The organism is Paraburkholderia sp. BR10936 (assembly GCF_040965735.1).
Classification (GTDB): domain Bacteria; phylum Pseudomonadota; class Gammaproteobacteria; order Burkholderiales; family Burkholderiaceae; genus Paraburkholderia; species Paraburkholderia nodosa_A.
This window is the reverse complement of sequence record NZ_JBFRCM010000005.1, coordinates 340,358-451,920: the sequence shown is the minus strand read 5'-3', so window position 1 is coordinate 451,920 and position 111,563 is coordinate 340,358. Positions and strand designations below refer to the sequence as shown.

At 64.5% G+C, this 111,563-nt stretch carries 108 protein-coding genes, 1 tRNA gene, 3 pseudogenes and 1 riboswitch (2 of these 113 running past the window's edge); of the genes and pseudogenes, 61 read left to right on the top strand and 51 right to left on the bottom strand.

Annotation, left to right across the window (positions count from 1 at the left end; all coding sequences use genetic code 11):
* The 3 genes from AB4Y36_RS14335 to AB4Y36_RS14325 form a co-directional block, all read left to right on the top strand.
* Positions 1-508: the 3' portion of a LysR family transcriptional regulator gene (locus AB4Y36_RS14335; RefSeq protein ID WP_368683320.1), read on the top strand. 392 nt of this gene lie to the left of the window's left edge; 508 of the gene's 900 nt are visible here — the last part of the coding sequence; its start codon lies beyond the left edge, outside the window; it ends in the stop codon at positions 506-508.
* A gap of 159 nt (positions 509-667) precedes the next feature.
* Entirely contained in the window at positions 668-979 is a 312-nt protein-coding gene (locus AB4Y36_RS14330) for an antibiotic biosynthesis monooxygenase (protein WP_069263021.1), read from the top strand.
* Between the two features lie 19 nt (positions 980-998).
* Positions 999-2,012 (top strand): zinc-binding alcohol dehydrogenase family protein, encoded by a 1,014-nt coding sequence (locus AB4Y36_RS14325; protein ID WP_368683319.1) that lies wholly within the window; start codon positions 999-1,001, stop codon positions 2,010-2,012.
* Positions 2,013-2,148: 136 nt separating this feature from the next.
* On the opposite strand, the gene AB4Y36_RS14320 is transcribed toward AB4Y36_RS14325, so the two are convergent.
* Both AB4Y36_RS14320 and AB4Y36_RS14315 read right to left on the bottom strand, forming a co-directional pair.
* A complete protein-coding gene (locus tag AB4Y36_RS14320) occupies positions 2,149-2,373 on the bottom strand; it encodes a hypothetical protein (RefSeq protein ID WP_368683318.1) in 225 nt (74 codons plus the stop codon).
* A 241-nt stretch (positions 2,374-2,614) separates the two neighbouring features.
* Entirely contained in the window at positions 2,615-3,109 is a 495-nt protein-coding gene (locus AB4Y36_RS14315) for a MarR family transcriptional regulator (RefSeq protein WP_342949341.1), read from the bottom strand.
* A gap of 198 nt (positions 3,110-3,307) precedes the next feature.
* Here AB4Y36_RS14315 and AB4Y36_RS14310 point away from each other — a divergent pair, with 198 nt between their 5' ends.
* Complete coding sequence (locus AB4Y36_RS14310) at positions 3,308-5,329, top strand: FAD-dependent oxidoreductase (protein WP_368683317.1); 2,022 nt, start codon at positions 3,308-3,310, stop codon at positions 5,327-5,329.
* Positions 5,330-5,353: 24 nt separating this feature from the next.
* Here AB4Y36_RS14310 and AB4Y36_RS14305 read toward each other — a convergent pair whose 3' ends face one another.
* Positions 5,354-6,655, bottom strand: a complete 1,302-nt coding sequence (locus tag AB4Y36_RS14305; protein WP_368683316.1) for an MFS transporter — start codon at positions 6,653-6,655, stop codon at positions 5,354-5,356.
* Positions 6,656-6,697: 42 nt separating this feature from the next.
* Positions 6,698-8,170 carry a mannitol dehydrogenase family protein gene (locus tag AB4Y36_RS14300; RefSeq protein ID WP_368683360.1) on the bottom strand — a complete coding sequence of 491 codons (1,473 nt, stop codon included), beginning with the start codon at positions 8,168-8,170 and terminating at the stop codon, positions 6,698-6,700.
* Between the two features lie 138 nt (positions 8,171-8,308).
* Here AB4Y36_RS14300 and AB4Y36_RS14295 point away from each other — a divergent pair, with 138 nt between their 5' ends.
* From AB4Y36_RS14295 to AB4Y36_RS14280, 4 genes are read left to right on the top strand one after another with little or no spacing between them, the layout of a single operon-like run.
* Positions 8,309-9,040: a GntR family transcriptional regulator gene (locus tag AB4Y36_RS14295; protein ID WP_368602802.1), complete on the top strand. Its 732-nt coding sequence runs from the start codon at positions 8,309-8,311 to the stop codon at positions 9,038-9,040.
* A 19-nt stretch (positions 9,041-9,059) separates the two neighbouring features.
* On the top strand, positions 9,060-10,268 hold the full coding sequence (gene manD / locus AB4Y36_RS14290; RefSeq protein ID WP_069263028.1) for a D-mannonate dehydratase ManD: 1,209 nt from the start codon (positions 9,060-9,062) through the stop codon (positions 10,266-10,268).
* A 35-nt stretch (positions 10,269-10,303) separates the two neighbouring features.
* On the top strand, positions 10,304-11,332 hold the full coding sequence (locus AB4Y36_RS14285) for a Zn-dependent oxidoreductase (protein ID WP_368683359.1): 1,029 nt from the start codon (positions 10,304-10,306) through the stop codon (positions 11,330-11,332).
* Positions 11,333-11,368: 36 nt separating this feature from the next.
* The gene (locus tag AB4Y36_RS14280; protein WP_342949335.1) at positions 11,369-11,866 is read left to right on the top strand and encodes a DUF523 domain-containing protein; all 498 of its coding nucleotides are present in this window, start codon (positions 11,369-11,371) and stop codon (positions 11,864-11,866) included.
* Between the two features lie 28 nt (positions 11,867-11,894).
* Here AB4Y36_RS14280 and AB4Y36_RS14275 read toward each other — a convergent pair whose 3' ends face one another.
* Positions 11,895-12,773: a LysR family transcriptional regulator gene (locus tag AB4Y36_RS14275; protein WP_069263031.1), complete on the bottom strand. Its 879-nt coding sequence runs from the start codon at positions 12,771-12,773 to the stop codon at positions 11,895-11,897.
* Between the two features lie 97 nt (positions 12,774-12,870).
* Here AB4Y36_RS14275 and bla point away from each other — a divergent pair, with 97 nt between their 5' ends.
* Together bla and AB4Y36_RS14265 are read left to right on the top strand one after the other, a co-directional pair.
* Entirely contained in the window at positions 12,871-13,776 is a 906-nt protein-coding gene (gene bla / locus AB4Y36_RS14270; protein ID WP_368683315.1) for a class A beta-lactamase, read from the top strand.
* Between the two features lie 149 nt (positions 13,777-13,925).
* Complete coding sequence (locus AB4Y36_RS14265; RefSeq protein ID WP_368683314.1) at positions 13,926-15,659, top strand: methyl-accepting chemotaxis protein; 1,734 nt, start codon at positions 13,926-13,928, stop codon at positions 15,657-15,659.
* Positions 15,660-15,743: 84 nt separating this feature from the next.
* Here AB4Y36_RS14265 and AB4Y36_RS14260 read toward each other — a convergent pair whose 3' ends face one another.
* A complete protein-coding gene (locus AB4Y36_RS14260) occupies positions 15,744-17,165 on the bottom strand; it encodes an aldehyde dehydrogenase family protein (protein WP_368683313.1) in 1,422 nt (473 codons plus the stop codon).
* Between the two features lie 101 nt (positions 17,166-17,266).
* On the opposite strand from AB4Y36_RS14260, the gene AB4Y36_RS14255 reads away from it, so the two are divergent.
* Positions 17,267-18,220, top strand: a complete 954-nt coding sequence (locus AB4Y36_RS14255; RefSeq protein ID WP_368683312.1) for a LysR family transcriptional regulator — start codon at positions 17,267-17,269, stop codon at positions 18,218-18,220.
* Between the two features lie 241 nt (positions 18,221-18,461).
* On the opposite strand, the gene AB4Y36_RS14250 is transcribed toward AB4Y36_RS14255, so the two are convergent.
* From AB4Y36_RS14250 to AB4Y36_RS14215, 8 genes are all read right to left on the bottom strand, one after another.
* Positions 18,462-19,778, bottom strand: coding sequence for an MFS transporter (locus tag AB4Y36_RS14250; protein WP_368602795.1), 1,317 nt, complete (start codon positions 19,776-19,778; stop codon positions 18,462-18,464).
* Positions 19,779-19,846: 68 nt separating this feature from the next.
* Complete coding sequence (gene tcuB, locus AB4Y36_RS14245; RefSeq protein WP_368683311.1) at positions 19,847-21,061, bottom strand: tricarballylate utilization 4Fe-4S protein TcuB; 1,215 nt, start codon at positions 21,059-21,061, stop codon at positions 19,847-19,849.
* Positions 21,048-22,457: an FAD-dependent tricarballylate dehydrogenase TcuA gene (gene tcuA, locus AB4Y36_RS14240; protein ID WP_368683310.1), complete on the bottom strand. Its 1,410-nt coding sequence runs from the start codon at positions 22,455-22,457 to the stop codon at positions 21,048-21,050. The genes tcuB and tcuA overlap by 14 nt, the downstream gene beginning before the upstream one ends.
* Before the next feature lie 73 nt (positions 22,458-22,530).
* Complete coding sequence (locus tag AB4Y36_RS14235) at positions 22,531-23,472, bottom strand: LysR family transcriptional regulator (protein WP_069263039.1); 942 nt, start codon at positions 23,470-23,472, stop codon at positions 22,531-22,533.
* Positions 23,473-23,763: 291 nt separating this feature from the next.
* Entirely contained in the window at positions 23,764-24,024 is a 261-nt protein-coding gene (locus tag AB4Y36_RS14230) for a hypothetical protein (protein ID WP_069263040.1), read from the bottom strand.
* 111 nt (positions 24,025-24,135) lie between these two features.
* Positions 24,136-25,758 carry a chaperonin GroEL gene (groL, locus tag AB4Y36_RS14225; protein WP_368683309.1) on the bottom strand — a complete coding sequence of 541 codons (1,623 nt, stop codon included), beginning with the start codon at positions 25,756-25,758 and terminating at the stop codon, positions 24,136-24,138.
* Positions 25,759-25,833: 75 nt separating this feature from the next.
* Positions 25,834-26,151: a co-chaperone GroES gene (locus AB4Y36_RS14220; protein ID WP_368683308.1), complete on the bottom strand. Its 318-nt coding sequence runs from the start codon at positions 26,149-26,151 to the stop codon at positions 25,834-25,836.
* A 168-nt stretch (positions 26,152-26,319) separates the two neighbouring features.
* Positions 26,320-26,964: a diguanylate cyclase gene (locus tag AB4Y36_RS14215; RefSeq protein WP_368683307.1), complete on the bottom strand. Its 645-nt coding sequence runs from the start codon at positions 26,962-26,964 to the stop codon at positions 26,320-26,322.
* Positions 26,965-27,144: 180 nt separating this feature from the next.
* Between AB4Y36_RS14215 and AB4Y36_RS14210 the strand changes: the two genes are divergently transcribed.
* From AB4Y36_RS14210 to AB4Y36_RS14165, 10 genes are all read left to right on the top strand, one after another.
* Entirely contained in the window at positions 27,145-27,708 is a 564-nt protein-coding gene (locus tag AB4Y36_RS14210; protein ID WP_069263043.1) for an Hsp20/alpha crystallin family protein, read from the top strand.
* Between the two features lie 45 nt (positions 27,709-27,753).
* A tRNA-Lys gene (locus AB4Y36_RS14205) sits at positions 27,754-27,829 on the top strand.
* A gap of 174 nt (positions 27,830-28,003) precedes the next feature.
* Positions 28,004-29,224 carry a tyrosine-type recombinase/integrase gene (locus AB4Y36_RS14200; protein WP_368683306.1) on the top strand — a complete coding sequence of 407 codons (1,221 nt, stop codon included), beginning with the start codon at positions 28,004-28,006 and terminating at the stop codon, positions 29,222-29,224.
* Between the two features lie 1,017 nt (positions 29,225-30,241).
* Positions 30,242-30,541 (top strand): H-NS histone family protein, encoded by a 300-nt coding sequence (locus tag AB4Y36_RS14195; protein ID WP_368683305.1) that lies wholly within the window; start codon positions 30,242-30,244, stop codon positions 30,539-30,541.
* 712 nt (positions 30,542-31,253) lie between these two features.
* Positions 31,254-31,508 (top strand): hypothetical protein, encoded by a 255-nt coding sequence (locus tag AB4Y36_RS14190; protein ID WP_069261832.1) that lies wholly within the window; start codon positions 31,254-31,256, stop codon positions 31,506-31,508.
* Positions 31,509-31,559: 51 nt separating this feature from the next.
* Positions 31,560-32,558: a succinylglutamate desuccinylase/aspartoacylase family protein gene (locus AB4Y36_RS14185; protein ID WP_368683304.1), complete on the top strand. Its 999-nt coding sequence runs from the start codon at positions 31,560-31,562 to the stop codon at positions 32,556-32,558.
* Between the two features lie 159 nt (positions 32,559-32,717).
* On the top strand, positions 32,718-33,269 hold the full coding sequence (locus AB4Y36_RS14180; protein ID WP_133190555.1) for a GNAT family N-acetyltransferase: 552 nt from the start codon (positions 32,718-32,720) through the stop codon (positions 33,267-33,269).
* An 82-nt stretch (positions 33,270-33,351) separates the two neighbouring features.
* Positions 33,352-34,674 (top strand): LLM class flavin-dependent oxidoreductase, encoded by a 1,323-nt coding sequence (locus tag AB4Y36_RS14175; RefSeq protein ID WP_368683303.1) that lies wholly within the window; start codon positions 33,352-33,354, stop codon positions 34,672-34,674.
* A 102-nt stretch (positions 34,675-34,776) separates the two neighbouring features.
* Entirely contained in the window at positions 34,777-35,121 is a 345-nt protein-coding gene (locus tag AB4Y36_RS14170) for a DUF3088 domain-containing protein (protein WP_342924195.1), read from the top strand.
* A 24-nt stretch (positions 35,122-35,145) separates the two neighbouring features.
* Positions 35,146-36,798: an ABC transporter substrate-binding protein gene (locus AB4Y36_RS14165; RefSeq protein WP_368619265.1), complete on the top strand. Its 1,653-nt coding sequence runs from the start codon at positions 35,146-35,148 to the stop codon at positions 36,796-36,798.
* 76 nt (positions 36,799-36,874) lie between these two features.
* Here AB4Y36_RS14165 and AB4Y36_RS14160 read toward each other — a convergent pair whose 3' ends face one another.
* The 10 genes from AB4Y36_RS14160 to AB4Y36_RS14115 all read right to left on the bottom strand — a co-directional run bounded on the left by AB4Y36_RS14160 (position 36,875) and on the right by AB4Y36_RS14115 (position 48,728).
* The gene (locus AB4Y36_RS14160) at positions 36,875-37,744 is read right to left on the bottom strand and encodes a CmcJ/NvfI family oxidoreductase (protein ID WP_368683302.1); all 870 of its coding nucleotides are present in this window, start codon (positions 37,742-37,744) and stop codon (positions 36,875-36,877) included.
* A 12-nt stretch (positions 37,745-37,756) separates the two neighbouring features.
* Positions 37,757-38,530, bottom strand: a complete 774-nt coding sequence (locus tag AB4Y36_RS14155) for an SDR family NAD(P)-dependent oxidoreductase (protein ID WP_342947024.1) — start codon at positions 38,528-38,530, stop codon at positions 37,757-37,759.
* Between the two features lie 61 nt (positions 38,531-38,591).
* Positions 38,592-39,926, bottom strand: a complete 1,335-nt coding sequence (locus AB4Y36_RS14150; protein WP_368683301.1) for an LLM class flavin-dependent oxidoreductase — start codon at positions 39,924-39,926, stop codon at positions 38,592-38,594.
* A gap of 29 nt (positions 39,927-39,955) precedes the next feature.
* The gene (locus AB4Y36_RS14145) at positions 39,956-41,740 is read right to left on the bottom strand and encodes a dipeptide ABC transporter ATP-binding protein (RefSeq protein ID WP_368683300.1); all 1,785 of its coding nucleotides are present in this window, start codon (positions 41,738-41,740) and stop codon (positions 39,956-39,958) included.
* Positions 41,737-42,606, bottom strand: coding sequence for an ABC transporter permease (locus AB4Y36_RS14140; RefSeq protein WP_368619269.1), 870 nt, complete (start codon positions 42,604-42,606; stop codon positions 41,737-41,739). The genes AB4Y36_RS14145 and AB4Y36_RS14140 overlap by 4 nt, the downstream gene beginning before the upstream one ends.
* A gap of 15 nt (positions 42,607-42,621) precedes the next feature.
* Positions 42,622-43,635 carry an ABC transporter permease gene (locus tag AB4Y36_RS14135; protein WP_342947028.1) on the bottom strand — a complete coding sequence of 338 codons (1,014 nt, stop codon included), beginning with the start codon at positions 43,633-43,635 and terminating at the stop codon, positions 42,622-42,624.
* 50 nt (positions 43,636-43,685) lie between these two features.
* Complete coding sequence (locus AB4Y36_RS14130; RefSeq protein WP_368683299.1) at positions 43,686-45,326, bottom strand: ABC transporter substrate-binding protein; 1,641 nt, start codon at positions 45,324-45,326, stop codon at positions 43,686-43,688.
* 14 nt (positions 45,327-45,340) lie between these two features.
* Positions 45,341-46,981, bottom strand: coding sequence for an ABC transporter substrate-binding protein (locus tag AB4Y36_RS14125; RefSeq protein WP_342947030.1), 1,641 nt, complete (start codon positions 46,979-46,981; stop codon positions 45,341-45,343).
* A 59-nt stretch (positions 46,982-47,040) separates the two neighbouring features.
* The gene (locus AB4Y36_RS14120) at positions 47,041-47,601 is read right to left on the bottom strand and encodes a GNAT family N-acetyltransferase (protein ID WP_069261299.1); all 561 of its coding nucleotides are present in this window, start codon (positions 47,599-47,601) and stop codon (positions 47,041-47,043) included.
* Entirely contained in the window at positions 47,598-48,728 is a 1,131-nt protein-coding gene (locus tag AB4Y36_RS14115; protein WP_368683298.1) for an LLM class flavin-dependent oxidoreductase, read from the bottom strand. Before AB4Y36_RS14115 ends, AB4Y36_RS14120 begins: the two co-directional genes overlap by 4 nt.
* Positions 48,729-48,957: 229 nt before the next feature.
* On the opposite strand from AB4Y36_RS14115, the gene AB4Y36_RS14110 reads away from it, so the two are divergent.
* The 5 genes from AB4Y36_RS14110 to AB4Y36_RS14090 all read left to right on the top strand — a co-directional run bounded on the left by AB4Y36_RS14110 (position 48,958) and on the right by AB4Y36_RS14090 (position 53,450).
* On the top strand, positions 48,958-50,289 hold the full coding sequence (locus AB4Y36_RS14110) for an NtaA/DmoA family FMN-dependent monooxygenase (RefSeq protein ID WP_368683297.1): 1,332 nt from the start codon (positions 48,958-48,960) through the stop codon (positions 50,287-50,289).
* 144 nt (positions 50,290-50,433) lie between these two features.
* Positions 50,434-51,087, top strand: a complete 654-nt coding sequence (locus AB4Y36_RS14105) for a peroxiredoxin (protein ID WP_368683296.1) — start codon at positions 50,434-50,436, stop codon at positions 51,085-51,087.
* A 230-nt stretch (positions 51,088-51,317) separates the two neighbouring features.
* Positions 51,318-51,593, top strand: coding sequence for an ArsR/SmtB family transcription factor (locus AB4Y36_RS14100; protein WP_368683358.1), 276 nt, complete (start codon positions 51,318-51,320; stop codon positions 51,591-51,593).
* A 204-nt stretch (positions 51,594-51,797) separates the two neighbouring features.
* Positions 51,798-53,048: an acyl-CoA dehydrogenase family protein gene (locus AB4Y36_RS14095; RefSeq protein WP_368683295.1), complete on the top strand. Its 1,251-nt coding sequence runs from the start codon at positions 51,798-51,800 to the stop codon at positions 53,046-53,048.
* 96 nt (positions 53,049-53,144) lie between these two features.
* A complete protein-coding gene (locus AB4Y36_RS14090; protein WP_368683294.1) occupies positions 53,145-53,450 on the top strand; it encodes a hypothetical protein in 306 nt (101 codons plus the stop codon).
* A 299-nt stretch (positions 53,451-53,749) separates the two neighbouring features.
* On the opposite strand, the gene AB4Y36_RS14085 is transcribed toward AB4Y36_RS14090, so the two are convergent.
* A complete protein-coding gene (locus AB4Y36_RS14085) occupies positions 53,750-54,979 on the bottom strand; it encodes a porin (protein WP_368683293.1) in 1,230 nt (409 codons plus the stop codon).
* 568 nt (positions 54,980-55,547) lie between these two features.
* Positions 55,548-56,327: an HAD-IIB family hydrolase gene (locus tag AB4Y36_RS14080; RefSeq protein WP_368683292.1), complete on the bottom strand. Its 780-nt coding sequence runs from the start codon at positions 56,325-56,327 to the stop codon at positions 55,548-55,550.
* A gap of 672 nt (positions 56,328-56,999) precedes the next feature.
* On the opposite strand from AB4Y36_RS14080, the gene AB4Y36_RS14075 reads away from it, so the two are divergent.
* Genes AB4Y36_RS14075 through AB4Y36_RS14050 form a run of 6 tightly spaced genes read left to right on the top strand, consistent with a single transcriptional unit; the run spans position 57,000 to position 62,591 of the window.
* Positions 57,000-57,932: a TauD/TfdA dioxygenase family protein gene (locus AB4Y36_RS14075; protein ID WP_368683291.1), complete on the top strand. Its 933-nt coding sequence runs from the start codon at positions 57,000-57,002 to the stop codon at positions 57,930-57,932.
* 33 nt (positions 57,933-57,965) lie between these two features.
* Positions 57,966-58,994, top strand: coding sequence for an ABC transporter substrate-binding protein (locus AB4Y36_RS14070; protein WP_069261291.1), 1,029 nt, complete (start codon positions 57,966-57,968; stop codon positions 58,992-58,994).
* Positions 58,995-59,022: 28 nt separating this feature from the next.
* A complete protein-coding gene (locus AB4Y36_RS14065; RefSeq protein WP_368683290.1) occupies positions 59,023-59,823 on the top strand; it encodes an ABC transporter ATP-binding protein in 801 nt (266 codons plus the stop codon).
* A gap of 11 nt (positions 59,824-59,834) precedes the next feature.
* Complete coding sequence (locus AB4Y36_RS14060; RefSeq protein WP_368683289.1) at positions 59,835-60,644, top strand: ABC transporter permease; 810 nt, start codon at positions 59,835-59,837, stop codon at positions 60,642-60,644.
* 13 nt (positions 60,645-60,657) lie between these two features.
* Complete coding sequence (locus AB4Y36_RS14055) at positions 60,658-62,277, top strand: FAD-dependent oxidoreductase (protein ID WP_368683357.1); 1,620 nt, start codon at positions 60,658-60,660, stop codon at positions 62,275-62,277.
* On the top strand, positions 62,274-62,591 hold the full coding sequence (locus AB4Y36_RS14050; RefSeq protein WP_069261287.1) for a ferredoxin family protein: 318 nt from the start codon (positions 62,274-62,276) through the stop codon (positions 62,589-62,591). The genes AB4Y36_RS14055 and AB4Y36_RS14050 overlap by 4 nt, the downstream gene beginning before the upstream one ends.
* On the opposite strand, the gene AB4Y36_RS14045 is transcribed toward AB4Y36_RS14050, so the two are convergent.
* The 9 genes and pseudogenes from AB4Y36_RS14045 to AB4Y36_RS14005 form a co-directional block, all read right to left on the bottom strand.
* Positions 62,542-63,345: an ABC transporter ATP-binding protein gene (locus tag AB4Y36_RS14045; RefSeq protein WP_368683288.1), complete on the bottom strand. Its 804-nt coding sequence runs from the start codon at positions 63,343-63,345 to the stop codon at positions 62,542-62,544. The two genes, AB4Y36_RS14050 and AB4Y36_RS14045, sit on opposite strands and share 50 nt — an antisense overlap.
* Positions 63,338-64,333, bottom strand: coding sequence for an ABC transporter ATP-binding protein (locus AB4Y36_RS14040; RefSeq protein ID WP_368683287.1), 996 nt, complete (start codon positions 64,331-64,333; stop codon positions 63,338-63,340). Before AB4Y36_RS14040 ends, AB4Y36_RS14045 begins: the two co-directional genes overlap by 8 nt.
* Positions 64,330-65,208 carry an ABC transporter permease gene (locus AB4Y36_RS14035; RefSeq protein ID WP_368683286.1) on the bottom strand — a complete coding sequence of 293 codons (879 nt, stop codon included), beginning with the start codon at positions 65,206-65,208 and terminating at the stop codon, positions 64,330-64,332. Before AB4Y36_RS14035 ends, AB4Y36_RS14040 begins: the two co-directional genes overlap by 4 nt.
* Positions 65,208-66,233 carry an ABC transporter permease gene (locus tag AB4Y36_RS14030; protein WP_368683285.1) on the bottom strand — a complete coding sequence of 342 codons (1,026 nt, stop codon included), beginning with the start codon at positions 66,231-66,233 and terminating at the stop codon, positions 65,208-65,210. Before AB4Y36_RS14030 ends, AB4Y36_RS14035 begins: the two co-directional genes overlap by 1 nt.
* A 12-nt stretch (positions 66,234-66,245) precedes the next feature.
* Entirely contained in the window at positions 66,246-67,898 is a 1,653-nt protein-coding gene (locus AB4Y36_RS14025; RefSeq protein ID WP_368683284.1) for an ABC transporter substrate-binding protein, read from the bottom strand.
* Between the two features lie 78 nt (positions 67,899-67,976).
* On the bottom strand, positions 67,977-69,209 hold the full coding sequence (locus AB4Y36_RS14020; protein ID WP_368683283.1) for an SfnB family sulfur acquisition oxidoreductase: 1,233 nt from the start codon (positions 69,207-69,209) through the stop codon (positions 67,977-67,979).
* Positions 69,210-69,238: 29 nt separating this feature from the next.
* Complete coding sequence (locus AB4Y36_RS14015) at positions 69,239-70,615, bottom strand: NtaA/DmoA family FMN-dependent monooxygenase (RefSeq protein ID WP_368683282.1); 1,377 nt, start codon at positions 70,613-70,615, stop codon at positions 69,239-69,241.
* Positions 70,612-71,499, bottom strand: coding sequence for a TauD/TfdA dioxygenase family protein (locus AB4Y36_RS14010; protein WP_368683281.1), 888 nt, complete (start codon positions 71,497-71,499; stop codon positions 70,612-70,614). The genes AB4Y36_RS14015 and AB4Y36_RS14010 overlap by 4 nt, the downstream gene beginning before the upstream one ends.
* Before the next feature lie 321 nt (positions 71,500-71,820).
* Positions 71,821-72,675 (bottom strand): annotated as a pseudogene (locus tag AB4Y36_RS14005) (NmrA/HSCARG family protein); the annotation flags it as partial.
* Positions 72,676-72,922: 247 nt separating this feature from the next.
* On the opposite strand from AB4Y36_RS14005, the gene AB4Y36_RS14000 reads away from it, so the two are divergent.
* A complete protein-coding gene (locus AB4Y36_RS14000; protein ID WP_256094432.1) occupies positions 72,923-73,273 on the top strand; it encodes a helix-turn-helix domain-containing protein in 351 nt (116 codons plus the stop codon).
* A 105-nt stretch (positions 73,274-73,378) separates the two neighbouring features.
* Here AB4Y36_RS14000 and AB4Y36_RS13995 read toward each other — a convergent pair whose 3' ends face one another.
* The 3 genes from AB4Y36_RS13995 to AB4Y36_RS13985 are packed head-to-tail and all read right to left on the bottom strand — an operon-like array spanning position 73,379 to position 76,283.
* Complete coding sequence (locus AB4Y36_RS13995; protein ID WP_368683356.1) at positions 73,379-73,891, bottom strand: c-type cytochrome; 513 nt, start codon at positions 73,889-73,891, stop codon at positions 73,379-73,381.
* Positions 73,892-73,913: 22 nt separating this feature from the next.
* Positions 73,914-75,215 carry a sulfite dehydrogenase gene (gene soxC, locus AB4Y36_RS13990; RefSeq protein WP_368683280.1) on the bottom strand — a complete coding sequence of 434 codons (1,302 nt, stop codon included), beginning with the start codon at positions 75,213-75,215 and terminating at the stop codon, positions 73,914-73,916.
* Between the two features lie 6 nt (positions 75,216-75,221).
* On the bottom strand, positions 75,222-76,283 hold the full coding sequence (locus tag AB4Y36_RS13985; protein ID WP_368683279.1) for an ABC transporter substrate-binding protein: 1,062 nt from the start codon (positions 76,281-76,283) through the stop codon (positions 75,222-75,224).
* Between the two features lie 259 nt (positions 76,284-76,542).
* On the opposite strand from AB4Y36_RS13985, the gene AB4Y36_RS13980 reads away from it, so the two are divergent.
* The gene (locus AB4Y36_RS13980) at positions 76,543-77,001 is read left to right on the top strand and encodes a GNAT family N-acetyltransferase (protein WP_368683278.1); all 459 of its coding nucleotides are present in this window, start codon (positions 76,543-76,545) and stop codon (positions 76,999-77,001) included.
* Positions 77,002-77,057: 56 nt separating this feature from the next.
* Here AB4Y36_RS13980 and AB4Y36_RS13975 read toward each other — a convergent pair whose 3' ends face one another.
* Entirely contained in the window at positions 77,058-77,789 is a 732-nt protein-coding gene (locus tag AB4Y36_RS13975; protein WP_368683277.1) for an ABC transporter substrate-binding protein, read from the bottom strand.
* Between the two features lie 30 nt (positions 77,790-77,819).
* Positions 77,820-77,944 (bottom strand): annotated as a pseudogene (locus AB4Y36_RS13970) (hypothetical protein); the annotation flags it as partial.
* A gap of 32 nt (positions 77,945-77,976) precedes the next feature.
* On the opposite strand from AB4Y36_RS13970, the gene AB4Y36_RS13965 reads away from it, so the two are divergent.
* The 19 genes from AB4Y36_RS13965 to AB4Y36_RS13875 all read left to right on the top strand — a co-directional run bounded on the left by AB4Y36_RS13965 (position 77,977) and on the right by AB4Y36_RS13875 (position 97,519).
* Positions 77,977-78,351 carry a LysR family transcriptional regulator gene (locus AB4Y36_RS13965; RefSeq protein WP_368683355.1) on the top strand — a complete coding sequence of 125 codons (375 nt, stop codon included), beginning with the start codon at positions 77,977-77,979 and terminating at the stop codon, positions 78,349-78,351.
* 60 nt (positions 78,352-78,411) lie between these two features.
* Positions 78,412-80,067: an ABC transporter substrate-binding protein gene (locus tag AB4Y36_RS13960; protein ID WP_368683276.1), complete on the top strand. Its 1,656-nt coding sequence runs from the start codon at positions 78,412-78,414 to the stop codon at positions 80,065-80,067.
* Between the two features lie 175 nt (positions 80,068-80,242).
* Positions 80,243-81,880 carry an ABC transporter substrate-binding protein gene (locus AB4Y36_RS13955; protein WP_368683275.1) on the top strand — a complete coding sequence of 546 codons (1,638 nt, stop codon included), beginning with the start codon at positions 80,243-80,245 and terminating at the stop codon, positions 81,878-81,880.
* 1 nt (position 81,881) lies between these two features.
* Complete coding sequence (locus AB4Y36_RS13950; protein WP_368683274.1) at positions 81,882-82,808, top strand: ABC transporter permease; 927 nt, start codon at positions 81,882-81,884, stop codon at positions 82,806-82,808.
* Positions 82,805-83,683 (top strand): ABC transporter permease, encoded by an 879-nt coding sequence (locus AB4Y36_RS13945; protein ID WP_368683273.1) that lies wholly within the window; start codon positions 82,805-82,807, stop codon positions 83,681-83,683. Before AB4Y36_RS13950 ends, AB4Y36_RS13945 begins: the two co-directional genes overlap by 4 nt.
* The gene (locus AB4Y36_RS13940) at positions 83,680-85,419 is read left to right on the top strand and encodes an ATP-binding cassette domain-containing protein (protein ID WP_368683272.1); all 1,740 of its coding nucleotides are present in this window, start codon (positions 83,680-83,682) and stop codon (positions 85,417-85,419) included. Before AB4Y36_RS13945 ends, AB4Y36_RS13940 begins: the two co-directional genes overlap by 4 nt.
* 340 nt (positions 85,420-85,759) lie before the next feature.
* On the top strand, positions 85,760-86,503 hold the full coding sequence (locus AB4Y36_RS13935; protein WP_069264041.1) for a GntR family transcriptional regulator: 744 nt from the start codon (positions 85,760-85,762) through the stop codon (positions 86,501-86,503).
* Positions 86,500-87,597 (top strand): ABC transporter ATP-binding protein, encoded by a 1,098-nt coding sequence (locus AB4Y36_RS13930; protein ID WP_368683271.1) that lies wholly within the window; start codon positions 86,500-86,502, stop codon positions 87,595-87,597. The genes AB4Y36_RS13935 and AB4Y36_RS13930 overlap by 4 nt, the downstream gene beginning before the upstream one ends.
* Complete coding sequence (locus AB4Y36_RS13925) at positions 87,489-88,058, top strand: ABC transporter permease (protein WP_368683270.1); 570 nt, start codon at positions 87,489-87,491, stop codon at positions 88,056-88,058. Before AB4Y36_RS13930 ends, AB4Y36_RS13925 begins: the two co-directional genes overlap by 109 nt.
* A 24-nt stretch (positions 88,059-88,082) precedes the next feature.
* Entirely contained in the window at positions 88,083-89,081 is a 999-nt protein-coding gene (locus AB4Y36_RS13920; protein ID WP_368683269.1) for an ABC transporter substrate-binding protein, read from the top strand.
* Between the two features lie 62 nt (positions 89,082-89,143).
* A complete protein-coding gene (locus tag AB4Y36_RS13915; protein WP_368683354.1) occupies positions 89,144-90,148 on the top strand; it encodes a zinc-binding dehydrogenase in 1,005 nt (334 codons plus the stop codon).
* A 21-nt stretch (positions 90,149-90,169) separates the two neighbouring features.
* Positions 90,170-90,616 (top strand): PaaI family thioesterase, encoded by a 447-nt coding sequence (locus AB4Y36_RS13910; RefSeq protein WP_342919945.1) that lies wholly within the window; start codon positions 90,170-90,172, stop codon positions 90,614-90,616.
* Positions 90,616-91,380 (top strand): VOC family protein, encoded by a 765-nt coding sequence (locus tag AB4Y36_RS13905; protein ID WP_368683268.1) that lies wholly within the window; start codon positions 90,616-90,618, stop codon positions 91,378-91,380. Before AB4Y36_RS13910 ends, AB4Y36_RS13905 begins: the two co-directional genes overlap by 1 nt.
* Complete coding sequence (locus AB4Y36_RS13900; protein ID WP_368683267.1) at positions 91,377-92,942, top strand: AMP-binding protein; 1,566 nt, start codon at positions 91,377-91,379, stop codon at positions 92,940-92,942. The genes AB4Y36_RS13905 and AB4Y36_RS13900 overlap by 4 nt, the downstream gene beginning before the upstream one ends.
* 4 nt (positions 92,943-92,946) lie before the next feature.
* Entirely contained in the window at positions 92,947-94,035 is a 1,089-nt protein-coding gene (locus AB4Y36_RS13895; RefSeq protein WP_368683266.1) for an ABC transporter substrate-binding protein, read from the top strand.
* Positions 94,032-95,327: an acyl-CoA thioesterase/bile acid-CoA:amino acid N-acyltransferase family protein gene (locus AB4Y36_RS13890; RefSeq protein WP_368683265.1), complete on the top strand. Its 1,296-nt coding sequence runs from the start codon at positions 94,032-94,034 to the stop codon at positions 95,325-95,327. Before AB4Y36_RS13895 ends, AB4Y36_RS13890 begins: the two co-directional genes overlap by 4 nt.
* Positions 95,324-96,079 (top strand): ABC transporter ATP-binding protein, encoded by a 756-nt coding sequence (locus AB4Y36_RS13885; RefSeq protein WP_368683264.1) that lies wholly within the window; start codon positions 95,324-95,326, stop codon positions 96,077-96,079. The genes AB4Y36_RS13890 and AB4Y36_RS13885 overlap by 4 nt, the downstream gene beginning before the upstream one ends.
* On the top strand, positions 96,076-96,867 hold the full coding sequence (locus AB4Y36_RS13880) for an ABC transporter permease (RefSeq protein WP_368683263.1): 792 nt from the start codon (positions 96,076-96,078) through the stop codon (positions 96,865-96,867). Before AB4Y36_RS13885 ends, AB4Y36_RS13880 begins: the two co-directional genes overlap by 4 nt.
* A 199-nt stretch (positions 96,868-97,066) precedes the next feature.
* Positions 97,067-97,519 carry a TIGR02594 family protein gene (locus AB4Y36_RS13875; RefSeq protein ID WP_368683262.1) on the top strand — a complete coding sequence of 151 codons (453 nt, stop codon included), beginning with the start codon at positions 97,067-97,069 and terminating at the stop codon, positions 97,517-97,519.
* 975 nt (positions 97,520-98,494) lie between these two features.
* On the opposite strand, the gene AB4Y36_RS13870 is transcribed toward AB4Y36_RS13875, so the two are convergent.
* The 5 genes from AB4Y36_RS13870 to AB4Y36_RS13850 form a co-directional block, all read right to left on the bottom strand.
* Positions 98,495-98,830 (bottom strand): LysR family transcriptional regulator, encoded by a 336-nt coding sequence (locus AB4Y36_RS13870; protein ID WP_368683261.1) that lies wholly within the window; start codon positions 98,828-98,830, stop codon positions 98,495-98,497.
* A gap of 56 nt (positions 98,831-98,886) precedes the next feature.
* A complete protein-coding gene (locus AB4Y36_RS13865; RefSeq protein WP_368619231.1) occupies positions 98,887-99,090 on the bottom strand; it encodes a cold-shock protein in 204 nt (67 codons plus the stop codon).
* A gap of 689 nt (positions 99,091-99,779) precedes the next feature.
* Positions 99,780-100,301 (bottom strand): hypothetical protein, encoded by a 522-nt coding sequence (locus AB4Y36_RS13860; protein WP_368683260.1) that lies wholly within the window; start codon positions 100,299-100,301, stop codon positions 99,780-99,782.
* A gap of 64 nt (positions 100,302-100,365) precedes the next feature.
* Positions 100,366-100,908: a hypothetical protein gene (locus AB4Y36_RS13855; protein ID WP_368683259.1), complete on the bottom strand. Its 543-nt coding sequence runs from the start codon at positions 100,906-100,908 to the stop codon at positions 100,366-100,368.
* A gap of 57 nt (positions 100,909-100,965) precedes the next feature.
* Positions 100,966-101,205, bottom strand: a complete 240-nt coding sequence (locus tag AB4Y36_RS13850) for a hypothetical protein (RefSeq protein WP_368683258.1) — start codon at positions 101,203-101,205, stop codon at positions 100,966-100,968.
* Positions 101,206-101,264: 59 nt separating this feature from the next.
* Here AB4Y36_RS13850 and AB4Y36_RS13845 point away from each other — a divergent pair.
* Positions 101,265-101,544, top strand: a pseudogene (locus tag AB4Y36_RS13845) (cytochrome b); the annotation flags it as partial.
* Between the two features lie 147 nt (positions 101,545-101,691).
* Here the strand turns inward: AB4Y36_RS13845 and AB4Y36_RS13840 are convergent.
* A complete protein-coding gene (locus AB4Y36_RS13840) occupies positions 101,692-102,108 on the bottom strand; it encodes a sulfocyanin-like copper-binding protein (RefSeq protein WP_368683257.1) in 417 nt (138 codons plus the stop codon).
* A gap of 173 nt (positions 102,109-102,281) precedes the next feature.
* Complete coding sequence (locus tag AB4Y36_RS13835; RefSeq protein WP_368683256.1) at positions 102,282-102,476, bottom strand: DUF2127 domain-containing protein; 195 nt, start codon at positions 102,474-102,476, stop codon at positions 102,282-102,284.
* A 189-nt stretch (positions 102,477-102,665) separates the two neighbouring features.
* On the opposite strand from AB4Y36_RS13835, the gene AB4Y36_RS13830 reads away from it, so the two are divergent.
* From AB4Y36_RS13830 to AB4Y36_RS13810, 5 genes are all read left to right on the top strand, one after another.
* Complete coding sequence (locus AB4Y36_RS13830) at positions 102,666-103,646, top strand: chromate resistance protein ChrB domain-containing protein (RefSeq protein ID WP_368683255.1); 981 nt, start codon at positions 102,666-102,668, stop codon at positions 103,644-103,646.
* The gene (locus AB4Y36_RS13825) at positions 103,643-104,827 is read left to right on the top strand and encodes a chromate transporter (RefSeq protein ID WP_368683254.1); all 1,185 of its coding nucleotides are present in this window, start codon (positions 103,643-103,645) and stop codon (positions 104,825-104,827) included. Before AB4Y36_RS13830 ends, AB4Y36_RS13825 begins: the two co-directional genes overlap by 4 nt.
* A gap of 27 nt (positions 104,828-104,854) precedes the next feature.
* Positions 104,855-105,007, top strand: coding sequence for a twin-arginine translocation signal domain-containing protein (locus AB4Y36_RS13820; protein ID WP_368683253.1), 153 nt, complete (start codon positions 104,855-104,857; stop codon positions 105,005-105,007).
* A 206-nt stretch (positions 105,008-105,213) separates the two neighbouring features.
* Complete coding sequence (locus tag AB4Y36_RS13815; protein ID WP_368683252.1) at positions 105,214-106,455, top strand: MFS transporter; 1,242 nt, start codon at positions 105,214-105,216, stop codon at positions 106,453-106,455.
* Positions 106,456-106,499: 44 nt separating this feature from the next.
* Positions 106,500-107,495 (top strand): YncE family protein, encoded by a 996-nt coding sequence (locus AB4Y36_RS13810; protein ID WP_368683353.1) that lies wholly within the window; start codon positions 106,500-106,502, stop codon positions 107,493-107,495.
* A gap of 12 nt (positions 107,496-107,507) precedes the next feature.
* Here the strand turns inward: AB4Y36_RS13810 and AB4Y36_RS13805 are convergent, their stop codons facing one another.
* Genes AB4Y36_RS13805 through AB4Y36_RS13795 form a run of 3 tightly spaced genes read right to left on the bottom strand, consistent with a single transcriptional unit; the run spans position 107,508 to position 109,284 of the window.
* Entirely contained in the window at positions 107,508-107,708 is a 201-nt protein-coding gene (locus AB4Y36_RS13805; protein WP_342947065.1) for a DUF1289 domain-containing protein, read from the bottom strand.
* A 3-nt stretch (positions 107,709-107,711) separates the two neighbouring features.
* Positions 107,712-109,001, bottom strand: a complete 1,290-nt coding sequence (gene dmeF, locus AB4Y36_RS13800; protein WP_368683251.1) for a CDF family Co(II)/Ni(II) efflux transporter DmeF — start codon at positions 108,999-109,001, stop codon at positions 107,712-107,714.
* A 7-nt stretch (positions 109,002-109,008) separates the two neighbouring features.
* Positions 109,009-109,284: a metal/formaldehyde-sensitive transcriptional repressor gene (locus tag AB4Y36_RS13795; protein ID WP_115532886.1), complete on the bottom strand. Its 276-nt coding sequence runs from the start codon at positions 109,282-109,284 to the stop codon at positions 109,009-109,011.
* 101 nt (positions 109,285-109,385) lie between these two features.
* Positions 109,386-109,548, top strand: a riboswitch (yybP-ykoY riboswitch).
* A 30-nt stretch (positions 109,549-109,578) separates the two neighbouring features.
* On the opposite strand from AB4Y36_RS13795, the gene AB4Y36_RS13790 reads away from it, so the two are divergent.
* Positions 109,579-110,169 carry a TMEM165/GDT1 family protein gene (locus AB4Y36_RS13790; RefSeq protein WP_368683250.1) on the top strand — a complete coding sequence of 197 codons (591 nt, stop codon included), beginning with the start codon at positions 109,579-109,581 and terminating at the stop codon, positions 110,167-110,169.
* Positions 110,170-110,346: 177 nt separating this feature from the next.
* The gene (locus AB4Y36_RS13785) at positions 110,347-111,207 is read left to right on the top strand and encodes a cation diffusion facilitator family transporter (protein WP_368683249.1); all 861 of its coding nucleotides are present in this window, start codon (positions 110,347-110,349) and stop codon (positions 111,205-111,207) included.
* 92 nt (positions 111,208-111,299) lie between these two features.
* Here the strand turns inward: AB4Y36_RS13785 and AB4Y36_RS13780 are convergent, their stop codons facing one another.
* A protein-coding gene (locus tag AB4Y36_RS13780) for a permease (RefSeq protein WP_368683248.1) crosses the window boundary here: on the bottom strand, positions 111,300-111,563 show its 3' end. 960 nt of this gene lie beyond the right edge of the window; 264 of the gene's 1,224 nt are visible here — the last part of the coding sequence; the start codon falls outside the window, past its right edge; the stop codon is at positions 111,300-111,302.

The window sequence follows — 111,563 nt, the reverse complement described above, 5'->3', positions numbered from 1 at the left end:
GACAGACATGTTCCGGTCGCCGGTTGCCGTGGCGGTTCGCTATGGCGTGCCCGAAGATTCCTCCCTCGTCGCGCTGCCCCTCGCGCCCGACAACCGGCGCGTGCTGTGCGCCGCGCCCGGCTATTTCGCGCGTCACGGCAAACCCGCGACGCCTGCCGATCTCTCGCGCCACAACTGTCTGCGCTTCGCGTTGAGCGACACGCTGCACGACCGCTGGACCTTCTACCGCGGCGACGTAGCGAGCGTCGTGAACGTGCAGGGCAACCGCAGCAGCGACGACGGCGAACTCGTGCGCCGCTGGGCAGTGGCGGGGCATGGCCTGGCGTACAAGTCGCGTCTGGACGTGCTCGCCGATATCCAGGCGGGGCGCCTCGAAACCGCGCTCGACGCGTTTCAGGGCGAAGGCGCGCCGCTGCATCTCGTCTGCGCGCACCGCACGATGCTCTCGCCGACCGTCAACGCACTGCGCGATTGGCTGCGCGATCGCATTGCCGCGTATCTCGCCTGATATTTGAATCCGCGGTCAGTCCGCTCGCTGTTCGGTACCGGGCCCGATCGCCCCCTCGATCTTCAAAACAGCGTTGAAGCTGAATTCGCCGTTTGCCCCTATGCGCGCCGGGCGCGCTGGCCGATTATTCGTACGAAGACGAACGGCACGGAGGCTCGGATGATCGTCGCGATAGGCCGCTTTTACCTGCGAGCCGACAAGATTTCGCGTTTCGAGGCGGCCTGGCTGCGCGTATGCCCGCTGCTCACGAACAAGCCGGGTTATCGCGGGCACCGCCTCGGTCCGCAGTGCGAAGACGAAGGCTGCTACGTGCTGGAAGTAGAGTGGGACTCCCTCGACGCGCAGAGCGCGTTCATGATGCACGGCGATTTCCAGACCTTCCTGCACACGCTGTGGCCGTACTTCTCGGCGGACCCCGACCTCTATCACTTCGAGCCACTCGTTCAACAAAGCCGGTTTCCCGCAATTTGACTGTCTGGAGGTATTCACGATGAAAGCGATTGGTTACTACCGAAATCTCCCCATCAGCGACGCCGATTCGCTGATCGATCTCGATCTCGCCGAGCCGCAGCCGGGCCCGCACGATCTGCTCGTCGAAGTGCACGCGGTGTCGGTGAACCCGGTCGACGTGAAGGTGCGCGCGAACAAGGCGCCCGAAGACGGCGAGCCGAAAGTGATCGGCTGGGACGCGAGCGGCATCGTGCGCGCCGTGGGCCGCGACGTGACGCTCTTCAAGCCGGGCGACCGGGTGTGGTATGCGGGCTCGCTGCTGCGCCCCGGTACCAACAGCGAATTGCACGTGGTGGACGAGCGCATCGTGGGCCGCATGCCGCAGAGCCTCAACTTCGCCGAGGCGGCCGCGTTGCCGCTCACCTCCATCACAGCGTGGGAGTTGCTGTTCGACCGCCTCAAGGTGCCCGAGGGCACGGCGCCGTCCGGCGGCTCGCTGCTCGTGATCGGCGCGGCGGGCGGCGTCGGTTCGATTCTCGTGCAGTTGGCGCGCAAGCTCACGGGCCTCACGGTGATCGGCACGGCGTCGCGGCCCGAAACGTCGAAGTGGGTGAGCGAACTGGGCGCGCATCACGTCATCGATCATACGAAGCCGCTTTCGCAGGAACTCAAGCGTATTGGTATAGAAGGCGTGGACTATATCGCGAGCCTGAATCAGACCGACCATCACTTCGACGAGATCGTCGCCTCGATCAACCCGCAGGGGCATCTCGCGCTGATCGACGATCCGGAGCTGTTCGACTTCCGCAAGCTCAAGATGAAGAGCGTGGCCCTGCATTGGGAGTTCATGTTTACGCGCTCGATGTTCGGGACGAAAGACCAGATTCGCCAGCATGATCTGCTCGAGCGCATGGCTTCGCTCATCGACGAGGGCGTGTTGCGCACGACCCTCAACGAGAGCTTCGGGACCATCAATGCGGCAAACCTGCGCCGGGCGCACGAACTCGTGGAAACCAACCGCTCGCGCGGCAAGCTCGTGCTCGAAGGGTTTTAAATCGCGCCGTCCGTCACTCGACCCCGCGGTCGAACGTACAATCGGCCGTGCTCACGAGCCTGACGAAAGGGCCACTCAGGGTGCGGTTATGGCGCTCACGGCTCGACGGCAATCCACGCCGTCGAGCTCGAGCGCGTCAGCGCGCAGTTTCGGGGCGCTTCCAGTGCGCGTTGGCGTGCTTGTCCGTAATGCGAACCTTCGCCAGCAGCGGCTTATAGCCTCTCAGGACGATTTCGCTGATCGCGAGGAGCTCGGAGCGAAAGATGTTCTCGGCGAACTTGCTGCCGTCCGCGAACTCCAGGGCATAGCCATCGATTGGCCCCCATTGGCCTCTCGGTAACGGTTCGATATAGACGTCCATCATGTTCTCCATTGATTAACAAGCGAATAAGAAGCGTCGTTGGATTCAGTCTATCGCAGTGAAAGACGACTTCCCTGCAGCATCGGGGAACCGCAATTTCCTTGTTGTTCAATGGTTTACGTGATGTCTTTCACGATAAGAGAAGGTGTCCTTCCATGTGCAATTGCAGGCCCGCAGCCGCAAATGCGGAATTTGCACACACCGGGCGCGCATTGCACGATATGAAAGCGCGAGCGTGCATTCACGCCTCGTCGCGCTGCGCCGGTTCGCCGAGATCGATCTCGTCCATGCCCTTGTTCAGCTGATTCAGGAAGTGCACGAGCGAAACCTTGTCGTCGAAGCGAAAGCTCGCGAGCGCCTGGCGATAAAACTCGTAGATCTTCGGCTGCAGGCTCTCCCAGAACACCTTGCCCTGCTCTGTGAGCACGACCTTTTTCGCACGCCGGTCCACGGTGTCGGCCACGCGCAGCACATGCTCGTCGCGCTCCAGGCGCTTGAGCACGCCGTCGAGACTCTGGCGGCTCACCACGAGATAATCGGCCAGTTCGGAAAACGACATGCCCTCTGCAACCTGCGGGCGCGACAGCGCGCCGAGCACCGACCACTGCACGGTCGTGATGCCGAGCGCCTTGGTCGTCTGCCGGTCGAGCGTGTTACCCGCCTGGAAAAGCCGGAAGAACAAGCGGTTGTGAATCGACGAGACGGATTGATCGTACGAAGGGTCGTTCTGGGTCATGGGCGCCTTTCGGTCGCCGCGCGAGTGCGGCGGCAATGAGACAAATACCTGATACGAAAATAGTGAAGGGAAGTGGGCGCGCCGTCCATCTGGGCAATACCCCTCCTCGTGCTCTCAATATATATCATGATATTGACGTAATTAAGGGGCTCGCCTAGAGTGTGGAAACGACGCACGAGAATATCAAGAGACATCCCCATGGCGACCTACGATCGGCTTTTGACCCCGCTTCGCGTTGGCGCGACGCTGCTGCGCAACCGCATGGTGATGGGCGCGATGCACACGCGGCTCGAAACGCTCGACCGTCCGCAAGAGCGCCTCGCCGCGTTCTATGCGGCGCGCGCGGCCGGCGAGATCGGCCTGATTCTGAGCGGCGGGTTCTCGCCGAACGCCGAAGGCGTGATGGAGGCGGGCGGCCCGCTCTTCAATCGCGCGGAGCAGGTCGACGAGCATCGCGCGGTGACGCACGCGGTTCACGAAGCGGGCGGCAAGATCGTGCTGCAGATCCTGCACGCGGGCCGCTATGCGAAAGTGCCGGAGTGCGCGGGGCCCTCGGCCGCCAAGGCGCGAATCAACGCGTACGCGCCGCGCGCGCTCAGCACTCAGGAAGTGCGCGCCACCATCGATGATTTCGCCCGCACGGCGGCGCTGGCGGTCCAGGCCGGTTACGACGGCGTGGAGATCATGGGCTCGGAAGGCTATCTCATCAACGAGTTCACGGCCGCCGTCACCAACGCGCGCGCCGACGAATACGGCGGCAGCTTCGCAGGCCGCATCCGCTTCGCGCTCGACATCGTGCGCGCCGTACGCGCAGAAATGGGCCGCGATCCCATGCTGATCTACCGTATCTCTTCAATCGATCTCGTGGAAGGCGGCATGAGCGGCGCCGAGATCGCGGCGTTCGCGAAGGAGATCGAAGCGGCCGGCGCGGATCTCATCAACACGGGCGTGGGCTGGCACGAATCGGCGGTGCCGACCATCGCGGCGTGCGTGCCGCGCGCGGCCTGGCGCGACGCGATTCGCAACGTCAAAGAGGCGGTGTCGATTCCGGTGATGGCGTCGAACCGCATCAATACGCCCGAGGTTGCAGAGGAACTGATCGCCTCCGGTGTCGCCGATCTCGTTTCGATGGCGCGCCCGCTGCTCGCCGACCCGGACTTCGCGAAGAAGACGCGGCTTGGCATGGCCGATGAGATCAACACCTGCATCGGCTGCAATCAGGCCTGCCTCGACCGCATCTTCACGGAACGCACGGCCACTTGCCTCGTCAATCCGCGCGCCGGGCGCGAGATCGAATTCGCGGCGGGCAAGGCTTTGCAGCCCAAACGCATCGCGGTCGTGGGCGGCGGACCGGCCGGCATGGCGTTCGCGATCAACGCCGCCGAACGTGGCCATACGCTCACGCTGTTCGAAGCGCATGCGCGGCTGGGTGGGCAGCTGAATCTGGCGAAGGTCGTCCCCGGCAAAGCCGAGTTTCACGAGATGCTGCGCTATTTCGAGGTGCGGCTAAAACGGCTTGGCGTGACGTTGCGGCTTGGGGAAGCCGCTACGGCTGATGAACTCGCCAGCGAGGCGTTCGACGAGATCGTCATCGCCACCGGCGTCACGCCGCGCGTGCCCGATATTGCAGGTGTCGATCATCCGAAGGCGGTGTCGTACATCGATGTGCTCGCGGGCAAGGTCGAAGTGGGCGCGCGCGTGGCGATCATCGGCGCGGGCGGCATCGGCTTCGACGTGGCCGAGTATCTGCTGGGCGATGAGCAGGAATCGCTGGACCGTGGTGCGTTTTTCCGCGCGTGGGGCGTCGATCCTGAGAATGCGGATGCGGGCGGCTTGACGCGTAGCGACGCTCATGGCGCGCCGCGCCGTAGCGTGCACATGTTTCAGCGCAAGGAGGAACCGCTCGGCAGGAGCCTCGGCAAATCGACGGGATGGATCCTGAAGGCCCGGCTGCGCAAGGCGCACGTGATGATGACGTCGGGCGTGACCTATGACGCGATCGACGACGAAGGCCTGCATTATCGCGTCGACGGCAAGCCGCATGTGCTCGCCGTCGATCATGTCGTGCTGTGCGCGGGCCAGAATTCGAATCGGACGCTCTATGACGAACTCGTCGCGCGCGCAGCGAAACCGAAGGTGATAGGCGGCGCCGATGTCGCCGCCGAACTCGATGCGTTGCGCGCTATCGATCAGGCCACGCGGCTCGCGCTAACGATATGACGTCGCTGCTGGCGCATGCGTTGGTCACGAATATGCTTCGTCCGTGAGCGGCGCACTCTTGCGCGCGTCGCGAATGAAAATTGCCGAGAGCGCCGCGCCAGTGAGTGCAACCGCACCGGCCAGCACGAACGCCGTGGCGAACGAGCCGCTGCGCTCCACCAGCAAGCCCGTCACTGCCGGCCCGATCACGCCCGAAAGGCTGCCCACGCAGTGCATGCAGCCGCTCACGCTGCCCACCCTCGCGGAATGCACGACGTCCTGCACGATCGCCCAGTAGAGCGCACCCGTCGCATAGAGCAGGAAGAGCGCGATGGACATCAGCGCGATGGCCGCGACAGCCGTATGGACGAGGCCGGCAACGCCCACGCACACGCCCGTCGCCGCGAGGCACGTCGACAGGACAAGCTTGCGTGAGAGCATGAGCTTGCCGGTCCAGCGGAAAATCGCATCGGAGATCGCGCCGCCCGCCGCGAGGCCAACGGTGCCCACGAGCCACGGCACGACGGTGGCGAGACTCATCTCGCGAATGTTGAGGTGATGCGCCTGCACGAGGTAGCTGGGAAACCAGCTCAGAAAGAAGAACAGCACGTAGTTGTAGGCGAAGAACGCCACGGCCGTTGCGATCACGAGCGGCTGGCGCAGCCATGCCGAAAGCGGCAAAGAAGCGGCGCTGTCGGGCACGGCGCGGCTCGTGTGCGCGACGCCCTGCCCCCGCCGCGCGGGCTCGGCTTCGTCGAGCGTGCTGACAAAGCGGCTTTCCGAGGGACGGTTGGCGGTGAGCAGCATCCACGCGACGCACCATACGAGGCCAATCGCGCAGATGATCCAGAACGCGGGGCGCCAGCCGAAGCTGATCGCGAGCAGCCCGATGACCGGCCCGGCAATCGCGCCGCCGAGCGGCGAGCCGGCGCTCAGGAGTCCCATGGAAGTCGCGGCGATGTCGCGCGGCATCCAGTTGTTGACCATCTTGTTCGCGCCTGCGCAGAGCGGCCCTTCGGCCATGCCGAAAAGCACGCGCAGCACGAGCAGGCTCGCGAAGCCCACGGCCACGGCCGTGAGCCCGCAGAAGATCGACCACAGCCCGACCGCGAGGACATACACGATCTTCGGCCCGAGCTTGTCGCTCGCGAGGCCGCCCACGAAGTTGAACAGCGCATAGCCTACGAAGAAGCTGCTGAACACGATGCCCATCTGCGCCGCATCGATGCCGAGGTCCTTTTGAACGAGCGGTGCGGTGATCGAAAGCGCCACCCGGTCGAGATAGTTGATGCCGTAGACGAGGAATAACAGGAATACGGTTATCCATCCCATCGTGCGTTGCTTCATGTTCAGTCTCCAGTCTTTATAGATATGGGCGCGCGTGCGGCATCAGGCAGGGGCGGGGCAAGCCAGCAGCGCGTTCGTGCCGTGCAGGAGCAGCGATTGCAGATGTCCGGCGAGCCGATCGGTGAACGCCTGCGGCCAGGGCGTTGCGCCAAACACGCTCGTGTGCGAGAGGGCGGCTTGCACGGTATCGAGCGCCGTGCTCGCGCCGCGCAGCTTCGCGGCAAGTGCGGGGGCGCCAGGATCACTCACCAGGACCGACGCGCCCGTGTCGCTGCGTTCGGTCGCGAGGTAGTGCAGCCAGGCGGCGAGCGCGCGTTCGAGATGGGGGCGCTCGATACCGCGCGCGAGGCTCTCGCGCAGCGCGGGTAGCCAGCGCACCGGCACTTTCTGGGTGCCGTCTGTCGCGATCTGACCGGTACGGTGCGCAAGCGTCGGGTTGGCAAAGCGCGCCAGCAGATCCTGGCAGTACGAATGAACGTCGAAGCCGGGTGGGACCGTCACGGTGGCGAGCAGGTCCTCGGTCATCAGCGCGCGCACGAAGGCGGCCATGGCAGGATCGCCCATCGCATCGGAAACGGTTTCGCGCCCGCGCAACTGGCCGACATACGCAATCGCCGAATGCGAGCCGTTCAGGAGGCGCAGTTTCATGGCCTCGTACGGGTGCACATTGCGTGTGAGCAGCGCGCCCGCGTCTTCCCACGCGGGGCGCGGGCCGCTGAAGCGGTCTTCGATGACCCACTGGGTGAACGGCTCGCATACGATCGCGGCTTCGTCGTGCAGGCCGAGTTGCGTGGCAGCCGCGTCGAGCGACGCGGGCGTGGCGGCCGGCACGATGCGATCGACCATCGTGTTGGGAAACGCGATCGTCTCGCCGATGCGGCGCGCGAGCGCCAGGTCGAACTGCTCCGCATACTGGATCAGGAGCTTGCGCAGCGTGTCGCCGTTGGCCTGCATGTTGTCGCAGCAGACCACAGTAAGCGGCGCGCCGGCCGGGCGGCTGCGGATGCCCGCGGCGAGCACGCCAAGCGTGGTGCGGGGCGCATCGGGTGTCATGAGGTCGTGGCGGATGCCGGGGTCGCCGGCGTCCAGCTCGGCGCCGGCGGGCGCGATGCTGTAGCCCTTCTCGGTCACGGTCAGGCTCACGATGGCCACGCCGGGGTCCGCAATTGCGCCGAGCACCCGGTCCATCGCCTCGGGCGCGTAAAGCGCGCCGCGCAGCGCGCCGACCACGCGGCACGCCGCCGTCTCGCCGCTGCGCTCAGTCACCGAATAGAGGTAGTCCTGGGCAGCCAGCGCCTGCGGCACGCGCCGCTCGCGCAGGCTCACGCCGACGATGCCCCAGCGCGTGTCGCCGCGCTCGAGCAGCGCTTCCGTATAGAGCGCCTGGTGCGCGCGATGAAACGCACCGAGCCCGAGATGGACGATGCCGGGGCGCACGCGCTGGCGGTCGTATCCCGGCTGGCGCACGGTCGACGCGGCTTTAGTTAGTGAGCGCTCGCATAGAAGAGATGCCATCATTGCTTTGTACCATGGTACGAGTACGAATGACTGAAGCTTAGTCCGATGTTTTATCTCGTTTTATCGGGGTTAACGCTATGACGTGACCGTAAAGCGCATTTGCTACCATGGTACAAATCGTTTCCCGTTACCGACATGAGCCAGACCGTCATCGAACCGCAAGAGGACACCGTCCTCGCCGCGCTGAGCGGATTCGTCGCCAATCCCGACGCGTCTTATCGCCCGCAGGTGCACGCCTTCCTGCGCGACGCCATCGTGCGCGGCTCGCTGCCGCCGCGCGCAAGCCTTTCCGAAGCCGCGATTGCCGAAGCGCTGCAGGTCAGCCGCACGCCGGTGCGCGAAGCGCTTGCGCAGCTCGCCGACGAACATCTCGTGAACATCTACCGCAAGGTCGGCACGATCGTCGCGCCGATCTCCGTGTCCCAGCTCGAAGAGGGACGCTTCGCGCGCAGCACGCTCGAATGCGCGAACCACGTGCAGCTGGCCCAGACCATCACGCCCGAGCAGCTCTCGGAGTTCGGCCGGATCGTCGATGACCAGCGTGACGCCGTCGCGCGCGGCGACGTCGATCGCTTTTTCGATCTCGACGAGCTGATGCACCGGCGCCTGTTCGAATTCGCGGGCCGCTCGCATGTTTGGGAAATGCTGCAGCCAATGAAACGCCAGTTCGATCGCGTGCGCTGGTTGCTGCTCGACCGCGTGGCGGACCATGCGCAGCGCGCGCTGCGCGAACACGAGTTGATCCTCGCGCATATTGCCTCGCGCAACTTCGCGCAACTGGGCGCGACGGTGGCGAGCCATATCGACCGCGTGGGCTCGCATCTGCCGGAAGTGCGGGCGCGCGTGCCCGACTATTTCGTCGAATGAAACAGAGTGGAGACAGCAATTGAAGATTGAACGGTTGCAGACGATCGTCACCTGCCCCGGCCGCAATTTCGTGACCGTGAAGATCGTGACCGACGAGGGCGTGTACGGTCTCGGCGACGCGACGCTCAACGGCCGCGAACTGGCCGTGCGCTCGTACCTCGAAGATCACGTGTTTCCGTGCCTCGTGGGCCGCGACCCCCGCAATATCGAGGACATCTGGCAATACCTCTATCGCGGCGCGTACTGGCGGCGCGGCCCGGTCACGATGACGGCGATCGCCGCGATCGACATGGCGCTCTGGGATATCAAGGGCAAGCTCGCGAACATGCCCGTGTATCAGTTGCTGGGCGGCAAGAGCCGCGAAGGGCTGATGGTCTATGGCCACGCAAACGGGCGCGACCACGAAGAAGCCATCGACGCGGTGCGCCAGCATGTGGAGGAGGGCTACCAGGCGATTCGCGTGCAGTCAGGCGTGCCCGGTCTCGACAAGGTGTATGGCGTGGGCAAGGTCAAGGGCGAATACGAGCCCGCCCAAAAGGGGCTGCCGCCCGAGGAACCGTGGGACACGGCGCTCTATCTGCGCCATACGCCCGAACTCTTTCGCAAGGTGCGCGAGGCCGTGGGCTTCGGCCCGCATCTGCTGCATGACGCGCACCACCGCCTCACGCCGATCGAGGCCGCGCGCCTGGGCCGCGACCTGGAGCCGTATCGCCTCTTCTGGCTGGAGGACGCGACACCGGCCGAGAACCAGGAGAGCTTCCGCCTGATCCGCAGCCACACGAGCACGCCGCTTGCGGTGGGCGAGGTGTTCAACTCGATCTGGGACTGCAAGGACCTGATACGCGAGCAGCTCATCGACTATATCCGCGCGACCATCGTGCACGCGGGCGGCATTACGCATATGCGCCGCATTGCTGATTACGCGGCCATGTACCAGGTGCGCACGGGCTTTCATGGCGCCACCGATCTTTCGCCGGTCTGCATGGCCGCCGCCGTGAACTTCGGCCTGTGGGCGCCGAACTTCGGCATTCAGGAACTGATGCCGCACAACGCGCTCACGAATGCCGTGTTCCCGCATCAGTACCGCTTCGAGAACGGTTTCCTCGTGATGGACGAAGCGCCGGGGCTCGGCGTGGACATCGACGAGACGCTGGCCGCGAAGTATCCCTATGAACGCGCCTATCTGCCGGTCGCCCGTCTGCGCGACGGGTCGATGTGGAACTGGTAGGCAGACCTGATCAAATATTCATGGAAGCGTCCACTATGTTGAGCGTCGTAGTCGATCAACCGAACAGCCTCGCCGTGCGCGAGATGCCCACGCCCACGCCCGCAGCGGGAGAAGTGCGCGTGCGGGTGCGTTATGCGGGCATCTGCGGCTCGGACCTGCACATCTATCGCGGGCACAATCCGTTCGTCTCGTATCCGCGAATCATCGGCCATGAGTTCGTGGGCCGCATCGAGTCCGTGGGCGAGGGTGTCGATACCGCGCGTGTGGGCGAACTCGTGGCCGTCGATCCCGTCATCAGCTGCGGGCGTTGCCACGCATGCCAGATCGGGCGGCAGAACGTGTGCCGCAATCTCGTCGTGCTGGGCGTGCATCGCGACGGCGGTTTCAGCCAGTATGTGTGTGCGCCCGCGCGCAACGCGTACCGCATTCCCGAGCGCATTGCGCAATCGTGCGCGGCGATTGTCGAGCCGTTCGCCGTGGCGGCGAACGTTACAGCGCGCACCGGTGTGCTGGCCAGCGACGTTGCGTTGATCTACGGCGCGGGCACCGTCGGCCTGACGATCCTCCAGGTGCTCAAGCGCGTGTACGGCGTGCGTGCCTTCATTACGGATCAGCTCGACGAGCGGCTCGAACTCGCACGCGATTGCGGGGCGCAGGCCGACGAAACGATCAACACGCGCAACGAGCCGCTGGCCGACGCGCTGCGCACGCGCGGCGTGGAAGACGGCCCCACGCTGATCTTCGACGCGGTGGGCCATCCGACCATCCTCGAAGAAGCGGTGCGGCTCGCGGCGCCTGCGGGACGTATCGGGTTGCTCGGCTTTTCGTCGACGCCTTCGGCCATCGCGCAGCAGGAGCTGACGAAAAAGGAACTCACGTTGTGCGCCTCGCGCCTGAACTGTGCGATGTTCCCGACCGTGATCGACTGGCTCGAGCGCGGGCTCGTCACACCGGAATCGATCATCACGCACAAGGTGGATTTTCGCGAGGTGAGCAGCGCGTTCGAACTGGCGGAGCACAATCCGCGCGAAACTTGCAAGGTGTTGCTCGACTTCGGCGCGTAAAATGCGGGACATTCGTGCAACAGAATCTCTTCGCGCATGCTCCCCCGAATACTCGTTAGCGCTTGCCTGCTTGGCCATCCGGTTCGATACGACGGCTCGGCGAAAACCGTTGCGCATGCATTGATGGAGCAGTGGCAGCGCGAGGGGCGGCTCGTGCCCGTATGCCCGGAAGTTTCAGGCGGGTTCGGCGTGCCGAGGCCGCCTGCGGAGATCGCAAACGCCGCTTCGGGCGCCGCGGTGCTGGCGGGGATCGCACACGTGATCGACGTGCGCGGCGAGGACGTCTCCGCGTATTTCGTCGAAGGCGCCCGCGTCGCGCTCGAACTGGCGTTAGCCCACGACTGCCGCTATGCGTTGCTGACCGATGGCAGCCCTTCGTGCGGCAGCCGTGCCATTTACGACGGCAGCTTTGCGGGCCGCAAGCATGCGGGCGCAGGGGTGACGACTGCGTTGCTGCGCGAGCACGGCATCGAGGTCTTTGCCGAAACGGAAATCGAAGCGCTTCACGCGCGGCTCACGCAGGCCAGCGCGTAGCGCCGTAACTACGGCGATTACCGCGCAATCACGCTTCCTCGCCGCTGCCGGCTTCCCTCACGATCCATTGTTTGAACGCGCGCATGGCGGGCGTCGCCGTTTTCCCCTTTTGCGACGTGAGCCAGTAGCTGCCGGCCTGCACCTCGATATCGAAGGGCCGCACGAGCCTGCCCGCCGCGAGATCGCGCTCGAACATCGAAACCGGGGCGAGCGCGATGCCCGCGCCCTGCATTGCCGCTTCCACCATGAGCCGCGACGAATCGAATACGGGCCCGCGCACCGGACGCGGGGCGAGCCCGGCGGCTTCGAACCAGAGCGTCCAGTCGTCGGCGCGATACGAGCGCAGCAGTTTTTCGTTGGCGAGATCGGCAGGGCTTTGCAGACGCTGCGCGATATCGGGCGTGCAGAGCGCGGCGAGCGGCGCGTCGAACAGCTTCGCGGCGCGCGAACCGGGCCAGGTGCCGTCGCCGAACCGGATGGCGAAGTCGAGACCTTCTCCCGCGAGATCGACGAGATTGTTGTTCGTCATGATGCGCAGCTCGACGAACGGATGCGCGTCGTGAAACGACTTCAGGCGCGGCATCAACCAGCCCACCGCGAAGGTGCCCACGGCCCCCACGGTCAGCACCTCGTGAAAGTGGCCGCCCTCGAATTGCCGCAATACGGCTTCGATCCGGTCGAACGCATCGGTGAGCACGGGGCGCAGCGCGAGACCTTCGTCGGTGATCGCAAGGCCGCGCGGCAGGCGCTTGAAGAGGGTCGCACCAAGCCGCTCCTCGAGCGTGCGGACTTGCTGGCTCACGGCCGCCTGAGTGACGTTCAGCTCGCTCGCCGCGCGTGTGAAGCTCAGGTGCCGCGCCGACGTTTCGAAGGCGCGCAGGGCATTGAGGGGCAGATACGTTCGCATGATCGAGTCATAAGTTTTTCTGGGGCAACGCGCAATTTATCATCGTTTGTCACCCTGGCGAGAACGCGCGATAGTGGCGGCACTTCAGGGAGAGGCCATGATCACGCGACGTCGATTCACGATGACAGTGTTGGGCAGTGCGATAGCTGGCGTTGCATCTCACGCGTTCGGCGCCACGGCGGGACAAGCGCCGGAAGCGGGCGCGGCGCCCACTGGCGCAGTGGAAAAGCAGCTCGCCGCCATCGAGGCGCAGGCAGGCGGGCGGCTCGGCGTCGCGATGCTCGATACGGCGAACGGGCACGTGCGCGGATGGCGCATGCACGAGCGCTTTCCGATGTGCAGCACGTTCAAGGTGTTGCTCGCATCGGCCGTGCTCACGCGCAAGGATCACGGCAAGGAAGACCTCGCGCGCAAAATCGTGTATTCGCCTGCGCAAGTCGTGTCGTATTCGCCGGTGAGCGGACCGCGCGCGGGTAGTGAGGGCATGACGGTGGCCGAACTGTGCGAAGCCGCGCTCACGCGCAGCGACAACACGGCGGCTAACCTGTTGCTGGAAAGCATTGGCGGACCGGCCGCGATCACCGCCTTCGCACGCAGCATTGGCGACCCGGTCACGCGCCTCGATCGCAACGAGACCACGCTCAACGAAGCGATCCCCGGCGACCCGCGCGATACGACCATGCCTGCCGCCATGGTCGCGGACCTGCGCGAATTGCTGCTGGGCGAGCGTCTGTCTGCGGCATCGCGCGAGCAGCTCATTGCATGGCTCGTCGCCAACAAGACCGGCGACGCGCGTTTGCGCGCAGGCTTGCCGAAAGACTGGCGCGTGGGCGACAAGACCGGCACCGGCGACCGTGGCACGGCAAACGATGTGGCAATTGTCTGGCCCACGGAACGCGCCCCTATTCTCGTCACGACGTATCTCACCGGCGCAACGCATGCGAGTTCGGCTCAGCGCGATGCGGCGATCGCGCAGGTCGGAGTATGGGCGGCGAATCTCTGATGCAATTGATACGGCATCCTGATCGTATGAAAAGAGACCGATCGTTCGCTCAACGTTCGCTTCCTTACGCGTTGTTATATTTGCAACATTGACTTAATTTTTTGACGTCGATGTCGTCAATAGGGATGACCTCTCACTACGGCGTCCCCATGTCATTCCTTACCAGAATCAAGATCGGTCCGCGTCTCGGCGCGGGCTTTGCCATTGTGTTGCTCCTGCTCGGCGCGGTGGGCGGCATCGGGCTCCTTCAGGCCTCGCGCATATTCGACGGCACGGAAGAAATCGGCACGAATTGGCTGCCTAGCGTCGAGACGCTCGGGAACATGCGCAATCAGGCGCAGGACGTGCGCCGCACGTCGCTGCGCATGCTGATCACCAACGACGCCAGCGAGAAGGCCGCACTGCACGACCAGCACGCCCAGATGATCAGCCAATTCGGCACGATGTTCGACAGCTATTCCAAGCTGGTCTCTTCGGCTGAAGAGCGCCGCGTGGCCGATTCGATCGGCACCGCATGGTCGCAATATCTGGACGACGACAAGAAGATCGAGGCCTTGATCATGTCCGCCGATGGCGGAGCGCCCGATGCCCGCGCTGCGGTCGCGTCCGCATCGGCGAAGTCGTTCACGGGCGTGATGGATCTCATCAACCACGACGTGACCCTCAATCACAATGGCTCGACCGCCGAGGTCGCCGCGGCGAAGGCGGCGTACCGAAGCGCGGTCGCGTGGACGATCGCGCTGATCGTGATCGCCATCGGCTTTGGGGCCACGATTGCGCTCTTCATCACGCGTTCGATCACGGGCCCGATCGCTCGCGCCGTGGACGTGGCCGAAACGGTGGCGCGCGGCGATCTGACCGCACGCATCGAAGTGGTGGGCACCGACGAGGCGGCCCAGTTGCTCGGCGCGCTGCGTCACATGAACGAGCGGCTCGTCGACCTGGTGGGCCGCGTGCGCACGGGCAGCGAAGGCATTGCGACGGCTTCCGCGCAGATCGCGGCCGGCAACACCGACCTGAGCCAGCGCACCGAAGAGCAGGCCGCTTCGCTCGAAGAAACGGCGGCGAGCATGGAAGAGCTCACCGCGACCGTGAAGCAGAACGCCGATAACGCGACCCAGGGCAACACGCTGGCGGGCCAGGCTTCGCAGACGGCCACGCGCGGCGGCGAAGTGGTGGGGCGCGTGGTCGATACGATGCGCGATATCGCCAACAGCTCCGAGCAGGTCGCGCAGATCATCTCGGTGATCGAGGGTATCGCGTTCCAGACCAACATCCTGGCGCTCAACGCGGCCGTGGAAGCGGCGCGTGCCGGCGAACAGGGCCGCGGGTTCGCGGTGGTGGCCGGCGAAGTGCGCACACTCGCGCAGCGCAGCGCGACGGCAGCGCGCGAAATCAAGGAACTCATCAGCGTATCGGTCGAGCGCGTGAACAACGGCACGGCGCTCGTGGACGATGCGGGCCGCACGATGGGCGAGATCGTGCAATCGGTCAAGCGCGTTGCCGACCTGATGAACGAGATTTCGGCGGCTTCGGGCGAGCAGCGCACCGGCATCGAGCAGGTCAACCAGGCCGTCACGCAGATGGACGAGGTCACGCAGCAGAACGCGGCGCTCGTCGAGGAAGCGTCGGCGGCCGCGCAGTCGATGTCCTCGCAGGCAGCGGCGTTGCGCGAACTGGTGTCCGTGTTCAACATCGGCTCGGCGGGCCGTGCGGCCACGACGAGCATCGCGCCGGCGGCGAAGGCCGTTGCGAGCGCAACGGTCAGGCGTCCCGCAGCTTCCAGGCCTGCACCCGTGCGTGCCCCCGCTGCGTCCGCTCCGAAGGCCGACCGCCGCGAACCGGCAACGGCCACGTCCGATGACGACTGGCAGACCTTCTGATGTAGTGCGCTAAAAGCGCAGTTCAAACGCCCCGGTTAGCAGCACAACCGGGGCGTTTGCATTTTTGATGCGGCTAGCAGCGCATCAAAGCACGCCGAGCGTGGACTTCGGTTCCAGAAACGCTTCGATCCCGAAGGCGCCGTACTCGCGCCCCATCCCCGATTGCTTGAAGCCGCCGAACGGCGCAGCCGGCTCGTGGGCGAGCGTATTGACGAGCACGCGGCCCGCTTCGATCTGCGCGGCCACGCGGCGCGCACGCGCGACATCGGTCGAGAGCACGTAGGCTTGCAGGCCGTAGGGCGTGTCGTTGGCGATCTCGATGGCGTGCTCCATGTCGCGATACGCGATGATCGAAAGCACGGGCCCGAAAATCTCCTCGCGCGCGATGGTCATGTCGTTCGTCACGCCGCTGAACACAGTGGGACGCACGAACCAGCCCGACTCGATACCCTCGGGCCGCCCCGCGCCGCCCGCAATCAGGCGTGCGCCTTCGTCGATGCCGATGCCGATATAGCGCTGCACGCGTTCCCATTGCTTCTGGCTCACCATCGGGCCGACGCTCGTGCGCGTGTCGCGCGGATCGCCCGCGTGAATCTGCGCGACGGCTTCCACGACACGCGCTTCGAATTCGACGAGCCGCGACTGCGGCACGAGAATGCGCGTGCCCGCAATGCATGCTTGCCCGCTGTTGATGAAGCCGGCCTGCAGCGCGAGCGGCACGGCTACGTCGAAATTCGCGTCGTCGAGCACGACGACCGGCGACTTGCCGCCCAGTTCGAGCGTCACGCGCTTGAGCGTTTCCGCTGCCGTGCGCAGGATCGACTTGCCCACTGCGGTCGAACCCGTGAATGAAATCTTGGCGACGTCGGGATGCGCGGCGATACGCGCGCCCACGGTGTCGCCGCGGCCCGTGACGATGTTGAAGAGGCCCGCAGGCAAGCCTGCCGAATGCAGCGCCTCGGTCACGATGTGCGTCTGGATCGCGCTCATCTCGCTCGGCTTGATGACGGCCGTACAGCCCGCCGCGAGCGCGGCTGCGAGCTTGCCGCAGATGAAGCCCGCGTCGCTGTTCCACGGCGTGATCAGCCCCGCTACGCCAAGCGGCTGCATGGTGACCTCAGCCGTGCCTGCGCGCCGCGTGAATGTGTAGCTTTCCAGCGTCTGCGCGGCGTCGCGCAGCACGTTGGAGGCGTGCTGCGCCATCCAGCGGCCGCGCGAGACCGGTGCGCCGTACTCCTGCACGATCGCTTCGAAGAGCGCGTCCTCGCTCGCGACGACGGCCTCGTGCAGCGCCATCAGCATCTCGATGCGCTGCGCCTTCGGCGTGCACGAAAACGCCGGGAACGCGCGCTTGGCGGCGGCGATCGCCGCGTCAGCGTCCGCCGCATCGGCGAGGCGCACGCGGCCGATCACCGTCTCGGTCGCGGGGTTGAAGAGGTCGAAGTATTCTTCGCCGTGCGGCGTGACGAACGCGCCGTCGATATAGATTTTGTCGATGATCTGCATGGCTGTTCCAGAAAACGTGAGTCGATGAACGCAAGATAGACGCCTTGCATTGCGTTGACTAGCCGTACAATGTCGCATGACCTGTTGAGCGATTTGGGACAATGAAAACATCGGGCCTGGTGGAACTCGAAGCCGTGCTGGCCGTGGCGCGCCATCGCAGCTTCCGCGCGGCGGCAGACGAACTGAGCGTGTCGACTTCGGCGCTCAGCCACGCGGTGGCGGCGCTCGAAGCACGCATCGGCGTGCGGCTCTTCAACCGCACGACGCGCAGCGTGGCGTTGACGGAAGCAGGCGCGCAGTTCGTGGGCAGCGTCGCGCCCGCGTTGTCCACGATCCGCGAGGCGCTCGACCAGGCCGGGAGCTTTCGCGACACGCCCTCCGGCACATTGCGCATCAACGCTTCTGTAGGCGCGGCGAAGCAGGTTATGCCCGTTTTCATCGCTTATCTGCAGCGCTATCCCGAGATGAAGCTCGATCTCGTTACGGAAGGGCGGCTCATCGACATCGTGGTCGACGGCTACGACGCCGGCATTCGTCTCGCCGAAACGGTGCCGCAGGACATGATCGCCGTGCCCTTCGGCGACCGTCAGCGTTTCGCAGTGGTTGGCAGTCCGGAGTACTTTGCGAAGCACAAGCCGCCGCGTACGCCAGCCGATCTGAAGGCGCATCGCTGCATACGCAGTCGCATGCCGAGCGGGCAAATCTACCAGTGGGAGTTCGAGCGGCGCGGGCAAGCCGTGCGCGTGGACGTGGAGGGCACGTTGACGCTCGACGAGCCCGGTCTCATGCTCGCGGCCGCGCGCGATGGACTCGGCCTTGCATATTTGACCGAATGGAACGTGAATGCGGACCTGGCGGCGGGCACGCTGGTGCGCGTGCTGGAGGACTGGACGCCGCCGCTCGACGGGCTCTGCCTCTATTACACCGGGCGGCGGCACGCGCCGGCGGGGTTGCGCGCGCTGATCGAGACGATTCGCGAACACGCCGACGCCGTGCGTAAGCGTGCTGCCGCGCCCGCGAAAAAGGGCCGGCGCGGGGCTGCCACCAAGGGTTGATTGTGGCGCACGCGATCATCGCTGGTTCCGATCGCGACTATCGTGGATTCCCGTTTCCGTTGCGTACGATCCGAACGCAATACCGACCTCTCCACGATGGAGAGACGCATGGAAACGGACATCACGAATCGAACCGCGCGCACGAAGACCGCGAACGTCATCTTTCAAGGTTTCTCAATGCCGACACGGCAAAGGGACACCGCGGTGGGCTCGCTTGCGGTGGCTGGCGCAGGCGTAGCGTTCAGGCGAGCGATGCGAACCGCCCGGCTGCGCCGCCCCGGCGATACAGCACGAGAGTCGCGACGAGTCCGCACGCGGCGGCGAAACTGAGCCAGTATCCCGGCGCGGCCTTGTCGCCGGTAATCTCGATGAGATACGTCGATACGGCGGGCGTGAAACCACCAAAAACCGCGGTGGCGAGACTGAACGCGAGCGAGAAACCGGCCACGCGGACCTCGGCGGGCATGACTTCAGTGAGTGCTGCAACCATCGCGCCGTTGTACATGCCGAAGAAGAACGAGAGCCACAGCAGCACGACGAGCATGCGAGCAAAGCTCGGCGCCGATGACAGCCAGGAGAGCGCCGGATACGACGTGCAGATAGCGAGCGCGGTGATGGCGATAAGAATCGGCCTGCGGCCGATGCGATCCGAGAGCGCTCCACCAACGGGCAGCCAGAAGAAGTTCGAGAGGCCCACGCAAAGCGTGACGATCAGGCTGTCTGCGGTAGTGAGCTTCAGAACGGCTTTGCCGAAGGTCGGCGTGTAGACCGTGATGAGGTAGAACGTGGTAGTCGTCATGGCGACCAGCATCATGCCCGCGAGCACCGTCCGCCAGTTTTGCAGCATCGTGGCGAACACTTCGCGTGCGCGCGGATGGTGCGTGCGCGCCTTGAACTCGTCGGTTTCCTGCAGCGTGCGTCGCAACAGAAAGATAACCGGCACGATAGCGCAACCGACGAAGAAGGGAACGCGCCATCCCCATGCGCCGATTTCACTGGCCGTCATCAGATGGTTGAGCAGATAGCCGAGAGCGGCTGCGACCACGATTGCAACCTGCTGGCTCGCGGACTGCCAACTTGTATAGAAGCCCTTGTGCCCCGGCGTCGCCATTTCCGCCAGATAGACAGAGACGCCGCCCAGCTCGGCGCCAGCGGAAAAGCCTTGCAGCAGGCGCCCGAGCAGCACGAGAGCGGGTGCCAGAAATCCGATCGTCGCATATCCGGGGACGCACGCGATCAGGATCGTTCCGCTCGCCATGATCGACAGTGTGACGATCAACCCTTTGCGGCGCCCCACTTCATCGATGTATGCGCCCAATATGATCGCGCCCAGCGGGCGCATCAGGAAGCCCGCGCCGAACACGGCGAAGGTGAGCATCAGCGAGGCGAACTCGCTCGTGGACGGAAAGAAGATGCGCGAGATGTAAGTCGCATAGAAGCCGAAAAGAAAGAAGTCGAACTGCTCCAGAAAATTGCCGCTGGTCACGCGCAGCACTGCGCCAAACTTCGACGTTCGGCCATGCGCGCTATCCCCGGCGTTGAGCGATGAGGGATGCATGAGTTGTCTCCATGGATGTGTTATGTAAGTGCGGCCGCCCGTCGAAGGTATTGTCTCGAGGACCGCCGTTAGTCCGAGCCGGGTTGCAGGCGGCTGGCCTGTCGCTTTTCGATCGATGACTTGAGAAGCGCCGCACAGCGATAGATTCCGTGGGCGAATTTGCCGTAAGGCAGCGTGGCGAAGAGTGCCATCACGACGCCGAGGTGGAGGGCCAGGAGCCACGCCATCGCGGCGGTGTCGCGCCACGCGAGGAGCGCGAGACCCGAAACGCTGGTCAAGAGCAGCAGCGCGATGAATCCACGGTCCATCGGGCGCTGCTTCGGATCGCCCCGGCTCGGGTCGCGGCGCAGATTGAGCCAGAGCAGGCCCGCCGGCCCGACGAGCAAACCGGCACCACCCGCTGTGCCGAGCATCACGGGCAGACTCAGGACCGGGTAAGGCGCGTGCAGATTGAGCGCATAGTGATAGAAGGTGGCCACCGCCGTAGCCGCGAAGCACAGCATGAATCCATAGAAGGTCAAATGATGGAAACGCCGGCGTGCGAGCGTGAAGGCATCATTCGACTCGTTGCAGCCGTCGCCATGGCCTCCGTCGAGATACGTCAGGGTAAGCGTGTGCTTCGCGGCCTCGGCGATGGCCGGCGCGCTGGCCGGTCCCGCAGACATGTCACGCCAGAATCTCGACACGCCGACGCCGAGCGCGAGGATCGCGAAGCCGAAGACCGAACCGAACATCGCCGCGAGCAGGTTATGCGGGAAAATCGCATAGAAATTGCCGCCCAGATTGCCTGCGAACAGCGAACCCCTGAACCCGATGCCAAGCATCAGAAAGAGGGCGAGTCCGATCGCGAGCGCAAGCGCGACGGTCAATCCGTTGCGCTTGTAGAGTGCGCCCATCGGTGCGGGCCACGCATACTCCGCATAGGTTTCGACGCGGACTTCGGCCATCGCCTTCGGCACGTTCACGGCGAACTCATGTGGCGGCGCATACTGGCATGCGTGATAGCACGCGCCGCAGTTGTGGCACAGGTTGGCGAGATAATTGACGTCCGCCTTGGCGAATTCGAGGCGCCGTGTCATCGCGGGGAAGACCGCGCAGAATCCTTCGCAGTAACGGCACGCATTGCAGATCTGCATCTGCCGTGCGACTTCCGCTTCATTTTGCGTGAGCGGGAGCACGCGGATGATCGGCGCCGCGGGCTCGCTCGTGGCCGTGTCGCCGGTGATGACGGAAGGCGAGGCGAGTTCCCGCGCCTCGCGGGCAAGCGCTTCAAGCTTTTGCACGTTGAACTCCAGTGTAATGAGCAGCAGCCATCGCAGCCTGTGTGCCGGCAATGCGTCCGAACGCGGTGCCGATCGACATGCCGACGCCCGCGGTATAACCCTTGCCGAGCACGTTGCCGGCCATCATTTCTCCTGCAACGAAAAGGTTGTCGCTGGGGCGTCCGCCGAAATGCACCTGCGCATGGTCATTCACCTTGAGTCCCAGGTACGTGAACGTGATGCCCGGCCGCAATGCATAGCCGAAGAAGGGAGGGGTATCAATGGGCCGCGCCCAGTGGGTTTTCGCTGGCGTGAGGCCTTCGGTGCGGCAGTCATCGAGTGCCGTGTGATCGAAGGTACCGTCGCGGCACGCGGCGTTGTAGGCGCGAATCGTCTCGACGAAGGCCGCTTCGGGCAAATGCAGTTGACGCGCCAGTTCGTTCAGCGAAGCGGCTTTCGCGCCCGGGAACACCGGAGGCATGAACCGCCCGACGGCCTTCGCGTCGATGATCGAATAGCCGATCTGGCCCGGCTGCTGCGCGACGAGCCGTCCCCAGATCGCATAGCGCTTCGGCCAGAAGTCTTCGCCCTCGTCGTAAAAACGCTGCGCGTCGCGATTGACGACTACGCCGAGCGACACGCAGTCGATACGCGTGCAGATGCCGCCATCATAGAGCGGCGCGCGGGCGTCGATGGCGACGCAGTGCGACTGCGACGGATCGCCAATCGCATCCGCCCCTGCTTCGATCATGTGCTTGAGCAGCAGGCCCTGATTGAAGCGCGTGCCGCGAATGAGAAAGTTGTCGGCGGGCCATTCGCCGCGTTCGTTTTGTCCCCACGCTTCTCGCAGCCACTCGCGATTCGATTCGAATCCGCCGGCCGCGAGCACGCAGGCGCGCGCCTCGAAACGTTGCACGCCGCTGCGCGCCGCGACGAAGCGGCCTGCGTCGAGTTCGATTGCGTCGACAGGCGTGTCGTAGCGGATCTGGACCCCGATCGCTTCGGCGCTGCGGTAGTAGGCGTTCACGAGCGCTTTGCCGCCGCCCATGAAGAACGCATTGGTCCGCGCGACGTGCAGGGCCCCGGAAAGCGGCGGCTGAAAGCGCACGCCGTGCTTGCGCATCCACGGACGGCATGTCGACGATGCCCGGATCACGAGCCGCGCGAGCGCCTCATTCGTGATGCCGCCGGTCACCTTGAGCAAGTCTTGCCAATATTCCTCTTCCGGATAAGCATCGACCAGCACGTCTTGCGGCGCATCGTGCATGCAGCGCAGATTGCGAGTGTGCTGGGAATTTCCGCCGCGCCATTCGCGCGGTGCCGATTCGAGAAGCAGGACGGAGGCGCCGGCTTCTCGCGCCATCAAAGCGGCACACAGCGCGGCATTGCCTCCGCCGATTACAAGAACGTCCACCATCTGGGTTGTCTCCTTTGAGACAACTATAAGTAGCTCCGTCCGGCGCGGCCATCAGGGAGACAGCAAGGGGTCTTCAGGATTCGTGAAGGGCGGGTTGGCGCAGCGTTGCGCCGGGCCAGCGGCCTGCCAGGACGGTATCGCGCGCGACATCGGCGAGTACGACGCGCGCGGCAAGCCCCGCGGGAGAAAGTTCGTCGTCCGAGACGCTCGCAATCAGGTTCGGTCTTGTCGCGTATGCCTCGACGAGCGGCACGCTCGCCAGTGAAGCGTTTTCTGCGCGTGCGAGCGCCGCTCCGGGCTGAATCGTCGCGCCGAGTCCACCGCGCACGGCGTCCATGAGCATGGCGAGGCCGTCGACTTCGGCGGCGATGCGCGGGGTGTAGCCAGCGCGCTTGAATGCGGCGTCGAGCAGTGCGCGAAGGCCGTGTGTGCCGCTCGGCAGGATCAGCGGCAGGGGGCCCAGTTTCGCAATCGACGTGCGCGATCTTGCGGGCATGCCTTGCAGCGTCGACGCGCCTATTACGAACAGCCGTTCATCGAGCAAGGGCATGACGCTCCAGCGCTGCGCGGGCTCTTCACGAAACAGAATCGCGAGATCGATTTGCCGGGCGCCGAGCATCGCGCCGAGATAACCGGAGAGGCTTTCGACCATGCGCAGCCGCACGTCGGGATACCGCTCGCGCATTGCCTGCATGAACGCGAGACCGAGCACGCCTGTCGTGCTCGGCGCGAGGCCCACGCTGACATGGCCCGAGAGGCGAGCCTGGCGCGCGGCCAGTGCGGCATCGTCGACGTGGCGCAGCGCGAGTTGCGCCTGGCGCCAGAAGGCGAGTCCCGCGTCGGTGGGAACGACGCCGCTCGAAGTTCGCTGTAGCAGGCGCGTCGAGAGTTCGCTTTCCAGCCTGCTGATCTGCTGGCTGAGCGCCGACGTGACGATGCCTAGCTCGAGCGCGGCCTTGCCCATGCTGCCGTGTTCGACGACGCTGACAAAATATCGCAACTGCCGAAGTTCCATCGAAAGTCTCAGAGTATGCGGTCCCGGAGAACCGGTTCGCGCGCATCCAGTTAGTTTCCGCTGCTCGATGCCCATAAGCGCGGCTAACGTAACAGGTTCGCCACTTGCCATTTCATCATGAATCGGGCCCGGCGTCGCGATCGAGTGGGGTTGCCGGCTGATCGAGGCAGAGATCGGGCACGCCGGGAGGAAGCCTCGTTGATGATCAGACGCGCGCTCGCTTATCGTCGGATTTCATGCAGGAATGCGAATAGAGTCGCGTGCGGAAAGCGTATTATTTCGGCTGTCTGCTCACGGTGAATCGTCTGCCATCAGATGGCGGATTACGAGCGCCGGGTCAGCAATCTCCAGAATCAGCCGGCGAAGGATGCGCCTGCGCATATGCTCTTCGTCCAGGATCCAGGGTTTCCCCTTCTCGCTCAGATAGCGCGCGAGGGCGTCGCGATGGTCCTCGCCGTCAGGCAGATTGAGCCGCACGGCGAGTAGCCCCGCCACGACATCATCGATCTCGACGTCGAGCGGTCTTGAGTCAATATGAAGTTCGAGTTTCATGGCGGTTATGGTGCAAAAAAAGCGGCACCGCTCCCGCGAAGACAGGAAGAACGATGCCGAAGAAATGCACCGGCCGGGCTTGATGACCGGTGCAGAGCGGAACCGATGCGGTCAGTACTCCAGTTCCGGCGCGCTCGCCTGCGCCGGCTTGTCGTCCTTCGGCGCTTCGGCCACCGTTGCATCCGTCGTCAGGATGAGCCCTGCAATCGATGCCGCATTCTGCAGAGCCGTGCGCGTGACCTTGGTGGGATCGACTACGCCCGCCTCGACAAGATCGCCGTATTCGCCGGTGGCCGCGTCGTAGCCGAAATTGCCCTTGCCTTCGAGCACCTTCGCGATGACCACCGAAGGCTCATCGCCCGCATTCGAGGCGATTACGCGCATGGGCGCTTCGAGTGCGCGCAGCACGATCTGGATGCCAGCGTCCTGATCACTGTTGACGCCTTTCAGGCTCGTCACGGCCGAACGCGCACGCACGAGCGCGACGCCACCACCCGGCACGATGCCTTCCTCGACCGCCGCACGCGTGGCGTGCAGCGCGTCGTCGACGCGGTCCTTCTTCTCCTTCATCTCGACTTCGGTGGCCGCGCCGACCTTGATCACGGCCACGCCGCCAGCGAGCTTCGCGACGCGCTCCTGTAGCTTTTCGCGGTCGTAATCGCTCGTCGCTTCCTCGATCTGCCTGCGGATCGAGTGCACGCGCGCCTCGATGCGCTTTTCGTCACCGGCGCCATCGATGATGATGGTGTCGTCCTTGCGGACCTCGACGCGTTTTGCTGATCCGAGATCTTCGAGCGTGGCCTTCTGCAGCTGCTTGCCGGTTTCTTCCGAGATGACGGTCGCACCCGTGAGGATGGCGATGTCCTCGAGCATCGCCTTGCGACGATCGCCGAAGCCGGGCGCCTTGACGGCGGCGACCTTCAGGATGCCGCGCATCGCGTTGACCACAAGCGTGGCCAGTGCTTCACCGTCAATGTCCTCCGCGACGATCAGCAGGGGCTTGCCTGCCTTGGACGTCGCTTCGAGAACCGGGAGCAGGTCCCGGATATTCGAGATCTTCTTGTCGTGCAGCAGGATCAGCGCGTCATCGAGATATGCGGCCTGCCTGTCGGGATCGTTGATGAAGTAGGGGCTCACGTAGCCGCGGTCGAACTGCATGCCTTCGACCACGTCGAGTTCGTTCTCGAGTGACTTGCCGTCCTCGACCGTGATTACGCCTTCCTTGCCGACTCTCTCCATCGCGTCAGCAATGATTTTCCCGATTGCCTCGTCAGAGTTGGCCGAGATGGAACCGACCTGAGCGATTTCGCGGTTCGTCGAAATCGGCCTGGACAGCTTGCGCAGTTCGTCGAGCACGGCGGCGACAGCCTTGTCGATGCCGCGCTTCAGATCCATCGGGTTCATGCCCGCGGCGACGTGCTTCATACCTTCCTGCACGATCGCCTGGGCAAGCACCGTGGCTGTGGTGGTGCCGTCCCCCGCCACGTCGGCGGTTTTCGATGCAACCTGTTTCACCACCTGCGCACCCATGTTCTCGAAGCGGTCCTTCAGCTCGATTTCTTTCGCGACCGACACGCCATCCTTCGTGATGGTCGGCGCGCCGAAGCTGCGCTCGATCAGCACGTTGCGGCCTTTGGGTCCGAGCGTGACCTTCACGGCATCGGCGAGCACGTTCACGCCCTTGACGATGCGGGCGCGGGCACTGTCATGGAATTTGACGTCTTTGGCACTCATGTTCTTGCTCCGGGTAAAGTCGTTGACTCGACACGTCGCGAACGACCGGGCGGGTGTCCGCGACCGGTCGAAAGTTCAGGCGGCCTTGCGGGCAGCACCCGCGTCGGCCTCGAGGACGCCCATGACGTCCTCCTCGCGCATGACGAGCAGTTCCTCGCCATCGACCTTGACGGTCTGGCCTGCGTACTTTCCAAAGAGAACCTGCTCACCGACCTTCAGCTGGAGCGCGCGCAGCGTTCCATCCTGCAGCAGCCGGCCGCTGCCGACGGCGACGACTTCGCCCTGTTCTGGTTTTTCTGCCGCTGAATCGGGAATCACGATGCCCGAGGCCGTCGTCCGCTGCGTTTCGATTCGCTTGACGATAACCCGGTCGTAGAGGGGACGAATCTGCATTTCCATCTCCTGAGCGATTAAAGGATCACCAATAAGGGAATCCGGCTGCGTGAACGAGGCGCGTGGGAGGCCTCCGTGCAGCCGTGCCAGTGTCTGGCGGAAAGCGAAATAGAGGCGCCGCATTCGAGGTTCAAGAGGGAGCGCGAATCGCAAATGTAACTAAATATTTCAACGCGGCAAGAGGATACGGCCGACGGTCCCAAGGCGGTAGACCGTACGTCCGAGCGCGCGCTTGTGCGCGCTGCGCGGCTGCGGGTGCACGGGGCAGGGCGGCTGCCGGCCGCCGTCCGCATCCAGGGTGTCGTCGGCTTCATCAAGCGCCCGCCACACGCCACTCTTCACCGGTCGGAAGAGCCAGCGCACGTAGCCGCGTCGCGCGGCCAGTCGCATCAGGCCATCGCGATCACTCGCACCGTCAATGAGTGCCCCGTCGGGCGGGATGTCGCTTCCGTAGTCGCCAAACGCCTGGCGACAGGCGAGCGCTTCGGCACCGCCGGCGCCGATCGTATTGCACCCGCGCCGCACTATGCGCTCGACCTCCCACGCACCGAACTGCCAGGCCGCGTCGAGCAGCATGGCGTCGACAGCTTCCACGCTCTGCCAGGGCGCATCAATCTGGATGGCGGTGCCGGGGACTGGCCGCGCCGGTATCTCCACACCGGGCAGCACGAGCGGCGTCGCGCGCCGGAAACCGTGCCAGTGAAGTATCGCGACGAGCGGCGTATTGACCTGCGCAGCGGCGCTGACGGTGACCGCGAAGAGCGGCAGGCGCACGCTTTCGGCCTGTTCCCGAAGTCTGTCGAAAAGGTCCATGAAGCCTCCCGTGGCTTGTTGCAAGGGCCACTTGAAATTTCCGTTCCATGGGCTATTTTATGCATCGTTCCGGCAGCCGCGCCAAGCGTTGCTGTCATGCAGCCAGACTCCCGTGCGGGATCACTGGCGCTTGCGGCTACACAGTCCGGTTGCCCTTCCAGAACATTGGGGGAGGATACGATGAGCCCTGATCCGAGAAGGTGGAATCCCTTCAAGTTCCTTCGAGCAGCGTCCCGCAAGTCCGATGCGCAAGGCCGGGAAAGCACGTCGGCGAGCGAAAACGAACGTGCCTCGATGCCCGACATCGCGCGGCTGTTTTCACGCGAACCATGGCGCGCAATGGAGGAATTTTTTCTTGACCCGTTCGCGGGCCGTGGTGCGCTCGACCGGTGGTTTGGCGACTTCAGTTCGTCGCGTTTCCAGCCGCGTATCGACGTTGTCGACGAAGGACCGGTGCTGCGTGTGACTGCCGAGCTGCCCGGAATGGAGCGCGAAGACGTGAAAGTGAGCGTCGAGGACGGCGCGATCGTGCTCCGAGGTGAGAAGAAGCAGGACGTACACAGTGAGGAGAACGGCTGCTACCGGCTGGAGCGTGCCCACGGACGCTTCGTGCGCACGATTCCGATGCCCGAATATGCCGATCCCGGCCGCGCTCTGGCGAAGTTCGACAATGGCCTTCTCACGTTGACGATTCCGAAAATGGAACCAGCGCCGTCCGCGCACCGGACGATCGATATCGGTTAGGGCAAGCACACGAAAGCGCTGTGACGGCGACGGTAGAAGTCGACCGGGTCGTTAGCTCAGCTGGTAGAGCAGCGGACTTTTAATCCGTTGGTCACTGGTTCGAATCCAGTACGGCCCACCATTCGCTGTTCCATAGAACTCCAGCGTATTCCGATGGAGTAGCCATAGCCCTTACTGGGTGGGCGTCTCAGGCCGTCGGCTGTTCCGCTGTTTGCTGGCTTGGCCCGTTGACTTCCCCTGCTTGGTGGGGGTAGTTTTGGGGGTATTCTGCCGTCTTCGACAGGGGATACCCCCAATGCGTCTCTCTGATACAGCAATCCGTAGCGCCCGGCCAGGCGCCAAGCCCGTCAAGCTCTCTGATGGTGACGGACTCTATCTTCTCCTGATGCCGACCGGTTCCCGTCTGTGGCGGTTGAAGTACCGCTTTGCTGGCAAGGAAAAGCTGCTCGCGCTCGGCACCTACCCAACGGTGACATTGAAGGACGCGCGCGACAGGCGCGAAGAGGCGCGAAAGAAACTCGCGGCGGGATACGATCCGGGCGAAGCGAGGAAGGCGCAGAAGAGGGCGGAAAAAGACCTGGCGACGAACAGCTTTGAAGTCGTGGCGCGCGAGTGGTTCCAGTTGACGAAAGGGAAGTGGGAAGCGGTATACGCGAAGTTGATCATGCATCGACTGGAGCGGGACATGTTTCCCTCCCTCGCCAAACGCCCGATCAATGAGATTACCGCAATCGAACTACTGACTGCATTGAGGCGAATCGAGAAACGCGGCGCCGTCGACACGGCACATCGATCATTGCAGAAGTGCGGACAGATTTTCCGGTATGCAGTTGTGACCGGACGGGCAGACCGTGACCCTACGACGGACCTTCGCGAGGCGCTCAAGCCGGCGCGCAAGCAACACTATGCCTCGATAAAGGACCCCAAGGAAGTCGGTGCGCTTGTACGCGCGATCCGCGACTACCAGGGAGGTTTCGAAACGAAATGCGCGCTTCTTGTTGGCATGCTGACGTTTGTTCGCCCCGGCGAGCTTCGCAAGGCTGAATGGACCGAATTCGACCTTGTTCAGGCTGAATGGCGCATTCCAGCCGCACGCATGAAAATGAAGGAGCAACATATTGTGCCGCTTTCGCTGCAGGCCGTTGCCGTCCTTGAAAAGCTTCATGCCGTCAATGGCCATGGACGCTACCTTTTTCCCAGCGTTCGGACCAGCGAGCGGCCGATGAGCGAAAACACGGTGAATGCCGCCCTGCGCCGTCTCGGATACACCCGTGAGGAAATGACTGGCCACGGATTTCGCAGTACTGCTTCTACGCTGCTCAACGAACTCGGTTGGCCGGGGGACGCAATCGAGCGGCAGTTATCACACGGTGAACGCGACGAGGTCCGGAGCGCTTACAACTTTGCTGAATACCTGCCCGTACGTCGGAAAATGATGCAGGCGTGGGCCGATCATCTCGATGAATTGGAACGTGGCGCAAGAGTCCTGACAATGCAATTACCGAAGGCGTGTTGAAGTGCCGGGCCGCGGCAGGAACCGCTAGGACTCATTGCCCTGCGTTCGTCGGGAGCTGGAATCATCGCTCGCTATTCAAAGATGCGGGGGGCATTCTACCTTGCGACCCACAAAAGTCCTACATCTTCGCGAATCGTCCGAACCCGGTGGCCCAGGAAGTCTTGAGCCATTGCGGATCGAGATGATCGTTTCGGACGAGGACGACCCCAAGAGAGCACACCCGGATTTCTTTTAAGATTTGGTGACCTGACTTTGAATGACACTGCGTGAGCGGAAGGCCTGGGCACGATCATCAGCGTCGAGACGCATGGCGGGTATGTTCTATTGGTGCAAGTTTAAATAGGTATCCACAGGGTTTTGATAGGAAGACTTATCGTTATAGTCGTGTCCAAGGTCGGTTGTCGCCGAAAACTCGAGCGTGATCGACGACAAGGAAACGCTCTACGCCTCGCAAAACGCTGTCGCAGCGAGCAAAATGCGGGAGCGCCGGGTCATCTACTGTTCTGGTGACAGTTCTGAACAACATCCTCCACTGTATGACGCACCCCTTCGAACTCTTTGCTCTCGCGCTGCGCCCCCGACTTGGTCCCGTGACCTGTCGCGTCACTGGTGGGTTCATGTTGGTCGCGGTATGAGTCGGTCCCACCGGGCTTGAGCGGGCGCGACTGCTGGCACTGTGCATTGCGCTGCGGGGGCACGCCCCGGATCCAGGCCCGATGGGTGTGCGATTGCATTAACTGGTGCTCGTTTCGGAGGATGTGTGCAGTCAGTTCGTGGCCCTTATGCGACATCTCGCGTGTCCACGGTGTCGCCGCCCAGCGCGCGAAGGTCTCGCTGCCGCCCCGCGGGTTATGCGCCGGCAGGGATCGTTTTCCTGAGTGGTGGATCAATCGTTAGGTGGTCCGCTTAGTTCTCGGAATCCGCCGCGCTGCTTCGGGGCCTGGGGGCTAGCTATCAATCGAGCAAAACCGAAGCGCGCTAAGATTGTCTGGACCATATTCGACGGTCGGGGGGATCATGGCCACGTTCAAGGAATTGAAAGCACAAATGGCCGCGCTGGAGGAGCAAGCGGCGGCGGCCCGAGCGGCAGAATTTGAGGAAGTGCTCGCGGACATCAGGGCGAAGGTAGCCGATTATGGGTTTACCGAGCGGGATATCTTTGGACGCCGACGGGGAGGTCGCGAGACTGCCGCACGTGGCGTTGTACCCGCCAAATATCGTGATCCGAAGACGGGGGTGACCTGGTCGGGCAGGGGCCGTGCGCCCAACTGGATCAAGGACGTGAAGAACCGCAACAGGTACCTTATTCGTGAGTGATGTCGGGCGAAAAAAGCGCGCTCGGGGCGGGCAGCAAGTTTGGAGACCGAGGGGCGCTCGGCCACTCAAAACTAACTGTAGCGCGCGCCGTTACACCGCGCACCTACCCTTTCGAGGAGCGTGCGGATTTCCCGCATGAGCGAGTGTTCGAACTTTGGCGGATGACAAGGCAATCTAGCGCAACGCCTTCACGGCCTATCTGAATCCCAAGGGAGGTGAGCCGATGTGGGCTACCGACCGTGCATCGAACCGGTGCGTCGCGCTCGACGCAACCGTCCTTCAATCCGGGGAATTCGCTATTAGGGAAAACACAGAAGACGTTTCCCAACAACCCCTATGCGATTCATGCGAGGACTACGACAGGTCGCAACCCGGGATGTCCATGTGCGCTGCGTCCGGGGCTGCGAGCTGTCGGTCATGTCTGAACGAGCTCGCGAACCAGCTTGACGACCGCGCGGATAACGTCCAATGAGCAACGCTAGAAAATTTATTCCACTTCTTACCTTCTGAGCGATTCTTGGTTCCGTATCGCGGTTGTGTTTCCTATGCTGGCAGGCTCGATGAGTCTGATGTGTCCTGCACGCGCGCGCTCGCCGCCGCGAGGACCCCGCGGGACTCGCCTGCGCCGTGTGCTGCTTGATCGCCAGATAAGTGCCGTTAGCTGGCCGCGGGAGTCCGGCGAACGCAGTTGCTTTTGGAGGTGGATTTCATCATGCCCGAGGAATATCGCTTCGATGTCTTTGGCCGGGCTATTGCCGTCGCACGCAAAGCTGAGGTGTGGACGGTCTTTGATATTGGCGAGGAAGGCAAACGTCGCCGAGCCGACATCCAGATCCCAGCCTTCATCGCTGCGGATGAATTGCTGCAATATCTCGACGACATCTTTCACGAAAGCGCGACCCCAGCGCGACCGTGTGTAAGGGTGCTTCCTGACGGGAGACGGGATCTGCCGCCCTCCGCGGAGTGAAGTAGTCGCCGCCATAACGTCCATTCGCCCACGCGCCACGGAGCATTACGCATGGTCAATCCGATTCGCAGCGAAATCGATCTCGAGGCGCAAGGCCTTCATGTTGGCTATCTGCGACTGCCGCATTCTGTTCATCGCTCGGCGTACGGCTGGATTCCGATACCAATCGGTTCCGTGCGCAACGGCGAAGGGCCCTTCGTGCTGCTCATGGCCGGCAATCACGGGGACGAGTACGAGGGACAGGTGCTCGTTTCGCAATTGCTGCGCGAAATCGACCCACAATGGGTACATGGACAACTCATTTTCCTGCCGATGGCCAACTTTCCAGCAGCCGAGGCTGGAACACGCACGTCGCCGCTAGACGGCGGCAACCTGAACCGCACGTTCCCGGGCAATCCACTAGGTACGCCGACCGAGATGATCGCCGACTACATCGAGAACACCTTGCTCGCGCGTGCGCAATATCTCGTGGATCTGCATTCAGGCGGTAGTTCGTTGCGCTATCACGGTGCGAATATGCTCGCGATCGAGCCGCGCGACGAAGAAGAAGGCCGGCAGTTGGGGGCACTCCTTGGCGCATTTGGCTTGCCGCGCGCCTTTCTTCACGCGCCCAATCCGCTCCATTCGGCGACGGCTGCACGCCGCCAGGGTGCCGTGTCGATCGTCACCGAGCTTGGTGGTGCCGGCGTCGTTCAGCGGGGCCTCCTGCACGAAGCGCGGCAAGGGCTGCTGCACCTGCTTGGCGCGATTGGCGTGCTGGCCGGGCCGCTCGTGCCGCCGCAACCGCCAGGCCAAACGCGGTTTTATCGCGTGGCTGCGCAGCACTATGTCTACGCGTATGAACGCGGCGTGTACGAGCCGCTCGTGGACCTCGGCGAACACGTGCACGCGGGGCAGCCTGCGGCGCGTATTCACTTTCCCGAAACGCCTCTGCGCGAGCCGCTGACGGTGGCGTTTGCGGCCTCGGGCGAGGTGGTGTGTCAACGGGCGGTTGCCTCGGTGCAGCGCGGCGATTGCCTCTTTCATCTGGCCGAGCCCGACGAGCCGTGAAGCGGAGAAGCGAGACGCACGGGTCTGTGCTGGACGAACGAAAATGCCTCACAGACGCGATTCATCTGGATAACGATATTCGAATTGCTTGGTTATATGGCGCATGCGGTGGGGGTAATCTGGCAGCCGGATCTGCCGTCCCACGGGAACGCCGCAACGATGACCTACCGCATTATCGATACCTCGCCGCTCGAAGCCGTTGCAAAGCCGCTGATCGACGGCCTGCAATGGGAATATGCAACACGCTACCGCGATCACCGCGCCGACAGCGAGGCTTCGGCCGCGCAGGAGCTGGCGCGTTATCCGGCCGCGCTGTTCGCGCCGCCCGAGGGTGCCTTCATCGTGCTCGTGCGCGACGGCGAGACCGTTGGCGGCGGGGCCTTCAAGCGCTACGACGCTCAGACAGCGGAGTTCAAGCGTGTCTGGACACGCGCCGACCAGCGCCGCCAGGGTCTTGCACGCCGCATCGTCGAAGAACTCGAGGCGCGCGCGTTGAGCCAGGGGTATCGCCGTGTTTATCTCACCACCGGCTTCAAGCAGCCGGAAGCCTGGGGCTTATACATTGATTCAGGCTACGTCCCCTTGTTCGATCGCTCGATTGCGCCAGAAGTCCACGTGCGTCTGCCCTTCGCCAAGGACCTGCGGAAGCCGTTTTCCACGGATGCGCTCGACGACCTGCGCCCGCGTGAACCGCTAGGCGAGCATCGTTGATTGCGCGGCGGGCGGCGGCCACGCTTCGTTCGACGCCGCGTGCGCTGACTGCTTCATGCCACTCTGATGACCGGACACGAATATGACCCAGCGTAATCTCACTTTCGGCATCATGCTGCATGGCCCCGGCGGCCACATGAACGCATGGAAGCACCCAAGTAATCCGGTGGATGCCAGTGTCAACCTCGACTTCATTACCGGAATTGCCCAGAAGGCCGAGGCCAACGGCCTGGCGTTCGCCTTCGTGGCAGATGGCCTCTACATCAACGAAAAGTCGATCCCCCATTTTCTGAACCGCTTCGAGCCGATCTCCATGCTTTCGGCGCTGGCGACTGCGACATCGAAGATCGGGCTCGCAGGCACGATCTCGACTTCATACAGCCATCCGTTCACGGTGGCGCGGCAACTCGCCTCGCTCGACCTCATCAGCGGCGGCCGCGCGGGCTGGAATGTGGTGACGTCCCCGCTGGAGGGCTCGGCGAAGAACTATGGCGGCGAGCACCCCAATCACGCGCTGCGCTACGAGATTGCCGACGAATACCTAGACGTCGTGCAGGGGCTCTGGGATAGTTGGGACGACGACGCATTCGTGCGCGAGCGCGAAACCGGGCGCTTTTTCGATCGCGAGAAACTTCACACGCTCGACCACAAGGGCCGCTTCTTCGAAGTGGCCGGGCCGCTCAACATTCAGCGCTCGCCGCAGGGCCAGCCCGTGATTTTTCAGGCCGGCTCGTCGGACGCCGGCATCGATCTCGCCGGCAAATACGCCGACGCCGTGTTCACACATTCGCCCTCGCTCGAAGAGACACGCGAGTTCGCCGGGCGCGTGCGCCGCAGCGCCGTGGCCCACGGGCGCGCCCCGAGCGATGTGAAGATCTTTCCCGGTATCGGCCCAATCGTCGCCACGACGCACGACGAAGCCGAAGAGAAGTACCGCCTGATCCGCGACTTGCTGAGCGTCGACGAGGCGCTCGCCTACCTTGGCCGCTACTTCGATCATCACGACTTCACGCAATATCCGCTCGATGCGTCGTTTCCGGAGCTTGGCGACCTCGGCAAGAACAGCTTTCGCTCGACCACGGACCGCATCAAGGCCGACGCGCGCCGCAACGGCTCGACGCTGCGCGAAGTCGCGCTGGCCGTCGCCACGCCAAAGACGCATTTCCTCGGCACAGGCGAGCAGGTTGCCGACGAACTGATCCGATGGCTGGACGCCGGCGCCGCCGATGGCTTCATCCTCGGTTTTCCGGTGCAGGCGGAGGGCCTCGACGACTTTGTCAGACACGTGATTCCGGTGCTCGAAGCACGTGGCCGATACAGCCGGCGCCTGAGCGGGGAGACGCTGCGAGACCACCTTGGCTTGCCGCGACGGATTGGCCGTTACGCGCTCGCCTCGACGCGCTGACTCAACGGCGCGGCTGGCTCGATTCATGGATGGCAGCCGCGCGCGGACGAACACGACAACCCTTGGACATTTTCCCTTTCAAAAGCGGAGCGTAAGTACACCATGAGTCGAGACTTGCTGCTGTTGCTGCAACCTGGCTTTACCGACCCTGCCCATCCCGGCGAGCGTTTCATCTGTCCGCACGGCGCGCCAATAGAAGGATTGCTTGCGAGCGACCCCGAGCGCGTCGCGCGCATCGACGTAAAGCGGCTGCCGTTCGCGCGCCCGCGTGCGGTGGTGATCGAGGTGCTCGACGAGGCACATCAGGGGCTGCCCGTGCTCGTGCTCGGCGATGAGCATGCGGTTCCCGAAGACGTGCAAACGGTGAACGGCCGTCACTTCGTGACCGACACGAACCGGATTCTCGCGCTGCTTGCCGAACGGCACGGCTTTCCCAAGGTGCATTGAGCGGCGTTCGAACAACACAACATCATGCCACTTCGTCTTTTTGCCGCCATCCCCTCGCGCACGCGGCGCCACGCGCTGGCTCTCGCCATATCGCTTTGCAACGCCGCGGCGCTGCTCCTTTTGCCTCATGCGGCGCAAGCCACGCCCAAAGGGACACTGGTTTTCTGCAGTGAAGGCAGCCCGGCGGGATTCGACCCGGGGCAGCACACCACCAGCACCGATTTCGATGCGAGCACGAATACGGTCTACAACGAGCTGGTGCAGTTCCGCAACGGCACACTCGATCTCGAGCCCGCGCTCGCAATAAGCTGGGAGAGTTCAGCGGATCAACGCACCTACACGTTTCATTTGCGCCACGGTGTGAAATTTCAGACGACCTCGTGGTTTCATCCCACGCGGGACTTCAACGCGGATGATGTGATTTTCACCTTCACGCGCATGCTCGATCCGCAGCTGCCGTTTCGCAAGGCGTATCCGACGAGTTTTCCCTATTTCAGCGATCTCGGGTTCGACAAGAATATCGCGCGCATCGAAAAAGTCGATGATTACACAGTGCGCTTCGACCTCAAGACGCCCGACGTGATCTTCGTGCGCAACCTTGCCATGAGCTTCGCGTCGATCCTCTCAGCCGAGTACGCCACCCAGCTGAGTGGGCAGCACCGCGAGGCCGATATCAACCAGTTGCCCGTGGGGACCGGTCCGTTCGCGTTCCGTTCGTACCAGAAGGACGCACTGATCCGCTACGACGCCAATCCCGACTATTGGCGAACGCAGGACGTCAAGCTCGCACACCTCGTGTTCGCCATCACGCCCGATCCGGCGACCCGCATCCAGAAGCTCACGAGCGGCGAGTGCCAGGTATCGGTGTTTCCGCGTCCGGCTGATCTGGAGGTCGTCAAGCGCAATCCGACGCTCAAGGTCGTTTCCGGCGTCGGCTTCAACGTGGGCTTTGTGGCGTACAACACGCAGCATCCGCCACTGGATCGCGTGGAAGTGCGCAGGGCGCTCGACATGGCGATCGACAAGCCCGCCATTATTCAGGCCGTGTTCGCAGGCAATGCGAAGATTGCGACGAACCCGATGCCGCCTGCCCAATGGTCCTACAACAATACGCTCAAGGACGCGCCGTATGATCCTGCGAAGGCACGCGCACTGCTTGCGCAGGCAGGGCTGGCGAATGGCTTCGAGATTACCCTTTGGGCCATGCCGGTGCAGCGCCCCTATAACCCGAACGCACAACTGATGGCGCAGCTCATCCAGCAGGACTGGGAGAAGATCGGCGTTCATGCGCGGATCGTGAGCTATGAGTGGGGCGAGTACAACCGCCGCGCCAAGCAGGACGGCGAACACGACGCGTTGCTCTACGGCTGGTCGGGTGACAACGGCGACCCGGACAATTGGCTAGGCGCGCTGCTCGGCTGCGATGCGGTGCATGGCAGCAACGTCTCGAAGTGGTGCGACCCGTCGTTCAACTCGCTCATCGAGAAGGCGCGTGCGGATGCGAATGTGAGCGAGCGTGCGGCGCTTTATGAGCGCGCCCAGGTGGTCTTCAAGGAGCAGGTGCCATTTACGCCGATCGCGCACTCGATCGTCTCGCTGCCAGCTTCGAAGCGCGTTGACGGGCTCGTGTTCTCGCCGTTGGGCAGCCACCGTTTCGACGGCGTGTCGTTGCAATAGGCACTAGCGAGGGTGGCGAGCCGGCCGCGTGTCTTCGGTGGCCGCAGACGAATGGCGCGACTCGCAGCGCCATTCGTCAATGCGTGTCTGAGCCGGCGGGCCAGAACAGAAGCGCGCGCAATTCGATACTGCGCCGCGCCGCCGCGTCCGCACGACTGGTGGGGTCCTCGAATGCGGTGTGAGCGGTGAGCCGCGCCGTGCCGTCCTCCAGAGCATCGTAGATTTTCAGCAGGAGTACTTCGTCGGGGCGCAGACGGGGAAAGAAGTACCAGCGATGCTGCGGGTTCGCGAGAAACGAATAGGTCTCGCCGGTTTTGTCGCGGTAGAGAAGGTCGGTCGGCACAAGATCGCCGGCCGCGATCGAGCGCGCGTCGCACAGCGCGAGCGGCAGTTGTTCCACCACGCTGAGCGGGCGCCACAGGTTGACGATCGCAAAGCGATGCCCGAGCCGCCGTTGCGCTTCTTCGGCATCGAGATGATCGCGCACCCGGCGCGGTCCGGACACGAAAGTCTGATCGTTATGCACGCGCCGCACAGGCTCGCGAAGTGTGGCGTTGCCGCGTGAGCCGCTCGCGCTGTCACGCAGCGTGTGGTCGAAGATGACGACCTTTTCGGCTCCCGTCATGTCGCGCAGCAACGCCTCGGCCTCGGGGCGATACACGAGGCGAATCAGGCTTTCGTCGCTGTAGTCGCTCACTGCGCTCCGATGCGAAACGAGCTGAAAGCCATTGCGGTCGAGCGACATTTCGCCGGCCTCCGCAAGCGGACGCGCGTTGCGTATCGTCACGCGGCGCGGGTCGAGCGTGCCCGAACTCCATGGCGTTCCCTCCGGCGGCTCGAACGCGTAGTTGACCGGGCGGGCGTTGCCTGGCGCGAGATAGTTGAGCTCCGCCTCGACGGCGGACGTTCGCGAAAGAGGCGAGTGGGCCGATAGCACTGTGCTCATAAGTGATCCTGATCAAAACGGTTCGCGCCACGGGCGCAGATCCAGCTCTTGTGTCCAGGCGCTGCGGGCCTGGCGGTGCAACTGCCAATAGCTTTCGGCGATGGCTTCGGGTTGCAGCAGACCGTCCGGCCCTGCGTCTTGAGCGCGCTGGGGCGCGGCGCTTCGCAGCCGTTCGCCGTCGATACCGCCGTCGATCACGACGTGCGCCACGTGCACGCCTCGCGGTCCGAATTCGCGCGCGAGACTTTGGGCCAGCGAGCGCAGGCCCGCTTTCGCCGCTGCGAACGCGGCGAACGGCGGCCGTCCGCGCAGCGAGGCGGTCGCGCCGGTAAAGATGAGGCTGCCGGCGCCCGAGGGGTTCGTCGCGGCGTCCGGGGCGTCCAGCAGAAGGGGTAAGGCGGCGCGGGCAAACACGAAGCCACCTAGCACATTTGTGCGCCATGCGGACTCGAACTGCGCGACTTCGAGTTCGAGCGTTGGCGCGCGTACGGCGTTGCCCGCGTTGAAAATCGCGCTGCGCAGAATTCCGTGACTCGTCAGAAGTTGCGCGATGCGCGCGAGATCCTGCTCGTTTGCCACGTCGCCGGGTGCTGCGTGGGCGCGGCCGCCTTGCGCGCGTATTTCCGCGGCGAGCGCTTCCACACGCGGCGCCGTGCGTCCGGTCAGCACGACCGTGTAACCTGCTCGGGCGAAGTGGCGCCCGAGCGCCGCGCCCAGGCCGGCGCTCGCGCCCACCCCGGCAATCCATGCGACCGAAGCAGGAAGAGAAGAGGAAACGTCGCTCATGATTCTTTCACGCTAGTCACCACGCGCGCTTTTGGAAAAGAATGAAACTTCATATGGTTATTCATGCGGTCAGCGCATAGCGGTTCACGGGATAGTCGAGCCCAAGATGCTCGCGCAGCGTCGTGCCTGCATAGTCGCGCCGGTAGGCACCACGCTCCTGCAGGATCGGCACCACCTTACGCGCGAATTCGGTGAACGCGAGCGGTGTACCGCCGCGCACGATGAAGCCATCGGTCGCGCGCGCTTCGACCCAGGCCTGCAAGCCATCGGCGACCTGTTCGGGCGTACCGAGAAAGCTGGGCCTGGGCGTTGCGGCTTCCAACGCGACCTCGCGCAGCGTCAACCGGCGCTCGGCCGCGTTGCGCTTGATCGCGTCGGTCGTGCTGCGGAACTGGTTGCTGCCCAGTTCGCCGATGTCGGGAAATGGAGCGTCGAGCGGGTACTGCGAGAAATCGTGGTGATCGAAGTAGCGGCCAAGGTAGTCGAGCGCATTCTCGATCGTCACGAGCCGTGCGGTTTCGCGATACTGGTCCTCGGCCTGCACGGCCGAATCCGCCACGATCACGCTGATGCCCTGGAAGATCTTCAGGCTGCCGGCTGCGCGGCCGTGGGCGGCGAGCCGCTTCTGGACGTCGCCATAGAAGGCCTGTGCAAGCCCGATCGTTTCCTGGCGCGTGTAGATCGCGTCTGCATGGCTCGCCGCAACCGCCTTTCCGTCGTCGGAAGCGCCCGCCTGGAACAGGATCGGGCGGCCCTGGCGCGAGCGGCCGATATTGAGCGGCCCGGCCACCGAAAAGAACTCGCCCGCGTGATCGAGCGCATGCAGTTTGTCCGGATCGAAGAACACGCCGCTCGCCTTGTCGCGAACGAAGGCGTCGTCCTCCCACGAATCCCACAACCCCTTCGTCACATCCAGAAACTCGGAGGCGATCCGGTAGCGCAGTGCATGTTCTGGGTGTTTGTCACGCGAGAAATTCTTCGCGGAGCCTTCCAGCGGCGAGGTCACCACATTCCAGCCCGCGCGGCCGTCGCTCAGGTGATCGAGGCTCGAAAACTGCCGCGCGACGGTGAACGGATCGCTGTACGAAGTCGAGAGCGTGCCAACGAGGCCGATGCGCGTGGTCGCGAACGCGAGCGCCGAAAGTAGCGTGAGCGGCTCGAAGCGGTTCAGGAAGTGGGGGATCGACTTCGCATTGATGTGCAGCCCGTCGGCGACGAACAGCAGATCGAATTTCGCGTTCTCGGCCTCGCGCGCCAGCTCGCGAACGAAGTTCACGTTGATGCTGGCATCGGCGATCGCATCGGGATGCCGCCATGCGGACATGTTGCCCGAAGCGCCCTGGATGATCGCGCCGAGGTGAATCTGACGTTGCGGATTTGTGGTCGATTGGCTCATGGTGTGCAAGATAGAGGGCGTGTGGGACGTCACGCGGAAGTGGCCGGCTGGCCCTGCTGAGCCGACTTGGGCAGCTTTGGCAGCGCATCGAGCAGCGAGGCGGTATAGGCATGCGTTGGCGCAGTGAATACCTGCCCGACAGGTCCGCTCTCGACCAGGCGGCCGCGCTGCATCACGAGCACGCGGTCGGCAACGTGATGAACCACGCCGAGGTCGTGCGAAATGAACAGCATGGCCGTGCCGTGCTCAGACTGCATGTCGGCGAGCAGGTCGAGCACCTGCGCCTGGATCGATACGTCGAGCGCGCTCACCGGTTCGTCGGCAACGAGCAGTGCCGGGTTCGGCGCGAATGCGCGCGCAATCGCCACGCGTTGGCGCTGGCCGCCGGAGAGTTCGCGCGGGTAGCGGTCGTAGCAGCCCGCCCCGAGCCGCACCTCGTCGAGCAGTTGCAGCACACGGCGTCGCCGCGCGTCGCCGCGAATGCCGACCGCGTCGAGACTCTCGCCGATGAGCTGGCCGACCGTATAACGCGGGTCGAAGGAGCTATAGGGGTCCTGCGCAATGAGCTGCAGGCCGGCCCGCCGATGTCGCCGAGCGGATTCGGGCACGCCGCTCCAGAGCTGGCCGTCGAGCGTCACGCGGCCGCTGTCGGGAGTGGTCAGGCCCAGCACGATGCGCGCGACCGTCGACTTGCCCGAGCCGGATTCGCCGACGATGCCGAGCGTTTCGCCTTTGGCGAGCGAAAACGACACGTCGTCGACAGCGGGGGGCGCGGTATCGTCGCCGCCGTAGCGCTTCGTGACCGCTTCGACCGATAGCACACGGACGTCATCGACGATCTGCTTCGCGGGCAGCGCAACCCGCGTGTCGCCCGTGGCGGCGCTAGCTCCCGCATCGCCCGAGAGCCGGTAGCCTCGCGACGCGGGCACGGGAATCGCGGCGAGCAGCTGCCGCGTATAAGGATGCGCTGGGCGCCCCAGCACGTCGCGCGTCGGCCCTTCTTCGACGATGCGGCCCGCACGCATGACGAGCACGCGGTCTGCCAGTTCCGCGACCACGGCGAGGTCGTGGCTGATGAGGAGCAGCGCGTCGCCGGCGTCGCGGCGGGCGCGCAGCAGCGATAGGATTTGACGCTGGACGGTCATGTCGAGCGCTGTGGTGGGCTCGTCGGCGATCAGCAGCGAAGCGCCGCCCGCGATGGCCGTGCCGATCAGTACGCGCTGCCGCAAGCCGCCCGACAGTTGATGCGGGTATTGCGGCAGCCGGCGCTCGGGTTCGTCGATGCCCACCGCCCGCAGGATCTCGACGCTGCGGTGGTGGATGTCGCGCGAGCGCACACTATGCAGCGATTCGGCTACGAGGTTGCGCACGCGCCATAGCGGATCGAGCGAGACCAGTGCGTCCTGGAGCACGTAGCCGATGCGGCGGCCGCGTATGCCGCGCCAGTCGCGCTCGCGGTAGCGGCTTGCGTCCTCGCCCGCGATCTCGAAGCGCTCGGCCTGTGTTTGCGCCTTCGGGCCGTTCAGTCCGACGAGGCTGCGTGCGGTGACGGATTTGCCGGAGCCCGATTCGCCGACGAGCGCGACGCACTCGCCCGCATGCACGCTCAGGCTCAGTGATTCGACGGCGGCGCGCGCGGCGTGCCGCTCATGAAACGCGATGCTAAGGTTTTTGATACGCACGAGCGGTTCGCCCGGCGGCGCGGTGAACGGATGAATCACGGCGGGTAGCGGGACCGGCGCTGAGAGGCTGCCTTCCGTGGCAGACCCAACGCGCACGCGGGCGGCGAGATTGGCAGTGGCAGCGGCTGTCATGCGACCTCCCGGCGTTCGAAACGCGCCTGCCAGTAGCCGCCGAGCGCGTTCACAGCAATGACGGCGGCCGTGATCGCCACGCCGGGCCAGACCGCGATCCACCATGCGTTGTACAGATAGTTGCGGCCCTCGGCGAGCATCAGTCCCCACTCGGCCGTGGGCGGCTGCGGCCCCATGCCGAGAAAGCTCAGGCCCGATGTGCCGATGATCGCGGTGCCGAGGCCGATCGTGGCAAGTACGGGCACCTGGGCAATGGCGTGCGGCAACACGTGCCGCCAGACCAGCACGGCCGGCGCGAGACCGAACGTGCGCGCCTGCTCCACATACCCCGATTCGGCGACGACGAAGGTCTGCGCGCGCACAACGCGCGCAAAGCGCGGAATCGAGGCGACGCCAAGCGCGAAGACGAGATTGACGGCGCCGGGGCCCGTGAACGAGATCAGCATGAGCGCGAGCAGGAGGTCCGGAAAGGCGGACACCACGTCGAGAAAGCGCGTGATCAGCTCGTCGAGCCAGCCGCGCGCGAGGCCGGCGATCAGCCCAAGCACGGTGCCTGCGAGCGTCGCGATGGCGATCGCCGCCGCGCTGATCGAGAGCGAGTAGCGTGCGCCGTAGACGACGCGCGCAAAGATGTCGCGGCCCAGCTGGTCGGTGCCTAGCCAATGCTCGGCGCTGGCGCTGAGCTGCGCGGAGACTGGGTCCGCCACGAGCGGATCATAGCGGGTCAGCCATTCGGGCGCGGCGACGGCGATGACGTTGAGAAGGAGCCAGAGCGCCGCAAGCGCAAGGCCGGGATGACGCCATATCCAGCTGGCGGCACGCCAACCCGCGCGCGCCCGCAATGGCAGGTCGAGAGGAACTGACATCGTGAAGCCTCCGGTTCAGCGCCGCGCGCGCGGGTCGCGCAGGCGCGGATCGATCAAGAGATAGAGCAGGTCGACGGCGGTGCTCAGGACGACGTAGATCGCTGCGGAGAGGATCGCGATCGCGAGGATCACGGGCATGTCCTTCGCGAGCACGGCATCGACGGTCACCTTGCCGAGCCCTGGGCGCCCGAACACCTGCTCGGTGATGACCGCGCCGCTCAACAAGCCGCCCACGAGCCAGCCGGCGAGCGTGACTGCCGGCAACGCGGCGTGCCGCAGCGCATGGCGCAGGCGCAGCGCGAAGCCGCCAATGCCCCACGCGCGCACGGTCAGCGCGTACGGCTCGTCGAGCGCGCGCTCGATGCCCTTGCGCAATATGCGGCCAATCACCGCGCCTTGCGCGAGCCCCAGCGAGAGCGCCGGCAGCACGAGCGAGGAGAAGCCGCGGTCGCCGGCCACGGGGAAGAGCTTGAGCGTGAAACTGAACACGAAAAGCAGCATGATGCCGAGCCAGAATGAGGGCGTCGAAGCGAGCAGCAGCTCCACGCCTGAGGCGGCGCGGGCGCCGAAGCGGCGCCCCGCAGTCAGCACCGCGAGCCCCACGGCGAACACGACCGCGACGACCAGCGCGGCGCTGGTGAGCTTGAGCGTGGGCCAGAGCTGGCCGATCACGAGCGGGGCGACGTCCGTGTTCAGGACGTACGAGCGGCCGAAGTCGCCGTGCAACACACGCCACAGGTAGTGCAGGTATTGCAGGGATACGGGCTCGTCGAGGCCCCATTCCTTGCGGATCGCGGCTTCAATCTCGGGCGTGTTCAGTTGCTCGCCGATCAGGATGCTGACGACATCGCCGGGCGCGAGATGCACGGCGACGAACGACAGCGTGATCGCGGCCCACAACACCAGCACGCCGGTCACGAGCCGCGTCGCGACCGGCGAGCGCAACCACGTGCGGCGCACGCGCGTAAGCGGCGCCGTCGGGCGGGGTACGCTCTCGTCGGGCAGCGGTAAGGGAGTCGGGTGGGTCATGGTCGAAAGTTCTCCTGCTGGCGAAGCCGGTGCGCGCCGCACGTCTCGCGTCAGCGCGAATCGAGGCAGACGTCGTAAGGCGCTTCCGGCATCTGCTTGAAGCTGCGGAACGCCAGGCCGCGCACGCGCGTGCTGGCGGCGATCTCGTCCTCGGGTTGATAGAGCGGAATTGCGTAGGCCTCGTCGACGATCACCGTGTGTTGCAGTCGCGCGTAGATGCGCTCGCGCGCCGCGTCGTCGCGCGTCTGCGCGGCTTCGTTCAGCCACGCGAGCAGGCGCGGGTCCGCCGTGCGGCTGTAATTGATCACGCCGCCGCGGTCGATGGGCAGGTAGTGGTTTTCTGTATCGATTCCGTCGGTATCGGTGTTCGAGTTGGGTATGGCGCCGAACTTGCCGGTCTTGCGCACGTCGGCATAGGTGCCCGCGTCGACATAGCGGATTTTCAGCTCGACGCCGAGCCGCTGGCGCGCCTGCGCCTGGAGTCCCTGCAACAGCACATCGCGCTGGTCGCGCACGGTGGCGATCGCCTGCACGACGTCGATCGACAGCCGCCGTCCGTCCTTCGTGCGGTAGCCGCCGGTGTCGCGCCCGGTCCAGCCCGCTTCGTCGAGCAGCGCGTTGGCAAGCTTCGGATTGTTGCCGTAGCTGTGCTCGATGCTGCGGTCATACAGCGGATCGACCGGCGAGGTGATGCCCCAGGCGCGTGTGCGCTTGCCGCGATAGATCGCGGCGACGAGAGTGTCGAGATCGAACGCCTGCAACAGCGCACGGCGCACCCGCACGTCCTGGGTGGGGCCGTAGGCCACGTTCAGATAGAGCGAGTACGGCGAGCCCGTGTTCAGCGCATGGAGGTAGCGCAGGTCCGGCTGCTTTTCGAGCAATGTGGCGTCGTTGCCCGAAATGCCCTCGATCACGTCGGCCTGGCCGGACAGCAGCGCGCCGGTGCGCACCGACGACTCGGGCAGGAAGCGGTAGACCACTCGGTCGAGGTATGCCGTGCCCTGATGGGTCGTCGTAGCCGGCGGCCATTTATAATCTGGATTCCGAACGAAATCGGCTTCCTGTCCCTTGCGCCAGGCCGTGAGAATAAACGGTCCGGTGCCCGCGACTTCGCGTCCGCCCGATTTCAGTTGCGGCGAGGCATAGGCGGCGGGCGAGATGAGCTTGAGCCCAGCGGCGAATGAGAGGAACGGCACGTAGGGCTCGTTCAACGTGAGCTGAACGGTGCGCGCATCGACGGCACGCGCGCCGGCGAGGCGCGACGCGATTCCGCAATAGCTCGAACCGGCGCAGTAAGACGGGTCGCGCACCTCGAGAAAGTTCTTCGCGACCGCTGCGGCGTCGAGCGGCTGGCCGTCGGTGAACTTCACGCCGTCGCGCAGTGCAAACGTCAGCGTCTTGCCGTCCGGCGAGACCGTGTAGCCAGTCGCGAGCCATGGGACATAGGTGCCATCGGGCTTGCGCGCGAGCAGCGACTCGAAGCTCGCGCGCAGGATCAGTTCCGCTTTCGCCTGTCCGTTCAGTTGCGGATTGAGGGTCGTCGGCTCGGTCTCGATGCCCCACGTCAGCGTGCCGCACGAAGCGGGCGCGGCGCTGACGCCGCCAGTGGCCGTTGCCGCAAGCGCGATTCCCCCGGCGGCGACCCTGCGCCGCCAGCGCGCGGACCTGGCCATGGCGAGAGGCGTTGACATCGACATCGTCATGGTTAGCGTTTGATCCACACGTCATAGGGGTTTTCGGGCATCTGCGCATACGAGCGGAAGCCGAGGCCCTGGACCGTCTTCGCGGCGGCGATCTGGTCTTCCGGCTCGTAGAGCGGCACGGCGAACGCCTGCTGGTCGATCGCGAAGTGCTGCAACTGGCCGTACAGCGCCTTGCGCTCGCCGGCGTTCTGCGTCTGCGCAGCGGCCTGCAGCCAGCGGCTCAGTTCCGGTGCCGACGCGCGGCTGTAATTGAGCGCGCCGCCGTGATCGACGGGCAGGTAGTGGCCTTCGATATCGATCCCGTCCGGCGGTGTGTTCGAGTTCGCGATCGAGCCGAACTTGCCGCTCTTGCGCGCATCCGCATAGGTGCCGTCGTCGACGTACTGCACCTTCAGATCGACGCCGAGCCGCTGACGCGCCTGCGCCTGCAACGCCTGCAGCAGCACGTCGCGCTGGTCGCGCACGGTCGCCTGTGCCTGGATTACCGCGATGGTGAGACGCTCGCCGTTTTTCGCGCGGTAGCCGGCGCTGTCGCGCGCGGTCCAGCCCGCTGCGTCCAGCAGCGCATTGGCGAGCTTCGGATTGTTGCCGTAGCTCTTTTCGATGCTGTGGTCGTAGAGCGGATCGATCGGCGAGGTGATGCCCCATGCGCGCGTGCGTTCGCCGCGGTAGACCGACTGGACGATGCCGCTTACGTCGAGTCCTTCGAGCAACGCGCGGCGCACATTGGCGTCCTGCGCCGCGCCGTAGGTGACGTTCAGGAACAGCGAGTAGGGCGTCCCGGTGTTCAGCGCATGCTGATACGTGAGGTCGGGATTGCTGCGGATCAGCCCCGCGTCGTTGCCCGACACGCCTTCGATCACGTCGACCTGCCCGGACAGCAGCGCGCCCGTTCGAACCGACGATTCAGGCAGGAAGCGATAAACCACGCGGTCAAGATACGCCGGCCCCTGATGGCCGCTGGTTGTCGGCGCCCATCGATAATCTGGATTCCTGTCGAACTCGATCTCCTGCCCCTTCACGTAGCGGCGCAGGATGAATGGGCCCGTTCCTGCGATGTCGGTGCCGCCCGACTTGAGGCTCGACTTGTCGAACGCGTTCGGCGAGAGGAGCGGGAGGGAGCCGGCAAAGGTCAGGAACGGCGCGTACGGCGCGTCGAGCGTGATCTCGACCGTGTGCGCGTCGGGTGTCTTGACGTCGGCAACGTGCGAAATCAGGCGCGCGAGGTTGCTGCCGCCGGAGTAGGAGAGGTCGCGAGCATAGAGGAAGTTGCGGGCCACGGCCTTCGAGTCGAACGGTGCGCCGTCCGTGAACTTGACACCGTCGCGCAGCGTGAAGGTATAAGTCTTGCCGTCGGGCGAGACCTTGTAGCCGGCGGCGAGCCACGGCACGAAGCTGCCGTCGGGCTTTTGCGCCAGCAGGCTTTCGTAAGCGTTGCGCAGCAGCAGCACGACCTTGTCCTGGCCGTTCAGTTGCGGATTGAGCGTGCGCGGCTCGGTTTCCACGCCCCACGTCAGCGTGCCGCCGGTGACCGGCTGGCCTGCCGCGAGCGTCGGATGCGGCAGCGCGAGGGCGAGCAGGACCGCCGCCGCCGCGGTTCGGCGCGAGGTGCAAGAGGCTTGCGCCGGGAATGAAAACGTCATCGGTGAGTACCTTGAGCAGTGGGTCGGTCGATCAGGGGAAGGCGGTTGCGCGCGGGCTATCATGCGGCTTGGGGATCGCGTGCGCCGGCTGCAACCGGCTCGCTGTAAAGCTCGGGAATAAGGATCTTGCGCAGCCAGACCAGCGGCGTGCCGAGCGCGTTGGTCGAGCGATGAAAAGGTTCATAGCCGTGACGCTCGTAAAACGGGGCGAGCCAGGGGTGATTGACGGCGGTCGCGAGCCACGTTGCGGGCGCCTTGACCTGCGCGCGCAGAAACTGCGTTTCGACATGATCGAGCAGCACGTTGCCAAGGCCCTGGCGCTTGAACGCGGGCGCGACGGCAAACCAGTGCAGGAACGGCCAGGGTGCGAGCCGGTTGCCTTCGGGCGACCAGGGAAAGCGCACGGTCAGCGTCGCGGCAAGCGCTGTGCCGCCGCCGACCACTTCGCGCTCGAGCACGAACGTCGTCTGGCTTGCGACCGCCTGCGCCACGCGCCCGACCGGTGAGCGCGTGATCGTGAAGTGAACGCCTTCGCGCGCAAGCGGTGCGTAGGCCTGCTGTAGCAGGTCGTAGAGGGCCGGCACATCGTCCTGGCCCGCAATGCGGATCTTGTCGGTCATTGTTCTGTCACGGCGAGCGAAGGGTGAATGCCGGGGGCGGAGGATGGGCTCGCGTGTGGAAGAGGAATGTTGCCGTCTGCAAGCAGTCCGAGCGACGCTATGCGGCGTGTAGCGTCGATGATCGGCGTGTCCACGACGAATTCGTCAATGCCATGGCGGCGATGCAGTGCGTCGAGTTCGCGCAGCACGTCCTCGCGCGTGCCGTGCACGATGCGCGTTTCGCGTTGTTCAATGCGGTGCGCTCCGCCGCCCGATTGGCGCACGAATGCGTGCGCCTGCTCGAGGCTCGCGACGTTGACCGCGGCACCCTCGCCAACCTGCACACGAAAGCGCTGGAAGCCGCTTGCGAGCTGCGCGGCGTCGGCCGCCGTTTCGGCCACGACGATCGAAATCGCGAGCAGCGGCGCACGGCCGCCCGATAGCGAGCGGTAAGCGTCGAATGCGCGCTCGAGATCGCTGGTCGCCGCGTTGATATGCGCAGCGTAGACAAAGTCCCAGCCAAGGCGAGCCGCGAGCGTCGCGCTTTCGGCGCTCGCGCCGAGCAAGAAGGGTTGCACGGGAGCGGGCGGCAATGGCGTCGCGCGCAGCGCTTTCTCGTCGCTCTCGCCATTCGCCTCATCGGCTTCGCCCGAAGCCGGTGCCTTGGCATCGAACAGATACCGCTTGAGTTCGAAAGCAAGTTCGGCGAAATCCGGGCGGCGGCCTGCATCGAAGGCGTGTTGCAGTGCGCGCGTCGACAAGGGCAGTCCACCGGGCGCCTTGCCAACGCCGAGGTCGACACGGCCTGGTGCAAGCGAAGCCAGCAGGTTGAAATTTTCCGCGATCTTGTACGGGCTGTAATGCTGCAGCATCACGCCGCCCGATCCAACGCGGATGCGGCGCGTCTGCGCAAGCACATAAGCCACGAGGATTTCGGGCGACGGGCACGCGAGTCCGGGCGAGTTGTGATGCTCGGCGAGCCAGTAACGGTGATAGCCCCACGCCTCGGCGGCCTGCGCGAGAAAGACGCTGCGCGCGAGCGCGTCGGCGGCGGTTTCGCCGGCCGCAATCGGGCTCTTGTCGAGAACGCTCAGGCGGAAAGCGGGTTCGCGCTGTGCAGGATCGGAGTGGCTCGCGGGTAGTGTCATGCTGAGGGAGAGGGGGCATCGATCGCAGCCGCCCGGTCAATTTCGGTGCACAAAATTATTTTTCTTCGCAAACCGAACGGTCAAACAATGAAGAGGAATATGGAAAGCCGAAAATATTTGTTCGATTGGAGGGGGGTGATTGCACACTATGTCCGATTGCCGCGTGACGGACATCGGTGTCGTCACGCCGGCGCAAAACATCAATTGATCGGATAGACAGGACGGCATCATGAGCGGCGCGCGTAGACGGCTGAAGACAGTGGTGGGCGCGGCGAGCGTGCTATATGCGAGCGGCGATACCGACGCGGCACAGGGCATACGCCGTGCGGCCGCGCTTGCACGCAAGGCGGAAGCGCACAAGGTCACGGGCCTCTTTACGGCTGATCTCTTGCAGGCGGATGCGGCGGGTCTCGCCGGCATCACCGGCAGCCAGGAACCGATCGTCGCGCTCGCGGCATTGAGCCAGGCCACCTCGCGGATCGGCCTCGTCGCAACGGTCTCGACGACCTACCATCATCCCTACAACCTCGCGCGGCTGATCGGCACACTCGATCACGTGAGCGGCGGCCGCGCGGCGTGGAATGCCGTGACGTCGTCGGTGGGCGAAGAAAATTTCGGCGACGGCGCCCTGCCCGACCCCGAGCGCCGCTATGCGCGCGCCACCGAATTCGTCGAAGTGGTTCAGGGTCTGTTCGGTGCGAACCATCCTGTGGCGACGCGGCGTTCGGCAAGTGGTGGCGTGGCTGTCGATCCTGCCAGGCTGGGTCCGATCCACTATCGCGGAGAATACTTCCAGGTGGAGGGGCCGCTCAACGTTCCGCCTCCGCCCCAGCGCATTCCGGTCCAGTTTCAGGCGGGTCAGTCGGCGAGCGGCGTCACGCTCGGCGCGCGCTATGCCGAGGTGGTCTACACGTCGCAACCGACGCTCGACGATGCGCGTGCTTTCGTCACCGAACTGCGCCGTCAGGCGATTGGTTTTGGGCGTGCGAACCGGCTGCCGTTCGTGATGAACTCATTTCATTCGGTGATCGGCGAATCGGATGCGGACGTCGCGCGACGGCTGCGCGACAAGCACGAGCGCATCGACTACGAGCAGGGACGGCTCAAGCTCGCCGACATGCTTGGCGGCGGCATCGATCTCCGCGATCTGCCGCTCGACGAGCCGCTGCCGGAGTCCTTGCTGCCGACGATCGACAGCGTGCATCGGCGGCGAGGGCGGGTTGCGATCTTCCTGGCTTACGCGCGGCAGCGGCTCAGCTTGCGCGAGCTGATCATCCGCGCGCAGGAAACCGGCCACTGGTTCGTTGCCGGGACGCCCGAACAGCTCGCCGACGCGATCGAAGAGCGCTATCGTGCCGGCTTCGTCGATGTGCTCTCGTTGCATGGTCTTGGCCAGCCGGATCAGGAGGACCTGTTGCTCAACGGGCTGCTGCCGGAGTTGCGCCGGCGCGAACTGATCGATGCCGACTATGTGGGCGAAGACTTCCGCTCGAATCTGGAATTGCCGCCGCTGCAGGCATGGTCCGGCGGAAACGGCCTGCGGGCAGCGAACGAAGGCTAACCAGCGCTTCGTCATTCCTCGTTGTGCTAAGCATCCCAGAATTTCTTCTATAGCCTGGCCTGTCCATTCTTTGTAATTCGGCGGGGGAAACACTACTACAGTGAAAGATGCCGTTTGCATTCTCCCACCCAAAGGAGCCTGGCCATGTCCATCCGCATAGGCGACGAAGCCCCCGATTTCACTGCACAAACGACTGAAGGACCGATCCGCTTCCACGAGTGGATCGGAGGCCAGTGGGCGATCCTGTTTTCGCACCCGAAAGATTTCACGCCGGTATGCACAACCGAGCTGGGCTATATGGCCAAGCTCAAGCCCGAGTTCGACAAGCGCGGGACCAAGGTGATCGGGCTCAGTATCGATCCGGTCGACGACCACCACAAATGGGCGAAGGATATCGAAGAGACGCAGGGCACCGCGGTCAACTATCCGATGATTGGCGACGCGGACCTCGCAGTTGCAAAGCTCTACGACATGATCCATCCCAACGCGAGCGAAGGCCCGCGCACCGCGGTCGACAATGCGACCATCCGCGCCGTGTTTATCGTTGGACCAGACAAGAAGATCAAGGCGACGTTCACCTACCCGATGAGCGCCGGGCGCAACTTCGACGAGGTTTTGCGGCTGCTCGACGCCCTCCAGCTCAACGCGAAGCATACGGTCGCCACCCCGGTGAACTGGAAGCCGGGCGCTGATGTGATCATTCCCACCTCCGTCTCGGATGAGGATGCAAAGAAAAAATATCCAGAGGGCTTCAAGACGCTGAAGCCCTGGCTGCGGACGGTCGCGCAGCCCAAATAGGTACGCTTCGGCACCACGGGCAGGCGGTATTACGGCGCTGTGACTCACGACGCGAGAACGTATGCGAACCTGCATCGTCGGCTCCGCGCGATGCAATGTTTTTGGACAGCGCTTGAGAATTCTCCAAGGTTCTCGAGGCGCTCGCCGATATCGTCGGCACGCTCAAGGGCGTGCTCTTCCCGATGTGCCTCGGGCCGCCCAATTTGCGCCAGGAAACCGAGAACTTGTACATCGGGCATGCACTCGATGCCTCGCGCCACACGCTGCGCCATCGAAGCGCGCGCCCGCAAGGCGAGCTAGCCGTTGGCGAACTCGAGGCACAACTCAACATCCGTCAGCCGGCGCTGCCCCAGCAGTTGGCGATGCTTCGTGAGAAAGGTCTCGTGAGCGCACGACGCGATGGCAAGAACATCTTTTACACGGTAGCGAGTGCGCAGGCGCTTGCTGTCATGGCCGTGCTTTATCAGCAATTCTGTACGGATACCCGTGACGATCCGGCTCGCTGATCGCTTCACGGCGCGGCCGTCGACGAGAGCGAGCGACTTACACGCTGTGAATTGTTATGGCGCATGAAATGACGCTGTAACACGCGAGCATATTCCGATGCATCACGATTGCGTAAGCTGCGATAAAGAAAGCACCTTTCATTCGTTGCTAGCTCAACGACAGGGACCGTATCCTCGTCAGGATTGTTCATCACCGAATATGCAATGACGCCTCCACTCCTGACCGACGAGCAACTCGACGAACGCTTCGAGCCGATCTATGACCACATTGCGCGGGGCGCGATCGAACGCGAACAGCAACGCGCGCTCGCCCATGAACCCGTGCGATGGTTGAAGGACGCGGGCTTCACGGCGCTACGCGTGCCGCGCCGCTATGGCGGAGGCGGTGTCACGCTGCCGCAATTCTTTCGCCAGTTGAGCAAGCTGGGCGCGGCCGATTCGAATCTGCCGCAAATCCTGCGCGCGCATTTCGGTTTCATCGAATACCGCCTGGAAGATCGCGATGAAGCCCAGCGCGCGCGCTGGTTCGAACGCATCGCCGCCGGCGAGACGCTGGGCGCGGCGACTTCCGAGCGCACGGACAAGACGCATAACTCGGCGGTGCTGCGGCGCGACGCTTCGACCGGTGCGTTGCTTCTCGATGGCGAGAAGTATTACAGCACGGGGGCGCTTTATGCCGACTGGCTGAGCGTCGCGGCACACGACGACGAGTCGGACCTCACGCTCGTCATTGCGGCGAACAGCCCGGGCGTGAGCCGGCTGGACGACTGGGATGGCTTCGGCCAGCGCCTCACCGCGAGCGGCACCACGCGTTTCGAGAGCGTGCCGGTTACACCGGACGCGATCATTTCGCGCTATCGCGCTTCGGAGCCTCGCCGCAACTCGTCGCTCACCGCGTTCTATCAGACCGTTCATCTAGCCACGCTGGCAGGTATCGTGCAGGCGGTCTTGCGCGACAGCGTCGAGTTCGTGCAGGGACGCACGCGGACCTTCGGCGTGGCCGGACAATCGAGCCCGCGCGACAACCCGCTGGTGCATCGTGTGGTCGGCAGGCTCGCCAGCCTCGGCTACTCGACGCGAGCCATCGTCGATGCGGTGGCGCACGGGCTCGAACGCCTGCACGAACGTCGCGCAGAAGGTGAGGCGACCACTGACGAGTACATCGCGCTCGACATCGAAGCGTATGAGGCGCAGCAGATCGTCATCGAGCAGACGCTCGAGGCGACCACGCTGATGTTCGAAGTCGGCGGTGCGTCGGCGACCAGCGAAGCCCGGCGCTTCGATCGCCATTGGCGCAATGCACGCACGATCGCCTCGCACAATCCGGCGGGGCAGCGCGAAGCCGCAATCGGCAACTTCCATCTGAACGCGGCGCCGCCCGAGGAACGTTTCAGCCTTCCGCACGCGCGGCAAGCCGTCCCGGACGAAGCGGCGCAGAGCGTCGCGCAGGCATAGTCCGCGTCCCCGCGCGCCCGGACGCTTGCCGCCGACCGCGGCGCCTGCCAACGCGATTCATCTGCACTGGAAAGCATCACGGCAGAGCCGTTCATCGTGAACGCGTTCACGATGAACACGGCGTCGCATCTGAATTACGGTCTGTGGCGACATCCCGACGACGACGAGACCGGGCGCTACACGCACGTCGACCACTGGACCGACCTCGCAAAGTTGCTCGACGAAGGCGGCTTAGACACATTGTTCATCGCGTATGCTCTGCGCCTGCTCGACGCCTACGGCGGCAGTGCCGAGACGTCGCTGCGTACGGGTGCGCAATTGCCCGTCAACGACCTCGGTTGTCGAAGGCACGTGCGGCGCTGGCGGAATGCGCGGCGAACAGTCCGAAAACAAAGAGGCTAGATTTGCTGAAGGCACTACACAACCCATGTGTCGTGCGATCAATATGAGCGGTTTCTATGAATGCTTAGCACGTACGGGCCTCAGTCAGGCAGACGGACCGCACCCGCTTCGGTGGATCCGATAGCGCTTCTCCTTGCCCGGACACCGGATGAAAGGCCGCTCCGTCGCGCGGGGCTCAACGCGCAGCAGGCAGCGTTAAACCAATGGGCCATCACTGGAATGATTCACAACGCTACATATTCATCGAAATAATCGTGCCGCCGCCTTCGAACTGACAGGGCAGCGGCCCGTGTCGCTGCTTAGAACAGGTGCTTGATACCGGCCGAGACCGCGACCTGATTCGACGTCGTCGAGGGTGACAGATAGCCGATGTCCGCGACGGCGTGGCGGCCCCACGAGTCGACGCCGCTGGCGTGCTGGTACGCCGCCGTCGCATACAGTTCGGTGGCCTTCGACAGCGAGTAGCCAGCGCCCACGTTCCACTGCTCGTAGCGCGCGCCGCCCAGACCGTTCAGGTTGCCGCCGTTCGTGTAATCGAATGACGTGCCGACGCGCAGGAACGGCGTGACCTGATAGCGAACGCTCGCGCCGACCGTATTAAACGACGCCGTGCCGCGGTAGTTTTGGGTGTTGAGCGAAGCGGTTGCCCCAAGATCGCGGTATTGCGTGTTGGACCAGGCGACGCCCAGGATGGCCGAGCCGATCGTCCAGGTGGAGGCCACGGCGATCGTCTGCTGTGTGCGGGCAGAGGCGAAGCCCGAAATAGCCGGGTTCGATTCCGGTGTGGTGGCGGAACCGGCGGAGCCGAGATTGTTGCCGGTGGCGCTCGCATTCGCGTTCGTGCCGTAGAGCGAATTGTTCGGATTGCGCGCGTTGATAATCGACGCGGCAACCGCAATGCTCGGTCCGGCATAGCTGAAGCCTGCGGACCAGTACTGGTTCTGCGTGAAGTTGCCTGCGATGCCGCCGAAGCTGTACTGCGCGCCGAACCGGAAGCCGCCGAATGCGTCCGAGCTGTATTTGACCGCGTTATTGATGCGGTGCGTGAAGTTCAGGTTGTCGTAGTCGGCCGGATGGATCGCGAGATTGCCGAAGTACCAGGCGTAGAGCAGCGGCGACACATAGTCCACCGCGGCGTCGGACTGGCGACCGAGCGATGCGGTGCCGTAATTCGGTGCGCTGAGCCCGATCCAGGCCTGACGGCCGAACAGCGTGCCCCCCTGGCCGAGCGTGCCGTTGGCGACGCTGAAGCCGCTTTCGATCACGAACAGCGTCTTCAGGCCGCCGCCCAGGTCCTCGGTGCCTTTCAGGCCCCAGCGGCTCGAACTCGGGCCCGAGCTGCCGCTATCAAGCAAGGCGACCTGGCTGCCGCCGGTTGGTTTGCCACCGGCCGGCGTGGCGGCCGTCTGAACGTTGTTTACGTAAGTCACGTTGCCGGTGACGATACCGTAGAGGGTCACGCTGCTCTGGGCATAGGCAGCAAGGGGTGACAGTGCGATTGAAGTCAGGGCGAGAAGTATTTTTTTCATCGTAAATAGTTTTTCAATACACGACAGCTGCTGGAGAGCCGTTTCAAAAATGGTGCGGGATTTATTAAGTCGATATGGACTGCGAACTAGTAAATTGAGGCGATTGAATAGATATTTGTTGCAGGTAATTCGCGCAACGGGGACCATTTTCCGGAGTAGTCGAAGCCGTGGTCAAGGCTAATACAGCGTCGTTATCGAACGATTTCTTATACTGTTATTTATCCGTGCAGCAATGCGAATGCGGATTTTGTGTATGACTTGAGCGAGGGTGGTCGCGTCTGCTGAATCAGTGAATGCGCGGCTCGGACACGTCTGCTGCTCGTCCGGGCCGCGTTCCGCATGCGTCCATGTATCTTGTTGAACTGGGGCCGCATTCAGTGCTGCACATTCTGCGTTGCCGCGCAAGAGACTGCTCGATGGCGTGGATGCGGCGATACAACACATTTAGATGATACGTCGCGGGGATTTTCGCGCCGCACGGCCGTGATCTACCGCCTCGTCGGTGATATGCCGGTGGCGCGTAGCGGAGTCGAGGCACGACGTTTGTGCTGCCGGGCTGCTGTGCAGCTCACAACCGCACGCGCAGGATAGCCTCCGCGAACTCGACGAACCCGGCACCACCGGGACCACGTGTTATCCATCGCGGCGCGACCGGAAGCCCGGGCAGATAGTCGACCACCGTGCTGACACCCACCGTATGCCTGAAAAAACCGAACATCGGCGCGTCGTTTGTCGAATCACCGGAATAGGCAACAACCCTCGTGGCGGCTTCCGGCGTGGTGTCGAACGATCCGGCGAGAACGCGCAGCGACATCGACAGCTTGTCGTAGCCGCCAAGCCAGCCCAGCACCCATAGATTGTTGACTGTTGCGTCCGCGCCGGCGGCTTTCAGCGCCGCCACGATCCGGTCGTCCAGCGAAGTTCCCGTGCGTTGCCAGGCCAGGCTGGCAAGGCGGAACGCCTGGTCGTCCGCGATGCGGGCCTCGGGGATGGCCGCTTCAATACCTCTTGCGATGGAACTGAGCTGCGATTGCATTGCCGTCACGCTCTCCGCGTGAACCCACCATGAGCGCTCGACGCCATGGCCGTTTGCCTCGCGCCTCATGAAGATGCCGCCGTTCTCCGCAATGACGCCATCCACGGGCCACATGCGGGCCATCTGATCGCACCATCCGGCGGGCGCCGCGGTGACCGGAATCACACGGATGCCTGCCGACTGCAATCGCTCGAGCGCGTTATAGGTTTGTGCGGCCAGCCGTCCACGATATGTCAGCGTTTCGTCCATGTCGGTGAAGACAAACTGGACACCGGAAAACTCGTGAAATGGCGCTGACGATAGCGGCTCCATAAGGGTCCCTGTGGCGACTAAATCTCCAATTATGAGGGACGCTGGACGCCTCGTCCAAAGGCGGATCACGCATTGCTTCGCCGATTGCGTGCTAAGGCACGCCTTCCGACGAGCGAGCGGGCGTTCTACGCGCGAAGGCGTTGCCTAGCGACGTCTCTGGGAAAGCTCGTGTACCCCATAGACCGCTGCAATCACGCCCAGAAGTATGGCGGTGACGGCAAGCGACTGACGCGTCTGCCCTGCCGACGTCGCGGCCGTCGCATGACACCACAGGCCCACGCCAGTTACCGAAAGCAGGAGGCCGAAGGCGAGGGCCCATAACGGAGCCGCCGTACGCGAATGTAGTTTATGTGAGAGTTTCATTTGTCATACCCCATACACCGATGCTTCCTGCCAGTCCCGTCGCTGCAGTTTCCCCCGGCTGACGTTTAATAGCGTACGTGGCGGAACTCCTGTCGACAAGTGGAACAAAATTCTTTAGCACCGTCGCATGGAACGCCGCGCCCAGCGGCAACGGAACTTTTGACTATAGAAACCGATTGCGGCCACGACAAATGATCGATTCGTCAATGCAACGCACGTTCGCGCTGAAGAGCGTCCGTCAATTCCTTCGTTGCACGCGTTGCGGTGCCGATGGTTTGATGTTCTCCACCCTTGACCACGGAGGACGCAATGAGCACGGTACTGGAGCAGCCCCAATCGCAAGCCGACGGTCATCAGGACCTGCGCGTGCGTCGCTACAAGCCGTTGATCGGCGCGGTGATCGAGAATGTCGATCTCTCCGGGCCGTTGAGCGAATCGAATCGGCAAACGCTGCGTCAGGCACTCGTCGATCACGGCGTGATTTTTTTTCGTGAACAGACGCTCTCGCCTGAACAGCATGTGGCGCTCGCGCGCATTTTCGGCAATCCCATCCGCAAGAACATCTATTTGCCTGCTGTGGCGGGCTTTCCCGAGATCGAGGTCATCGCACACAGCGAGAAGACGCGCTCGGGCGGCACGGACAACTGGCACGTCGATGTCTCCTGGCAGCCTCAGCCACCCAAAGCCACGGTTCTCCACGCTCAGGAAATTCCCGAGGGTGGCGGCGGCGACACGATCTGGTCCTCGGCGGCGGCAGTCTACGACTTGCTGGATGCCGATTTGGCCCGCTACTTCGAGAAGCTGACCGCGGTGAACACCTTCATCGCCTCGCCGAAAAAGGGCGCCCTCTCCGAACTGCTGAGCGGCTACGACATTCCGGAAGGCAGCGAGGAAAACAGCGTGGAAGCGGGGCTTGCGCGCGTGCGCGACGCGGCGCAGAAGTATCCGCCAATCGAAGTGCCGGTCATCAAGACCCACCCTGAGAACGGCCGCAAGCTCGTGTTCGTCAACGAAGGCCACACGAGTCACTTGCTCGGTGTTTCAAAAACGGCCAGTCAGAGTCTGCTGAATTACCTGTACGACCTCATCAAGACGCCCGAAGTCCAGGCGCGCTTCGAATGGCGGCAGGGCGATGTCGCGATCTGGGACAACCGCCAGGTGCAGCATTACGCGGCGCGCGACTACGGATCGGCACGGCGGCGCATTCATCGCGTCACGCTCGAGCATGACGGCGTCTTCTAGGAAGCATGGTCCGCGCCTACAAGGAACCCCCGCATGAAACGCAGTTTCTCCCCTTATATGAAACGTTTCGCCATCCTTCATATTGCAGCGATGCTGGCGGCTGCGGCGTCGGCGCCATCGTTCGCGCAGACGCCGGAGAAGCAGGAGCTGCGTTATCAGGGCTGGGCGAGCAAAGTGCTGTATCCCGAACTGGCCGAGGACCTCGGCTATCTCGCGCCCATCAAGCTCAAATGGGTAGGTAACACGACGAGCGGACCTCAGGACATTCAGGCGGCTGTGACGGGCGACGTCGATTTCGGCGGTGCGTTTAACGGTTCGATCGTCAAGCTGGTTGCGGCGCACGCGCCCGTGAAAGCTGTGATTTCGTATGTCGGCACCGACAAGGAAACCAATGGCGGGCTGTTCGTGCTCGACGACAGTCCGATCAAGGGGCCACGTGACCTGATCGGGCGCCGCATTGGCGTGAACACGCCCGGCGCTTACGAGCAGTATGCGGTGACCGCGTATCTGCAGAAGGCCGGCGTTTCGCAGGCCGACATCGACAAGGTGGTGTTCGTCGCGGCGCCGCCCGTGAATCTCGCGCAACTGCTCAAGCAGAAGCAGCTCGATGCCGTGTTTCTGGAAGATATCCTGAAGGACAAGGAACTCGCCCAGGGCGGGGCACGCCTGCTCACGACTGACTACCAGCTCTTCGGTTCGTTCGGGTATGCGAGTTATCTCTTCACGGATCGATTCATCGCGCAGAACCCGAATACAGTGCGCAAATTCGTCGAAGGCACGGCGCGCGCCATCGAATGGACGCGGAACACGCCGCGCGCGGAAGTCGTCGCGCGGTTGCACAAGATCATCGAGGCGCGCCATCGCAATGAAGACGCCACCATCGTCAATTACTGGAAGTCGCCGGGCGTGGGCGGCAAGGGCGGCCTGATTGTCTCCGACGACTTCACGACCTACATCGACTGGTACGTGAACAACGGCGTGCTGAAGGCCGGGCAGGTGAAGCCGGGCGACATCTATTCGAATCAGTTCAATCCGTTCAACCAGCGAGTCGCGAGCCAGTGAGGCGGCGTCATCACGCGAGGAAAGCGCAATGAGTGCATCGATCAGCGTGCGCAACGTGGTTAAAGCGTTTCATCTGAACAGGCGCGGGCATTTCGTCGTGCTCGACGATGTTTCGTTCGAGGTAGCGGCTGGCGAGTTCGTCGCACTGGTGGGGCCGAGCGGCTGTGGCAAGACTACGCTGCTCGACCTGATCGGCGGACTCACTCAGGCCGATCGCGGCAAGATACTGATAGGCGGACGCGAGATCGACGGGCCGGGACTCGATCGCGGCATAGTCTTTCAGCAGTACGCGCTCTTTCCCTGGAAAACTGCGCTCGGCAATATCGAATTCGGCCTGGAAGCGAAAGGGATCGCGAGGCGTGAGCGCACCGAGCGCGCGAGGCGCTTTCTCGATCTCGTCGGGCTCGGCGCGTTCGCCGACCGCTATCCCCATGAACTCTCCGGCGGCATGAAGCAGCGCGTGGCGATTGCACGTGCGCTGTCCTACGAACCCGACGTCCTGCTAATGGACGAGCCGTTCGCGGCGCTCGATGCGCAAACGCGCGAAAGCCTGCAGGACGAACTGTTGCGCATCTGGCAGCGCACGGGCACGACCGTCGTCTTTATCACGCATTCGATCGACGAAGCGATCTATCTGGGCCAGCGCGTGCTCGTGATGACAGCTGGACCCGGGCGCGTCACCCACACGCTGCCCGTGCATGTGCCTCGCGGCGATCTTTCGGAGGACATCCGTTCGACGCCGGAATTCGTGCGCCTGCGCCATGAAATCTGGCAAGTAATCCGGCAACGTCGCGGCAACCCGCAATGGCAGGTCGCACAGGCGGCGTGAGGAGAATCACCATGAGTACGTTGTCCGTTGAATCGAAGCGGGGCATGTCAGCGTCGACCGTTTGGCTGGCAGCCTGGCGGGCCGCGCGCGGCAGCGTCGCCGTGGTCGCGTTTCTCGCGCTCTGGGAAGTGCTGCCGCGGGCGGGATGGGTAGACCCCGTTTTCCTGCCGCCATTCTCGACAGTGCTGCATGCGTTGTTCGAAATGGCCGTATCGGGCGAACTGGGCGCGAACCTGCTGGCGAGCGCCGTGCGTGCAGCAAGCGGTTTCGCGATCGCCGTGGCGCTCGGCGTGTCGTTGGGCCTCCTGATCGGCTGGTATCGCACGCTCGGGGACCTGCTCAACCCGTTGCTGGAGATTTTTCGCAACACGGCGCCGCTCGCGCTGCTGCCGGTGTTCGTGCTCGTGCTCGGCATGGGCGAGACGTCGAAGATTTCGATGGTGGTCTATTCCTGCATCTGGCCCGTCGTGCTCAATACGGTGAGCGGCGTGCGCAACGTCGACGCATTGCTGATCCGCTCGGCGCGATCGATGGGGCTCGGCCCGCTTCGTCTGTTCGTGAAGGTCGTGCTGCCCGCATCGGTGCCTGCCGTATTCACGGGCATTCGCGTGGCTGGCGCGTACTCGATACTCGTGCTGATTGCGGCCGAGATGGTGGGCGCGAAGGCGGGATTGGGCTATCTCGTGAACTACTCCCAATACACGTTCGAGATTCCGAAGATGTACGCGGGCATCGTCACGCTCGCCGTACTCGGCCTCGCGTTCAATCACGCCGTGGTGTTCGTCGAACGGCGCCTCACAGCGTGGCAAGGTATTCGTTAAGGATGGGGCAATGATGAATCGAAGCGGAGCGGTAACGGCGTCGTCCGCGCAGGCATGGTACGACGCTGACGTTCTCGTGATCGGCGGCGGTCCGGCTGGCGCGTGGGCGGCCATAGGCGCGTCGGCGCGCGGCGCGAAGGTGGTGCTCGTCGACAAGGGCTTTTGCGGCACCTCGGGCGCCACCGCGCCGTCCGGAACCGGTGTGTGGCACGTCGCGCCGGAGGAGAGCGCGCGTGAGTTCGCGAAGGCGAGCCGATTCAAGCTGGGCGGCGAACTCGCTGAGCAGGCGTGGATGGATCGCGTGCTCGAACAGACGTGGATCAACTGCGAACGACTCGCGCAGTGGGGCTATCCGTTTCCTGTCGACAACGCGGGGCTGGAGAAGCGCACGTCCTTGCAAGGCCCAGAATATATGCGGCTGCTGCGCAAGCGGGTGAAAGCCAGCGGCGCGCGCATTCACGACCATAGTCCCGCGCTCGAACTGCTGATCGACGAGCGCGGCGTAGTCGCGGGCGCGAAGGGTGTGCATCGTCAAACGGATGAAACGTGGATCGTGAAAGCCGGCAGCGTGATCATTGCGACCGGCGGCTGTGCGTTCCTCAGCAACGCGCTGGGCTGCAACGTCTTGACGGGCGATGGTCAGTTGATGGCGGCCGAGGCGGGCGCATCGTTTTCGGGCATGGAGTTTTCGAACGCCTATGGGCTGGGGCCCGCATTTGCGTCGGTGACGAAATCGCTGTTCTATACGTGGGCGACGTTCTACGACGAAGCGGGCAGCGTGATCGAAGGCGCGGGCTCCTCGCATGGCCGCGGCGTGATCGCGAAAACGCTCGAAACGCAGCCAGTATACGCGTGCCTCGATCGAGCCGATGAAGATATCCGCGCATGGATGCGTCACGCCCAGCCTAACTTCTTTCTGCCGTTCGACCGGCGCGGCATCGACCCCTTCACGCAGCATTTTCCCGTGACCCTGCGGCTGGAGGGCACGGTGCGCGGCACAGGCGGCCTGCATCTCGTCGACGAAACGTGCGCGACGTCGGTGGAGGGTCTTTACGCGGCAGGCGACGCGGCCACCCGCGAGCTGATCTGCGGCGGCTTCACGGGCGGCGGCAGTCATAACGCGGCATGGGCAATGTCGTCGGGATTCTGGGCCGGGGCCGGCGCTGCTGATTACGCCCATGAGCGAAGGTCGGCGCGCACCGCACGCCGACTCTATGAGGCGGGAACCGTGGCATTGCGCGATGGCGCGAGCCCGGCCACCTTCGACAGCGAGGCCGTGATCCGCGCGGTCCAGCAGGAGGTCTTTCCCACGCAGCGCAACTGGACGCGCCGCGCCGATCTGCTCGAAGACTCCCTCGCGCGGCTCGACGCGCTATGGCGCCACGTGAGCGGTGCCCGCGCGGCGCCTGGCGCGCGCGCGGCCGTGCGTGCGCGCGAAGCCGCGGCAATGCTCGCGAATTCGCGTTGGATGTATCGCAGCGCGTTGCAGCGCAAGGAGACGCGCGGCATGCACCGGCGGCACGAGTACGCCGCCGCCGACCCGGCGCAGCGTCACCGACTGTTGAGTGGCGGGCTCGATGAGGTGTGGGTCGAGCGCGTGTATGGTGTAGCCAGCGTGGGGGTGGCCGCGTGATCGAGATCGTCGATTCGTCGCTTTGCACGGGCTGCAATATCTGCGTGCGCGCGTGCCCGACCAATGTGTTCGATGCCGTGCCGGATGGCGTGCCGCGCATCGCGAGGCAGGAGGATTGCCAGACCTGTTTCATGTGCGAGCTCTATTGCCCCGAAGACGCGCTCTTCGTCGCGCCGGAGCCTGCACCGTGCCCGGAACTCAACGTGGACCCGGCGCTGGTGGGGAGCTATCGCCGCGCGGTGGGATGGGGCCGCGGCCGTCAGGCTACGGCAGCCGAGGACGCGAGTTATGAGCTGTTGGCGCGTGCGCATTGAGCGCCAGAGGTAACGAAAGACGCGTGCCGAGCAGTGCGCGCGTATGGTGATGCCGTGGGTCGGCGAATAGCGCGTCCGTGCTCGTGTTTTCGATGATCTCCCCGGCGTACATGACGAGCGCTCGTGCGCAGAGGATGCGCACGACGTCGAGATCGTGCGAAATGAACAGCATGGCCATGCCGTGACGCTCTCGCAGCTGGTCGAGCGTGCGCAGGACGCCGGCCTGGACCGACACATCGAGCGCGGCCGTCGGTTCGTCGAGGATGAGCAGGTCCGGCTCGCTCGCAATCGCGCGCGCGATGCCCACGCGGGCGGCTTCGCCGCCCGAAAGCTGATGCGGGCGCAATGCGAGCCGCGAACGCGGCAACTCCACGCTGTGCGCGAGCGCGAGAACGCGTTCGCTTACCTCCGCACACGAGCCAAAGCGTGGCGGCAACGCTGCCACGATGGCGTCGAAGGCGCTGGCTCGCGGATCGATGCTGTCTCGCGCGTCCTGAAACACGAGCTGGATGCGCCGCCGCCACGCGGCGCGCGCGCTGCGTCGCGCCGGCGTCGCGGCGATGTCCTCGCCCTCGAAGCGGATCGTGCCTTCGTCGGGATCGTCGAGACGCGCGAGCAGGTTCGCGAGCGTGGACTTGCCGCTGCCCGACTGCCCGATCACGCCGAGCGTTTCGCCGCGCGCGAGCTCGAACGAGACGCGCTTGACTGCCGCTTGCGATCGATAGTGTTTGGTCAGGCCGGCAACTTCAAGCATGGCAATCCGTCAGGGGCAGGGTGGAAAGCGCGTCGGCCGGCGCAGGGTGCCAGCATCGAAGGTGTCCGCCGCTGGTCGTTTCGACGATGGGTGGCGCCGTCTCGACGCATTGTGGTGTGGCATTCGCGCAGCGCGCGTGAAAGCGGCAGGCCGCCCGATCGATGTGTGCGAGTTCGGGAAGCTCGCCCGGCACGCCCCGCAATTGCCCGAGCGTGGAGACGAGCGCCGGCGTTGCGCTGATGAGCGCGCGCGAGTAGGGGTGGCGCGCGTTGCGCAAAAAGTCGCGCGACGGCAGCACTTCAACGAGTTGACCCGCGTGCATGACCGCGACGCGATCGCTGTGATGAAGCGCCGCACCCAGATCGTGCGTGATCAGGAGCAGCGCCATGCGGCGTGCGCGCCGCAGCTCGCCAATGAGTGTGAGCACCTGGGACTGCGTCACGGCGTCGAGGCCGGTGGTCGGTTCGTCCGCGACGAGTAGCGCGGCCTCGCGTGCGAGCGCGAGGGCAAGCGATACGCGCTGGCACAGGCCGCCCGAAAGCTCGCGCGGCCAGGCACGCAAATAGCGTTGCGCGGGCGACATCGCGACCTGTTCGAGCAGTTGCACCGCACGCTGCGCGCGCGCCCGGCGGGGCACGCGCACGGTTCGCAACACGTCGTCGAATTGCTGCCCGATGCGCCGCACGGGATTGAGCGCGGCGCGCGGATTCTGGAACACCATCGCTGCGGCTGGCGCACCGTCGCGTGTTTCATGCCATCGCAGCGCGCCACCGCTCGCGTGCAGCGCGGGCGGCAGCAGGTTCATCACGGCAAGCGCGGTGAGTGACTTGCCCGAGCCGCTCTCGCCGATCAACGCCACGGCTTCGCCGCGCGCGATACGCAGATCGATGCCGTCGATCAACGCGTGCGTGCGACCGTGCGAGGCGAGTTCAATCCGCAGGTTGCGAATCTCCAGCAGAGAGTCAGCGACGGTTGATGGATCGGTCATCGTGAACGGGGGTCGAAAGCGTCGCGCAAACTGTCGCCTGCGCCGTTGAGCAAGAACACGGCCAGCGCGAGCGCGAGGCTCGGGAACGTGGCGAGCCACCATTGACCCGTCATCATGTACGGCGCGCCTTCGCCGACGAGCACGCCCCATTCGGCCGCGGGCGGCCGCACACCCATGCCGAGAAACGAGAGGCCCGCGCTATTGGTCATCGCCCAGCCCAGGTTCACGGTCATCTGTGCGCATAGCGCAGGCAGTGCGCCGGGCAGGAGGACGCGCAGCAGGATTTTCGTATCGCTCCAGCCGAAGAGTCGGGCGGCGTGCACGAAGTTTGCCCCGCGGCGTGCGGCGATCTCGGCGCGCGCGAGGCGGGCGTAGAACGGAATGTTGATGAGCGCCGTCGCGAGCACCACACTGCTCACCGAATTGCCGAGCACGGCAACGAGCGCTAGCGCGACGACGAACAGGGGAAACGCCATGAACACGTCCACCACACGCTGCAGCAGCCGGTCGATGCGCCCGCCCGCGAGGCCGGACGCGGCGCCAAGCACGCTGCCCGCGAGCGCCGCAATGCCGACGGCGCCGAGCGCGATCGACAGATCGAGCCGCGTGGCGACCACGACCCGTGCGAACAGATCCCGGCCGATCGCATCGGTGCCGAACCAGTGTGCGAGCGAAGGCGGCGCGAGCATATGCGCGACATCGGGCGCGGTCGGATCGGCGACGAACGAGGGGCCCGCGAGTGCGACGGCGAGCAAGGCCGCGGGCGGCAAGGACGCGCGCAGTTTGCGTCCACCCGCGTGGCTCCATCGCTGCGCGAGGAAGCTCAGCTTGACGGCGATGCGCGCCGGTGCGCGACGAACGAGCGTGGCGAACATCAGGCGACCCTCGCGCGCGGGTCGATCCACTGAATCAGCAGATCGACGATGAGATTCAGCACCGCGAATGCGATCGCGACGAACAGTACGAAGCCTTGAAGCGGTGCATAGTCGGCGTTGTTCAGCGCGTCGAGCGCGTAGGAGCCGATGCCCGGCCACGCAAAGATCTTTTCGACGATCACGTTGGCCGCGAGCATGTACGAGAACATCATGCCGGACGCCGTGATGATCGGCGCCGCGACCGGCGCGAGCGCGTAAGTCCACAGCACCTTTGCCCGCGAGAGACCGAGGCTGCGCGCGCTGCGCACCGGGTCGGCGGCGAGGCCTGTGAGCAGCGCCGAGCGTGTGATGCGCACGAGCGGCGGCAAGCCGAAGATGGCCATCGAGATCGCGGGCAACACGAGCCGGCGCAACGCATCGAGGGCGGCTTGCACGTCGCCGCTCAGCCATGCATCGACGAAGACGAAGCCTGTGCGTTCGGGCGGCGGCGCGAGCAATGCGTCGAGGCGGCCGGTCGGCTCGGGCGCCCAGCCGAGGCGGTAATAGAACACATAGACGAGCAGCAATGCAACGAAGAAGGTCGGCAGGCAGCTACCGGCGCTCGAGACGGCGCGGGCAAAGCGGTCGATTGCCGTGTCGCGCGCGCAGGCCGCCGCGACGCCAAGCGGGATGCCCGCGAAGATGGCCAGCAGGAAGCCGCTCACGGTCAATTCGAGCGTTGCCGGCAGGCGCGCCAGTAGTTCGTCGAGCACCGCGCCGCCCGTCGTGAACGAGCGCCCCCAATCGCCGTGCGCGAGTCCGTTCAGCCAGTGCCAAAGCTGCCCGGGCATCGAGGCATCGAGGCCCAGATGGCGGCGGATTTCGGCGAGCCCGCGCGCGTCGGACTGCATGCCTGAGGCGAGCTGCGCGGCGGGATCGCCGGGCAGCAGGCGCACGAGCACGAAGGTGAAGACGGCCGCCGCCAATACCACCGGTACCGTGGCCGCCACGCGGACCGAAACGCGCTTGAAGAAAGCGAAGGACATGGTGCGGCGGCGCTACGCGCGCGAGAGCGTTCGGAAATCCACCTGGCCGTGGATGTAGTAGGTGAAGCCGCGCAGGTCGTCGCGCGTGGCGACGTCGAATGCGGGCTGCCACAGCGGTATCAGCGGTACCTGTTCGGTAACGAGCTTCGCGGCGTCGCGCATCAACTGATCGTAGCGGCTCGTGTCGCTTTCCCATCGCGCGGCGTCGGTGAGGCGCACGAGCGCAGGGCTGTCGAACGATCCGAAGTTCCAGCGCCAGTCGCCTTCGAAGAAGATCCGGTAGTAGTAGTCGGGGGCGTTGAACCAGGCCGACGACGAATCGATGAAGAAACCGAGCCGCTTGTCGGTTTGCAACTCGCCCCATTGCGCGCCCGACGATTTGTCGAGCGCCACCTGCACGCCGATCGCCTTCAGTGCGTCCTGGATTAGCAGCGCAGCGGGTTCGGCAATGGCGGCGTCCGTCGCGTTGTAGCTCAGCGTGGTCTGGAAGCCGTCGGGGTGGCCCGCTTCCTTGAGCAACGCGCGTGCGCGTTCGACATTCGTCGCGTAAGGGTAGCGCTGCGGCCACGCGGCCGACGGCGCTGTACCCGCCGCCGCGCCGAACAGCGGTGCGCCCTTGCCGTGATTGACGCCGTCGAACAGCGATTCATAGGGCAGCGCGTAGGCGATGGCCTGACGCACCTTTACCGAGTCGAACGGGGCCAGCCGGGTATTGAACGCGACGAAGCGGAACGTGTTGGTGACCGGAATCGACAGTGCCGCGACGCCGGCTTTCCCTTCCAGGGAGGCGAATTCACGCGGGGGCAGTTGCAGCACGATGTCCGCATCGCCACGCTGCAGCGCGGCGAGCCGGTTCGAAGCGCTGGGTACGGCCTGGACGATGGCGCGCCGGACGAACGGCAAGTCGCCGCTGCGCCAGCCGTCGAAGCGCTCGTAGGCGACCTGCTGTTGACTCTGCCATGCGGCCAGCCGATACGCACCGCCGCCCGCCGGATGACTGCGCAACCAGTTGGTTCCCCACGGATCGCCGGTCTCGGCATGCGACTTCACCTCCGTCGCGTTCAGCACCGAAGCGAAGGTCAGCGCGAGGTTGGGCAACGCGTAGCGGTCTGCGTGCGGCAGATCGATGCGCAGCGTGTGGGGGTTGACCACGACGAACTGCGCGGGATCGGTGAGCGAGCCGGTTGCAAGCTGGCGCTTCGACGCGGGCAGGCTCACCGCGCGGTCGAGCGACCATTTGACGTCGTCGGCGGTGACGGGGCGGCCATCGTGGAAGGTCGCGTCACGCCGCAAATGAAACGTGAGGCTGCGGCCGTCTTGCGTCGACTGGAACGATTCGGCCAGTTCGCCCTTCAGGTGGTCGTAGTCGTAGCGCCAGGCGTCGTGCTTGCGCGCGCTCGCGGAGTCGAGCAATCTGCGATCGAAGCTGACGAGGCGGTCATAGATGTTCGTGAAAAGCCCGAGCGATTCGCGGGAAACGCCGTCGCCGTGCGGGTCGAGCGAATTGCCGACGCCCTCGGCGAGCACGCGGACAATTTCACGGCGCTGCGGCGTCGGCACGGACGTGGGCACGGCGCTGGCGGGCGCGGCCGCGAGCCCGGTGAATCCTGCGCCCGCGGCGAGGCCCGTGCCGATCAGGAAGCGGCGTCTGGTGAGCGTTGTCATGTTCGTCTTGCTGTCGTCGTTTGAAGGGGCTTCACGCGTGTGGCGCGTGCGAAGCGTGCAGGTGATGCGGTGGATACATCAGACCGAAGCGTGGCGTGCGGGCTCGGTGCCGTTGAGCCAGTGCGCGCCGACGACGTTGTATTTCCAGCGCACCGGATCATGCACGGTATGCGTGCGCGCGTTGCGCCAGTGCCGGTCGAGCGCGTAGCTGCGCAATGTCGATTGACTGCCGCCGAACTCGATCAAGGTGGTCGATGCGTCGAGTGCGAGTTCGGTGGTCATGATCTTGGCCTCGGCCACGGCGATGGAGGCCGCGGAGACGGCGGCGGCTTCGCCCGCCGGCGCGTCGCGCGCGGCGTCGAGGGCTTGGCCCGCGCGCGTGAGCAGGCCTTCGGCCGCGTGCAGGCGCACGATCAGCGCGCCGACCTTGTTGAGCGTGAGCGGATCTTCGCTCGCGTGTACGGCGCCGCTATCGGCCCACGGACGCGCCTTGTTGCGCAGCCAGAAGCGCAGGTCTCGCAGCGCGGCGCGCGCGATGCCCAGATCGATGGCCGCATGCAGCAACTGCGCGAATGGCCCGTGGATCGTGGGGGGCGAAAAAAGACGGTCGCGCGGCAACACGTGCAGCGCGTCCACGTGAACGTCATCGAGAAGTACCGTGCCGCTGGCCGTCGTGCGCTGGCCGAAGCCGTCCCAGTCGTCGATCACCTGCAGGCCCGGGCTGTTCCTGGGCACATAGGCGAGCCATTGATGGCCATCGTCGTCGACGGCGGCAACAGGCACCCAGTGCGCGAAGAGCGCGCCTGTGGAGTAAGCCTTGCGCCCGTTCAGGCGCCATGCGCCGCCGCTGCGCACGAGGCGGGTGTGCATGATTTTCGAATTGGCGGTGCCCGTTTCGGACACGGCGTTGCCGAAACGCCTGCCGGCCAGGGCCTCGCGAAAGAACAGCGCCTGCTGCGCATCGTTGCCGATGAGGCGCACCGCGTCGACGAGACAATAGTGATTTTGCGGGATCTGTCCGATGGCGGGATCGGCTTCGGATACGACGGCGAGCACCTCGGCGAGCGTGACATGCGAGACGGCCGCGCCGCCGTGGCTGCGCGGCACGGTGATCCCCCACAGGCCGGTGCGCGCGAAGGCTTCGATTTCTTCGTGCGGCAACGCGCGCTCGCGGTCGCGATCCGCCGCGCTGCCGGCGATCGAGTCGGCAAAGCGCCGAGCCGCTTCGAGCGCGGCGGTATCGTCAGCGATGACGGTGACTTCGGTTGCGTGCGCAGCGATGCCGTGCCAGGTAATCGTTTCGGTGGTCACAGGAAGTCCATGTCGAGATAAGCGTACCGTCACGCGTCGCTGTGCGCGCGGCCCGGATGATTGGCAGGCAGCCGCGCGCGACCTTGCCCAAACAGTTTTTCGCGGTACGTGCCGGGCGCATAGGCTGTCTTGAAGCGGCCGCGCGTTTGCAGCTCCGGAATCACGAGCCGTGCGATGTCCGCAAAGCATTGCGGCGTGACGGTGCGCACCAGATTGAATCCGTCGATGCCGGCGCGATCCGCGAAATCGATCAGCCGGTTCGCGACCTCGGCCGGATCGCCCACGATGGGCTCGAAGCGGCCGCCCAGCGGCGCTTGCGCAAGCAGGCCGCGCACGGTCACGGGCTCGCCCGCGCGTGACAGACCGGCAACGGCCGATTGAATGCCGTTGCCGGCGGCGGCGGTAATGGGTTCGTCGAGTCCGTAGCGCGAAAAGTCGATACCGGTCGCGCTCGCAAGCTGAACGAGTGCGGCCAGCGGCTGCGCGTGGCGGCGGTAGGACTCGTAGCGCTCGAGCGCCTCGCGGCGCGTTTGCGCAACCACAACGACGACGCTCGTGAAAAGCCGCACGTCCTCGCGCGAGCGTCCGTGGCGCATCAGGTGCGCCTCAAGCGCGCGCGCATGAGCGGCCGTCGCGTCGAGGCCGTGATTGGGCAGGAAGATGCACTCGGCGTGGCGCACGGCGAAGTCCATGCCGCGCGCCGACGCGCCAGCCTGATACAGCACGGGCGAGCGCTGAGGTGACGGTTCGCTCAGATGGATGGCCTCGAACGGATGCCAGGGGCCGTCGTGCCGGATGGTGCGAATCTTCGCGGGATCGGCGAAGCGGCCGGTGGCGCGATCGCGCAGCACGGCGTCGTCGGCCCAACTGGTTTCCCAGAGCTGGTAGAGGCCTGCCAGGTAGTCGTCAGCGCGTTCGTAGCGCTCGTCATGACCGATTGCCCCGCCGGCGCCGCTTGCGCGCGCCGCACTGTCGAGAAAGCCGGTCACGATGTTCCAGCCAACGCGTCCGCGGCTCAGATGATCGAGTGTCGAGAAACGCCGCGCCAGCAGGTAGGGCGGCTCGACTCCCGTTTGCGCGGTGAGGCCGAACGAGAGATGCTCGGTGACGGCCGCCATCATGCTCACGACGGGAACCGGATCGTTCACGGGTGTTTGAATGGCGTGTGCGAGCGCGGCTTCGGGGCCACCGCCGTAGACGTCGTACACGCCGAGCGCATCCGCGAGAAAGAGCCCGTCGAACAGGCCTTGTTCGAGCACGCGCGCCAGTTGAAGCCAGTACGCGGCGTCGGTGTAGCGCAGGGCGGTGTCGTCCGGATGCGTCCAGAGTCCGTGCGACAGATGACCCGGCGCGTTCATGTCGAACGCGTTCAACAGCAGGTGACGCGGTTCAGCCGGGCTGCTCAAAACGGACGGCTCCCCGCAAGGCTGATGCGCTTGAGGACGCGCCGTTCGCCGGAGTCGAAATCGTCGCGGCCGTGCAGGGTGGCCTGGTTGTCCCAGAACACGATATCGCCAACGCTCCAGCGGTGCCGGTAGGCGAATCGCGGCGAGAGGATATGGGCCCGCAAGGCCTCGATGAGTTGCGCGCCTGCGCCCGGCTCGTAGTCGACAAGCTCGACTTCGGTGCGCGCGCCCAGATAGATCAGGCGGCGGCCGCTTTCAGGGTGCGTACGCACGAGCGGGTGATCGATGAACGGACGCAGCGGCTCGATGCCGGGATGCCGATAAAGCGGAATGCCTTCCGGCAGCGGGTGTTTGCGCCGAAGGAACGGGTTGTACGTGATGAGCCGCAGGCCGTTGATTTGCGAGCGAAGATCGGCGGGCAACGCGTCGTACGCCGCCGCGAGGTTGTACCAGGTCGTGTCGCCGCCGTTCTCCGGCACTTCGAGCGCATAGAGCAGCGAGCCCGACGAAGGTTGCGGCGTCCAGTGGTGATCAGAATGTGCGGGTAGCTCGATGTTGCCGAGCACGCCGTCGTCGACATTCGAGACGAGCACGATGTCCGGGACGGTGCCGTCGTCATGCGAGCCGAGCACGGGCGCATCGCGGGGCGGCACGTAGACGGAGCCGAACCACGACGCGAGCCGTCTGAAGGCCGTGTCATCGAGTTGCTGGTTCTTGAAGATGAGAATGTGATGGTCGCGCAGCGCCTGCTTGAGCGCAAGGATCTGCGCCGCGCTCACGGCACTTGCCCCGTCGAAGCCGTTCACTTGCGCGCCGAGCGGTGCATCGAGCGGAGCGATCGTGAAGGCGTCCGCCCGTGACCCGTTGGTCGAGATGTCTGTCATATCGATGGAATTGGCGCGTCGTTTGTTGATTAGGTATACGACGTAATTGGAGAAAGTCGAGTGTAAGTTCGCGCGAATCGGAACTGGAAATTATTTTTTTGTATAAATAAAGAACGAACAGGAGCGCGCTTATGGCTTATTGGTGTATTCGTCGATATTGCGCGATGCGACGACGCAGGCGTGTTGATATGGATGTTTTTACGCCGATCTGCACGTACGTAAATGAGGGGCTTCGATATATATTTTGTGGTTGCTCGCGCAACCATATTGACGAAGCCGTGGTGGCGAGAAGGCGCATCGCGGATGCGCCTTCGGGAACTGTCAGCGAAGCGCGATCGGCGCGTCGTTTGCGCGACGCGCGTCCTCAAGAAGCGGCTTGCCGGGGCCGGCCAGCCATTCGTCGAAGCGAAGAAGCGGACCGAACTCGCGGTCGAGTGCCCGGATATCCGCGTGGCCGGTGAGCCGATCTTCGTCAATCAGGCTCGCCAGTCGGCCAAGGAACGGGTCCTGTTCCAGCAGACTGTCCGCAAAGCGGTGATAGGCGATCGGTGTGCCTGCGGCGCGGCTAAGGCTTTCCCGCAGGCGCGCGGCGGTGAGTTCGTCGCCCGCGATTTCGATGGTCCGTCCAACGTAGCGTTCCGGCGCAGAGAATATCGTGGCGACGATCTTGCCGATGTCTTGCACGGCAATGATCTGTCCGCGTTGCTCCTCGCGAAGGAAGAACGTGAAGATGTCCTTGTCTAGACCCATGCCCGGCAGCATCAGCATCTCCATGAATCCGGCGGGACGCACAATTGTGCTGTTCAGATCAAGACGACGGATGTGCGCTTCTATCTCCGATTTGCTGTCGAAATGACCCATTCCGGTCTTTTCTTCGCCGGCCGCATTGACCGACGTATAAACCAGGTGCTCGACACCCGATTCCAGCGCAATGTCCGCAATGGCCTTGCCGTAGCGGATTTCCTCCTCGTCGGACACCCCGTACACTGCGCCTTGCCCTGAGCTTGGCTGCACGCTGAAGACGCCATAAATGCCTTTCATCGCGCGTCGGATCGACGCGCTGTCCGCCAGGTCGCCCACCGCCATATCCGCGCCTAGCGAAGCCAGCGACTTCGCTCTGGCGCTGGCAGGATCGCGGACGAATGCCCTGACTGCCCATCCATTCGCCCTGAGCGCAGAGGCGACCGCTCCTCACTGTTGTCCCGTTGCGCCAAACACGAGCACGGGGTTCCCGCCGACACGGTTCCTGGAGACCGGGCCGCCGGTTTTCGGATTGACTGACATGTTCACTCTCCTCGTTATCAGAGGTGATTCATGGTATAGATTTGAAACCTGAATGCAATTACGCACCTGAACGCTACCAGGTACCCCGGAGGATCCCATGTCCGCGTCATCCCATGAAGACCTCGAACTGAATCGCTTCGTGCTTGAAGAGATCACGAGCAAGTGGTCGCTGCTGGTTCTCGATTGCCTCTGCAGTGGCCCGATGCGATTCAACGCGCTGCGCAGGGCGAACGAAGGCATTACGCAGAAGTCGCTGACGCAATGCCTGCGCCGCCTGGAATTTAACGGCTTCATCAAGCGGACGGTCGTCAGTACCGCTCCGGTGGCCGTGACCTACGAAATCTCGCAACTGGGGCGCTCGCTCGAACCACATCTGCGCGCGATTCTGGAATGGGCAGAGCAGCATCGGCACGCGGTCGAGGCCGCGCGGCAAGCTTTTTCTGCGGCGCAAGGCCCGGTTCAGGGGGAAGGAGGTTTTTCGACGCAGTAGATGCGAAGCGTCATCGCAGGTTTCACCTCGGATGCCCGGCCGCAATGAATCGACCGTGAGGGCGCTGTCTCATGGTCCGGTTCTCGATCCGGACGGCGCGCGGCATCACAGCGCGCCGGGGCGCGGATCGGGCACGAAGCCGTCGCGGTTGGGCATGCATACGCCGGGCAGCGTCTTCGCGTCGAGCCGCGTGTCTTCGGGCACCACCTTGTTCAGGTAGAGGAGATACGCGCTGACGGCATAGACCTCGTCCGCGCTGAGCGACTGCGGTGCGTTGTAGGGCATGGCGCGGCGAATGTAGTCGAAGAGGGTCGTCGCGTACGGCCAGTAGCTGCCGACCGTTTTCTTCGGCTTCGCACTGGAGAGCGTTCCGGCGCCGCCCACGAGCGCATCGCCAATGCCGCCCTGGCCTGCGTCGCCGTGGCACATCGCGCAGCGCGTGGCGAAGAGCTGGCGGCCCTGCGCGACGGTGCCCGATCCAGGCGGCAGGCCGGCGCCGTCGGGGCTGATGTCGATGTCCCATGGCGCGATCGTGGCGTGATCGACGCGCTGGCCGAGATCGTAATGCGCTGCGCAGGCAGCGGCACCGGGCATAAGCGTTGCAACGGCAATGGCCATGACAATCGGGAGCGAGACGCGCTTACGCATTGCGCACCTCGCCGTCAGTGCCCACACGCCAGTTCTGTATGCCGTTGTAGTGATACTGCGTGTTGAGGCCGCGTACCGCAACGAGCGCCTCCCGGGTGGGTTGCACGTAGCCGGTCTCGTCGATCGCACGGCTTTGCAGGTCCGCGGGTTCGCCGCGCCAGGTCCAGTCGGCCTCGAAGCGCGTCAGCGCGCGGTCGTGGACGGTGCTGGTGAGCCGCGCCTCCCGCCACGTCTTACCGCCGTCGGTCGAGACGTCGACGCGGCGGATGCGTCCGCGGCCGGACCACGCATAGCCGCTGACCGGGTAGTAGCCGTGCGCGCTCAGCCGGTGTCCGGCGGAGGGCCGCGTGATGACGGATTTCGCGTCCATCTCGAACACGAACTGCCGCGCGCAGCCGTTCGGCAGCAGGCTCGTGTACTTCGACGTCTCTTCGCGCGTCATCTCCGGCGCGCTCACGAGCTTCAGGCGGCGCAGCCATTTGATGTTCGTGTTGCCCTCGAAGCCGGGCACGATGAGGCGCAGCGGATAGCCGTTTTCGGGGCGCAGGTGCTCCCCGTTTTGAGCGTACACCACGAGCGCCCGGTCGAGTATGCGGTCGAGCGGCAGGCTGCGCGTCATCGCCGCGCCGTCCCCGCCTTCGGCGAGGAGCCAGGGCGCGCACGGGTCAGCGCCCGTTTCGTCGAGCAGCGTGGAGAGCCGCACGCCAGTCCATTCGCAGCACGAGAGGAGGCCGTGCGTGAACTGGACGGGCAGCCCGCTCGGGCCGTTCCATTCGCTTCCGGTGTTGCCAGAGCATTCGAGAAAGTGCACCCGCGACTCGGACGGAAAGCGCACCAGGTCGTCCATCGTGAAGAGCCGCGGCTCTCGTACGAGGCCATGCACGACGAGGCGATGCTGGTCGGGATCGATAGTAGGCACGCCGGCATGGTGACGTTCGTAGACGAGCCCGTTCGGCGTGACGCTGCCGGTCAGGTCGGCGAGCGGCGTCATCGACGAGCCGGAGCCAGGCAGCGCCGGTGGCCGCGCGCTGCGCCGGATCACGTCGCCTTCGTGCGGCGAGGGCGCACCATAAGCCGGCGACAGCAACGAGGCGCCCGGCTCGCGTGTCCATGGCGGAACGGCGAGCGGTGCCAAGACATCGGCGGCTTGCGCGTTCGTGGCGGGAAGCTGGCTGGCGGCCCAGCCGCCCGCCAGGGTGCCGGCAAGGCGGCGCAGCGCGCCGCGACGTGTGGGCCGCGCCGGCAACGAAGCTGATGCGGTCGCAGTGTGCAGTGGTGAACGGTTGTCTGTCATTGCGTGCTAGGGCTTGCCCGCTGCGTCGTACGGCGTCCAGTAGTGTTCGAGATGCAGTGTGTGCAGCGCCGTGTCGAGATACTTCGGCTCGATCCAGCCGTCTACGTCAACGGGTTGGCGGATCAGCCGGAGCTTGAGCGCATCCTGCGCGACGGTCTTGTAGCGCGCCACGAAGAACGGATCGAGCAGCGGAGAATTTCGGTCCTCGAGGGACTGACCGGCAAATTCGGCCTGCCACGACGAGTACGGCACGCCACTCTTTGCCCACAGCTTGAAGAGCGCGTCGCGGTTGGACTCGTCGGACGACCATCGTGCGCCCTCCACAAAAGTTGTGACGACGCGCTGGACAATGTCGGGGTGAGCATGCTCGAAATCGTCGAGCACGAGCAGATGGCCTTGCCGCGTCAACTGAGGGCCGTCGTTCTGCGATTCGTAGATGATCTTTGCGAGACCCGCGTCGCGAAGTTTGTAGAGGTGATAGTCGTTGACCGACGCATCGATGCCTTTGGACGCCAGCGCGGCCAGCGAACTGGCCGTGTCGAGGTTAATCACGCGCAGGTCGCGTTCGTCGAGCTGATTCTTCGCGAGCGCGTTATCGACGACGAGCTGGAGATTCGTGCCCCGAAAGATCGACACGCGGCGGCCCTTGAGGTCCTTGATCGAACGGATGTCCGAATCCGGTGGAACAGCGATCTTGATGCCGCTGCGGACGCCCGCCGCGAGCAGGAGGTGCGTCTTCAACCCGTTGGCGCGCGCGAGAACGGCCGGCAGGTCCCCCTGGAGCGCGAAATCGAGCGACTTGTCGGCTATCGCCTCGTTCACGGCCGGCCCCGCGCCCTTGAAAAACAGCCACTCAACCTTGATGCCGTCCGCCGCGAACTCCTTTTCGAGCAGTTGCTGCAACTGGACGGTTGCGGCCGGTGACCCGCCGAATGTCGGCGGGTCGCCGGTACCTTGCTGCGCGACGCCGATCCGGATGACCGATAGTTTGTCGGCATGGGCGGTGGCAGCAGTGAGCGACACAGTGAGAGCGATCAGCAACGTTCGAAACAGGCGGGAAGCAGGCATGGGTCGATTCGATAGCGGAGATAGACGCCACGGCGCAGGCCATGATGGATCCCGCATTCTCATCGACCGCGCGGCGTGTCACAAGGAACGACTTTAACTATGCTTATCGCGGACCGCCCAAAGGAAGTAGTGCGCTTCGCCACCGATGAGTTTAAAACGGTTGACCGGAAAGAGACATTTGGTGGCGATGCACCAACAGTGACCAGAGTTAGACAGCCTGCTAAGCTGGAAAGCCCGCAGCAACATCATCGGCCTTCGAATGAATCTGACTTTCCTTCCTGTCACCCAATCCGACGCCGATGTGCTGGTCAGCATTCGCATTGCCGCGATGCGCGAAAGCCTGGAGCGTCTCGGGCGCTTTAACGCACAGCGTGCACGGGATCGCTTCCTGGCTTCCTTTGACTCAGACCTGTGCCGCTTCATCGAAGCCGATGGTGTTCGGGTGGGATTTTTTCAGATTCGCCCTCACCCGAACCATTGGCAGCTGGACCATCTGTACGTCGAGCCTGAACATCAGGCCCGGGGGATCGGCGCAGCAGTACTGCGACAGATCATTGCCGATGCCGATTCACAAAACATGTCCATCCGCCTGGGCGCATTGCGTAGCAGCGATTCAAACCGCTTCTACCAACGACACGGTTTCGAGCAGACGGGTGAAACGGAGTGGGATATCTACTACGTGCGCCACATTCGAACGCTGCGACCTGACAACCTTTGACCGATTCGCCGATCGCTGTTCGCGCCGCAAACGGATTGAGAGGGCTGCGCACTCGATCAGGCGACTACATAGAGCCCGGCCAGATTGCCACAGAGGCCGTCCGCCGTGACCGTGTGTCCATGCACCCGCTTGTTGTACAGCGTAACCTGCTTGAGTGTGACGAGGTTGTAGACCGGCAGATCATCGGCCACCTTCTGCTGAAACGCCTTGAAGATCTCGATACGCCTGGTCCTGTCGACCGCCACCGCGGCCGCTTCCAGAAGCCTGTCCGCGTCCGTATTCTCGTAATGGCTGGCATTGGAGAAAGGCACGCCGGGCTTGAAATTCTTCGACCAGTATATGCGCTGGACACCCACAGTCGGGTCGAAGGTATTGCCCATGAAATTTGCGTCGATATCGAACGCACGATCCGTGAACACACGTTTTACATAAGTCGGGAAGTCTTGCGAGCGAACCGTTGCGTCGATACCGACACGTCTGAGCGACTGCCTGAGAAACTGTGCGAGTAGCTGAAACGACGGATCGTACGGGTTGTAGTCGATTATCAACGGGAAACGGAACGACCGTCCATCTCCCTTACGCCGATAGCCCGCGTCATCCAGCAGCTTCTCCGCGAGTGCCGGATCGTATGGATAGGACTTTACGACGGGGTCGTAGAACTGGCTCAGCAAAGGGCTGATCGCCGCCGGCGAGGGCACGCCGTAACCATAGAAGACGGATCGCAGGATCGCCTGGCGATCAATGGCATGACCGATGGCGTGAGACGGACATGACTGCCGCGCACCCACTCCTTGAACAAATACGGCCCGGTGCCGATTGGCTTCGTATTGTTAGGATTATTAAGCGGATCGCCTTCGGCATAGAGGTGAGCCGGAACGATCGGCGACTCGGACGCAGCCAGCGCATAGAGCAGATAGGGCGCAGGGCGGGAGAGTCTCAGCACGGCGGTATGAGCATCCGGCGTATCGACACCCAATACGTTCGCGAAGGTGGCGCGGCCACGCGGGTGCTCTCAAACTTCTGCGCACCTTCGTGGCGGTGGCCGATGCGCGCAGCTTCGCCAGCGCAGGCGTACGCACGGGCCGCAGCCAGGCGGCGGTGCAGCGGCTCGAGACGCTCGTGGGCGTGCCGCTGTTTCGCAAGGACGGACGCAACAAGCTCCTCACGCCTGGCGCGCTTCAATTACTCGGGCACGCTCGCGAACTGTTGCGCATCAATGACGATGCGATTCAATCCGTTGTCTTGAGTACCGGACGTGGCGCAATCGCCATCTGCACCGTCATTTGCATATGCCTCATGCGCGCGCAAGCTTATGGGCTTTTCATCGTTGACCCCACTCGTTCCATTTGATGTTATGGACCCCCTTCAAAAGCGACAGGGCGAACTATGAATCGAGGATCGGGAAAGCCATTGCGCCATGCCGCAACGGCGTTGGTCGTGCTGGGCGCGGTGGTGTCGCTCGCAGCGTGCAAGCAGTCGAATAGCGCGCAGGCCGCGCAGCAGAGCGCGGCGGCCAAACCCGTATCGGGCGGCACGCTCACGTGGGGCGTGACCACCGAGCCTGCCTGCTTCGATCCGCGTCGCTCGTCGCAGCAGAACGCCTTCTTGGTGATCCGCAATTACGTCGACTCGCTGATCTACAAGCAGCGCGACGGCTCGTATTCGCCGTGGCTCGCGAAGTCGTGGAGCGTGTCGGACGACGGCAAGACCTACACATTCAACCTGCGCGACGACGTACATTTCACCGACGGCACGCCGTTCGATGCGCAGGCGGTGAAGGCCAACTTCGACTACATCATCGCCAACGTGGCGACGACAGCATCGTCGGCGGCGTTACTGGCGCGTCTCGATCATGTCGAAGCGGTTTCGCCTTCCGTCGTGCACATCGTGCTCAAGCAGGCGGATTCCACACTGCTCGCGTCGCTTTCGAGCGTGAGCCTCGGCTTTATTTCCCCGAAGGCGCTCGCATCGAATCACGATCTGTGCGCGGGTGGCCCGGGCATTGTCGGCACGGGGCCGTTCGTGTTCAGCGCGTATCAGCGCGGGCAGTCGGCCACGTTCACACGCAACCCCGATTACCGCTGGGCGCCGGTGGCCGCGCAGCACCAGGGCCCGGCCTGGCTCGACAAGGTGGTGTACCGCTTCCTGCCGGAAGCTTCGGTGCGCACCGGCGCGCTCAGTTCGGGGCAGGTCGATCTGATCGAAGGCGTGCAGCCCACCGACGCGAGCGTGTTCGATCATGTCGCCGGTTTCCAGTTCTTCACCGGGCCTTCCGCGGCGACGACGTCGTTCACGCTCAACGTGAACTACACAGTGTGGCCAACCGACGACGTGCGCGTGCGGCGCGCGCTGCGCGACGGCTTCGACGTCGACGGCATCGTCAAGAGTATCTATCTCGGCACCGTGGGGCGCGCGTGGTCGAACATCGGCCCCGACAATCCCGACTACGCGAAGTCGCTGCAGGGTTCGTGGGGCAACAAGATTGCCGAGGCGAACCATCTGCTCGACGAGGCGGGCTGGACCACGCGTGACAGCGACGGTTTCCGCACGAAGGACGGCAAGCGTCTGACGATCGAAGTGGGTTACCCGCAGCCTTACGTGCGCGACAGCCGCGACGTGCTGATCCACGCGATCCAGTCGGCGCTGCGCCAGAACGTGGGGCTCAATCTGCATCTGCGTTTCACGACCGCGGGCGAATTCGAAAACCAGAAGCTCACCGGGCGCTGGAGCGCCTATCCGAATACGGAAAACGCTTCCGATGCGGCGTTCGAGCTGTGGGACAACCTCGGCGACGCCGGCTTCCTCTACCGCGCCGTCACGGCGCGCGACGCGATCCTCGCCGGCAAGATCAACGAGGCGCGCCGCCTGCCGGTGGGCGACCAGCGCCGCAAGCTGCTGGCCGAGATCCAGCAATACGCGGTGGATCAGGCCTACGTCGTTCCCCTCTATACGCCGCAGTATCACCTCGCCGCGAAGGCGAGCGTGCATGGCGTCGGGTTCGAGCCGTCGCTCGACGGGCCGTCTAGTGCCTATGAGCTCTGGATCGACAGGCAAGGCGTGTCTTGAGTGCGCCGCTGTGCGCGTCCTCTCTCGCGGAATTTGCTTATACCGTGCCGCCCGGCAAGCTTATCGAATCTTCATCGTTGACCCGGGCGGCGCGAACTGATGAATTCGTGTTTTCCACCACTGATTAACTGGTTACGTGATGCTTCGAAGGCCGTATCAATTTGTGTTCCCCGTTTTGTCCGCCATTGCGTTGCCTTGCGCCTTGCTTTCGCTCACGGCGTGCAACCAGACGAATAGCGCGCAGGCCGCGCAGCAGAGCGTGGCGGCCAAACCCGTTTCAGGCGGCACGCTCACGTGGGGCGTGACCACCGAGCCCGCCTGTTTCGATCCGCATCGCTCGTCGCAGCAGAACGCCTTCTGGGTGATCCGCAATTACGTCGACTCGCTGATCTACAAGCAGCGCGACGGCTCGTATTCGCCGTGGCTTGCGAAGTCGTGGAGCGTGTCGGACGACGGCAAGACCTACACGTTCAACCTGCGCAACGACGTGCACTTCAGCGACGGCACGCCGTTCGACGCGCAGGCGGTGAAGGCCAATTTCGATTACATCATCGCCAATGCGGCGACCACGTCGGCTTCCCTTTCGCTGCTCGTGCATCTCGACCGTGTCGAAGTGGTCTCGCCCTCTGTCGTGCGCATCGTGCTCAAGCAGGCGGATTCGACTACGCTTGAATCGCTTTCCAGCGTGAAGCTGGGCTTTATTTCGCCGAAGGCGCTCGCGTCGAATCATGATCTGTGCGGGGGCGGCCCGGGCATCGTCGGCACGGGGCCGTTCGTGTTCAGCGCGTATCAGCGCGGGCAATCGGCTACGTTCACGCGCAACCCCGATTACCGCTGGGCGCCGGCAGCCGCGCAGCACCAGGGCCCGGCCTGGCTCGACAAGGTGGTGTACCGCTTCCTGCCGGAGGCTTCGGTGCGCACGGGCGCGCTCAGTTCGGGTCAGGTCGATCTGATCGAAGGCGTGCAGCCCACCGACACGAGCGTGTTCGATCATGTCGAGGGTTTCCAGTTCCTGGCCGGGCCGTCCGCCACGACCTCCTTCACGCTCAACGTGAACTACACAGCATGGCCCGCCAACGACGTGCGTGTGCGGCGAGCCTTGCGCGACGGCTTCGATCTGGACGGCATCGTCAAGACCGTCTATCTCGGCACGGTGCGCCGCGCGTGGTCGAACATCGGCCCCGACAACCCGGACTACGCGAAGACGCTGCAAGGTTCGTGGGGCAACAGGATCGCCGAGGCGAACCATCTGCTCGACGAGGCGGGCTGGACCACGCGTGACAGCGACGGCTTCCGCACGAAGGACGGCAAGCGCCTGACGATTGAAGTGGGCTACCCGCAGCCGTATATTCGCGACAGCCGCGACGTGCTGATCCGGGCGATCCAGTCGGCGCTGCGCCAGAACGTGGGGCTCGATCTGCGTTTGCGCGTGACCACGCCGGGCGAATTCGAGAGCGAGAAGCACACCGGCGTCTGGAGCATTTATCCGAATACGGATAACCCGTCCGACGTCGCGATGGAGCTCTGGGACATGCTGGGCGATCAGGGTTTCCTGTACCAGGCGATCCCGAAGTCCGACGCCACACTCACGCGCAAAATCAACGAAGCGCGCAGGCTGCCGGTGGGCGATCCGCGCCGCAAGCTGCTTGGCGAGATCCAGCAGTATGCGGTCGACCAGGGCTATATCGTGCCGCTGTACGCGCCGCAATACCATCTGGCCGCGAAGTCGTCGGTGCATGGCATCGGCTTCGAGCCGGAACTCGACGGTCCTGCCAGCGCCTACGAGCTGTGGGTCGACAAGCAAGGGGGGTGAGATGGTGCGCAAAGTGGTGACCCGGCTCCTGACAGGCCTGCTGGTGCTCTGGCTGGCCGCCAGCGCCGCATTCGTGACGATACACGCGCTGCCCGGCCGCATCGAGGACATCCTCGCGGGGGATCTCTCGTACCCTGGCTTGCGTGAGGCGATCGCCGCGCAATGGGGACTCGACCACAGCCTGCTCTGGCAGTACGGTCAGTTCGTGCTGAGACTCGCCCGCGGCGATCTCGGCACCTCGTTCGCGCTGCAGCAGCCGGTGAGCGCGGTGCTCTTCAGCCAGTTATGGCCAACCGTCCAGCTCGCGTCGGCGGCGGCCGTGCTGGCCGTGCTCCTCGCACTCGGCGTGGCCACGGCCACCTCGGGCGCGGCCGCGCGCGGCGCATGGGCCACGCGCTTCGCCTCGGCGGCGGAACTCGTGTTCACGTCCACGCCGGTGTTCTGGGGCGGGTTGTTGCTGCTCATCGTGTTCTCGTTCCACTGGCGGCTGTTTCCGGTCTCCGGCGCGGCAGGGTGGCGCTCGCTCGTGCTGCCGGCCATCACGCTCGCGCTGCCCACCGCAGGCATGCTCTCGCAGGTCATGCGCGAAGCGCTCGATGCCGCCTTCGAGCGGCCATTCGTGACCACTGTGCGTTCACGCGGCGTTTCCGAAGCCCGGCTGCGCGTGGGCCATCTGCTGCGCCATGCGTTGCTGCCGGTCGTGACGCTCGGCGGATGGCTGATCGGTGGTCTGCTCGGCGGCGCCGTCATCACCGAGAAGCTGTTCGGGCGGCCGGGCCTCGGCAGCATCACGCTCGACGCTGTGACGTCGCAGGATGTGCCCGTGGTGCTGGCGGTCGTGCTGCTGGCCGCCTTCGTGCATGTGGTGATCTCGACCGTGCTCGACATCGCCTATCTGTTCATCGACCCGAGGTTGCGCAGCCAATGAGCGATATTTCCGTTTCTTCCGAGCAAGCTTCCAGCCGCCCGCGCGCGAAGGCAGGGCTGCCGCGGCTCACGCGCGTGCCGCCTTCCGTGCTGCTCGCGGCGGCGTTCCTGGCCCTGCTCGCGTTCGCCATTACGCTGCCCACTGCGATCACGCCTTATGACCCGTTGCTGAGCGACGTCGCGCACGCCATGCAGCCGCCCGACGCGGCGCACTGGCTCGGCACCGACCGCATCGGCCGCGACGTGCTGGCGCGCGTGGTCTATGGCGCACGCTACTCGCTGCTCATCGGCCTCGCGAGCATGCTCGTGAGCCTCGTGATTGGACTCGTGATCGGTCTGTGCGCGGGTCTTGGACGGCGGCTCGTCGACGAGTCGGCGTCGCGCGTGTTCGACGTGCTTTCGGCGTTTCCTCCCGTGCTGCTCTCGCTGTTCGTGGTCTCGTTTCTCGGCCAGGGCATCGTCAATATCGCCGTGGCGGTCGGTATCGCGAGCATTCCTAAATTTGGGCGCGTGCTGCGCGCGCAGACGCTCGTCGTGCGCCGCGCCGACTACGTGACGCAGGCCGTGATCTTCGGCCTGTCGCGCCGCGAGGTGTTCTGGCGCCACGTGCTGCCGAATGTGCTGGCAGTGGTGCCCGTGATCGCGACGATCGACATCGGCAGCGCCATCATCGCGGTTTCGGGACTCAGCTTTCTCGGGCTCGGCCCGCAGCCACCGACGCCGGAGTGGGGCGTGATGCTCGCCGAAGGGCGCGACGTTCTGCGCGTCGCGTGGTGGCCGAGCGTGTTTCCGGGCCTGGCGATCACGCTGACGGTGATCGCGTTCACGACGATCGGCAAGCACCTGTCGCGTATCTATGGAGCTCGTACCCGATGAGCGAGATTTTGACTTCCGCCGCCACGCCCGCGTCCGCGCGTTTGACAGGCCGCACGCTCGTAGACGTAAGGGGCCTGTCGATCGGGTTCGCGGATGTCAACGGCGGCGGCCCGCTCGTGCGTGGCGTCGATCTGACGATACACGCGGGCGAATGCGTCGCGCTCGTCGGCGAATCGGGGTCGGGCAAGAGCCTCACTGCGCGCAGCCTGATCGGCCTCGCGGGCACGCATGCGCGCATCGACGCGCAGCGCTTCGAGATCGACGGCCGCGCGGCGCTCGAGTTTCGCGAGCGCGACTGGCGCGCGGTGCGCGGCGGCTTCGCGGGGCTCGTGATGCAGGACGCGCTGGTTTCGCTCGATCCGCTGCGCACGGTGGGCCGGGAGATCGGCGAGACGCTCGCACGCCACGCGAAGCGGCAATCGCGCGCGCAACGCGCGGCGGCCGTGCATGCGGTGATGCGCGACGTGGGCATTCCTGAACCCGAGCGCCGTGCCGCACAGTATGCGCACGAGCTTTCGGGCGGCCTGCGCCAGCGCGCCCTGATCGCCTCGGCGATCGCCGCATCTCCCGCGCTCGTCATCGCCGACGAACCGACCACGGCGCTCGACGTGACCGTGCAGTCGCAGGTACTCGCGGTGCTGGAGGCGCGTCTGCGCGCGGGCGTGGGCGTGCTGCTCATCAGCCACGATCTTGGCGTGGTCGCGGGCATTGCCGATCGCGTGATCGTGATGCATCGAGGCGACGTCGTGGACAGCGGCGCGACGCGCGACGTGCTCGAACATCCTTCGCACCCCTATACGCGCCAGTTGCTCGCGGCGCAGCCGGACGCGCACTCGCGCGGTTACCACCTCAGTTCCGCGCGTTTCGTCGAGGAAGACGGGAGCGCCGTCGTGCGCGAGCCGCTGCCCGTGCGTGAGCGTGCGGTGGGCAGCGTCGTCCTGCGCGCGCAAGGCATCGGCAAGCGGTATGCGGGCGGAAAGGTCGCCCCGGCGCACGACGCGAACGCGTTCGTTGCCCTCGACGACGTCTCGTTCGAGGTGAGAGAGGGCGAAGTGCTCGGCATTGTCGGCGAATCGGGGTCGGGCAAAAGCACCTCCGCGAACATCGTGCTGGGTCTGCTCGCGCCGACGAGCGGCTCGGTCGAGTTTCTTGGCCAGCGCTGGAACGGCGCGGGCGTGAGCGAAACGCAGCGCAGCCAGCGGCGACCGCTCCTGCGCTATATCCCGCAGGACCCGCTGAGCGCGTTCGACCCGCGTCACAACGTGGGCCGCTTGCTCGCCGACGGCCTGCACGCGCAGCGTCTCGAGCGGCGTACCGTGCTGAAGCGCAGCGTCACGCTGCTGGAGCAGGTGGGGCTCGACGCCAGTTATCTGGATCGCCTGCCCCTGTCGCTCTCGGGTGGCCAGCGTCAGCGCATTGCCATTGCTCGTGCGATTGCTTCGGAACCCGCATTGATAGTTTGCGACGAGCCCGTTTCCGCGCTCGACGTCTATGTGCAGGCGCAGGTGCTCGACCTGCTCGGCGAGTTGCAGGCGCGGCTTGGTACCGCGCTGCTGTTCATCTCGCACGACCTCGACGTCGTTCAGCACGTGAGCGATCGCGTGCTGGTGCTCAAGGACGGCCGCGCGGTCGAGACCGGCGCGACAGCCGAGGTGTTTTCGGCGCCCCAGGCCGACTACACGAAACTGCTGCTGCGTTCAGCGCCCACCTTGCAGACGCAACGCCGGGCGGCATAACGTCCCGAAGGCGAAAGCGGCGCGGCACAAACTGCTGCCGCGGCTTTCGCCTGACTGTCACACGCAAGCCACCTTGCCACCTTGGCTGGCCGCGAAAGCTGCCCATTTCGGCCCAGGCGCCCCTTTCCTGTCCCAGCCCCCGCGCCTGATATCACGCCCGTTCCGCCTCGATCCGCTTCGTCGCCGGGTCAGATACCCCTTTCTGAGCCGCCCACGATATCTGCATCGCATACAAGATTCGTTAGTTTTATTCGTTATCAAAGCGTAAGGGGGCGACTACGATGCTCACATGCATGTCTCAAGAACGATCTGTGAGCAGCTCACGAAAGGCGCGTGTGAGATGAACGAAACCGGCGAAGCAGGCAGACAGCAGGACGCGGGCGGCTCGCCCGCATTGCGCGGCGAGGACGCCTACGGGCGTATACGCCGCGATGTGCTGTCGTGCCGCTTCATGCCCGGCGCGACACTCACCGAAAGCCAGTTGATGGAGCATTACGGGCTCGGCAAGAGCAGTTGCCGCGTCGCGCTCGTGCGGCTCGTCCACGAAGGCTTCATCCGCGCGATGCCGCGGCAGGGGTACCGTGTCGCGCCCATCACGCTGCGCGACGTGGAGGAAGTGTTTGCCCTACGCGTGCAACTGGAGCCGCTTGCCGCGCGCCTTGCGTGCGGGCGCGTCGACGTCGCGCTGTTGCGGCGGCTGGAAGCCGCGTGCCGCGTGCCGTATCCGGAGCGCGAGCTGTCGGATCAGATCGACGTCTTTCTGGACGCGAACCGGGAATTCCATCTGGCGATTGCGCAGGCCAGCGGCAACGTGCGCCTGCACCATACGCTCGCCAACCTGATGGACGAGATGTCGCGCCTCGTTGCGCTTGGCTTTGGCGTGCAGGGCACCAAGCCGGAAATCCGCCACGATCACAATGCCATGATCGATGCGTTCGAGAAGAACGACGAGCGGCGTGCGGAAACCATCGCGCGGCGCCATATCGAGACCTTCCGCGACATGACCATGGAAAAGGTCTACGCGAGTCTTTCCAGCTCCGGAGCTTCGCTGCCGGTGTTCACGGTGGCGGAGCTGCGGCGATGAGCGCGGCGGCCATTTCGGTGCGCGGCATCGGCAAGCATTTCGGCATGCTAAAGGTGCTGGACGACATCGGCTTCGAAGTCGGGGAGAGCGAGGTCGTGGCGCTGCTCGGCGCGTCCGGCTGCGGCAAGAGCACGCTGCTCAATATCGTCGCCGGGCTCGCGGCGCCCGACGCGGGGGAGCTCTGGCTGCATGGCGAGCGCGCGGCAGGGCGCGACAAGCGGCGCTCGCTCGCCTACATGTTCCAGGAGGACCGCCTGCTGCCGTGGCGCTCCGTGCGGGCGAACATCGAGTTCGCCCTCGAAGCCATGCGGCCACGCCTGTCGGCGCGCGAGCGGCGCGAACGCGCGGCCACGACGCTTGAAACTGTCGGGCTTGCCGCATTCGCGGAACACCATCCGCATCAGCTTTCGGGCGGCATGCGCAGCCGCGCGGCGCTGGCGCGCAGCCTCGTCGGGCAACCGGGCATCCTGCTCATGGATGAGCCGTTCTCAAAGCTCGACCCACAGACTCGCGCACAGATGCACAGCGAAGTGCTGCGCCTGAAAACGCTGCGCCCCACCACGATCCTGTTCGTCACGCACGACGTGGAAGAGGCGATCGTGCTCGCCGACCGCGTGATCGTGCTGGCGCCGCGACCCGGCCGCGTGCGCGAGATCGTGAACGTAAGCCTGCCACGCCCCCGCAGCGCGACGGATGCCGATGTGGCAGAGGCGATCCGCCGCTTGCGCCTGCTGGTATGTACCCTATGCAAATGCTTCGCACACAACGTAACGGTTTCCCGATGTCCACGGTGCTGTCCCGCTCCTTTGTTTCCGTCGCGGCGCAGCGCGCGGCGCTCGTGGTGTTGCTACTGGCCGTCTGGTCGCTGGCCGCGCGGCACATGCCCGCCTTCGTCATGCCGGGCCCGCAGAGGGTGGCGCTGGCGCTCGTCGCGCTGGTGCGCTCGCCTTCGTTCTTCAGCGATCTGGGCGCCACGCTGTACCGCGTGCTGGCAGGCTTCGCGCTCGCGGCCGTCGTTGGCGCGCCGCTTGGCGTTGCGCTCGGCGCCAGCCCGCGTGCGGCGCGTTTTTTCGAGCCGCTGCTCTCCATCGTGAACACGGTTTCGTCGGCCATCTGGGCCGTGTTCGCGATCATCTGGTTCGGCATCTCGAACGCGACGACCGTGTTCGTGGTCTTCATGACCGCCATGCCGCTGATCCTCACCAACGTCTGGCAAGGCGCCTTGACGGTCGAGGCGCAGCACGTCGAACTCGCGCGCAGCTTCCATTTTTCGCCCGCGCAGATCATGCGCAAGATTTATCTGCCGACCATCCTGCCGCATTTCTTCGCCGGCGCGAGGCTCGCATTCGGTTTCGGCTGGCGCGTGTCGCTCGTGGCCGAGACGATCGGTTCGTCCAACGGCATCGGCTACCGGCTGCGTCAGGCCGCGGACCTCGTGCAGACCGACCAGGTGTTCGCCTGGACCGTCACGCTCGTCGTGCTCATGCTGCTGCTCGAAGCCGGCATTCTGAAACCACTCGAAAGGCGCCTGTTTCGCTGGAAACGCGCGGCCTGAATCCACAGCCAACGGGGATAGATGATGCAAACGATCAGGACTCTTAATCGGGCCGTCAGGGCGGCCCTGGTTGCCGCGGCCACGGTGGGCGCGGTGCAGACAGCGCATGCCGAACCGGTGCGAATCGGCTACTGGACGAGCGGCGTGAGTCTCGGCTTCGGCGCAGTGCTCGAAGCAAAGCCGTTCCTGCAACAGCGCGGACTCGACGTGCAGTTCGTGCATTTCGCCGACGTGAACGCGCCGAACCGGGCGCTGGCCGCGAACGCCATCGACTTCGCATTCGCCGCGCCCGCCGCCGCCGTGTTCAGCTCGGCCGCCCAGGGCGCGCCGCTGCGCATCGTGCTCGCGACCCAGCCTGCCGACGTGGCGTTCGTTGCGCCCGACGACTCGCCGATCCACGCGCTGGCGGACCTGCGCGGCAGGAAGGTCGGCATGTCGCCGCCGGGCAGCTCGGTGGCCTCGATCGCGACGGCCGTGCTGCAAGGGAACTACGGCATTCGCAGCGCGGACTTCTCCATCGTGCCGGGCAACGAAGGGCGCCTCGCGCAGTTTCTCGTGCAGAAGCAGGTCGATGCCGCCGCGCTGCGCACGATCACGGTCGCACAGTTGAAGGACCTGAAAGTGCGCCAGCTCGGCTCGTTCGGCGACGAGTGGAAGAAGCTCACCAAGAGCGACGCCGTGCCGTATATCGGCGTGAGTACCGTGCGCGCCGACTGGCTCACGCAGCATCCCGGCGACGCGGCGAAGCTCATCGCGGGCTTGCGCGATGCGCTGCAATGGGGCGCAACGCATCACAACGAGGTCTCGGCGATCCTTCAAAAGAGCGCCAACCTGCCGGCCGCCGATGCGGACGCCTACGCGGCGCGCTGGGCGGAGATCAACCGCGTGACATTCGAGCCTTCGGACATCGCGACCTTGCAGCGCGAACACAAGATTTTCGTGGATGGCGGCGTGATCGAGGGCGAGTTGCCCGCGGGCCTGTTCGATAGCGCGCCTTACGCCGCATCGCGATCCATTCACTGAACCTTCACCTTTACCTGAATTCATTCGGAGTTCGATACATGGCAGTTTCCCTCCCGTCCACGATGAAAGCGCTGGTGCTGCGCGAACACGGCGATCTGGACCAGCTCCAGGTGGTGAGCGACAAACCGGTGCCCCAGGCAGCGGCCGGCGGCGTGGTGATTCGCGTGCGCGCCTCGTCCTTCAACTATCACGACGTGTTCACCGTGAAAGGCATGCCGGGCATCAAGGTGCCGCTGCCCGTTGTGATCGGCCTCGACATGGCGGGCGAGATCGTCGCGCTGGGCGTTGGTGTTGACGGCTGGAAGGTGGGCGACCGCGTGCTCGTCAATCCGCTGAACCGTGAAAAAGGCCTGATGGGCGAGATGCTCGACGGCGGCATGGCCGAGTATTGCGCGGTGGCGGCGGAGCAACTCATTGCGCTGCCCGATGCGGTGAGCTTCGAGGCGGCCTCGGCGCTGCCGGTCGCCTACGGCACAGCGCACCGCATGCTCATCACGCACCAGACGGTGAAGGCGGGCGACCGCGTGCTGATTCTCGGCGCGAGCGGCGGCGTGGGCACGGCTTCACTGCTGCTCGCGAAACAGCTTGGCGCGGAGGTAATAGCCTGCGCGGGCAGCGACGAGAAAGCGGCGCAACTGAAGGCGCTCGGGGCCGACCATGTCGTCAACTATCGCACGACCGACTTCTCGAAGTGGGCGATCGGGCAGTACGGCAAGCCGCAACGGCGCAGCCAGGAAGGCGGCGTGGACGTGCTCGTGAACTTCACGGGCGGCGACACATGGGTGCCCTCGCTCAAGTGCGTCAAGCGCGGCGGTACGGTGCTCGTGTGCGGCGCGACGGCGGGCCACGACCCGAAGGAAGACCTGCGCTACATCTGGAGCTTCGAGTTGAAGGTGATCGGCTCGAACAGTTTCTACGACGACAACCTGCGCGCGCTGCTCGACCAGATTGCACGCGGCGAACTCACCCCCGCCATCGACCGCGTGTTGCCGCTCGTACAGGCCGCCGAGGGGTTGCGGCTGATTCGCGATCGCGAGGTGCTGGGCAAGGTCGTCGTCAATCCGTAACCGAGGCATGGGAGAGCAAAGATGAGTCTGGAAGCAAGCACGCCCGCGTTGCCTGACGCGGCGGAAGTGGAGGCGCGTCTGCGCCGCGGTCCTTATCACGAATGGCTCGGGCTGAAGGTGGTGGCCGTGGCCGAAGGCGAGATCGATCTGACCGCGCAATGGCGCGAGGAATGGGTCGTGAACCCCGAAAAGCGCTACACGCATGGCGGCATTCTCGCGGCGCTGGTCGATCTTGCCGCCGACTGGGCGCTCGTCTCGAAGACGGGGCGCGGCGTGCCGACCATCGACTTGCGCGTCGATTATCACCGTGCGGCGCTGCCCGGCGATTTGCGCGTGAAGGGCAAGGTGATCCGCTACGGTTCGCAGGTCGCAACGGCCGAAGCGCAGGTGTTCGACGCGGACGGCAAGCTCGTCGCGAGCGGCCGGGGCGCTTACTCGACTGCAGCCGCGCAGCCGGCCCGCCTGTGATGCTGACACTCGACCACCTCGTCATCAACACGCGCTTCGATACCGATGCGGCCGAAGCGCTGTTTCGCGCGCTGGGCTTCACGTTGACGCCGCGCGGCTACCACACGCTCGGCTCGATCAATCACGCGATCGTGTTCGACGGCCACTATCTCGAGCTGATCGGCCTGCCCGCCGACGGCTCGGCCACGCGCCCGGAGATTGCGGCCAGCGCGCTCGGTGCGGACGGGCTCGTCTATCGTACCGACGATCCGCAGCGCACGTTCGACGATCTGTGCGCTGCCGGTTTCGAGGCGACGCCGCCGCAGCGTTTCTCGCGGCCGGTGGAAGGCCTGGGCGACGCGCGCTTCGTGACCGTGCGCCTCGCGCCGGGTCAGTTGCCGGGTGGCCGCATATATTTTTGCCAGCACCTGACGCCCGAGTTCGTGTTCCGCGAGGCGTGGCGCAGCCATGCGAACGGGAGCTACGCGCTATCGGCGCTCCATCTCGTCGACGTGGAAAGGGAAGGCTATAGGCGGCTTGGCGATCCTGCGCCCGGTTTCGACCTCGTCTTTCACAGCCGGGTGGCGTTCGACGCGTATTTCGGCGCGCTGGCCGCGCACGTCCCCTCTGGCGCGGCACGTTACGGCGCGATCACGATCCGTTCGCCGCAATGGCGCGCAATCGGTGAGCTTGCAACGAAAGCACAGTTTCCGTTCGTCGTCGAGGCGGCGCGCGGCGTCGTGGCGCTGCCGGGCTTCGATACCTTGCTGGAGTTCGTGCCATGAGCGAGCCGCTGAATCTGGGCGACCTGATCGATCACGCCGCCGATCCCGGCGAGCTTGCGCTCATCGAACTCGACGAGGCAGGGGTGCCGGTGCATTCCACCTATGGCGAACTGGGTGCGCTGGCGGCCACCGTTGCCGCAGCGCTCGCTGCGCGCTACCGGCGCGGCGAACGTGTAGCGGTGCTGGCCGCGAACTCGGCGCGTTACGTGGCGACGGTGCTGGGCATCATGCGGGCGGGTCTCGTCGCCGTGCCGGTCAACTTTCGTTTTCCGCGCGGGCTCATTGCCGATGTGATCGCGGACAGCGGTGCGCGGCTCGTGTTCTGCGACGCAAAGCGTGTGGCCGATGTTCCGCCCGGCCTCGAAGCCATCGTGTTCGATGCGCGGTCAACGACTCCGGCGGCGAGCCTGCCGGACAACGCCGCGCTGTTTTCGTCGTTCGTCGCGAGCGAGCGCCCAACGCGTTTCGACGTCTTCGTCCCGCAAGCTGACGAGGCCGCGCTCATTCTCTACACCTCGGGTTCGACGGGGCGGCCGAAGGGCGTGGTGCTTTCGCATCGAAGCCATCTTTGGGTCGTGCGCACGCGGCTGCAATCGCAACCGCTCGCGGGCGAGCGCGTGCTGATCGCCGCGCCGCTCTTTCACATGAACGCGCTCGCGCTGGCGTTTCTCGCGCTGTCCGCGCGTGCGACGACGGTGATGCTGCCGCAGTTCGACGCGAAGCACTACATCCGCGCCATTGCAGGCTGGCGTTGCACGTGGCTCACGGCGGTGCCCCCCATGATCGCGATGATGCTGCAAGAACGCGAACTGCTGGCGCAAAGCGATCTTTCCTCGGTGCGCTATGTGCGGATGGGTTCCGCGCCCGTGAGCGCCGCGCTCCAGCAGCAGATACGCGCGCTGCTGCCGAACGCACGCGTCATCAACGCATACGGCACGACAGAAGGCGGCCCGGTGGTGTTCGGCCCACATCCGCAGGGCTTGCGTACGCCGCCGCTCTCGGTCGGCGCGGCGCACCCGCTGGTGGCGTTGCGGCTCGTCGACGAAACCGGGGCGGAGTCCGACCACGGCGAGTTGTTGTTGCGCAGCCCCGCGCTGATGAACGGCTACCACAACCGCCCCGAGCTGCGCGCGCCGCTCACGTCCGACGGTTACTACCGCACGGGCGATGTCTTCCAGCGCGACGCTCAGGGCTTCTATACCTTCGTCGGCCGCCGTGACGACATGTTCGTCTGCGGTGGCGAGAACATCTACCCGGGCGAAGTCGAGCGCGTGCTGGAACGCCATCCCGCCGTTGCACAGGCTTGCGTGGTGCCGGTGCCCGACGCGATCAAGGGCGAAAAGCCCGTGGCGTTCGTCGTGCTCAAGGCCGGTGCGCACGCGGACGAGGAGACCCTCAAGCGCCACGCGCTGGAGCAGGCCCCGGCGTTCCAGCATCCGCGCCGGGTGTGGTTCGTGGAAACCGTGCCGGTTGCCTCGACGAACAAGATCGACCGCGCCGCGCTCAAGGCCGAGGCGGCACGCCGCCTCGCCGCCGTGACGGCCCCTCACACGGAACAGTGACCTCATGAAAACACGACGTATTGTTGCCGCCTGGCTTTCCGTTGCCGGCACGTCGCTGCTCGCGCTCGCCGCGAGCGACGCGCACGCGCTCGACACCGTCACCGTTGGACTCGCGATTCCCGCCGCCGTCCACGATGGCGCGCCCTACGCGGCCGCCGACAAGCTCGGCCTCTTCAGGAACGAAGGGCTCGACGTGAAGCTCGTCGTGTTCCAGGGCGCGGGCGCGCTCATTCCGCAGGTGGCAAGCAAGCGCGTCACGTTCGGCTACCCGACTGCCGAGCCGTTGCTGTCGAGCTACCTGAACGGCGGCACGCCCCCGCCGGTGCGCTACTTCTACAACGGCGTGCCCGCGAACACGATGGAATTCGCGGTGCTCGCCAGTTCGCCGGTAAAGATGCTCGCCGACCTCAAGGACAAGAAGATCGGTGTCGGCGCGCTCACGTGGGGCACGATTCCGGGCGGCCGCGCGGCGCTGCGCGAGGCGGGGCTCGAGCCGGGCAAGAATGTCGACTACGTTGCCGTCGGTTCGCTCGGCGCGGGATTTCACGCGCTGAAGACGGGCGCTGTGGACGCGCTGAACTTCAACAGCAGTTGGGACGACATGCTCGAACTCTCGGGCACGCCGATCCGGCGCATCCGCTACCCGGCCGTGTTCGACGCGACGGCGGGCAACGGTTTCATCGCCCATCGCGATACGTTCGCCGAGCGGCCGGACCTGATCGAGCGTTTTGGCCGCGCCTACACAGAAGCGCAGATCGTCTGCGACGCGAATCCCGCGTTCTGCGTGAAGGCGTTCTGGGAGGAGCATCCCGAATCGAAGCCGCAGGGCGACGAAGCGCAGAACCTGCGCGTGGCCGAAGAACTGCTCAAACGCCGGCTCGACCGCGTGCTGCGCACCGCCGACGGCAAGCCGCGCCAGCCCGGTGCGTACGACCTGCCGGCCGTGCGCGCGAACCTCGCGCAGATGCAGCATGTGGGCGAGTTTGCGCAGGGCAACGTGCCGCTCGATCAACTGTTCACGAACCAGTTCGTGGCCGCCTTCAGCCACTTCGACGAGGCCGCGCTGCGCGAACGCGCCCGGCAACTGCCATGAGCGCGCGCATCGAGGTGACGCCGCGCGTCGCGCGGATCGACGTGGCCCGGCGCATCGTGCTCGCGGGCTTCGGCACGCATGCGCAGGTGGAGTTGACCGCGCGGCTCGCCATGCCCGATGGCAGCGAGTGGGTCAGTACGAACCGCTTCGCGGCCGACGGCAATGGCCGCGTCGACGTGAGCCAGGCCGCGCCGGTGTCGGGCGACTACGCGGGCAGCGGCGTGCAGCCGATGGGCATCGTCTGGTCGATGCAGTGCGTGAGCCAGCCGATGCGGCCCGAAAGCATCGAGCCCCTGACGATCCGGCTCGAGGCGCGTGACACGGCAGGCGCGAACGCCACGGCGGACTTCGTGCAGCAGTATCTGGCCGAAGGCGTCACGCGCCGCGAAATTCGCGAGGCGGGCGTGGTGGGCACGCTGTTCACGCCGGCAACGCCTGGGCCGCATCCGGCAGTGGTCGTGCTGAACGGGTCGGGCGGCGGTATCAACGAGCCGCGTGCGGCGCTCTATGCCGCCCACGGGTACGCCGCGCTCGCACTCGGCTATTTCAACGCGCCGGGTTTGCCCAGCGCGATCTCGCGCACGCCGCTCGAATACTTCGCGTCCGCGCTCGACTGGCTGCGCGCAAGCGTGCGGCCCGAGAACCGCTTCGTGGCCGTGGCGGGACAGTCGCGCGGCGGCGAACTGGCCTTGCTGCTGGCGGCAACGTGGCCTGAGCGAGTCTCGGCCGTGATCGGCTATGTGCCCAGCGCCGTGCTGCACGGCACGCTGCGCGCGGGCGCGCCGGGCGAGCCGCCGGATGCAGTGGCGTGGACGCTCGATGGGCGGCCGCTCGCGCACGTCTGGGAAAACAACGCGCAAGCGGACTGGTCCGCATTCCGGCATCCTCCCGCGCCTGGCGCACCGGTGCGCCAGGCGCCGGCCTTCGAATCCACGCTACGCGACGCCGCGGCCGTGGCGCGTGCGCGGATTCCCGTGGAGCGCATTGCGGGGCCCATCCTGCTCATTTCGGGCACCGACGACGGCTTCTGGCCATCGTCGCGCTACGCCGACACGATTACCGCGGACCTGCGCGCACGCGGCTTCGCGCACCCTGTCGAGCATTTGCGCTACGAAGGCGCGGGCCATTCGATCCTGTTCCCGCATACGCCGACCACGCAGATCGCGCGCGTTCACCCGGTTGCGGGCGTGCCGATCACGGCGGGCGGCACGCCGGCGGCGAATGCCCGCGCAAACGAGGCATCGTGGTCGAGCGTATTGCAGTTTCTCGACGCCGCGAGGCGCACGCGATGACGGCCAGCGCCTTTCAGGCCGAGGGCGTCTCGGTCCGCTACCGCACGCGCACGGGCGCCATCGACGCGCTGCTCGATGTCGACCTGCGTATAGCGGAGGGCGAGTTCGTCGCGCTGCTGGGGCCTTCCGGCTGTGGCAAGTCCACGCTGCTGAAAGTGGCGGCCGCCCTGATCGCGCCGACGTCAGGGCGTGCGAGCGTGGGCGGCGCGCCGCTGGCGAAGCCGGGCCGCCAGGTGGGCGTGGCGTTCCAGAAGCCGAACCTGCTGCCGTGGCGCAATGTGCTCGACAACGTGCTGTTGCCCGCGCGCACACTGGGTTTGCCGATCGAGAGCGCGCGGGGAAGGGCGGCGGAGCTGCTGAAGCTCGTCGGCCTCGATGCTTTCGCGCACAACTATCCGGCCGAGCTTTCGGGCGGCATGCAGCAGCGCGTGGGCATTGCCCGCATGCTGCTGCACGACCCCGAACTGCTGCTGATGGACGAACCGTTTGCCGCGCTCGACGCGCTCACCCGCGAGCGGCTCACGCTGGAGTTGCAGCGTATCTGGCTCGCGCAGCGCAAGTCGGTGCTGTTCATCACGCACAGTATTCCAGAAGCGGTTTTTCTGGCTGACCGCGTGCTCGTCATGTCGGCGCGGCCGGGGCGTATCGTCGACGAACTGGCGGTGCCGCTCGCGCGCCCGCGCGATGGGGATACGCTCAGTTCGGCGGCATTCGTCGAGGCGTGCGCGTATTTGCGGAGGCATTTCCAATGAAGGCTCTACGAACCCGCGGCGGGTTGCCCGCTGTGTTCTACCCGCTCGCGAGCCTTGCGGCGGCCGTGGCCTGCTGGCAGGCCATCGTGGTGGGCTGGTCGATCCCCGACTATGTACTGCCCGCGCCAGCAGAAGTCTGGAAGGCGCTCGCTACGGGCTTCGCGGACGGCACGCTCTGGCCGCACATCAGCGCGACGCTGGGCGAGACCCTGCTCGGCTATGCAATCGGCAGCGTGCTCGCCGTCGTGACCGGCGCGGTGCTGGCGGAATCGCGCGTGTTCGAGCGCTTCGTGTTCCCGCTGCTGGCTGGTTTGCAGGCCATGCCGAAGGTTGCGCTCGGGCCGATCATACTGGTCTGGTGCGGTTACGGCAGTGCCTCAAAAGTGGTCCTCGTCGTGCTGGTCTGCTTTTTTCCGCTGTTCGTGAATACCGTGAATGGCCTGAAACGCGCCGATCCCGATCTGCTCGATGCCTGCCGCGCGTTTTCGGCGTCGCGTACCTTTTTGTTCTTTCATGTGAAGCTTCCTTGCGCCGCGCCGGATATTTTCAGCGGCCTGCAGATCGGCGTGTCGCTCGCGCTGATCGGTGCGGTGGTGGGCGAGTTTCTTTCCTCGCAGCGCGGGCTCGGCTATCTGATCAGTTCGGCCTCAGTGAACATGAGCGTCGCGACGATGTTCGCGGGCGTCGTGCTGCTGGCCGTGATAGGGGTGAGCGGTGCGCAATGCGTGCGCGCCGTCCAGCGTCGTGTGGTGTTCTGGGAACGCAGTGACGGCGGCGCGGCTGAGTAGTCATCGACGACGCAAAGCGCGGGTTCGTCACGGGGACGTATATGAGCGCTGCAGATAAGCAAGGCTTTTGCCGGGGGAGATTCCTGGGCGCGGATACAAGCCACGGGGCAGGCGCTAATCGGGCCAGGAAGGGAGGGTCGACCAAGTGGTTCGAATCGGTGACAATCTCCGGGACAACGCAAGAATCCGTCCAACGCGAATGACGATGGAAATCAGAGACAATTCCGCCGAACCTGTCTGGATGCCGTTGGCGCTTGCCGAATGTGGCGTCAGACGTTATCCGGTCGGCGAAACCAATCCACGGATAGTCGAATATAACAACCAGACAAACCTCGTTGGCTACGACGACAAGATCTCCTGGTGTTCCTCATTTATTAACTGGTGCTTGGCAGGTGCAGGAGTTCGCGGGACGCGATCAGCCTTGGCTCGGTCCTGGCTTGATTGGGGCGTCGCCCTTGATGGCCCGGTCTACGGCTGCGTGGCTGTGTTGATGCGCGACGATCCGACAAGCTGGAAGGGACATGTAGGCTTCTACATTCGCCACGACGAAGCGTTCATTTATCTCCTCGGTGGAAACCAGTTGGATGAGGTTCGCGAGCTAGCTTATCCGGTTGCCTCGGTGCTCGGCTATAGGTGGCCAGAGCCTTCCTGATGGTTCCATGCTCGTCGACGAAAAACCGCTTTGGGTCGATGCCTGTGTGCCTTGTGGGTCGGCTGTTGCCGACCGCCGCGGGCGGATGTATTGCCCGTCAAGAGCCCGAAGTGGCAGAGCGATTGCTATCCAACTTCGCTTGCCGATCTCTGGCACCGGCCAGTGACCGTGGACGACACACAAGCGCTGCCGTGCATCAATTGTGGCTGTCCGTCACCGCGTCGGGATGAGACGTTCGCGCGCGAAATTCCAGAGATCATCAGCTCTCGATGTTTTCGCTCGACTAGATAGCGAGTCACGGCAGATAAGGGGTTCACGCGCGATACTACCGGAAATCGGTTCACGTTTCTTGTGGGCAACCAGTAGATTTCGCGGCTCATGAACTTTGCAGTCGCATTCTCAATCACGACCCGATTCAGTTCCGCCAGGGCCGGTGGAGTGTCGCGACGTCCGGCGTGCAGACAGAGCTCCACGGTCGGCAACGGTGGAAGACCGTCTTTTTCGCCGAGTTTTCTCAGCGACGATGACACGCCGGCCGACGTTCTCAATGTGATGCCAAAACCTGCCGCTACCCCGGACCAAAGGCTCTGAAGACTGGCCGTGGTATAGGCCAATTTCCGAAGAGATCGTCGTTGGGTTCGGCGGATAGCAGCGAAAACCCCGGTCGTAGCAGTGGAGGTTCTAACTTCTTCCCCCTTGAACTACCGGATAGCGGCAATCAACGCCTACGCCCCAGTTTATCGGCACAAGGCAGACCGTTATGCGGAGCGGACGCACAAATGTCCGTCCCAGTGCAAGGCGGGATGTCCGTAGTTGCCCACCCCACGCCAACGCACATGCGCATGGTAAAGCTCCTCATCGGGAGCGGAAAGGTTCGATCCAAACGCGACCGAGTTCGGACCCATCGCAGTCCTTTGTCGGTGCGAGAGCGACTGGCCACTCTGGACGTGATCGCGACATTGGGAGCATGCTGGGTTAGCGAACCGGTGGTTCGCCGTCTATCCTTCTCACGACTGGGGACGACCGGTGCTTAATGCTTAACTCGGTCTCGTTGATCGAGGCTCGCGCTTCCCGACGAAAATGGTACAGATCAGACAGCAATCTTTCGCCCACATCGAGAAGGCTGATACCGGCGGCGGTCAGTGTGATGGGATACGTAGCCCGATCAACCAAGGGGGCGCCATACCACGCCTCCAGGGCCTTCACCCTGCGACACACAGCTGTCGGCGTTGCATGACGCACCTCTGCAGCCTTTGAAAAACTGCAAAGCTTTCCTACAACGACGAAATCTTCCAGCCAGGTAAGTTCCACAAACCTGCTCCCGCCGCCATGCTGCCCTGGGAGGACGCGTTCGCGGCCCGAAAAAATTACCCGGGTTTGATGTTCGCTGCCTGTTTTCCCTTTGGGCCCTGCTTGACTTCAAAGCTCACCTTCTGGCCTTCCTGAAGGCTCTTGAAGCCAGAGCCCTGAACCTCGGAGAAGTGCGCGAACAAGTCATCGCCGCCGTCGTCTGGGGTGATAAACCCAAACCCCTTTGCATCGTTAAACCACTTGACAGTACCGGTTGCCATACTCTGGATGTTCCTTGGAAGATGGGTGCTAGTTGATGCCACTGGCCTGCGCCAAACGTCCAGCCAGCACAGTTGTCCCGTCGCCGAAGCATCTACGGACGGCTACGGGCAGCTGCAGTGAGACGGTGCGCACGATCCGTACCTGCTGTCTTTTGCCCGTCGAGACGGGTGCGTGGACACAATCCGCTTTATCTCGTATGGCGCGGGGAAGGTCTTTTGGTGGGCCGTACGTCGGTTCGAATTTTGGCTGTAATTTATGGAGCGGCTGATGCGCCACGCACCGGAAGTTCATCGCCGGATGCCGGTTGTTCATCCGTTCGCCACCCGGAACGTCCGTAGTCGATCCTGTTGCCTTCCGACCTGCAGAGCCGTAGGCGGCGGCTTTCAATTCTTGAGCGGCCATTTCCAGGCAACCACTGAGGAAACAATACACGCGGACCGAGCACCAATTCCTGGAAACGGTCGCAGCGAGCTTCGCCGCCCGTCGGACAGCGTGGCAAGCGCCGGGATCTGGCGCGCCATTGGCTGGGTTCCACCGCCTGATCGTGTGGTCCGTCGACCCGGAGGCAAGCCGGCCATCGGGCAGCACCGCGAGGGCGGAAACTGGCCCAGTGTGTCGGTAGGGCTTCGCTCCGTTTGCGTTGCACGCCGGATTCCAGAGCCAGATCGTCGATCAGCACGGCACCGGACTACGACGGCCCGCCCATGACCGCCTTGGTCCTGCGCGATGTGTTCCGTACCAGTCTCATGTACAGGTTCGCTGCCACGACACCGAAGACGATGTGAACGATCACGCTCGCCAGGTTGCGCGATTCCGCGAACCACGGAAAAAGCCGTGTCATGCCGTAGAAATTAATCAGGTATACGGCTACAGCGAATGCGCAACCCGCCAGTGAAGCCATCCCCATGCTTGAGTCGAGGTTGAATGACGTCATGATCAGACCAAGGACAAGCGTGAATACGATCGCAAGGGCAAAATGCACGACAAAGGCCACGAGCACGATGCCAAGCGTGAATGCTTGCGGCGATTGCAATGCGCCTCGTCCCAGAATGATCGCGGCGACCATGCGTGGGGGCTCCAGCAGACTGCCGCCAGTCGTCAGTGCCATCAGGACGACCCCTAACACCAGGAACACAGTGCCGGCGATGACGCCTGCCAGCACGGCGGCCCGCCAGTCGAGCTGGCCGTGGGTGAAATGATGGGAATCCATGTGAAGTTGCACAATTTGTCTCCTGATTGACTCGGAGAAAATCTCAGCGAAGAACTCCTTTAAATCAGGCGTGATTCACAGCGAATTCGTTGAGCGGCACAGGCTGCTTGAGCGGATCGAAGTCGGCCCACCGCCCTTGTTGCCAGCGGCCGGTCGCGCGTTCGATCGCCGCGCCACCCGCATCGCGCAGCACCCGTGCGGCGTCCAACTGGCTGTCCGGCGCCACGTGTACGGCCACCAGCACGCCGGATTCACGGGTTTCTTCGTTGCTGGCTTCACGCGTGCGCACCATCGCGCCGACCAATGAGCCGACATACGCGCTCACCCCAGTCGCGATCAGCGAAACGATAAGCGGCGGCGAAAACACTGCAAAGATACCGACGCCGATCAGGGCGCCAACCACTGCGCCAATCGTGACGCCTACCTCGGCACCCTCCGGCGCCCCCGTCGCGTTAGCGTCGCTGATGATTTCGAATCCGTGCTGGCCGGACGGATTGACGAAAAACAGTGTGACGTCCTCCTCGACGAAACCGGCAGTAATGACCCGTTGTGCCGCGTCTTCAGCTGCGGGGAATGTCGTAAAGCGTGCTGCGACAATGAGTGACATGTGGCCTCCCTTTCGGCTGTCGCGCAAATTGCCTGTCGCGAGCGAAAGACGATGGATTCACCGTGTCTCGTGGGCACGGCTGTTCAGCGGAGCAATGCCAAGCGTGGTGGCGGCGAGCACGAGCGCAGCATGATATCTATCATGACGTTTCTCCTCGAGAACCTGATGAGATCGCAACTGCATTTCGGCTCCGCTATAAAAACGTAAGTTGACTTCGAAATATTCCGCGTCCGGATCGGGGCACTCGGTGTGGCCAAGGTCGCCGCGAACGATTTTCTGCACCACCGTTTTCGGCATTGCATGTATGCCTCAGCCGGCTTCCCGTTCGGCACGCCGATACCCGCGCACTGCATGTGCTGACCGTGTTCGCGCCCGCCATAGTGCGCATGCTCTGGCGCGCGAGCCATGCGGCTCCCCCGCTACCTGCCGGCACCTGCGCCTGGCAGCGCATCGCGGCGCATGCTATGTCCCTGCTGCTCCACGTGCTGATGCTCGCTCTCCCCTGGCTATCTCTACAGCCTGGCGGCCAACGTGCCGGCTCTCTATCTGGGCTTGATTCCGCTGCCGCGCATCACCGGGCCTGATCCCTTGCTGAAGGTCGTGTTCAAGGCGGCTCACATCGCGATCAACTACGGCCGGTCACGCTCGTTGCCATACCCTGCGTGGCACCACAGGACAGTCGAAGCGTCTTGGGCGCTCGTGTTCGAGCAGCACCTTTGCTGCTCTTTCCGCCAACTACAGTCGAACTGCGCGATCTGGGCCGCTCTGGACGTTGGCATCAACCTACGGTGTCACGACAAGCTCCGTATGCATTCCCGCTGCGTAGTGTCCCGGCTTGTTGCAGATCAGCGCGTAGTGGCCCGGCGCAAGTCTGAATGAAACGCGCTTGCTCTTGCCCGGGGCGATACCTTCGACTTCGCCAATCTTGTTCAGCCGGCGCTCAAGCACCTCTCCCTTACTGACGGGGAGTGCATCGTCCGGGAGATCTGTCTTGAGTACCACGAGTTCGTGTTCCATGTTGTTGTCCGCAGCATTCCTGACTTCAAGTGTGATGCGGCCCGCGCTCACGTTGTGCGTCCCGAGCTGGATCGAGTTCGATAGCAATGTCGCGTTGACGGTTTGCTCCGCCCAGCTTGCATGCGATGTCATCCCGAGCGTGATCACACCGGCGAGGATAGTGGATCTGCAAGTGGCACACATGGTCGCCTCCTTTGCACCGACATATCGTGCGTGCCTCGCGTCGAGCGAGTGCCGAGCGCGATATTTTGAGTGCGCAAATGCCCCTTCCTCTGCGAGGGCATGAATGCTCACTGCGGCGCGCGATATGTGCAGTAAACGTGGACGGTGGCAGGCCTATTCCAGGCCGGCCCCAATCACGAACCCGGGACGGTGATCTTGCGGTTGTCTCGAAGACACCTGTACTCGTGCCATGTGAGGGCGATGACGACGACGTCCAATGCCGTTACCAGCAGTAACCAGACCGAATGGGTGTACGTGAAGCGGTAGGCCTGGTAGGCAATGAACAGCGCGAAGACAATCAGGGAACGTGCCAGCAACACAGCGATCATGGACGGGATGCCAGGGATCGCGTCCGGCCATCCACGCCCAGGCAGTGACTGCTCTTCTGGTCTTTGACGCTGGACCGAAATTGCGCAGAAGAACGCGGCGTCCGGCCAGGTATTCGTCGGTTGAAACGGGCTGTTGGTCGATAGGAAATTAACTTGTAGATAACGCTACATGGAAGTAGCATAATCTACATGAAATCATTATCGACCTGGTCGGTCCTTGTACTGACATTGCCCACCGGGAATGCGACGGCACGTATGCGCTTCTGGCGCGCACTCAAGGCAAAGGGCTGCGCCGTTCTGCGCGACGGCATCTATCTCTTGCCTTATACGGAAGCGCGCGAGGGCGTGCTGCGCGCGCTTTCGGTCGCGATTGGCGAAAGCGGCGGCACAGCCCACCTGCTGCGCGCGCCTAGTCTTGACGCGTCGCAGGAGGCCGAATTCCGCGCGCTGTTTGATCGCGCTGACGAGTACGACGGCCTCATCCGCACGCTCGACGATGCCCGGAAGACAGTCTCGGGCCAGTCCGCCACCGAACTGACGAAGGTGATGCGGCGCTTGCGCAAGGACTACGAGATCATCGTCGCCATCGACTTCTTTCCGGGCGAGGCGGCAACGCGCGCCGAGGCCGCCTGGCAGGATTTTGTGGCACACGTCGACACGGTGCTCTCGCCCGGCGAGCCACACGCGGCAGACAGCCCAATCCGCTCGCTCTCCGTTGAGGACTATCAGGGGCGGACCTGGGCGACCCGCAGGCGCATGTGGGTCGACCGTGTGGCGAGCGCATGGCTGATTCGCCGTTTCATCGACTGCGACGCGCGCTTCATCTGGCTGCCATCGCCGGACGTCTGCCCGGCGGAGGCACTCGGCTTCGATTTCGATGGCGCCGTCTTTACCCATGTGGGAGAGCGCGTCACATTCGAAGTGCTGCTGGCGAGCTTCGGCCTCGACAGGGACCCGGCACTCGTGCGCCTCGGCGCCATGGTTCACACGCTCGACGTAGGCGGCGCAAGCGTGCCGGAAGCCATCGGGTTCGAAGCGGTCATGGCCGGTACTCGGGAGCGCTCGGCCGGCGACGATGAATTGCTCGATGCCATGAGTCCAGTGCTCGATTCGATGTACACGCACTTCGCGGCGAGCGAAAAAGGTGGCGATTCAGGACGACGCCCATGAGCACAACGACCGCACACGTGCCAGGCTACACGCTCGGACAGATGGCGCTCTATATGCTGAAGCTCGGTACGGTTGGCTTTGGCGGACCGGTTGCGCTCGTCGGCTACATGCGCCGCGATCTGGTCGAGCACCGCGGCTGGATTGCGGAGGAGGACTATCGCGAAGGCCTGGCGCTGGCGCAGATGATGCCCGGCCCGCTTGCCGCGCAGCTTGGCATCTACCTCGGTTTCGTGCACTACCGCCTTTTGGGAGCGACGGTCGCGGGACTCGCCTTCGTGCTGCCTTCGTTCCTGATGGTCGTCGCGCTAGGCTGGGCCTACGCGCATTACGGCGGGCTGTCGTGGATGCAGGCGGTTTTCTATGGCGTAGGCGCGGCGGTAGTCGGCATCATCGCGATGAGCGCGTACAAGCTGACAACAAAGACGCTCGGCGCAGACCGGCTGCTCTGGGTCATCTACCTGACCCTCGCGGTGGTAACGGTCGCCACGGAATCCGAAATCGCGTGGCTCTTCATCGCGGGCGGCGTCGTCAACTGGCTGCGCCGGTCACCGCCTCGATGGTTGGGTAAAGGCGGGTTCAACGCATTAGCCGTGACCCAGTCACCCGCGCTTGCTGGCGTCTTCAGCGGACTGGATCTCCCGCTACTCGGCCAGATTGGTCTTTTCTTCACAAAGGCGGGCGCGTTCGTGTTTGGTTCGGGTCTCGCGATCGTGCCGTTTCTCTACGGTGGCGTGGTGACCGAGCACCACTGGCTCAACGACAGACAGTTCGTCGATGCAGTGGCTGTCGCGATGATCACGCCAGGGCCGGTTGTCATCACGGTAGGTTTCATCGGCTATCTGGTTGCAGGGTTGGCGGGTGCCTGCGTCGCTGCACTCGGCACGTTTTTGCCGTGCTACCTGTTCACCGTGCTGCCCGCACCGTACTTCAAGAAATACGGGCGGCTGCCTGCCGTGAAGGCGTTTGTCGATGGCATTACCGCTGCGGCCGTGGGGGCAATTACCGGTTCGGTCGTCATCATTGCCAGACGTTCGGTCATCGACTGGCCAACCGCGCTGATTGCGATCGCAGGCATGCTGCTGCTGTGGCGCTTCAGGAAGCTGCCTGAGCCCGTAATCGTCGTCGCTGCCGCCCTGATTGGCCTCGTCCTCTATCCGCTTCTCCATCTGCACGCCCGGTGACCACCGCGCGCGGGAAACCTGCGAGGAATGCACATGAAATCGCGACGTACCTTTTTGCACGATTCTGGCGCTGCCGGTGCAGGGATGATGCTGGCCCAGGCGCGGATGGTCCACGCGACCAGCGTGCCGGGCCATTTCGACAGGCTCGTCAATGCGCTCCCCACGGCCGTTTGCCTCTAATGCGCTCGAAGCGGTCATTGATGCCCGCACGGCGGAACCCCCTTACAACTTCCATCACAAGCCGGCCGCCGCAGCAGCGAACAGGGCAGAGGAAGGGCTCGTCAGGGCACGCGAGACCGGCGGCTTCGGGCTGGTGATCCATTCAGGGAACCCGCCTATCAGCTGTCCAGCCACATCCTGCACACGATGAAAATCAGGGTATTGCGATGACTCCAGCCAGGGCGGCATTGTCGATCCTGCTCCCGCCTGCGGGCGTGGACCGAAGCGCGTGGCTGCTGCTCGCCGCGCGGAGTCTGCGCGGAATCTGCGACGGCTTTGTCGCGGTGCTGCTGCCCGCCTATCTTCTGTCGCTTGGTTTCGGGAAACTCACGGTAGGCCTGATCGGCAGCGCCACACTGCTCGGCTCGGCCGCGGCGACGATTGTTGTCGGCCTGCTGGGTAGCCGTTACCCGCAGCGTGCACTGCTGCTCTTCGCTGCAGCCCTGATGGCGGCAACCGGTCTTGCGTTTGGTTTCCTGTCGTCATTCTGGCCGCTGCTCGTGGTGGCGTTTGTCGGCACGCTCAACCCGAGTTCGGGTGACGTCAGCCTTTTCCTGCCGCTTGAGCACGCGCGCCTCGCAGAAGCAGCGAAGGGCGACGCCCGAACTGTGCTCTTCGCGCGCTACAGCCTCGTGGGCGGCCTTTCGGCGGCACTCGGCGCTCTGCTCGCGGGGCTCCCGGACTGGCTTGCTGCGCATGCTGGCGTTTCCGCGCTCTTCGCCATGCGCGCGATGTTCATTGGCTATGCGATAACGGGCATCGTCGTCTTCCTGCTGTACCTCCGGCTGCCAAAGCGCGAGGCCCACGTGGCGGCAGTCCGGACGCCTCTCGGCCCGTCGCGCGGTATCGTTTCACGTCTCGCGTTGCTGTTCAGCGTCGACGCGTTTGCCGGGGGCCTGCTCGTGAATTCCCTGCTGACGCTGTGGCTTATCCAGCGCTTTGGCGTGTCTCTCGCCGCCGCAGGGCAGTTCTTTTTTTGGTCCGGGTTGCTGAGCGCCGGTTCGCAACTGGCAGCTGCTCCGATTGCCCGAAGGATCGGCCTGCTCAACACGATGGTATTCACCCACATTCCGTCGAGCGTGTGCCTGATCGCTGCCGCCTTCACGCCCACGCTGCCATTGACCCTCGCGCTGTTGCTGGCGCGCAGTGCGCTTTCGCAGCTCGATGTGCCGACCCGGAGTGCCTACGTGATGGCCGTCGTGACACCGCCCGAACGTCCGGCCGCTGCGAGCTTTACGGCAGTGCCACGTAGCCTCGCGGCGGCCGTCGCGCCAACTCTCTCGGGGGCGCTGTTGGGCCTGGGGTGGCTCGGCGCGCCCCTCGTGGCGTGCGGCACGCTCAAGATTGCCTACGATCTCGCGGTGCTCGCCGCTTTTCGGCACATCAGGCCGGACGGAGGTTCATCGTGAAACGGGCACACCCAGACCATCGCTTCGTCGTGCAACTCATTTCCATGGTTTTCGCGTTCGCGGTTGTGGCCGGGGGCGGCGCGGGTTGTGTGGCGCACGGAGCGGATGACGCGGAAGTCGGCAATCTGCCACTGAAGCACATTGAGGACGTGCCACTGCCAGGACGTGCGTCCCGGTTCGACTATGAAAGCTATGACCCTGGCCGGCATCTGCTGTTCATCGCGCACCTGGGCGACAGCGAGGTCGTGGTGTTCGATACCCTGGCCTCGCGGGTCGTCGCACGCGTGGCTGGCGTCTCGGCGGTGCATGGCGTGCTCGCCGTGCCCGAACTGTCCCGCGTCTATGCGTCCGCGACCGGCACGAACGAGATTGTCGCGATCGACGAGCGTACGCTGAAGATCACCGCCCGGGTGCCCGGCGGCGTCTATCCGGACGGCATGGCGTATGCGAGCGACGCGCGCCGGCTCTACGTCTCGGACGAGACTGGTGAGACCGAGACGGTGATCGATGTCCCGGGCAACCGGCGTATTGCGACGATTCCGCTCGACGGGGAGGCCGGCAATTCGCAATACGATCCGGTTTCGAGACACATCTTCGTCAACGTGCAGACGCGACGCCAGCTGGTGGAGATCGACCCGGCCACGAACGTGATCGTTTCCCGGACCGACCTGCCTGGCGCGAAGGGAAATCACGGACTGCTGATTCTCCCGGACTCACGCCTCGCGCTGATCGCCTGTGAGGACAATTACCGGCTGCTCGTGTTCGACACGCGCTCAATGAACGTTGTCTCGGCGTTCGACACGGGTGGCGATCCGGACGTCCTGGCGTTCGATCCGGCACTGCGCACCGTCTATGTGGCTGGCGAGAGCGGCGTCGTGTCGATGTTCAGCGTTGACGCGTCCCACGTGTCGAAGATCGGCGACGGGCACGTGGGACCGAATGCGCACGTTGTCGCTGTCGATGCAGCGACACACCGGTCGTACTTTCCGTTGAAAGATGTCGACGGACATCCTGTGTTGCGGATCATGACGCCGCGATAGGGTGTGCGGTCTTCAGTCCTGCTCCGACGCCCGCGTCGCTTCACGTCCCAGCTTTGCCTCGCGCCGGGACCTTTCATTGAGGATCTGATGGCGCCGGTGGTCCGTCATCTTTTTCCAGCCGCGAGCTTCCTCACGCGTCCGGTAGCAGCCCGTGCAGAACCCGGTCTTGCCATCGAACGCGCACAGGTCGATGCAGGGCGATTTGGCAGCCATGGTTTACGTGGCGGCGCGAGGGGCGTTCACTTCGACCGTCACATGGGACAGCCCCTTAAAGCGCTTGAGCGCCGCGTGATAAAAGCCGGGGCTGCGTTGTGCTTCACTGGTGACGACTGACACCGCCGCACTCATGTGGCCCGGACCGACGCGCCAGACATGGAGATCAAGCACGGCGTCACCGTTGTCTTCAATAATGTGACGAACGTTTTCGGCCATGCGCTTATCCAGATTCATGTCGAGCAGAATGCCTCCCGTATCGCGCATCAGGCCCCACGACCAGTTAGCAATCACCAGGGCGCCGATCACGCCTGCGAGCGGATCCATCCAGACCCAGCCGAACGCACGGGCCAGCAGGAGGCCGATGATCGCGAGCACGGAAACTGCCGCGTCTGCGATGACGTGAATGTAGGCCGAGCGGATGTTGTGGTCGCGGTTCGCGGCAGCATGTGCGTCTTCGTGACTGTGATCGTGCTCTTCGAATTCGATTGACTGCTCGCCATCGGGCAAGCCGACAATCGCCCTGAATGCATGCGGCTCGGGAATGTCATCTTTCGACTCCAGATAGCTCCCACGGTCGGCAAACGCGAAGGTCTGACGGGAACCGTCGGGGCGAACCGTCGTGACTGATACCGCGTCGGCGGTCAGGTTCGACGAAGCCGTCTCAGGCGTAATACGGAAGACGGGTGGCACGCCATCTTCGAAGATCGACACGGCGAAAACTCCAGCAGTACCGAAGATGCGATGCGCCTCTTCCTCATGACCGTGTTCGTCTTCATGTCCGTGCCCGTGGCCGTGGCTGTGCCCATGTCCATGACTGTGGCCGTGATGGTTGCCGCTGAGCAGCCAGACGCTTGCAATATTCACCAGCAGGCCAAGAACGGCGATGGGGATCGCCTGGCCGAAGTGGATGGGCACGGGCGAGAGAAAGCGCGAAACCGCCTCGTACCCGATCAGCAGCGCGATCATGGCGAGCACAATGGCGCTGGTAAAGCCCGCGAGATCGCCCAGCTTCCCGGTACCGAATACGAAGCGGCTGTCGCTCGCATGCTTTCGCGCGTACGTATACGCGAGCGCAGCGATGAGCATCGCGCCGGCGTGTGTTGACATGTGCAGGCCATCGGCAACGAGCGCAAGCGAGCCAAAAAGGCTTCCGCCGACGATCTCGGTCACCATCATCGCGCTGCACAGCGCAATCACCATCCATGTCCTGCGCTCGTTCTCTTCGTGGGCAGCGCCCAGGAAGATATGGTCATGTCCCGCCCCGAAGGCGGCATCCTCGAATTGACTCATGTTTCTCTCACTTGAAGTAGCTGTGGACTACTTCGATCAGTTGCTCGGTGCCGCTGCCGTGCTCGTCGTCGTGCGGCTCTGCGTCGACAAGGTGCGTCCGGATATGGTCTTCAAGAACCACCGCGAGCAGGCCGTTCATCGCGCCGCGGCTGCTCGTAATGAGTTGCAGGACGTCCATGCAACCGCGCTCGTCCTCGAGCGCACGCTCGATGGCCTCGACCTGTCCCTTGATGCGGCGTACCCGGTTGAGCAGTTTCTGCTTTTCGCGAATCGTATGGCTCATGCTCCGCCTCCAGTTATAGCGTAGGGGGGTATATTAACATAATAGGGTGGAGGGGTATACTAAGATATCCTTGCAGGACACGGCGCGATGCTTCGATAATCGCGGCACTCTTCGGGGAGTAGCCGCTCCAGGCGCGTTGTCTGGAGGCGCACGTCAACATACTTGTCCGCTAACTGGCGACATGGCGTGTGCAGCGCAAGCCTGGCAAGACCGATGACGTATATCCCCACCTAGCCGGGTCGCGGGGGTATCTGTCATCGCGTTCTGACTGCGCGGCCCGGTGATAACGACCCCATGGAATCCTTCCTCGTTTCGACCAGCGTCGTGGGCCTCGCCGAAATCGGCGACAAGACCCAACTGCTTTCGCTCGTTCTGGCTGCACGCTACCGCAAGCCTGTCCCTATCGTGCTTGGCGTCCTCGTGGCGACACTGATCAATCACGCCGGCTCAGGCGCGCTTGGAGCCTGGCTCGCGAGTGTCATCAACCCCAATGTCATGAACTGGGCGGTGGTGGCATCTTTTGCCCTGATGGCCATCTGGATTCTCATTCCGGACAAGCTCGACGATGCGGATGCCGTCACGACGAAGGGACATTTCGGTGTGTTCGGCACCACCGTCGTGACGTTCTTCCTCGCGGAGATGGGCGACAAGACGCAGATCGTGACGATCGCTCTCGCCGCGCGGTTCCATGAATTCGTTGGTGTGGTCGCGGGAACCACACTGGGCATGATGCTCGCCAATGTGCCCGCTATTTATCTCGGTCACAAATTTGCAGATCGCTTGCCGACGAAGGCGGTGCACGCTGTGGCGGCCGTCATCTTCGTGGTGTTGGGCGGCTTCGCGCTCAGAACGGCGCTTTACCCAGACGCCCACCCGCTTTTCTGAGCGGCAGGGGGCACGCGAACGCAGCCGGATCGCGCGATTCGCTGCCAACCGACCGCCTGCCAACGACTCGGGGCCGATATTTGCTGCATGGCTTGGCGATTGGGGGGCGATTGCCACGACTGTTCCGCACAATCCGCACGAATCACGGTGATGCTTCGCACACGGGGGCTCCTGCCAATGTCCGACGAAGCGCTGCGGCGCATGTCTTCCATCGTGGCGCTGGTCGTCGCCCTGGGCCTCGTTCTGGTCAAGATATGGGCATGGGTCGCAACAGGGTCCATCTCTCTTCTCACCTCGGCCGCGGACGGTCTGGTGGACGTTGTCGCGTCATGCGTGACCTTCTTCGGTGTGCGCTACGCCGCGCGTCCCGCTGATCGCGGCCACCGATACGGTCACGGAAAGGCTGAGGCTATCGCGGCGTTCGTTCAGGCGTTGTTGCTTGGCGCGGCCGCGGTTGTGCTCGGCATCGAGTCGGTCAGACGTTTGCTCTGGCCGGAGCCGCTGAACCAGACAGGGCTCGGAATCTGGGTGATCGTGTTCAGCACTCTCGCGGCATCCGGGCTGGTCGGCATGCAGACCCTCGTCGGGAGGCGCACCGGTTCGACTGCCATCTCGGCCGATCGGGCGCACTATCTCACTGATGTGGCCGTCAACGTTACCGTGCTCGTTGCGCTGCTGCTCAATCATTTCCTGGCATTGGCTCGCGCCGATGCGCTTGGCGCGCTCGCGATCTCTGTCTACATGCTGTGGAACGCTCGCGGCATGGCACTGGGTGCGTTGGTTCAACTGCTAGATCGCGAGCTGGGTGCGGCCAAACGAACGCGCATCGAGGCGGCGGTCGCGTCTCGCAATGGTGGAGACCGCGTGTTCGTCGAGTTCCATCTGGAGGTCGATGGGCAGATGACAGTAGCGCAAGGACACGCAATTGCCGACGGTGTCGAGAAAGCCGTGGCGCGACTCTTTCCCGCGTCCGATGTGACTGCGCACGTCGCGCCCGCGGGAATCAAGGATCCGCGGCTGGACGACATGCTGAAGTAAACGGTGACAAAGTGCGCGGGCACTGCGCGGTTCATCGCAGACATACGCTCTCTGACTTCCATGCGCGGCCAAACCGCCGCGCTGTTCAGGAATTATTGTTGATGATTGGAGTGGCGGTCATCTGCAGGGGGGCGATGCCACCGGGAATGAGCGTCGTGTCCAGTACCGTGATGACGATCGTGTTCGCCGCCTTCCATCATCCGCATCATCCCGGGGCCACCGGTTCTGAAAAAAACCGCCGACATCATCACGAACACGACACCGAAGATGATGTTCAGTACTGTCGTGTAGTTGAATGAGATCGCCACATTGATAACTGCCGTCTGCCGTTCGTGAGGTACCCAGCCCAACAGCTG

Excerpts from the sequence above, each read along its gene's own strand:
- AB4Y36_RS14330 (WP_069263021.1), top strand. The coding sequence starts at position 668 with ATGATCGTCGCGATAGGCCGCTTTTACCTGCGAGCCGACAAGATTTCG.
- AB4Y36_RS14325 (WP_368683319.1), top strand. The coding sequence starts at position 999 with ATGAAAGCGATTGGTTACTACCGAAATCTCCCCATCAGCGACGCCGAT.
- AB4Y36_RS14320 (WP_368683318.1), bottom strand. The coding sequence starts at position 2,373 with ATGGACGTCTATATCGAACCGTTACCGAGAGGCCAATGGGGGCCAATC.
- AB4Y36_RS14315 (WP_342949341.1), bottom strand. The coding sequence starts at position 3,109 with ATGACCCAGAACGACCCTTCGTACGATCAATCCGTCTCGTCGATTCAC.
- AB4Y36_RS14310 (WP_368683317.1), top strand. The coding sequence starts at position 3,308 with ATGGCGACCTACGATCGGCTTTTGACCCCGCTTCGCGTTGGCGCGACG.
- AB4Y36_RS14305 (WP_368683316.1), bottom strand. The coding sequence starts at position 6,655 with ATGAAGCAACGCACGATGGGATGGATAACCGTATTCCTGTTATTCCTC.
- AB4Y36_RS14300 (WP_368683360.1), bottom strand. The coding sequence starts at position 8,170 with ATGGCATCTCTTCTATGCGAGCGCTCACTAACTAAAGCCGCGTCGACC.
- AB4Y36_RS14295 (WP_368602802.1), top strand. The coding sequence starts at position 8,309 with ATGAGCCAGACCGTCATCGAACCGCAAGAGGACACCGTCCTCGCCGCG.
- AB4Y36_RS14285 (WP_368683359.1), top strand. The coding sequence starts at position 10,304 with ATGTTGAGCGTCGTAGTCGATCAACCGAACAGCCTCGCCGTGCGCGAG.
- AB4Y36_RS14280 (WP_342949335.1), top strand. The coding sequence starts at position 11,369 with ATGCTCCCCCGAATACTCGTTAGCGCTTGCCTGCTTGGCCATCCGGTT.
- AB4Y36_RS14275 (WP_069263031.1), bottom strand. The coding sequence starts at position 12,773 with ATGCGAACGTATCTGCCCCTCAATGCCCTGCGCGCCTTCGAAACGTCG.
- bla (WP_368683315.1), top strand. The coding sequence starts at position 12,871 with ATGATCACGCGACGTCGATTCACGATGACAGTGTTGGGCAGTGCGATA.
- AB4Y36_RS14265 (WP_368683314.1), top strand. The coding sequence starts at position 13,926 with ATGTCATTCCTTACCAGAATCAAGATCGGTCCGCGTCTCGGCGCGGGC.
- AB4Y36_RS14260 (WP_368683313.1), bottom strand. The coding sequence starts at position 17,165 with ATGCAGATCATCGACAAAATCTATATCGACGGCGCGTTCGTCACGCCG.
- AB4Y36_RS14255 (WP_368683312.1), top strand. The coding sequence starts at position 17,267 with ATGAAAACATCGGGCCTGGTGGAACTCGAAGCCGTGCTGGCCGTGGCG.
- AB4Y36_RS14250 (WP_368602795.1), bottom strand. The coding sequence starts at position 19,778 with ATGCATCCCTCATCGCTCAACGCCGGGGATAGCGCGCATGGCCGAACG.
- tcuA (WP_368683310.1), bottom strand. The coding sequence starts at position 22,457 with ATGGTGGACGTTCTTGTAATCGGCGGAGGCAATGCCGCGCTGTGTGCC.
- AB4Y36_RS14235 (WP_069263039.1), bottom strand. The coding sequence starts at position 23,472 with ATGGAACTTCGGCAGTTGCGATATTTTGTCAGCGTCGTCGAACACGGC.
- AB4Y36_RS14230 (WP_069263040.1), bottom strand. The coding sequence starts at position 24,024 with ATGAAACTCGAACTTCATATTGACTCAAGACCGCTCGACGTCGAGATC.
- groL (WP_368683309.1), bottom strand. The coding sequence starts at position 25,758 with ATGAGTGCCAAAGACGTCAAATTCCATGACAGTGCCCGCGCCCGCATC.
- AB4Y36_RS14220 (WP_368683308.1), bottom strand. The coding sequence starts at position 26,151 with ATGCAGATTCGTCCCCTCTACGACCGGGTTATCGTCAAGCGAATCGAA.
- AB4Y36_RS14215 (WP_368683307.1), bottom strand. The coding sequence starts at position 26,964 with ATGGACCTTTTCGACAGACTTCGGGAACAGGCCGAAAGCGTGCGCCTG.
- AB4Y36_RS14210 (WP_069263043.1), top strand. The coding sequence starts at position 27,145 with ATGAGCCCTGATCCGAGAAGGTGGAATCCCTTCAAGTTCCTTCGAGCA.
- AB4Y36_RS14200 (WP_368683306.1), top strand. The coding sequence starts at position 28,004 with ATGCGTCTCTCTGATACAGCAATCCGTAGCGCCCGGCCAGGCGCCAAG.
- AB4Y36_RS14195 (WP_368683305.1), top strand. The coding sequence starts at position 30,242 with ATGGCCACGTTCAAGGAATTGAAAGCACAAATGGCCGCGCTGGAGGAG.
- AB4Y36_RS14190 (WP_069261832.1), top strand. The coding sequence starts at position 31,254 with ATGCCCGAGGAATATCGCTTCGATGTCTTTGGCCGGGCTATTGCCGTC.
- AB4Y36_RS14185 (WP_368683304.1), top strand. The coding sequence starts at position 31,560 with ATGGTCAATCCGATTCGCAGCGAAATCGATCTCGAGGCGCAAGGCCTT.
- AB4Y36_RS14180 (WP_133190555.1), top strand. The coding sequence starts at position 32,718 with ATGACCTACCGCATTATCGATACCTCGCCGCTCGAAGCCGTTGCAAAG.
- AB4Y36_RS14175 (WP_368683303.1), top strand. The coding sequence starts at position 33,352 with ATGACCCAGCGTAATCTCACTTTCGGCATCATGCTGCATGGCCCCGGC.
- AB4Y36_RS14170 (WP_342924195.1), top strand. The coding sequence starts at position 34,777 with ATGAGTCGAGACTTGCTGCTGTTGCTGCAACCTGGCTTTACCGACCCT.
- AB4Y36_RS14165 (WP_368619265.1), top strand. The coding sequence starts at position 35,146 with ATGCCACTTCGTCTTTTTGCCGCCATCCCCTCGCGCACGCGGCGCCAC.
- AB4Y36_RS14160 (WP_368683302.1), bottom strand. The coding sequence starts at position 37,744 with ATGAGCACAGTGCTATCGGCCCACTCGCCTCTTTCGCGAACGTCCGCC.
- AB4Y36_RS14155 (WP_342947024.1), bottom strand. The coding sequence starts at position 38,530 with ATGAGCGACGTTTCCTCTTCTCTTCCTGCTTCGGTCGCATGGATTGCC.
- AB4Y36_RS14150 (WP_368683301.1), bottom strand. The coding sequence starts at position 39,926 with ATGAGCCAATCGACCACAAATCCGCAACGTCAGATTCACCTCGGCGCG.
- AB4Y36_RS14145 (WP_368683300.1), bottom strand. The coding sequence starts at position 41,740 with ATGACAGCCGCTGCCACTGCCAATCTCGCCGCCCGCGTGCGCGTTGGG.
- AB4Y36_RS14140 (WP_368619269.1), bottom strand. The coding sequence starts at position 42,606 with ATGTCAGTTCCTCTCGACCTGCCATTGCGGGCGCGCGCGGGTTGGCGT.
- AB4Y36_RS14135 (WP_342947028.1), bottom strand. The coding sequence starts at position 43,635 with ATGACCCACCCGACTCCCTTACCGCTGCCCGACGAGAGCGTACCCCGC.
- AB4Y36_RS14130 (WP_368683299.1), bottom strand. The coding sequence starts at position 45,326 with ATGTCAACGCCTCTCGCCATGGCCAGGTCCGCGCGCTGGCGGCGCAGG.
- AB4Y36_RS14125 (WP_342947030.1), bottom strand. The coding sequence starts at position 46,981 with ATGACGTTTTCATTCCCGGCGCAAGCCTCTTGCACCTCGCGCCGAACC.
- AB4Y36_RS14120 (WP_069261299.1), bottom strand. The coding sequence starts at position 47,601 with ATGACCGACAAGATCCGCATTGCGGGCCAGGACGATGTGCCGGCCCTC.
- AB4Y36_RS14115 (WP_368683298.1), bottom strand. The coding sequence starts at position 48,728 with ATGACACTACCCGCGAGCCACTCCGATCCTGCACAGCGCGAACCCGCT.
- AB4Y36_RS14110 (WP_368683297.1), top strand. The coding sequence starts at position 48,958 with ATGAGCGGCGCGCGTAGACGGCTGAAGACAGTGGTGGGCGCGGCGAGC.
- AB4Y36_RS14105 (WP_368683296.1), top strand. The coding sequence starts at position 50,434 with ATGTCCATCCGCATAGGCGACGAAGCCCCCGATTTCACTGCACAAACG.
- AB4Y36_RS14095 (WP_368683295.1), top strand. The coding sequence starts at position 51,798 with ATGACGCCTCCACTCCTGACCGACGAGCAACTCGACGAACGCTTCGAG.
- AB4Y36_RS14085 (WP_368683293.1), bottom strand. The coding sequence starts at position 54,979 with ATGAAAAAAATACTTCTCGCCCTGACTTCAATCGCACTGTCACCCCTT.
- AB4Y36_RS14080 (WP_368683292.1), bottom strand. The coding sequence starts at position 56,327 with ATGGAGCCGCTATCGTCAGCGCCATTTCACGAGTTTTCCGGTGTCCAG.
- AB4Y36_RS14075 (WP_368683291.1), top strand. The coding sequence starts at position 57,000 with ATGAGCACGGTACTGGAGCAGCCCCAATCGCAAGCCGACGGTCATCAG.
- AB4Y36_RS14070 (WP_069261291.1), top strand. The coding sequence starts at position 57,966 with ATGAAACGCAGTTTCTCCCCTTATATGAAACGTTTCGCCATCCTTCAT.
- AB4Y36_RS14065 (WP_368683290.1), top strand. The coding sequence starts at position 59,023 with ATGAGTGCATCGATCAGCGTGCGCAACGTGGTTAAAGCGTTTCATCTG.
- AB4Y36_RS14060 (WP_368683289.1), top strand. The coding sequence starts at position 59,835 with ATGAGTACGTTGTCCGTTGAATCGAAGCGGGGCATGTCAGCGTCGACC.
- AB4Y36_RS14055 (WP_368683357.1), top strand. The coding sequence starts at position 60,658 with ATGAATCGAAGCGGAGCGGTAACGGCGTCGTCCGCGCAGGCATGGTAC.
- AB4Y36_RS14045 (WP_368683288.1), bottom strand. The coding sequence starts at position 63,345 with ATGCTTGAAGTTGCCGGCCTGACCAAACACTATCGATCGCAAGCGGCA.
- AB4Y36_RS14040 (WP_368683287.1), bottom strand. The coding sequence starts at position 64,333 with ATGACCGATCCATCAACCGTCGCTGACTCTCTGCTGGAGATTCGCAAC.
- AB4Y36_RS14035 (WP_368683286.1), bottom strand. The coding sequence starts at position 65,208 with ATGTTCGCCACGCTCGTTCGTCGCGCACCGGCGCGCATCGCCGTCAAG.
- AB4Y36_RS14030 (WP_368683285.1), bottom strand. The coding sequence starts at position 66,233 with ATGTCCTTCGCTTTCTTCAAGCGCGTTTCGGTCCGCGTGGCGGCCACG.
- AB4Y36_RS14025 (WP_368683284.1), bottom strand. The coding sequence starts at position 67,898 with ATGACAACGCTCACCAGACGCCGCTTCCTGATCGGCACGGGCCTCGCC.
- AB4Y36_RS14010 (WP_368683281.1), bottom strand. The coding sequence starts at position 71,499 with ATGACAGACATCTCGACCAACGGGTCACGGGCGGACGCCTTCACGATC.
- AB4Y36_RS13995 (WP_368683356.1), bottom strand. The coding sequence starts at position 73,891 with ATGGCCATTGCCGTTGCAACGCTTATGCCCGGTGCCGCTGCCTGCGCA.
- soxC (WP_368683280.1), bottom strand. The coding sequence starts at position 75,215 with ATGACAGACAACCGTTCACCACTGCACACTGCGACCGCATCAGCTTCG.
- AB4Y36_RS13985 (WP_368683279.1), bottom strand. The coding sequence starts at position 76,283 with ATGCCTGCTTCCCGCCTGTTTCGAACGTTGCTGATCGCTCTCACTGTG.
- AB4Y36_RS13980 (WP_368683278.1), top strand. The coding sequence starts at position 76,543 with ATGAATCTGACTTTCCTTCCTGTCACCCAATCCGACGCCGATGTGCTG.
- AB4Y36_RS13950 (WP_368683274.1), top strand. The coding sequence starts at position 81,882 with ATGGTGCGCAAAGTGGTGACCCGGCTCCTGACAGGCCTGCTGGTGCTC.
- AB4Y36_RS13945 (WP_368683273.1), top strand. The coding sequence starts at position 82,805 with ATGAGCGATATTTCCGTTTCTTCCGAGCAAGCTTCCAGCCGCCCGCGC.
- AB4Y36_RS13940 (WP_368683272.1), top strand. The coding sequence starts at position 83,680 with ATGAGCGAGATTTTGACTTCCGCCGCCACGCCCGCGTCCGCGCGTTTG.
- AB4Y36_RS13935 (WP_069264041.1), top strand. The coding sequence starts at position 85,760 with ATGAACGAAACCGGCGAAGCAGGCAGACAGCAGGACGCGGGCGGCTCG.
- AB4Y36_RS13930 (WP_368683271.1), top strand. The coding sequence starts at position 86,500 with ATGAGCGCGGCGGCCATTTCGGTGCGCGGCATCGGCAAGCATTTCGGC.
- AB4Y36_RS13920 (WP_368683269.1), top strand. The coding sequence starts at position 88,083 with ATGCAAACGATCAGGACTCTTAATCGGGCCGTCAGGGCGGCCCTGGTT.
- AB4Y36_RS13915 (WP_368683354.1), top strand. The coding sequence starts at position 89,144 with ATGAAAGCGCTGGTGCTGCGCGAACACGGCGATCTGGACCAGCTCCAG.
- AB4Y36_RS13910 (WP_342919945.1), top strand. The coding sequence starts at position 90,170 with ATGAGTCTGGAAGCAAGCACGCCCGCGTTGCCTGACGCGGCGGAAGTG.
- AB4Y36_RS13905 (WP_368683268.1), top strand. The coding sequence starts at position 90,616 with ATGCTGACACTCGACCACCTCGTCATCAACACGCGCTTCGATACCGAT.
- AB4Y36_RS13900 (WP_368683267.1), top strand. The coding sequence starts at position 91,377 with ATGAGCGAGCCGCTGAATCTGGGCGACCTGATCGATCACGCCGCCGAT.
- AB4Y36_RS13895 (WP_368683266.1), top strand. The coding sequence starts at position 92,947 with ATGAAAACACGACGTATTGTTGCCGCCTGGCTTTCCGTTGCCGGCACG.
- AB4Y36_RS13890 (WP_368683265.1), top strand. The coding sequence starts at position 94,032 with ATGAGCGCGCGCATCGAGGTGACGCCGCGCGTCGCGCGGATCGACGTG.
- AB4Y36_RS13885 (WP_368683264.1), top strand. The coding sequence starts at position 95,324 with ATGACGGCCAGCGCCTTTCAGGCCGAGGGCGTCTCGGTCCGCTACCGC.
- AB4Y36_RS13880 (WP_368683263.1), top strand. The coding sequence starts at position 96,076 with ATGAAGGCTCTACGAACCCGCGGCGGGTTGCCCGCTGTGTTCTACCCG.
- AB4Y36_RS13875 (WP_368683262.1), top strand. The coding sequence starts at position 97,067 with ATGACGATGGAAATCAGAGACAATTCCGCCGAACCTGTCTGGATGCCG.
- AB4Y36_RS13865 (WP_368619231.1), bottom strand. The coding sequence starts at position 99,090 with ATGGCAACCGGTACTGTCAAGTGGTTTAACGATGCAAAGGGGTTTGGG.
- AB4Y36_RS13860 (WP_368683260.1), bottom strand. The coding sequence starts at position 100,301 with ATGGATTCCCATCATTTCACCCACGGCCAGCTCGACTGGCGGGCCGCC.
- AB4Y36_RS13855 (WP_368683259.1), bottom strand. The coding sequence starts at position 100,908 with ATGTCACTCATTGTCGCAGCACGCTTTACGACATTCCCCGCAGCTGAA.
- AB4Y36_RS13850 (WP_368683258.1), bottom strand. The coding sequence starts at position 101,205 with ATGCCGAAAACGGTGGTGCAGAAAATCGTTCGCGGCGACCTTGGCCAC.
- AB4Y36_RS13840 (WP_368683257.1), bottom strand. The coding sequence starts at position 102,108 with ATGTGTGCCACTTGCAGATCCACTATCCTCGCCGGTGTGATCACGCTC.
- AB4Y36_RS13835 (WP_368683256.1), bottom strand. The coding sequence starts at position 102,476 with ATGATCGCTGTGTTGCTGGCACGTTCCCTGATTGTCTTCGCGCTGTTC.
- AB4Y36_RS13830 (WP_368683255.1), top strand. The coding sequence starts at position 102,666 with ATGAAATCATTATCGACCTGGTCGGTCCTTGTACTGACATTGCCCACC.
- AB4Y36_RS13825 (WP_368683254.1), top strand. The coding sequence starts at position 103,643 with ATGAGCACAACGACCGCACACGTGCCAGGCTACACGCTCGGACAGATG.
- AB4Y36_RS13820 (WP_368683253.1), top strand. The coding sequence starts at position 104,855 with ATGCACATGAAATCGCGACGTACCTTTTTGCACGATTCTGGCGCTGCC.
- AB4Y36_RS13815 (WP_368683252.1), top strand. The coding sequence starts at position 105,214 with ATGACTCCAGCCAGGGCGGCATTGTCGATCCTGCTCCCGCCTGCGGGC.
- AB4Y36_RS13810 (WP_368683353.1), top strand. The coding sequence starts at position 106,500 with ATGGTTTTCGCGTTCGCGGTTGTGGCCGGGGGCGGCGCGGGTTGTGTG.
- AB4Y36_RS13805 (WP_342947065.1), bottom strand. The coding sequence starts at position 107,708 with ATGGCTGCCAAATCGCCCTGCATCGACCTGTGCGCGTTCGATGGCAAG.
- dmeF (WP_368683251.1), bottom strand. The coding sequence starts at position 109,001 with ATGAGTCAATTCGAGGATGCCGCCTTCGGGGCGGGACATGACCATATC.
- AB4Y36_RS13795 (WP_115532886.1), bottom strand. The coding sequence starts at position 109,284 with ATGAGCCATACGATTCGCGAAAAGCAGAAACTGCTCAACCGGGTACGC.
- AB4Y36_RS13790 (WP_368683250.1), top strand. The coding sequence starts at position 109,579 with ATGGAATCCTTCCTCGTTTCGACCAGCGTCGTGGGCCTCGCCGAAATC.
- AB4Y36_RS13785 (WP_368683249.1), top strand. The coding sequence starts at position 110,347 with ATGTCCGACGAAGCGCTGCGGCGCATGTCTTCCATCGTGGCGCTGGTC.